This window comes from Burkholderia contaminans (assembly GCF_029633825.1).
GTDB lineage: Bacteria > Pseudomonadota > Gammaproteobacteria > Burkholderiales > Burkholderiaceae > Burkholderia > Burkholderia contaminans.
Genome location: NZ_CP090641.1, coordinates 1,891,060 through 2,006,402 on the forward strand (window position 1 = coordinate 1,891,060; position 115,343 = coordinate 2,006,402).

86 protein-coding genes and 3 pseudogenes (2 of these 89 only partly in view) are annotated in these 115,343 nt (G+C 66.5%); 42 read left to right on the top strand and 47 right to left on the bottom strand.

The genetic code is table 11. From position 1 onward, the window contains the following. Together LXE91_RS26195 and LXE91_RS26200 are read left to right on the top strand one after the other, a co-directional pair. A protein-coding gene (locus LXE91_RS26195) for a histone deacetylase family protein (protein WP_039344258.1) crosses the window boundary here: on the top strand, positions 1–679 show its 3' portion. Its footprint begins 359 nt before the window's first position; only the last 679 of its 1,038 coding nucleotides appear in the window; the start codon falls outside the window, past its left edge; its stop codon occupies positions 677–679. A 162-nt stretch (positions 680–841) separates the two neighbouring features. Continuing rightward, positions 842–1,076: pseudogene (locus LXE91_RS26200) on the top strand (ABC transporter substrate-binding protein); the annotation flags it as partial. A 68-nt stretch (positions 1,077–1,144) separates the two neighbouring features. On the opposite strand, the gene LXE91_RS26205 reads toward LXE91_RS26200, so the two are convergent. Further along, a complete protein-coding gene (locus tag LXE91_RS26205) occupies positions 1,145–2,014 on the bottom strand; it encodes a mechanosensitive ion channel family protein (protein ID WP_039344256.1) in 870 nt (289 codons plus the stop codon). A 339-nt stretch (positions 2,015–2,353) separates the two neighbouring features. Here LXE91_RS26205 and LXE91_RS26210 point away from each other — a divergent pair, with 339 nt between their 5' ends. After that, on the top strand, positions 2,354–3,718 hold the full coding sequence (locus LXE91_RS26210) for a M23 family metallopeptidase (protein ID WP_039344254.1): 1,365 nt from the start codon (positions 2,354–2,356) through the stop codon (positions 3,716–3,718). Between the two features lie 172 nt (positions 3,719–3,890). Here the strand turns inward: LXE91_RS26210 and LXE91_RS26215 are convergent, their stop codons facing one another. Beyond that, complete coding sequence (locus LXE91_RS26215) at positions 3,891–4,064, bottom strand: hypothetical protein (RefSeq protein WP_157644925.1); 174 nt, start codon at positions 4,062–4,064, stop codon at positions 3,891–3,893. Between the two features lie 132 nt (positions 4,065–4,196). Between LXE91_RS26215 and LXE91_RS26220 the strand changes: the two genes are divergently transcribed. Further along, complete coding sequence (locus tag LXE91_RS26220; protein ID WP_039344253.1) at positions 4,197–7,481, top strand: autotransporter outer membrane beta-barrel domain-containing protein; 3,285 nt, start codon at positions 4,197–4,199, stop codon at positions 7,479–7,481. A 70-nt stretch (positions 7,482–7,551) separates the two neighbouring features. Here the strand turns inward: LXE91_RS26220 and LXE91_RS26225 are convergent, their stop codons facing one another. The 4 genes from LXE91_RS26225 to LXE91_RS26240 form a co-directional block, all read right to left on the bottom strand. Then, a complete protein-coding gene (locus LXE91_RS26225; protein WP_039344251.1) occupies positions 7,552–8,391 on the bottom strand; it encodes an AraC family transcriptional regulator in 840 nt (279 codons plus the stop codon). Positions 8,392–8,568: 177 nt separating this feature from the next. Beyond that, positions 8,569–9,309 carry a fucose-binding lectin II gene (locus LXE91_RS26230; RefSeq protein WP_039344674.1) on the bottom strand — a complete coding sequence of 247 codons (741 nt, stop codon included), beginning with the start codon at positions 9,307–9,309 and terminating at the stop codon, positions 8,569–8,571. Between the two features lie 194 nt (positions 9,310–9,503). Beyond that, positions 9,504–10,343, bottom strand: a complete 840-nt coding sequence (locus LXE91_RS26235) for a fucose-binding lectin II (RefSeq protein WP_039344249.1) — start codon at positions 10,341–10,343, stop codon at positions 9,504–9,506. A 133-nt stretch (positions 10,344–10,476) separates the two neighbouring features. Beyond that, complete coding sequence (locus LXE91_RS26240) at positions 10,477–10,866, bottom strand: fucose-binding lectin II (protein ID WP_039344247.1); 390 nt, start codon at positions 10,864–10,866, stop codon at positions 10,477–10,479. Between the two features lie 962 nt (positions 10,867–11,828). Between LXE91_RS26240 and leuA the strand changes: the two genes are divergently transcribed. Continuing rightward, on the top strand, positions 11,829–13,538 hold the full coding sequence (leuA, locus tag LXE91_RS26245) for a 2-isopropylmalate synthase (RefSeq protein ID WP_039344671.1): 1,710 nt from the start codon (positions 11,829–11,831) through the stop codon (positions 13,536–13,538). Between the two features lie 384 nt (positions 13,539–13,922). Here leuA and LXE91_RS26250 read toward each other — a convergent pair whose 3' ends face one another. From LXE91_RS26250 to LXE91_RS26305, 12 genes are all read right to left on the bottom strand, one after another. Beyond that, positions 13,923–15,368 (bottom strand): hypothetical protein, encoded by a 1,446-nt coding sequence (locus LXE91_RS26250; RefSeq protein ID WP_039344243.1) that lies wholly within the window; start codon positions 15,366–15,368, stop codon positions 13,923–13,925. Continuing rightward, positions 15,365–16,732 (bottom strand): endo-1,3-alpha-glucanase family glycosylhydrolase, encoded by a 1,368-nt coding sequence (locus LXE91_RS26255; protein WP_039344241.1) that lies wholly within the window; start codon positions 16,730–16,732, stop codon positions 15,365–15,367. Before LXE91_RS26255 ends, LXE91_RS26250 begins: the two co-directional genes overlap by 4 nt. Beyond that, complete coding sequence (locus LXE91_RS26260) at positions 16,729–18,027, bottom strand: hypothetical protein (protein ID WP_046197015.1); 1,299 nt, start codon at positions 18,025–18,027, stop codon at positions 16,729–16,731. Before LXE91_RS26260 ends, LXE91_RS26255 begins: the two co-directional genes overlap by 4 nt. After that, positions 18,015–19,193, bottom strand: coding sequence for a glycosyltransferase (locus LXE91_RS26265; RefSeq protein ID WP_223274437.1), 1,179 nt, complete (start codon positions 19,191–19,193; stop codon positions 18,015–18,017). The genes LXE91_RS26260 and LXE91_RS26265 overlap by 13 nt, the downstream gene beginning before the upstream one ends. Then, positions 19,153–20,247, bottom strand: a complete 1,095-nt coding sequence (locus LXE91_RS26270; protein WP_039344237.1) for a polysaccharide pyruvyl transferase family protein — start codon at positions 20,245–20,247, stop codon at positions 19,153–19,155. Before LXE91_RS26270 ends, LXE91_RS26265 begins: the two co-directional genes overlap by 41 nt. Beyond that, positions 20,234–21,295, bottom strand: coding sequence for a glycosyltransferase family 4 protein (locus LXE91_RS26275; protein WP_039344235.1), 1,062 nt, complete (start codon positions 21,293–21,295; stop codon positions 20,234–20,236). Before LXE91_RS26275 ends, LXE91_RS26270 begins: the two co-directional genes overlap by 14 nt. After that, complete coding sequence (locus LXE91_RS26280) at positions 21,292–23,577, bottom strand: polysaccharide biosynthesis tyrosine autokinase (RefSeq protein ID WP_039344233.1); 2,286 nt, start codon at positions 23,575–23,577, stop codon at positions 21,292–21,294. The genes LXE91_RS26275 and LXE91_RS26280 overlap by 4 nt, the downstream gene beginning before the upstream one ends. A gap of 10 nt (positions 23,578–23,587) precedes the next feature. Then, the gene (locus LXE91_RS26285) at positions 23,588–24,025 is read right to left on the bottom strand and encodes a low molecular weight protein-tyrosine-phosphatase (protein WP_039344231.1); all 438 of its coding nucleotides are present in this window, start codon (positions 24,023–24,025) and stop codon (positions 23,588–23,590) included. 16 nt (positions 24,026–24,041) lie between these two features. Then, positions 24,042–25,157: a polysaccharide biosynthesis/export family protein gene (locus LXE91_RS26290; RefSeq protein ID WP_455550414.1), complete on the bottom strand. Its 1,116-nt coding sequence runs from the start codon at positions 25,155–25,157 to the stop codon at positions 24,042–24,044. A gap of 132 nt (positions 25,158–25,289) precedes the next feature. Further along, on the bottom strand, positions 25,290–26,693 hold the full coding sequence (locus LXE91_RS26295; RefSeq protein WP_039344228.1) for an undecaprenyl-phosphate glucose phosphotransferase: 1,404 nt from the start codon (positions 26,691–26,693) through the stop codon (positions 25,290–25,292). 549 nt (positions 26,694–27,242) lie between these two features. Beyond that, positions 27,243–27,443 (bottom strand): hypothetical protein, encoded by a 201-nt coding sequence (locus tag LXE91_RS26300; RefSeq protein ID WP_039344226.1) that lies wholly within the window; start codon positions 27,441–27,443, stop codon positions 27,243–27,245. Between the two features lie 300 nt (positions 27,444–27,743). Further along, on the bottom strand, positions 27,744–29,342 hold the full coding sequence (locus tag LXE91_RS26305; RefSeq protein ID WP_039344224.1) for a tetratricopeptide repeat-containing glycosyltransferase family protein: 1,599 nt from the start codon (positions 29,340–29,342) through the stop codon (positions 27,744–27,746). 974 nt (positions 29,343–30,316) lie between these two features. Between LXE91_RS26305 and LXE91_RS26310 the strand changes: the two genes are divergently transcribed. Next, complete coding sequence (locus LXE91_RS26310; RefSeq protein WP_039344223.1) at positions 30,317–31,159, top strand: peptidylprolyl isomerase; 843 nt, start codon at positions 30,317–30,319, stop codon at positions 31,157–31,159. Between the two features lie 358 nt (positions 31,160–31,517). Here LXE91_RS26310 and LXE91_RS26315 read toward each other — a convergent pair whose 3' ends face one another. The 5 genes from LXE91_RS26315 to LXE91_RS26335 form a co-directional block, all read right to left on the bottom strand. Continuing rightward, the gene (locus tag LXE91_RS26315) at positions 31,518–31,838 is read right to left on the bottom strand and encodes a helix-turn-helix domain-containing protein (protein ID WP_039344221.1); all 321 of its coding nucleotides are present in this window, start codon (positions 31,836–31,838) and stop codon (positions 31,518–31,520) included. Positions 31,839–31,933: 95 nt separating this feature from the next. Continuing rightward, on the bottom strand, positions 31,934–32,254 hold the full coding sequence (locus tag LXE91_RS26320) for an XRE family transcriptional regulator (RefSeq protein ID WP_039344219.1): 321 nt from the start codon (positions 32,252–32,254) through the stop codon (positions 31,934–31,936). Next, a complete protein-coding gene (locus LXE91_RS26325) occupies positions 32,251–32,586 on the bottom strand; it encodes a SymE family type I addiction module toxin (RefSeq protein ID WP_039344217.1) in 336 nt (111 codons plus the stop codon). Before LXE91_RS26325 ends, LXE91_RS26320 begins: the two co-directional genes overlap by 4 nt. Before the next feature lie 36 nt (positions 32,587–32,622). Beyond that, positions 32,623–32,811 (bottom strand): hypothetical protein, encoded by a 189-nt coding sequence (locus LXE91_RS26330; RefSeq protein ID WP_135370737.1) that lies wholly within the window; start codon positions 32,809–32,811, stop codon positions 32,623–32,625. Positions 32,812–32,877: 66 nt separating this feature from the next. Continuing rightward, on the bottom strand, positions 32,878–35,904 hold the full coding sequence (locus tag LXE91_RS26335) for an ATP-binding protein (RefSeq protein WP_039344215.1): 3,027 nt from the start codon (positions 35,902–35,904) through the stop codon (positions 32,878–32,880). 485 nt (positions 35,905–36,389) lie between these two features. Between LXE91_RS26335 and LXE91_RS43900 the strand changes: the two are divergent. From LXE91_RS43900 to LXE91_RS26360, 4 genes and pseudogenes are all read left to right on the top strand, one after another. Next, positions 36,390–36,464 (top strand): annotated as a pseudogene (locus LXE91_RS43900) (ESPR domain-containing protein); the annotation flags it as partial. Positions 36,465–36,809: 345 nt separating this feature from the next. Next, a pseudogene (locus LXE91_RS26350) lies at positions 36,810–48,170 on the top strand (YadA-like family protein); the annotation flags it as partial. A gap of 95 nt (positions 48,171–48,265) precedes the next feature. After that, positions 48,266–48,988 (top strand): OmpA family protein, encoded by a 723-nt coding sequence (locus LXE91_RS26355; RefSeq protein ID WP_039369651.1) that lies wholly within the window; start codon positions 48,266–48,268, stop codon positions 48,986–48,988. Positions 48,989–49,260: 272 nt separating this feature from the next. After that, the gene (locus LXE91_RS26360) at positions 49,261–49,986 is read left to right on the top strand and encodes a response regulator (RefSeq protein WP_039369654.1); all 726 of its coding nucleotides are present in this window, start codon (positions 49,261–49,263) and stop codon (positions 49,984–49,986) included. A gap of 132 nt (positions 49,987–50,118) precedes the next feature. Here the strand turns inward: LXE91_RS26360 and LXE91_RS26365 are convergent, their stop codons facing one another. The 5 genes from LXE91_RS26365 to LXE91_RS26390 form a co-directional block, all read right to left on the bottom strand. After that, the gene (locus LXE91_RS26365) at positions 50,119–50,808 is read right to left on the bottom strand and encodes a response regulator (protein WP_039369657.1); all 690 of its coding nucleotides are present in this window, start codon (positions 50,806–50,808) and stop codon (positions 50,119–50,121) included. 230 nt (positions 50,809–51,038) lie between these two features. Continuing rightward, positions 51,039–55,601, bottom strand: a complete 4,563-nt coding sequence (locus LXE91_RS26370; RefSeq protein WP_039369660.1) for an ESPR-type extended signal peptide-containing protein — start codon at positions 55,599–55,601, stop codon at positions 51,039–51,041. A 374-nt stretch (positions 55,602–55,975) separates the two neighbouring features. Beyond that, on the bottom strand, positions 55,976–58,819 hold the full coding sequence (locus LXE91_RS26375; protein WP_039369662.1) for an ESPR-type extended signal peptide-containing protein: 2,844 nt from the start codon (positions 58,817–58,819) through the stop codon (positions 55,976–55,978). 204 nt (positions 58,820–59,023) lie between these two features. Further along, a complete protein-coding gene (locus LXE91_RS26385; protein WP_039369665.1) occupies positions 59,024–62,023 on the bottom strand; it encodes a sensor histidine kinase in 3,000 nt (999 codons plus the stop codon). 107 nt (positions 62,024–62,130) lie between these two features. Continuing rightward, complete coding sequence (locus LXE91_RS26390; RefSeq protein WP_046197022.1) at positions 62,131–62,922, bottom strand: response regulator transcription factor; 792 nt, start codon at positions 62,920–62,922, stop codon at positions 62,131–62,133. Positions 62,923–63,397: 475 nt separating this feature from the next. Between LXE91_RS26390 and LXE91_RS26395 the strand changes: the two genes are divergently transcribed. From LXE91_RS26395 to LXE91_RS26425, 7 genes are all read left to right on the top strand, one after another. Then, positions 63,398–64,192 carry a hypothetical protein gene (locus LXE91_RS26395; RefSeq protein ID WP_278068135.1) on the top strand — a complete coding sequence of 265 codons (795 nt, stop codon included), beginning with the start codon at positions 63,398–63,400 and terminating at the stop codon, positions 64,190–64,192. Then, positions 64,165–64,830: a sensor histidine kinase gene (locus LXE91_RS26400; protein ID WP_278068173.1), complete on the top strand. Its 666-nt coding sequence runs from the start codon at positions 64,165–64,167 to the stop codon at positions 64,828–64,830. The genes LXE91_RS26395 and LXE91_RS26400 overlap by 28 nt, the downstream gene beginning before the upstream one ends. Then, the gene (locus LXE91_RS26405; protein ID WP_082139545.1) at positions 64,827–65,474 is read left to right on the top strand and encodes a response regulator transcription factor; all 648 of its coding nucleotides are present in this window, start codon (positions 64,827–64,829) and stop codon (positions 65,472–65,474) included. Before LXE91_RS26400 ends, LXE91_RS26405 begins: the two co-directional genes overlap by 4 nt. Positions 65,475–65,604: 130 nt before the next feature. Then, positions 65,605–66,321, top strand: coding sequence for an outer membrane protein (locus LXE91_RS26410; protein WP_039369668.1), 717 nt, complete (start codon positions 65,605–65,607; stop codon positions 66,319–66,321). 246 nt (positions 66,322–66,567) lie between these two features. Beyond that, positions 66,568–67,581 (top strand): serine protease, encoded by a 1,014-nt coding sequence (locus LXE91_RS26415; protein ID WP_223274337.1) that lies wholly within the window; start codon positions 66,568–66,570, stop codon positions 67,579–67,581. Between the two features lie 416 nt (positions 67,582–67,997). Continuing rightward, positions 67,998–68,666, top strand: coding sequence for a MarC family protein (locus LXE91_RS26420; protein ID WP_039369672.1), 669 nt, complete (start codon positions 67,998–68,000; stop codon positions 68,664–68,666). A 30-nt stretch (positions 68,667–68,696) separates the two neighbouring features. Next, on the top strand, positions 68,697–68,900 hold the full coding sequence (locus LXE91_RS26425) for a DUF2191 domain-containing protein (protein ID WP_039369796.1): 204 nt from the start codon (positions 68,697–68,699) through the stop codon (positions 68,898–68,900). A gap of 43 nt (positions 68,901–68,943) precedes the next feature. Here the strand turns inward: LXE91_RS26425 and LXE91_RS26430 are convergent, their stop codons facing one another. From LXE91_RS26430 to LXE91_RS26440, 3 genes are all read right to left on the bottom strand, one after another. Then, the gene (locus tag LXE91_RS26430; RefSeq protein ID WP_039369675.1) at positions 68,944–69,432 is read right to left on the bottom strand and encodes a GlcG/HbpS family heme-binding protein; all 489 of its coding nucleotides are present in this window, start codon (positions 69,430–69,432) and stop codon (positions 68,944–68,946) included. A 144-nt stretch (positions 69,433–69,576) separates the two neighbouring features. Beyond that, the gene (locus tag LXE91_RS26435; protein WP_039369677.1) at positions 69,577–70,413 is read right to left on the bottom strand and encodes an ion transporter; all 837 of its coding nucleotides are present in this window, start codon (positions 70,411–70,413) and stop codon (positions 69,577–69,579) included. Positions 70,414–70,606: 193 nt separating this feature from the next. Further along, on the bottom strand, positions 70,607–71,416 hold the full coding sequence (locus tag LXE91_RS26440; RefSeq protein ID WP_039369680.1) for a TlpA disulfide reductase family protein: 810 nt from the start codon (positions 71,414–71,416) through the stop codon (positions 70,607–70,609). Between the two features lie 501 nt (positions 71,417–71,917). Between LXE91_RS26440 and LXE91_RS26445 the strand changes: the two genes are divergently transcribed. Further along, the gene (locus LXE91_RS26445; RefSeq protein ID WP_039369683.1) at positions 71,918–73,222 is read left to right on the top strand and encodes an MFS transporter; all 1,305 of its coding nucleotides are present in this window, start codon (positions 71,918–71,920) and stop codon (positions 73,220–73,222) included. A gap of 97 nt (positions 73,223–73,319) precedes the next feature. Here the strand turns inward: LXE91_RS26445 and LXE91_RS26450 are convergent, their stop codons facing one another. Then, a complete protein-coding gene (locus tag LXE91_RS26450; RefSeq protein ID WP_039369686.1) occupies positions 73,320–73,910 on the bottom strand; it encodes a DUF4410 domain-containing protein in 591 nt (196 codons plus the stop codon). Between the two features lie 222 nt (positions 73,911–74,132). Next, positions 74,133–75,140: a hypothetical protein gene (locus LXE91_RS26455; protein WP_039369689.1), complete on the bottom strand. Its 1,008-nt coding sequence runs from the start codon at positions 75,138–75,140 to the stop codon at positions 74,133–74,135. 193 nt (positions 75,141–75,333) lie between these two features. Here LXE91_RS26455 and LXE91_RS26460 point away from each other — a divergent pair, with 193 nt between their 5' ends. Next, complete coding sequence (locus LXE91_RS26460; protein ID WP_039369692.1) at positions 75,334–76,059, top strand: class I SAM-dependent methyltransferase; 726 nt, start codon at positions 75,334–75,336, stop codon at positions 76,057–76,059. A 158-nt stretch (positions 76,060–76,217) separates the two neighbouring features. Here LXE91_RS26460 and LXE91_RS26465 read toward each other — a convergent pair whose 3' ends face one another. Continuing rightward, positions 76,218–76,694 carry a GNAT family N-acetyltransferase gene (locus LXE91_RS26465; RefSeq protein WP_039369695.1) on the bottom strand — a complete coding sequence of 159 codons (477 nt, stop codon included), beginning with the start codon at positions 76,692–76,694 and terminating at the stop codon, positions 76,218–76,220. 354 nt (positions 76,695–77,048) lie between these two features. Here LXE91_RS26465 and LXE91_RS26470 point away from each other — a divergent pair, with 354 nt between their 5' ends. Then, positions 77,049–78,713, top strand: coding sequence for an ABC transporter ATP-binding protein (locus LXE91_RS26470; protein ID WP_039369698.1), 1,665 nt, complete (start codon positions 77,049–77,051; stop codon positions 78,711–78,713). Between the two features lie 33 nt (positions 78,714–78,746). On the opposite strand, the gene LXE91_RS26475 is transcribed toward LXE91_RS26470, so the two are convergent. Then, complete coding sequence (locus LXE91_RS26475) at positions 78,747–79,784, bottom strand: aldo/keto reductase (RefSeq protein WP_039369701.1); 1,038 nt, start codon at positions 79,782–79,784, stop codon at positions 78,747–78,749. 130 nt (positions 79,785–79,914) lie between these two features. Here LXE91_RS26475 and LXE91_RS26480 point away from each other — a divergent pair, with 130 nt between their 5' ends. Further along, on the top strand, positions 79,915–80,802 hold the full coding sequence (locus tag LXE91_RS26480) for a LysR family transcriptional regulator (protein WP_039369704.1): 888 nt from the start codon (positions 79,915–79,917) through the stop codon (positions 80,800–80,802). Positions 80,803–81,169: 367 nt separating this feature from the next. On the opposite strand, the gene LXE91_RS26485 is transcribed toward LXE91_RS26480, so the two are convergent. Beyond that, on the bottom strand, positions 81,170–81,637 hold the full coding sequence (locus LXE91_RS26485; protein WP_039369707.1) for a UBA domain-containing protein: 468 nt from the start codon (positions 81,635–81,637) through the stop codon (positions 81,170–81,172). 282 nt (positions 81,638–81,919) lie between these two features. Here LXE91_RS26485 and LXE91_RS26490 point away from each other — a divergent pair, with 282 nt between their 5' ends. The 8 genes from LXE91_RS26490 (at position 81,920) to LXE91_RS26525 (ending at position 91,314) form a co-directional block, all read left to right on the top strand. Then, positions 81,920–82,219, top strand: coding sequence for an ArsR/SmtB family transcription factor (locus LXE91_RS26490; RefSeq protein ID WP_039369710.1), 300 nt, complete (start codon positions 81,920–81,922; stop codon positions 82,217–82,219). A 20-nt stretch (positions 82,220–82,239) separates the two neighbouring features. Then, positions 82,240–83,592 (top strand): pyridoxal phosphate-dependent decarboxylase family protein, encoded by a 1,353-nt coding sequence (locus tag LXE91_RS26495; protein WP_039369712.1) that lies wholly within the window; start codon positions 82,240–82,242, stop codon positions 83,590–83,592. Between the two features lie 117 nt (positions 83,593–83,709). Next, positions 83,710–83,850: a hypothetical protein gene (locus LXE91_RS26500; RefSeq protein ID WP_157644926.1), complete on the top strand. Its 141-nt coding sequence runs from the start codon at positions 83,710–83,712 to the stop codon at positions 83,848–83,850. Between the two features lie 258 nt (positions 83,851–84,108). Then, complete coding sequence (locus LXE91_RS26505) at positions 84,109–84,576, top strand: cupin domain-containing protein (RefSeq protein WP_039369713.1); 468 nt, start codon at positions 84,109–84,111, stop codon at positions 84,574–84,576. Between the two features lie 328 nt (positions 84,577–84,904). Then, entirely contained in the window at positions 84,905–87,385 is a 2,481-nt protein-coding gene (locus LXE91_RS26510) for a GH92 family glycosyl hydrolase (RefSeq protein WP_039369715.1), read from the top strand. A gap of 67 nt (positions 87,386–87,452) precedes the next feature. Further along, positions 87,453–90,119: a GH92 family glycosyl hydrolase gene (locus LXE91_RS26515; RefSeq protein WP_039369717.1), complete on the top strand. Its 2,667-nt coding sequence runs from the start codon at positions 87,453–87,455 to the stop codon at positions 90,117–90,119. A gap of 218 nt (positions 90,120–90,337) precedes the next feature. Then, on the top strand, positions 90,338–90,478 hold the full coding sequence (locus LXE91_RS26520; protein ID WP_157644927.1) for a hypothetical protein: 141 nt from the start codon (positions 90,338–90,340) through the stop codon (positions 90,476–90,478). 14 nt (positions 90,479–90,492) lie between these two features. Beyond that, positions 90,493–91,314 carry an SDR family NAD(P)-dependent oxidoreductase gene (locus LXE91_RS26525; RefSeq protein WP_039369719.1) on the top strand — a complete coding sequence of 274 codons (822 nt, stop codon included), beginning with the start codon at positions 90,493–90,495 and terminating at the stop codon, positions 91,312–91,314. 168 nt (positions 91,315–91,482) lie between these two features. Here LXE91_RS26525 and surE read toward each other — a convergent pair whose 3' ends face one another. The 3 genes from surE to LXE91_RS26540 form a co-directional block, all read right to left on the bottom strand. Continuing rightward, a complete protein-coding gene (gene surE / locus LXE91_RS26530) occupies positions 91,483–92,262 on the bottom strand; it encodes a 5'/3'-nucleotidase SurE (RefSeq protein ID WP_039369721.1) in 780 nt (259 codons plus the stop codon). 180 nt (positions 92,263–92,442) lie between these two features. Further along, positions 92,443–92,751, bottom strand: coding sequence for an AzlD family protein (locus LXE91_RS26535; RefSeq protein ID WP_011356491.1), 309 nt, complete (start codon positions 92,749–92,751; stop codon positions 92,443–92,445). Then, positions 92,744–93,478 (bottom strand): AzlC family ABC transporter permease, encoded by a 735-nt coding sequence (locus LXE91_RS26540; RefSeq protein WP_039369722.1) that lies wholly within the window; start codon positions 93,476–93,478, stop codon positions 92,744–92,746. Before LXE91_RS26540 ends, LXE91_RS26535 begins: the two co-directional genes overlap by 8 nt. Before the next feature lie 124 nt (positions 93,479–93,602). Here LXE91_RS26540 and LXE91_RS26545 point away from each other — a divergent pair, with 124 nt between their 5' ends. The 3 genes from LXE91_RS26545 to LXE91_RS26555 all read left to right on the top strand — a co-directional run bounded on the left by LXE91_RS26545 (position 93,603) and on the right by LXE91_RS26555 (position 95,698). After that, positions 93,603–94,061 (top strand): Lrp/AsnC family transcriptional regulator, encoded by a 459-nt coding sequence (locus LXE91_RS26545; RefSeq protein ID WP_006486309.1) that lies wholly within the window; start codon positions 93,603–93,605, stop codon positions 94,059–94,061. Between the two features lie 229 nt (positions 94,062–94,290). Next, entirely contained in the window at positions 94,291–94,860 is a 570-nt protein-coding gene (locus LXE91_RS26550) for a hypothetical protein (protein ID WP_039369798.1), read from the top strand. A 136-nt stretch (positions 94,861–94,996) separates the two neighbouring features. Beyond that, the gene (locus LXE91_RS26555) at positions 94,997–95,698 is read left to right on the top strand and encodes a YebB family permuted papain-like enzyme (protein ID WP_039369730.1); all 702 of its coding nucleotides are present in this window, start codon (positions 94,997–94,999) and stop codon (positions 95,696–95,698) included. Between the two features lie 103 nt (positions 95,699–95,801). On the opposite strand, the gene LXE91_RS26560 is transcribed toward LXE91_RS26555, so the two are convergent. From LXE91_RS26560 to LXE91_RS26580, 5 genes are all read right to left on the bottom strand, one after another. Further along, a complete protein-coding gene (locus tag LXE91_RS26560; protein WP_223274336.1) occupies positions 95,802–95,963 on the bottom strand; it encodes a hypothetical protein in 162 nt (53 codons plus the stop codon). Between the two features lie 77 nt (positions 95,964–96,040). After that, complete coding sequence (locus LXE91_RS26565; protein WP_039369732.1) at positions 96,041–96,673, bottom strand: LysE family translocator; 633 nt, start codon at positions 96,671–96,673, stop codon at positions 96,041–96,043. A gap of 210 nt (positions 96,674–96,883) precedes the next feature. Further along, the gene (locus LXE91_RS26570) at positions 96,884–97,753 is read right to left on the bottom strand and encodes a PASTA domain-containing protein (protein ID WP_039369735.1); all 870 of its coding nucleotides are present in this window, start codon (positions 97,751–97,753) and stop codon (positions 96,884–96,886) included. Positions 97,754–97,861: 108 nt separating this feature from the next. Beyond that, complete coding sequence (locus tag LXE91_RS26575) at positions 97,862–98,194, bottom strand: DUF2322 family protein (protein ID WP_039369736.1); 333 nt, start codon at positions 98,192–98,194, stop codon at positions 97,862–97,864. Between the two features lie 187 nt (positions 98,195–98,381). Then, positions 98,382–99,083: a flavin reductase family protein gene (locus tag LXE91_RS26580; protein WP_039369739.1), complete on the bottom strand. Its 702-nt coding sequence runs from the start codon at positions 99,081–99,083 to the stop codon at positions 98,382–98,384. Between the two features lie 227 nt (positions 99,084–99,310). On the opposite strand from LXE91_RS26580, the gene LXE91_RS26585 reads away from it, so the two are divergent. Together LXE91_RS26585 and LXE91_RS26590 are read left to right on the top strand one after the other, a co-directional pair. After that, positions 99,311–99,637 (top strand): thioredoxin family protein, encoded by a 327-nt coding sequence (locus tag LXE91_RS26585; RefSeq protein WP_039369742.1) that lies wholly within the window; start codon positions 99,311–99,313, stop codon positions 99,635–99,637. Between the two features lie 10 nt (positions 99,638–99,647). After that, the gene (locus LXE91_RS26590) at positions 99,648–100,067 is read left to right on the top strand and encodes a secondary thiamine-phosphate synthase enzyme YjbQ (RefSeq protein WP_039369746.1); all 420 of its coding nucleotides are present in this window, start codon (positions 99,648–99,650) and stop codon (positions 100,065–100,067) included. 44 nt (positions 100,068–100,111) lie between these two features. Here the strand turns inward: LXE91_RS26590 and atsR are convergent, their stop codons facing one another. The 3 genes from atsR to LXE91_RS26605 are packed head-to-tail and all read right to left on the bottom strand — an operon-like array spanning position 100,112 to position 103,347. Beyond that, positions 100,112–101,932, bottom strand: a complete 1,821-nt coding sequence (gene atsR / locus LXE91_RS26595; protein WP_039369748.1) for a hybrid sensor histidine kinase/response regulator AtsR — start codon at positions 101,930–101,932, stop codon at positions 100,112–100,114. Continuing rightward, positions 101,929–102,432: a putative pterin-binding protein gene (locus LXE91_RS26600; protein ID WP_039369751.1), complete on the bottom strand. Its 504-nt coding sequence runs from the start codon at positions 102,430–102,432 to the stop codon at positions 101,929–101,931. Before LXE91_RS26600 ends, atsR begins: the two co-directional genes overlap by 4 nt. A 42-nt stretch (positions 102,433–102,474) precedes the next feature. After that, positions 102,475–103,347: a response regulator gene (locus LXE91_RS26605; protein ID WP_039369754.1), complete on the bottom strand. Its 873-nt coding sequence runs from the start codon at positions 103,345–103,347 to the stop codon at positions 102,475–102,477. Positions 103,348–103,705: 358 nt separating this feature from the next. Between LXE91_RS26605 and LXE91_RS26610 the strand changes: the two genes are divergently transcribed. The 8 genes from LXE91_RS26610 to LXE91_RS26645 form a co-directional block, all read left to right on the top strand. Continuing rightward, the gene (locus LXE91_RS26610) at positions 103,706–104,293 is read left to right on the top strand and encodes a tetratricopeptide repeat protein (RefSeq protein WP_039369757.1); all 588 of its coding nucleotides are present in this window, start codon (positions 103,706–103,708) and stop codon (positions 104,291–104,293) included. Between the two features lie 120 nt (positions 104,294–104,413). Next, on the top strand, positions 104,414–105,241 hold the full coding sequence (locus LXE91_RS26615; RefSeq protein ID WP_039369760.1) for a hypothetical protein: 828 nt from the start codon (positions 104,414–104,416) through the stop codon (positions 105,239–105,241). A 124-nt stretch (positions 105,242–105,365) separates the two neighbouring features. Next, a complete protein-coding gene (locus LXE91_RS26620; RefSeq protein ID WP_039369763.1) occupies positions 105,366–106,394 on the top strand; it encodes a hypothetical protein in 1,029 nt (342 codons plus the stop codon). A 364-nt stretch (positions 106,395–106,758) separates the two neighbouring features. Further along, positions 106,759–109,827: a hybrid sensor histidine kinase/response regulator gene (locus LXE91_RS26625; RefSeq protein WP_039369803.1), complete on the top strand. Its 3,069-nt coding sequence runs from the start codon at positions 106,759–106,761 to the stop codon at positions 109,825–109,827. A 106-nt stretch (positions 109,828–109,933) separates the two neighbouring features. Then, the gene (locus LXE91_RS26630; RefSeq protein WP_039369765.1) at positions 109,934–110,122 is read left to right on the top strand and encodes a hypothetical protein; all 189 of its coding nucleotides are present in this window, start codon (positions 109,934–109,936) and stop codon (positions 110,120–110,122) included. Positions 110,123–110,520: 398 nt separating this feature from the next. Continuing rightward, a complete protein-coding gene (locus LXE91_RS26635; RefSeq protein WP_039369771.1) occupies positions 110,521–111,195 on the top strand; it encodes a response regulator in 675 nt (224 codons plus the stop codon). A 140-nt stretch (positions 111,196–111,335) separates the two neighbouring features. Next, positions 111,336–114,338, top strand: a complete 3,003-nt coding sequence (locus LXE91_RS26640) for a hybrid sensor histidine kinase/response regulator (RefSeq protein WP_039369774.1) — start codon at positions 111,336–111,338, stop codon at positions 114,336–114,338. 475 nt (positions 114,339–114,813) lie between these two features. Further along, positions 114,814–115,343 carry the 5' portion of a CS1 type fimbrial major subunit gene (locus LXE91_RS26645; RefSeq protein ID WP_039369777.1) on the top strand. The gene runs 19 nt beyond the window's last position, so 530 of the gene's 549 nt are visible here — the first part of the coding sequence; its start codon is at positions 114,814–114,816; the stop codon falls past the right edge of the window.

Here is a 115,343-nt window from a genome sequence, read left to right on the forward strand (position 1 = left end):
GATCAACGCCGGCACGTGGGATGCCGTGAGCGCGAGCGCGAACTCGGCGCTCACCGGCGCCGACCTGCTGTCGAGCGGCGCGGCGCGCGCGGCCTTCGCGCTGTGCCGCCCGCCCGGCCATCACGCGGGCCGCGAGTACATGGGCGGCTATTGCTACCTGAACAACGCGGCGATCGCCGCGCAGCACTGCGTCGCGCAGGGCGCCGCGCGCGTCGCGGTGCTCGACGTCGATTTCCATCACGGCAACGGCACGCAGGACATCTTCTACGACCGCGCGGACGTGCTGTTCGCGTCGATCCACGGCGAGCCGCCGGTGTCGTACCCGTACTTCTCCGGCTATGCGGACGAGCGCGGCATCGGCGCGGGCGAAGGGTTCAACCTGAACCTGCCGCTGCCGAAGGGCACGCTGTGGGACACCTACTCGGCCGCGCTCGACCACGCGGCCGCTGCGATCGCCGCGCATGCGCCCGACGCGCTCGTCGTGTCGCTCGGCGTCGATACCTTCGAGCACGACCCGATCAGCCATTTCCGGCTGCGTTCGCCCGACTACCTGCGCATCGGCGCGGCGCTCGCGCGCCTGGACGTGCCGACGCTGTTCGTGATGGAAGGCGGCTACATGGTCGACGAGATCGGCGTCAACGCGGTCAACGTGCTACTGGGATTCGAAGGGCGCGCGTAACGCGCGGCGGCGAGAGCGCCGTGCTGCCGACTGGAATCGGGCGCGCGGTGCGGGAAGCGCAGCATCATCGACTGCAACCGATTCGTGATCCGAACCACAACACGTCCCGCATCGAACGGGGCCCACAAGACTGACCGGGAGACAGACCTGCTTCGACATTCGATGCAGGTGTATGCGCCGTTCTCGTACGACGCCGTGTACATCATCGTCGACGCGATGAAGCGCGCGAACTCGACCGACCCGGCGAAGGTGCTGGCCGGCGATGCCCGCGACCGACTACAAGGGCGTGATCGGCGAGACGAGTTTCACGCCGCAGGGCGACCTGAAGCACGGTGCGATCTCGGTGTTCACGTACAAGAGCGGCAAGAAGGCGCTGCTCGATATCGTGAAGATGTGATGTGGCGGTGACGTTGCGTTGACGTCGCGAGGGCCGCGAAGCGGGATGGGCTTCGCGGCCTTCGCCGTTTACAGCGCGTGCGTTTGCGCGCGGTCGGCGCGACGCTCCGCGTCATGCACGATGTGGAGCTCGCGCGTGCGGATCGGCAACGCGCAGTGCGCGTCGGCGAGCGTCTTGCGCACCTGGCGCGCAATGCGCCAGCGCATTGCCCAGAACTTGTCGGTGTGCGTCCACACGCGCATGTTCGCGACGACCGTGCTGTCGTCGAAGCGCATCACCATCACATCCGGCGCGGGATCCTGCAGCACGTCGGGATCGGCCGCGGCCAGCGCGCGCAGTGCGTCGAGCGCCCGATCGATATCGTCATGCACCGACACTTCCACTTCGAGATCGAGGCGGCGCGTCGGGTTGCGCGTGTAGTTGCGGATCGAGCTGCCCCATAGCGCGCTGTTCGGCACGTATTCGCAGATGCCGTCCGGCTTCGTCAGACGCGTCATGAAGAGCCCGACCTCGTCGACGGTACCCGCGACGCCTGTGCCGCCGTCGATATAGTCGCCGACCTTGAACGGCCGCAGCAGCAGAAGCATGATGCCGGCCGCGATGTTCTGCATCGTGCCCTGCAGCGCGAGCCCGATCGCGAGGCCGGCCGCGCCGAGCACCGCGACGATGCTCGCGGTTTCGATGCCGAGCTGCGACAGCGCGCCGACGATCGCGACGATGCGCACGCCCCACACGGCGACGTCGCACAGGATCGGCCGCAACGTGTCGTCGACGCGCTCCTTGTTCGAGAGCAGGCGGTTCAGCCAGTTGCCGATGCGTTTGGACAGCCACCAGCCGGCGACGAGCAACGCCAGGCCGGCGCACAGCTTGAGGGAAACGGTGGACAGCGCGTTCCACAGGAACGTCCAGCGTTCCGGGTGCAGGTGATCGAGCAACATGACGGGATTCCGGTTCGAAGAAACGATGCGCGACGCGTGGCGTGCCGGCCGGGGTCAGCGGGCTTGCGCTCACGCGCGGACAGCGTTCGACCGGACATGGCGCAGGATGGTTCGCGCGAACGAGTGGGGTCGAATGCAGCACGACCGTGCCGCCGGGCCGCGAAATCGCGATTTCGGTTTAGTACGAAGCCGCTTTTCATTCAAATGAGACTAGTCCTATTCAGCCGATTCGATCGCGCCGATACACTCGCTTTTACGTTGCCGGGTCGCGACGATCGTTCCTCCGCGATACCCGGTTCTTTCCCGATTTTTCATTGACAGACAGCGAGTGACGACGTCATGCGGTTAGACCTGCGTTTCCGTCTCGCACGCGAACAAGGTCAACCCGCGCAGCGCGGCGTTCACGGATTCCCGATGCGCCGCGCGTTGCTGCGCGGCGTCATCGCGGCGGCCTGTGTGGCGGGCGCGCCGGGTACGGTGGCCCATGCGTCTCACGACGCCGCGCCGTTCGAGCCCGTGATGGCCGACCTTGTCGACGTGCCCTTTTTCAATGCCGCGCGCACGACGTGGGGCGGCTTGCACGCAGCGACGGCCGCGCCGCTCGACGTTACCTATGCGTCGCATGCGTTGTCCGTGCCGACGGCCGGCGAACGCGACGACCCCGTGGCGCGCTTCGGCGCGTGCGTGGCTTACCGCGTGCTGTGCGATGCGGCGCGCGGGGCGGTCGAACGCGCGTATGCGTCGAGGTTCGATTACGGCCTTGCGTCGGCGTTGCCCATCACGGGTGAGCAGGCCGCGTTCGAACGGCGTCCCGTCGATCTTGCCGCCGCCGAGCCGTTCGTGCTCGCGCAAGCCGAGCGCGGCGCGCGTGGCGGCGCGATCGTCGGCAGCCTGCAGGCGTCGCTGGCGCGCGCGGAATTGCCGGCCGGCGTCGCTGCGCAGATCACCCGCATGCTCGCCGGTCGCGTCGACCTGAAACAGCGCGGCGCACTCGGCGACACCTTCCGCGTGGCCTACGAACCGGACGCAAGTGCGACGCTGCCGGGTGGCGTGCGCGTGACGGCGCTCGAGCTTCGCTTGCGCGGCCAGCGCGTCGCGGCCGTGTGGTTTGCGGCCGAGGCGGGCTCGCCGGGCGCCTATTACGATCTCGACGGCATGCCGTTTGCCGGCTCGCGGTTTGCGATGCCGGTCAGCGCCAAACGGATCAGCTCGCATTTCGGCGCGCGCGTGCATCCGGTCACCGGCGCGCGTCATGTGCATTCCGGCGTCGATCTCGCGGCACCGGCCGGGCGTGCGGTTCATGCATCGGAGCGCGGCGTCGTGATGTTCATCGGCACCGAGCCGCGCGGTTACGGCAAGTACGTGGTGATTCGTCACGATGGCGGCTATACGTCGTACTACGCGCACCTGTCGGCATTCGAGCCGACCCTGCGAACCGGCACGCGGGTCGTGCGCGGCCAGCGGGTCGGCGCGGTCGGCAGCACGGGCACGGCCACGGGGCCGCATCTGCACTTCGAGGTCCGGCGGCATGCCCGTCTCGTCGACCCGGTCGCGCTGGTACAGGCGGGCAAGGCAGCGAAGCTGAAGGGCGAACGGCGCGTCGCGTTCAACCGCGTGGTGCTCGATGCGCGTACGCGCCTGGCGTCGGTCGAGTGGGTGCAACCGGTGGCGATGTCGAAGCCTGCCGGGCCGCGTGCCGGCTGACGATGGGCGAGATGCCGCCGGCTATGGCCGGCGGCATCGTTGCATGCGCGCGTCGGTGCGCTTGCCGGCAATGACGAATGACTGCTCATCGTGCGAAGCAACATGGTCGGATTGCTTTGCAGCCATTGCGCGACCCATCGATTGTCGAATTGCGTCAAATTTGCCGGTTGCTTCAAATCATCTTCTTCATCGAATCAAGGTTTGCCTGAAATTCGGCAAATTCAACCGCCTTGTTTTCCCGCTTGCGCTCCGCCGCGGCGATGTGACGTTTGCCGCAACGCAGCAGCGCACTCCGTTCCGTTATTTCCCAATCCGAAATTAATCCCGCGCTGATTTCCGATATCACCCGTTTCGATCTTGCGATTATTTCAAGTCAGGTGATATAACCCGCTTCACGCACCGATTTGCAGCAATAACGTCACCAATAAATGCGAGCGGAACGATGAAAAGAACGAGGCGGAACCTGGGTTTGGGTGGGATGGCGATCTTGACCGGTGCGATGCCGGTGGGGGTCTATGCGGCATGTACCCCGGCTACCCCGCCGGGCAGCGGAGCGACGGTCGCGTGTTCCGGCGCGAACATCCCGTCGGTCGTGGCCGCGACCGGCAGCACCAACGTCACGATCAACATCGATTCGACCGCGACCGGCAGTTATGTCGTGACATCCACACCGACGCCGTTCTCCGTCGATACGCAGAGCGCGATCACCAACAACGGCAACCTGTCGATGTCCGGCAACGGTACGGGCGTCGCGAATCGCGGCGCGGTGCTGATCGGCGTGACCAACAACAACACGATCACCAACGGCGCGAGCGGCACGATCTCGACCACCGGCACCTACAACGACGGGATGGCCGCGAACGGCAACAACAACACGCTCGTCAACAACGGCACGATCACGACCACCGGCAACAACGCGTACGGGATGACGGCCGCGTGGGGGCAGAGCAACCCCGGCGCGTCGGGCAACCAGATCGTCAACGCTGGCACCGTGACGACCTCGGGCAACAACGCGCGTGCGGCGTCGCTGCTCGGCGGCAACGGCACAATCACCAACAGCGGCACGCTGACGTCGAACGGCCGCGATGCGCCGGCCGTCTACATGCAGGGCAACAACGACACGCTGGTCAACAGCGGCACGATCCAGACGACCGGCACCGCGACGAGCGGCGGCAGCGTCGATGCGGTCGTGTCGAACACGCTCGGCAGCTCGTTCACCGCGACGATCACGAACCAGGCGGGCGGCAGGATCATCAGCAACAACGGGATCGGCGTGCGCTCGACCAACGGTGCGACGACGATCACCAACGCGGGGCTGATCCAGGGCGGCGGCGGCACCGCGATCCAGGGCGGCAACGGCAATGTGACGCTGATCCTGCAGACCGGCTCGCAGATCGTCGGCACGGCGAACGGCGGCGCCGGCACCAACAGCGTGACGCTGCAGGGCACGGGCACCGCGTCGAATGCGTTCACGAATTTCCAGAGCCTGACGATGGCCGGCACGGACTGGACGTGGGCCGGCACCGGCACGTTCTCGACCGCGCTCGTGCAGAGCGGCACGCTGAACCTCACGGGCACGCTCGGCACGACGACGGCGTCGGTCGTGGCCACGGTCAACGCGGGTGCGACGCTGCAGGCGAATGCGTCGAACCTGCCTTTGTCGGTGACCGACAACGGGCTCGTGCGATTCCAGCAGGACAGCGCCGGCACCTACACGGGCACGATCAGCGGCTCGGGCGCGGTGGAGAAAACCGGCGCGGGCACGCTGACGGTTGCGCCTTCCGCCGCGGGCGGCAACACGTATTCCGGCGGCACGACGATCACGCAAGGCACGCTGTCGGTCGCGGCAGACAACGCGCTCGGCGCATCGTCAGGAAGCCTGACTTTGAACGGCGGCACGCTGCAGCTCGGCAGTTCGTTCAACCCCGCATCGAGCCGCGCGGTGTCGATCACGTCGAACAACGGCACGATCGACACGCAAGGTTTCAATTCGACGATCGCGCAGAACATCACGGGTTCGGGCGGACTCACCAAACTGGGTGGCGGCACGCTGACATTGAATGGCGTGCACAGCACGTATTCCGGTGGAACGAACGTGTCTGCCGGTACGCTCATTGTCGGTGATCTCGATGCGGCGGCGGGACTGCGGGGCGGTGGCCCCGTGACCATCGCGCCCGGTGGGACGCTTGGCGGGTACGGCAGTGTGACGGGCAATGTAACGAACAATGGCACGATTTCCGTCGCGAATGCGCTGCCTAGTCTTGCCAGTGGTTTGCCGGGAGACTTCCGGATATTCGGAAACCTGACGAATGCGGGGGTTTTGGAGCTCCGTGGGCGCGTTGTAGGTAACGGGCTGGCCGTGTCGGGCAATTATGTCGGGCAGAATGGTGCGGTTAACATGAATACGAAGCTTGCCGGCGACGGTTCGCCATCGGACACGCTGTTGATAGGCGGTGTGCCGGGATCTGCGACGGCAAGCGGCAAGACGACACTGAACGTAGCGAACGTCGGTGGTAGCGGCGCACTGACCACGTCCGACGGCATTCGCCTGGTTTACGCCGTGAACTTTGCGAATACGGGTGACGCGTTTACGTTGGCGGGCGGTACAGTCAGCGCCGGCGCTTACTCCTACTATCTGGTGAAAGGCGGGGTCACCGCCTTGACGGGGCAGGACTGGTATCTGCGCAGCACAGTTCCTCCGCGGCCGGATCAGCCAACGCAGCAACCTCCATTCAGTATTGCAGACGGTACACCGGAATCGATCGTCGAGGCTGTCAAGAACGCGGCGCCCGACGCCGAGCCGGAACCTGTTTACCGTCCCGAAGTCCCGCTGTACTCGGAAGTGCCGGCTATCGCGCGGCAGCTTGACTTGCTGCAGATCGATACCTTCCATGATCGCCAGGGCGAACAGGGACTGCTGGCGGAAAACGGCTCGGTGCCTGCGTCGTGGTCACGTGTATGGGGCGGCTATAGCAACATCAAGCAGAAGGGCGACGTGACGCCGTCCTATGACGGAACGGTATGGGGGATGCAGGTCGGGCAGGATCTGTATGCGGACAACCGGCCGAGCGGACACCGTAACCACTACGGCTTCTTCCTCGGATTCGCGCGCGCGGTTGGGGACGTGAACGGCTTTGCGCTCGCGCAGCAGGAACTGGGCGTGGGCTCGCTGCAGGTGAACGCATACAACCTCGGCGGCTACTGGACACACATTGGCCCGGGCGGCTGGTACACGGACGCAGTGGTGATGGGCAGCGCGCTGACCTTACGCACGCATTCGAACAACAATGTGAATGGTTCGACGGACGGTAACGCGGTCACCGGTTCGGTCGAAGCGGGCTTGCCGATTTCGCTTGGCCACGGACTGACGCTGGAGCCGCAGGCGCAGTTGCTCTGGCAATGGCTGTCGTTGGCCCAATTCAACGACGGTGTGTCGGACGTCACGTGGAACAACGGCAACACTTTCCTCGGCCGGATCGGCGCACGACTTCAATACGCGTTCGATGCGAACGGCGTGAGCTGGAAGCCGTACCTGCGCGTGAACGTGCTGCGCGCGTTCGGCACCGACGACAAGACCACCTTCGGCGGCTCGACGACGATCGGCACGCAAGTCGGGCAAACGGCCGGACAGATCGGCGCGGGGCTCGTGGCGCAACTGACGAAGCGCGGCAGCGTGTATGCGACGGTCAGCTACCTGACGAACCTCGGCGGCGAGCACCAGCGCACGATCACCGGGAATGCGGGCGTGCGGTGGGCGTGGTGAGGTCGGCGATGGCGATGCGTTGATCGATCTGCTGCGGCGGGTGGCGTCGCGGCCGATCGGGGCAAACCGCTTACACGGCAGGTTCGACCGGCAGCCAGATTTCCAGCACGCCGGCACCCGTCACCGGATCGTAGTCCGCGCTGTAGCGCTCGAACTCCGGCGCGTCGACCGCCTTGAACCCGGACGTCGGCAGCCAGCCGTTCCAGATGCTGTAGAACGTCTGGTGCAGCGTGGAGATATGCCCGACGTGTTCGAAGACCGCATACCGCTGCGGTTCGAGTTCGACCCAACGAAATGGCGCAGGCAACCGGTCGCGGCTCGCGACTTCCACCCCCGCGATGTACTCGAAGCTGCCATCCGCATCCGGGTTGCAGCACACGCCGTAGGTCACATCGTCGACCTGGCCGGGAAGGGTACCGATGTATGGGATGAACGCTTGCCACAGCGCCGGAATGCCTTCGTTGGTTTCGAACGTGTAGCGGTCGCTCATGCCGGCGATCAGCCGCTTGCCGGCGGTTTCGAAGCGTGACGGTACAACGTCGATGATCTTCAGTTCTTTCATGCGAAGCGGCTCCACAAGAGACAACCCGTCGAGTGTGCGCCGTGCCCGCACGTCTTCGGGCGTCATGCCGAAGCAATCACGGAAGGCGCGCGTGAACGCCTCATGGGAGCCATAGCCGGCGTCGAGCGCCACCTGCAGGATGTCCGGTGCGCCTTGCGCCAGCGCGTGCGCCGCACGCGTGAGCCGCCTCGACCGGACATAGCGCATCACCGGCCAGCCGGTGTTCATCGAGAACAGGCGCGAGAAGCCGAAGCGCGTCATGTCGCAATGGGCGGAAATCCTGTCGAGCGTCAGTTCGCGGTCCAGTTTGGTTTCGATAAACCAGAGTGCTTGTCCTACCGGATTCATGGCTTTCCAATGAGCGTGTCGGGCGGACTATATGGTATCGGCGGCGGGGGCGTTTGATCGTTCTTGCGAGGCGAGGCGAGGCGAGGCGAGGCGAGGCGAGGCGAGGAAGGGCAAGGGCGTCCAAGCGAATCGCCACGCCGGGCGGCGTGGCGATGACGGGTTGCAGCGTGGCGCCGCTTAGCCGAGCGGCCAGTTCAGGATCGCGATCCCGTCGTTGTAGTCACCGTCCGTTCCATCTTCCGACCCGACCAGACCGAAGTAGGTCTTCTTGAAGATGTCGACCTGGCGCGAGCCGATCTTCGACGGCTTGCCGTTCGCCGTCACGACCACCCGCACCTTCCCCTTGCCGGAGTTCACGATCTGCGTGTTCAGGTTCGCGTCCTGCGTGCCCGCGCCCTGGAACGTCGCGGCCGGTTTCGGGTTGTCGTCGACGAAGACCTCGATCGTCTGCTGTGCAGACGAATTGACCAGCGCGGTCACGCCGAACGCGATGTTCGGCGGCAGGTTGAAGACGCCGTCGCGCTCGCCGCCGCCGGACGTCGTGGTACCCGGCTGCGTGGGCTGCGGCTGCGGCGTCGCCTTCGAGAAGTAGTTGACCACCGCCCCGACGCCGAATTTCGCCGCGGCACCGGGCAGCACGCCGGGCGCGCCGGCCCACGTCACCGTGCAGGCGACCACCTGCCCGGCCGCATCGGCCTTCACCTTGTTCTGCCAGCTGCCGACGTCGAAGCTGTACGGGATCGTCGCGATGTCGACGAACACGTCGTATTGCGGCAGCTTTTCCACGAGCTGAGCGGTCATGAACTGGCGCATCCGGTCGAGCACCGCCTGGTCGCCGTTCGCCTGGACGGCGGTGGCATCGTTGCCGGCGAGTTGCAGCAGGGCGTACAGATCGTCATGGGTAAACGGTTGTGACATGTCGTCCTCGTCTCGATGAAAGGTCTCGCGTTGCGCGGCCGGCGAATGGATTTCGCCGTTGGCGCGCACGGAGTACAGCAGTGGAACTGCGACTGATTGCTCGAATGAATCGGTTCGCAATGTGTGGTTGGCCCCGTCGCCATTGCGGATTCGACAACGGCGCGCGCTGCCTGCCGCGCCGTGAGTCATCGTGCTCAACCCAGCGGCCAGTTCAGGAACACGATGCCGTCGTTGTAGTCGTCGTCGGCGCCGTCTTCCGAGCCGACGATCCCGAAGTACGACTTCTTGAAGAGGTCGACTTGCCGCGAGCCGAGCCGCGACGGCTTGCCGTTCGCCATCACGATCACGCGCACGCGGCCCTTGCCGGAGTCGAGCACCTTGGTGCCGAGGTTCTGGTCCTGTACGCCGGCGCCCTTGAACGTGGCGACGGGCTTCGGGTTGTCGTCGACGTAGATGTCGATCGTCTGGTCGTTCGCCGCATTGGTGAGCGCGGTGACGCCGAACTTGATGTTCGGCGGCAGGTTGAACGTGCCGTCGCGCTCGCCGCCGCCGCCGATCGTGCCGCTACCCGTGCCGCCCGGGTTGCCGCCCGCGCCGGTTTCGCCGCTTCCGCTTCCGCTGCCCTGCGACGACGACTGCGCGGCCGCGCCGCCGATCGCGGACAGGCTCGCGTACGAATCGATGTGCATTGCGCTGCCGCGCACGCTTTTCCACTGGCCCTTCACGAACGTGACGCCGGTGCCGACGTCGATCGTCGCGACGAGCGTGAACGGCATGCGCCCGGTGGCTTCGGGCACTTTCGACGAATAGGTGAAGCAGCCGTCCGCGACGACGCCCTTGTCGGTCGCGATCGCGAAGTAGATGCCGGGGAAGTTGTTGCCGGTCGCATAAGGCGTCGGCACGTTGAGGATGACCTGCAGTTTTCCGTCTCGAATCTCTGCCTTGGCGATGTCGATGTACAGGCCCGGGATGTCGACGTAAGTCTCCGATGTCGCCACGGGGGCGCTGACGATCGAAGCCGAAAGGAGGGGCATGGATGTCTCCGTTGGTAGGGCGGGTTTCGATGCAAAGGCGGGTGGTGCCGCTGAAGGCGGCGCGCAATCGCCGGCCGGCCCGGAGGCGGCCGGCGGAGGTGAGCTGTCAGATGTGCGTCAGCCGCGCGTCAGGTCAGCCGATCGGCCACTGGAGCACGACGATGCCGTCGTTGTAGTCGCTGTCGTGGCCGTCTTCCGACACGACGATCCCGAAGTTGACCGTGTACGGCGAGCCGTCCGATTTCTTGCCGTTGATCGGCGCGAGGCGCGCGTCGGTGGCCGACGGCTTGCCGTTCACCGACACTTCGAAGCGGATCTTGCCGTTGCCGGAATTCAGCGTCGCTTCACGCGTGCCGTCGCGCGTCGTCAGCTTGTGATACGCGGCGGGTTCCTTGCTGTCGCCGATGAACAGCTTGATGTGCTGTTGCTCGGCGGCATTCGCGAAGAAAATCGCGCGGAATGGGGTATTCGGCGGAATCGAAAACTCGCCGGCGCGATTGGATGACGTTTGAGAATCGACCATGCTTTCCTCCTGAGGAATGATGGATAAGGCTTCAAGCCTTGTCGCGCAAACGTTTGCAGTTTGAAACGCGACATGCCGAGCATGCCGAAAAATAAATAAAAAAATATTCGCCGGGGAATCGCTATTGTTCAATAAATCGAAAATGGAGGTTAATCGATTTAGTGAAATGTATTTAATGTGGGCTATTTCGATATATTCGGGAAATTATATCGGCGGGCGTATCGATTTTCTGAATGATGCGCGGTTGCGCAGGCGAGGCGAGCTGGAGGCGGCGGGAAGCAATCGGGCTTCGGCGCGGACGCTCGGCGTTCGCATATGGCAGCGTTGGTTTCAACATCAGCATCTCTGTCGTGGCCGCGCCCACCGGCCACCACCGAACGCCCACACCGAAACCCGATTGAGTGCAACAGGAGGGGGTGCGGCAACCGGCGAAGTACGTAGACCAACTCACTCCGAACGTGAACAGGGGCCTCACCGGCGCCGCACCCATGAAGGATATCGACGGCGCGGTGCGCCGCCTATCGGACAGGACTGATTCTGAGCGGTCAAATTCCGCGCCATTTGCACTCGGCCCGTTGACAGCCCCTATCCCCCTGTGATCTGATTTCGGCCATGCAAGCCGCCCAGCCCCTCTTCTCGCTACGACTACTAGCCCGTTTCTCCGGGCTGGGTCTGCGGCTGCGCGCTTTCCATCTGCTTCGTTCCTGAAGCGCCAGATTTCCCCCGCTTCACCGACCTGGCCCCGGTTGTCGACCGGCGCCTGAGTTCGTCCTTCTTCCGAATCGCCCCGCTCCGTCCCGGTCGCTCAACCGCCAAGGCCGTCGTTCGCCGTACCGCTTTGCCGTTGTGCCGTTTGCTACCGCTATCACCCGTTTTCATCGCTGCGCGCGCAGCCGGCCACCCTGATGGATGGCCAGCGCGCGGCGGTTTCCCGATAAACCGACCGAGGACCCACCATCATGATGCTGAAGAACCCCGCGACGAAGTACCGACCGTTCACGCCCGTCAACCTGCCGAACCGCGTATGGCCGACGCGCACGATCACGCAGGCGCCGATCTGGATGAGCACCGACCTGCGCGACGGCAACCAGTCGCTGTTCGAGCCGATGGACGCCGCGCGCAAGATGCGGATGTTCAAGATGCTGGTCGCGATCGGTTTCAAGGAGATCGAGGTTGCGTTCCCGTCGGCGTCCGAGACCGACTTCAACTTCGTGCGCGAGCTGATCGAAGGCGGCCACATTCCCGATGACGTGACGATCGAGGTGCTCACACAGGCGCGCGACGACCTGATCGAGCGCACCTTCGACTCGCTGCGCGGCGCGAAGCGCGCGATCGTGCACCTGTACAACGCGACCGCGCCGGAATTTCGCAAGATCGTGTTCGGCCTCGACCGCGACGGCGTGAAGACCCTCGCGGTGAACGCCGCGCGCACGATCAAGCGCTTCGCCGACGCCGCGACCGATACGCATTTCACGCTGCAATACAGCCCGGAAACCTTCACGGCGACCGAGCTCGATTTCGCGAAGGAAGTGTGCGACGCCGTGTTCGACGTGTGGCAGCCGACGCCGGAGCACAAGGCGATCGTGAACCTGCCGGCCACCGTCGAAGTCGGCACGCCGAACTTCTACGCGGACCAGATCGAATGGATGCACCGCAACCTCGCGCGCCGCGATGCGCTGATCGTGTCCGTGCATCCGCACAACGACCGCGGCACGGCGGTCGCGGCGGCCGAGCTCGCGGTGATGGCCGGCGCGGACCGGATCGAGGGCTGCCTGTTCGGCAACGGCGAGCGCACCGGTAACGTCGATCTCGTCACGCTTGCGCTGAACCTGTACTCGCAGGGTGTCGATCCGGGCCTCGATTTCTCGCAGATCAACGAAGTCGCGCGCACGGCCGAGGAATGCACGCAGTTGCCGATCCATCCGCGCCATCCGTACGTCGGCGACCTGGTGTTCACTGCGTTCTCCGGCTCGCACCAGGACGCGATCAAGAAGGGCTTCGCGGTGCAGCGCCCCGATGCCGTGTGGGAAATGCCGTACCTGCCGATCGATCCGAGCGATGTCGGCCGCACGTACGACTCGATCATTCGCGTGAACAGCCAGTCGGGCAAGGGCGGTATCGCGTACCTGCTCGAGCAGAGCTATGGCGTCGTGCTGCCGCGCCGCCTGCAGGTCGACTTCAGCGCGGCCGTGCAGCGCCTGACCGACGACAGCGGGCTCGAGGTGACGAGCACGCAGATCTGGTCGCTGTTCCAGCAGGAATATGTGGAAGGCGATGCGCCGTTGCGTTACGTCGGCCATGAGCTGACCGAGCGCGACGGCCGCGAGACGATCGTGCTGACCGCCGACGTGCACGGCGAGCGCCGCGTGTTGCGTGGTGAAGGCAACGGCCCGCTCGACGCGCTGATGCATGCGTTGCGTACGCCGCTGCGGATCCAGCATTACGAGGAGCGCGCGTTGTCACAAGGCGCCGATGCGAAGGCGATCGCGATCGCGGAACTGGCCGGCACGGGCGTGCGCGGCAGCGCGTTTGGCGTCGGCATCGACGCGAACCTGACGACCGCGTCGATCCGCGCGGTGATCAGCGGGATCAACCGCGCGTATGCGCGCGCGGACGAAGCGGTGCAGGCGACGTTTTTTGGGGTGCAGTCGGCGGTGAAGGCCGTCGCGTAACAGGGAAGCGGCCGGTCGCGCCGGCCGTCTCCGGTGCGGCTGCGTCGTCGTCGGTGCCGGCGGCGGCGCCGCACGGCCGGGCGAATGCGGCACGCAGCTCCGCCTTCATGAAGTCCACCCACGCGCGTGTCTCCGCGTCGAGATCAAGGTGCGGACCGATCCGCACAGTCGGGCCGGCGCGTGTCGCCGGCCCTGAGCGATACGTCACGCGGCGCACATCGCACATCGTGCATCGATCGTGGATCGGACCCGCAAGCAAGGAACCGGTCGATCACGCGTGCGTTCGCGATGTCGACGAAGAAGGTGCTGTCCATCGGCACGATCAGGCATGTCATGTACGACGTGCCGTGCCGTGCCGTGCCATGCCGTGCCGCGCGGTGACGGTCAGTAGGTTCGCGATCGCGATCGCCGCGGCCAGTTCAGCACGAACGCCATCGGCACGCCGAACAGCAGGATCCAGCGCACCGTGTAGTACACGAGCACGTTCGAGTCGAACAGGAAGAACAGGAACGGCAGCGGCCACAGTACGGCTCGCAGCGGCAGCCACTTGCGCTCGCGCTTGCCCGTGTTGTTCTGCATGACGAGCAGCAGGGCGGGAATCACGAACGCCAGGACGAATCCCGCGATGCCGAAGTTCACCAGGAATTCTCCCGGCATGCCGAACAGCAGGGTCGTCTTGTCGAGCGCGGTGCGTTCGAGATCTCGAACGATGTCGGATTTCTCCAGCGCGAACGTATCAGGCCGGTCGCTCCATAGCGCGCTCGGCACGACCGAGGCAACCGCGCCGACGAAGCTGCGCCCCATCGGGTAGGCGTAGCCTGGTTGCGTGACCGCGTCGATCGCCAGCGTCTGCACGTCGAAGCGCGACAGGTCGCGGAACAGGAACGCGCTGACCGGGCCCATGCTCAAATCGAGATCGCGTTGTTCGGCAAACCGCTGCGACAGATTCGCGACGTCGTCGTAGCCGAGACCGAACTTCAATGGCATCAGCAGCAGCCCGACCAGCGCCACGCCGATGCCGGCGGTCCGGATCGTGCGCGGGCCGATCCGCGCGACGAACGCGTGATGGATGAACAGCGCGAACACCAGCACGAACACGATGCCCTGGCGGCTTCCCGCGATGCCCGACGAAAGCCAGCCCAGCACGCCGAGCTGAACGAACGCCACGACGGTGAGCAGCGTACTGCGGCGGCGACGCATCGTCAGGCAGACGAAGACCCACAGCGGCGACGTGTTGGCCAGCGCCTGGATCACGCCCAACCCGCGAAACGGGTCGTTGTCAGTGCCGGTTTGTTCGACGCGCGTGTCGTACAGTTCGGCGATTCGTGCATAGCCGCCCAGCTTGATGTAGATGAACGCAAGCGCACCGAGCGACAGCAGTGCGAACAGGTACGCGAGTCCGCCCGCATACACGCCCGGTTCGAAGTGCCACTCGGGTTCGCGAAGGCGGCTGGCGTATGCATCGAGGGTCAGCTTGACCACCAGCACGCCGGCGATGCTCAGGCCGTACCAGAGCGCGACGGCGAGGCTGTCCTGCGGCAGCAGATGAAGATAGATCTCGTCTCCGGCCAGCAACTGCCAGAGCGGAAACACGCCCAGAAAGAAGAACAGGAAGATGCGGAACCAGCGCACGGTCGGGTTGCTCGGCCGGATGCCGGCGATGGCCAGCAGCAGCGCGCCGTTCAGCAACAGCAGCACGCCGTGCATGTGTCCGGTCAGCAGGAGCGTTGCGACGCTCGCCGCGAGCGCGCCGACGACGCACGTCGTTCCGATCATGCTCCAGCCGCTGCGTGAGCGGCGTGCGTCGCGGGTCGAGCGCAGCGTATTCATAGCGAAGGTGCGCCCGTCGTCCAGCCGCTGTAGTAACCGTACAGGCTGCTGTAGTCGTGTTCGGTGATCGCCAGCTCGCCGGTGCGGTCGAGCACGACGCGCCCGTCGCGAACGAGCGTGAACCTCGGCTGCCCGGGCAGACTCGGCACGTCGACGAATGAAATGCCGGCCGGCAGCGGGCGGTGGTATTCGCGTCCACCCTGGCGGACGGTCAACCGTGCAGGATGCGTCAGGAATGCGCACACGAACACGCGATCGACCAGCGGGCCCTGCGGCATGTCCGGCGGCGGATAGGTGGGCGCCGCCGCACCGTCTGCGGCGATCTCGCCTTGCGCGGCCGGCGACAGGCGATAGAAATGGAACAGTTCGTCGCGCTCGATCGGCGGCGGGCTGCCGGTCTTGAACCAGCGTATGTAGTAGCGCGACGCGCGCAGATAGCCCTCGTGGCTCAGGATCGGACCGAAGCGTGCGTGATAGACGACGGGTTGCCGGGCGCCGCCGGTCGGCGCGACATACGTCGATTCCGACCAGTCGTTCCAGGTCACGATCTGCACCCAGGTCGCACGCGATTCAATCGCCGCGCGCCATTCCTCGGCCATGCCGGCAAACCCGTTCGTCTCGAACGCGCGATAGTTCGTGCCTTGCGGCAGGCCGCGGTAGTACGGTGTCACCGGGGTCATGAACGTCTTGCCGGCGTTGCGCAGGGCCGGGGCCAGCGCGCGCGTGGAGCGGGCCAGCAGCGACGGCGCGCCCGCCGCGCCGAAGTAGAAGTAACCGTCCGCCGGACCGATCCGCTCGACGATGTCGGCCGCCACGTTCGCGTCGATTTCCCGTTCGCCGGTGCGCGGGAACAGGTGCGGCACGAAATACGCGCCGAGGCGCTGCGCGGTCGCCAGCAGCGATGACGCGTGAGTGCCTTCGAGTCCGCCCAGCGCGTACGCCGACACCATCGGGCGCCCGTCCACCATCAACTGCGCGCGGCGTCCGCGAACGGTCCGCACGATGTCCTCGAGCTCGTCCTGCGCGCGGCCGTCGGCGGACACGAACAGCGCGAACGCGCCGTCGAAGCGATCGGCCGCATCGTACATTGCCTCGACCCGCCGCTTGTAATACGGCTCGAACGCGCTCCAGCCGCCGCAATTCAGCGCGAAGCCGTCGATGCCGGCGGCCATCGCGTCCTGCATTTCCTGTGCGTACTGATCGGCGCTGGTGACTTTTCCGTCTCTCGGCCACGCGACCATGTAGTGCGCGAAGACCTTGCGCGTGACCGGGGCGCCGCTCGCTTCGGCCGTGCGCGCGCGAAGCAGCTCGCCCGGGGTCAGTGCGGCAGCGACCGTCGTCGCGATGAAGGATCGTCGTTTCATGAGCTCTCCTGTTCAGTGTTCGCTGGCCCGGCCCGGTGCCGGCCGCGAGGCGGGGCACGGCGTGTCAGCAGCACGCACGACGACGTCAGGATGACGAGCGCCGCGGCACCGACGCCGCAAATCGCGCCTTGAACGCCGAATTGCCAGCCGAGCGCCGCGACCAGCGCGAGCGTGAGCGCGGCCTCGCACGACGCCATCTTCACGAACGCGCGCCGGCTGCGCGCATACAGCCACAGCGACAGGATCCGGCAGAGAAACACGAGGCAGGCGCCAAGCAGCACGGCGAACACGAATGCGAACTGATGCGACCGGCTGCCGATCGACTGAACCGGAAACAGCCGGACTTCCAGCAACGCGTACGACGCGGCGGCCAGCGCGATGCCGCACGCCAGCAGGCCTGCCGCGAGCGTGCGGCCGAACCCGGCTCCGCCGATCAACCGCGATACCCGTCCGTCGTTTCCGCTGATCGCCAGCGAGAACGACTGTCCGAAGTTGAAGGCCAGATTGTTGAAGCCCTTGGCGACGCGATACAGTGCGGCGCCGGCCGGCCCGACAACGGCGGAAACGATCAGGACGTCCAGATGCTTGGCGCCGGACAGCACGGCGTTCGCATACCAGCTGCTCAGCATTTCGCCGCGCGCCTGCGCGATGAAGTCGCGATACCAGCCGAGCCCGCCGCGCGCGGGCGCCTGCCGGCGCTCCGGTTCATGATCGGCCGTGTCGCGGCGCCGCAGCCACAGGTACGCGGCAAGCAACATCGCGCCATACGCGGCTTCCACCAGCAGCAGCAGATCGGGGAAATGGCTGCGCAAGCCCGCGAATTCGGCAAGCAATGCGATCACGGCCAGGCGCGATAACGCGGAAATCGTCGAGATCGCGAGCACCACGCCGTTGCGCTTCGTCATCCGGAAGAACCCGAGCGCGAAATGCGACAGCCCGTAGCACACGGGTGCGATCACCAACATCGCAGTCCAGTTCGGCAGCGCGATCGAGCCGGTCCGGCCGAGCACGGCGCAGGCCACGCAGAACAGCACGGCCGAGCCGATCGCGCTGACGCAGTCGAGCCGGAGCAGGCCCGGAAACCGCGCGCGGATGCGATCGATCGTATAGATGCGTGCGGAACCGAAGTTGAACACGTCGATGGCGACGTAGAACAGCGCCAGCAACGCATACGATCGCCCGACCAGGACGGAGTCGAAGAGATGCAGCGCCAGTGCCGCGACGGCGAAATTCACCAGCGCCGGCAAGCCGGCGCTGGCGACGACGTGGATCAGGTCAGCGTTCAGGCGGCGCATCGTTCGATCAGGTAACGGCAGTACGCGTCATACTTTTCCTGCAGCGCCGAATACGAGAAACCGGCGGCCTTCGCCTGCTGGCGGGCACGCATGTCGACGAGCTGCGCCGGGTCGCGCGCGATCGCATCGATCGCGGCTTCGATCGCATCGACCGAGCCGGCCCGGATCAGGTCGCTCGCCGGCAGCACTTCCGGAATCCCGCCCACGCGCGTGCCGAGCACCGGCGTGCCGACCGCCATGGCTTCCAGCATCGCGCGCGGCATGCCCTCCTGCAGCGACGGCAGCACGAACAGATCGTGTTCCGCGACCATCGCGCAGGCCGTTTCCGACGACACCTGCCCGCGGAACGCCACCCCGTTCGCGATGCCCAGTGCGTGCGCCATGGCTTCCAGTTCCGCGCGCAAGGCACCGTCGCCGACGAGCGTGAGGACGACGGCCACGTTCTTGCGCCTCAGGCGCGCCACGGCTTCGAGCAGCGCGACGTGTCCCTTGCTCCGGTTGTGCATCATCGATACGTTGATCAGCCGCAGCGATCCGGGCTGCGCACGTGCGGCGGGATCGCGCGCGACGAAGAGCCCGTCCGGCAGGAACGCGTCGCTGAAGCCGAACGAAGCGGTGCGCGCACGCGGCGGATACTTTTCCTGCAGATACGCCTCCGTCACGTAGCGCACGCTTTGCGCCCGCCGAGCGGCGCATGCGGTCGCGCGGCAATGAAGCCATTTCGCGACGCGGCGCAGCGGGTGATCTGACGCCGCCTTGCTGAAGTAATCCTCCGGATCGGCCACGATTTCGGCCGAGAACGGCTTGCGCATGACCCAGCACAGCAGCAGCGCGAGCGTCGCGACGTTGCCCGGAAAGCGGATCACCAGCGTTTGCGCGCCGCGGAGCGCGCCGATCAGCCGCGCCGTCGCACGCGGCAAGCCCGGAAGCCAGTGGCGGGCGCCGCGAATCGCGCCGAGATCGACGAACGACGTAGTCGGCCCGGTCACGAGCGAGCCGATCGGTCGCGTTTTCGGAAACGCGCGCGCGACGATCCGCACCGCATCGAAATGCGGTGCAAAGCGGCCCGCGAACTTTTCGTGACCCATGTGGGGACTGTAGATTTCGCGGCCGACCCGCGAAAAATTACCGTCCATCACGAAGGTGATGGAACTGCTCGATTTCATGACGGATCCTTTCGACCATCTCGTTGTAGCGACCCGCGCCTTCCGCGTGCATCGCCTGCCAGTAAGCGCCGTCGTCTTCCGCGACCTCGCGCGCCAGTGCGGCGACGCGATGCGCGTCGAAGTCGCTCGCATGCACGACATAGCGCGACAGCCCGAGGTCGTCGTAAGCGGCGTGGCCCTTGCGCTCGTAGGCGATATGAATGCTCGGCACGCCGGCCAGCACGCTTTCGAGGCTGCCGTGCAGGCGGACGGAGACGACCACCGGGCGCTCGCGTGCGACGAGCGTCGCCAGGTCGTCGACTTGCCCGACACCGAACGTGTCGCGGTAGAACGTGTCGTCGCCGTTGCCGCGGCCGCTGCTTTGCAGCGCGAAACCCGCGTCCGGCAGCAGCTTTCCGAGGCGGCGCAGATTGACGACGTAGTCGTCGCGATACGGCTTGCCCTTCAGGTCGCGGAACACGAACCGGATCGGGCGGGTACGTTGGATACTGCGCTTCGCAGCCGACTCGCGGCGCGGCGTCCGGGCGATCTCGAGCACGACGAGATCGCCCGTGCGGATGCCGTGCGGATGCGCGAGCTCGTCGACGCTCTGGTCGTCGCGCAGGAACACGACATCGACGCAGCGTCGCACCAGCGCGGCCAGCAGCGCGCCGGGCAGGGACTTCAGCGGACCGATGCTCTGCGGCAGATAGATCGAGCGCTTCGTGCGGCGCAACGCCGTGCAGGCCAGCTGGCTGCCGTGCGCGATCAGCGCTTTCCAGCCCTCGATGCCGCTGGACGCGCGCAGGTAACCGCCGCCCACGCCGAAGAACAGCGCGGGCCGCGCACGGCCGAGCCCGCGCACGGTCTCGACGCAGAACCGGGCCAGCGACCAGAGGCGGACGTTCGCATCGTCGAGATAGCCGTCGAACGAGGCCGGATCGAGACAGACGATCGTGACGACATCGTCGATGCCGGCGGCGCGGATCGCCTTCAGGCTCAGCTTGACCAGCAGGCCATCGCCGCTGTTTCGCGAGCTGTACGCGTGCAGGAGATAGACGTCAGGCTTGTTCATAGATCCGCATCAGCGATTTCAGGAAGTGTTCCTGCCTGAAGGTCTGGTCGAACACGTGCCGCGCGTTGTTGCCCATGCGCCGGCAGTTGTCGACCGTCAGGCGGTTCAGGTTGTCGGCGAGGCACGGCCCGGTGAGCTCGGTGAGGATGATGCCGTTGTAGCCATGGATCACCTGCTCGGGCAGCGAGCTTTCGCCGGAGACGACGAGCACCTTGCCGGCACGCATCGCCTCGATCGGCACCAGCGCCAACCCTTCCCAGCGGGACGGCACGATCACGACGTCCATGGCCTGCATCGCGGCCTTCGTAGCAGCGGCGTCGACCCAGCCGTGGTAGACGATCCGTGAATCGTCGCCGCGGCCCGTCTCGACGCCGCCGCGCACTGCCATGCCGTACACGTTGATTTCGATGCCGGCCTTCAGCGCGGGTATCGCATCGAGCACGATGTCGAAACCCTTCTGATAATCGAGGCGCCCGAAGTAGCCGACCCGGATCGTCGCGTTGCCGGACGGGCGGTCGAGAACGGCCCTCGCGTCGTCGGCGGCGATCCCCGTATAGACGAGGTCCACCTTCGACATCGGCATCCGGTACTTGCGCGCGGCCCGCAGTTCCTCCAGCGACATGCAGACGATCCGGTCGCACCGGCGGGCCAGCAGGCGCTCGGTCAGCGCGTAGCCCAGCCGCGTGACGGTGCCGACATCCTTCTTCAGGAACGCCCACGCATGCGGCGTATAGAGGACCTTCGCGCGGGGATGCCGGAGCAGGCGCACGTACACGCCGGGGAACGTGCTGTGGCAGTGGATCACGTCCGGGTCGACGGCCTTCAGCAATGCGCGGATCTCGCGCGCGACCCGCGGGATGCGCGCCGGGTGCCGGCTCGACCGGTAGCCGATCAGCGTCAGCCCGTCCACGCCGGTCGTGCCGGACATCTTGTCGGGGTCGCAGATCAGCAGGACTTCGTTGCCGAGCGCGATCTGCTCGCGAGCCAGCGCGCCGACGTAGGTGGCGATGCCGCCCACCCAGGTTTCCACCACATGGACGATCCTCATGACGCCTCCTTCCGCGTACGCGGCCGGCGGCCGGCAGCGGCAGGCGCGCCGCCGTTCGTTTCGGTCGAGCCGTACGGCGCATAGCGATACGCGCCGTAGCGCGAGCGATAGCCCAGCGCGCGTGTATCGACGCCGTTGAACAGCACGCCAGGCAGGCCCGCCGAGACCCGGCTCAGCTGCTTCGACGCTTCGGCGATCTCGTCGATCGTCGTCTGACGGGCGCGCGTCACGAGGAACGCCGTCGCGCAGTGCGGTGCCAGGATGCTGGCGTCGGGTACCGCGAGCACCGGCGGCGTGTCGATGATCACGACGTCGTAGGCGGCGCTCATCTCGTCGAGCAGGCGATGGGTCGGTTCGCCCTGCAGCAGCTCCGACGTGCGCGACGAAGGCGTGCCCGTCGGCATGAAATCCAGTCCTTCCGACACGCGTCGCACGGCACCGTGCAGCGACACGCTTCCCGTCAGCAGGTCGGACAGCCCCGGCGTGCGCGGCACGTCGAAGGCTTCGTTCAGGTGGCCGCGCCGCATGTCCGCGTCGACCAGCAGCACGCGCTGGCCGGCGGCAGCCATCACGGCTGCCAGGTTGGCCGATACGAACGACTTGCCGACGCCGGGGCTCGGCCCCGTCAGCAGCACGCGGTTGTTGTCCGCGTCGAGCAGCGCCAGACTGAGGGTCGTACGCAGGCTTTTCAGGCTTTCGATGGAAGGGTCGTACGGGTGCTCGTCGGCGAGCAGCGACGGCACGTACCCGCGCCGGGCGGCGGAGGCCGCTGCCGCGCGCTGCGCCGCCGAATCGGGGATCGTGCCGTAGACGGTCAGGCCGGTGCGGCGCTCGATATCGCTGGCATCGGTCACGCCGCCGAACAGCGATTCGCGCGCGACTGCCGCCGTGACGCCCAGCATCACGCCGAGAATCGCGGACAGGGCGAGAATCAGCGCCTTGCGCGGCTCGACCGGCTCTTCCGGGACGGGCGCGTGGTCGACTTCGCGCACGTTGCCGACCTTGCCGGCCGACACGAGCTTCAGTTGCTGGATGTTGTTGAGCACGCCGACGTACATTTCGTTGCCGACCTCGACGTCGCGTCGCAGCCGCAGCTCGTCCTGCTCGATATCGGGGAACGCGTGCAGACGTGCCGACAGCCCGTCGATCTTCTGTTGCGCGCCGTCGATCTGCCGATCGAGCGCCTGCATGTCGGGATGGTCGGCCGCGAACCGCGTCGATGCTTCCGCGCGCTTCTGCTGCAACGCCAGCAGCGTCCCCTGCGTGGCGATACTGTCCTGCAGGTAGGCCTGCGCCTCGATGCCGAGGTTGAACGTGCCGCGCTTGCGCCGCATCGCGTTGTATTTCGCTTCCGCCTGTTCGAGGTTCTGCTTCAGTTGCGGCGCGACGGTCTCGAGGAACGCGAGCGACTTCTCCGCTTCCGCCGATTTGCGCTTGACGTTCTGCGCGATGTACGCGGTGCCGATCGTATTGAGGATGCTAGCGACCGTGTCCGGGTCTTCCCCCTTCAGCGACACGCTGATGACGTTGCTCTGCTTTCGGATCTCCGACACGTTCAGGTGCTTCTGCAGTTTCTGCAGCGTCTTGAGTTCGGAGAGCCGTTCGATCCGGAACGCTGCACCCGGCCGCGCTTGGAGCGCGTCCACGCGGATGCGGAACGTGCCGCCGGCCTGTGTCGACTCGACGAGCTGCCCGGGCACGCCTTCGATCGGCCGGTCGAGATCGCCGCTTTTCAGCCGGAAGCGGCCGTCGGGCAGCGCCGTCAGCTCGAACGTCTCGCCCTCGAACGCCTTCGGCACATCGAACGTGCCGATGTCGATCGATTCGTTGCCCCAGCCGTATCCGCCGAAGCCGAACAGCCCGGGATGCGACAGGCCGTGCGCGCGTTTGGCGATCGCGTTGCCGATCAGCGGGAAGCGTTTCGGTTGCGCGTCGACGTACAGGCGCAGGTTCTCGACGGCATGGCCGACGACCATGCGCGACTTGAGGATTTCAATTTCGGCGGCCGCCTGGATCTTCGCGTCGAAGAGCGACGACACGCTGCCGAGCAGCGAGTCGGGCGAGCCCGTGTTGTCCTCGACCTGGATCAGCAGGTTCGACTCGTAGACCGGCTTCGCGAGCAGCGCATACGCGGCGCCGACGGCAAACACGGCGGCCGCGACACCGGCCACCAGCCAGCGGTTCGTCAATACCAGGTCGGCATACCGGACCAGTTCCGGCTCGTCGCCGAGGTCGGTTTCGGGTAATGGGCACGATGCCCGGTTCATGAGGACTTTGTTCATCGTTCAACGCTCATTTCAGTGCCGCGATCGTGGGCACCCACGCGTTCACGCCGTGCTCGATCCGGGAATAGGCCTGCCGGAACGCATCGACCGGTTTCATGTAGGGATCCGGCACATCCATGCCGTTCTGCTTGTCGAGCTGGAACACGCGTCCGAGCGCATAGGGATAGCGCTCGACGATCGCGCGCTTCTGGGCGGCTTCCATCGTCAGGACGATGTCGGCGCCGCGAATCAGTGCCGCGGTAAGTTGCTGCGCACGGTGCGCGGAGAGGTCGATCCCGTGCTCGGCCGCGACCACGACCGCACTTCCGTCGGCGGGCTCGCCGACGAGCGCGGACGTGCCGGCCGACGCCACCTCGACGCCCGCCAGGCGCGATCGCAGCAGCCCTTCGCCGATCGGGCTGCGACAGATATTTCCGGTGCAGATGATGAGAATGTTTCGAATCATGGGCGACGGTCTCCAGTCATTTCGTGACGATCGCGCCCGTCAAGCCGGCATTGATCGCCGGCAACAGCAGGTTCAGCACGCGGCTGGCGCGCACGAGGCTGTTGCTGTCGACGTAGACGACGTCCTTGGGCTGCAGGTCGAACTGGTTGGCCAGCACCATCGCGACGGGCGAGCGTGCATCGAGGTGGAACACACGCGGCGCGTCGCTCGTCGCGCCGCGAATCACGTAGAGCTGCGCGGCGTCCGCGCTTGCGCTGTTGAAGCTGCCGGCCTGCGACAGCGCATCGCTCAGCGTGAGCCGGCCCGTGCGTAGCGGCAGCGCGGTGATCGGACGGGAAACCTCGCCCATCACGTACACGCCGTTTTCCTCGCGCGGCACCACGCGCAGCAGGTCGCCGTTGCGCAGCACCAGGCTGGACGGATTCACGCCGCGCGCGAGCATGTCGGGCAGGTCGATCGGATAGGACGCGCCGCCGCGCACCAGCTCGAGGCGGCTCTGGTCGGCCGCCGCCGTGAAGCCGCCCGCGCGGCCGACCGCTTCGTACAGCGTCAGCGGCACGTCGTTGACCGGCACGGTGCCCGGTGTGCGGACTTCGCCGTCGACGTGAATCTGTTTCGCGCGGAACGACGCGACGCGCACCGTGACCTTCGGTGCGACGAAGTAGCGCGCGAGCGCGGCCGAGATCGCCTGGCGTGCGCCGTCGACCGTCAGGCCCGCGACCGGCACGTTGCCGGCGTAGGGCATCTGCACGTTGCCTGCGTCGTCGATGACGAAGCCCTGCGGCGGATCGGACGGGCGTGTGTTCGTCTGCGGCTGCTGGCCCTGCGCGAGCGCCAGTTCAGGGTGATCCCACACGGTGACCTGCAGCACGTCGCCGGCGCCGAGCGTATAGGCAGTGGCGGGTCCGACGAGCGCAGCGGCCTGGTTGGTGGCCGCACTGCGTGCGTCGGCCCTCAACTGGCGAATCAGCGTCGCATTGATTTCGGCGATGGACACCGGCAGCACGGTGCCCGGCGTATGCGCATCGCCGCCCGACACAGGCAGGCTGGCCTGGGTGGGCATCTGCATCCCGGGCGCGAACGCGCAGCCCGACAGCACCGCGCAGAAAAGGACCCCGGCGCACCCGCGCACGATGCCGGGCGCGGGTGACGGAGCGACCGCGGCCGCGCGGGGATGGCGGCCGCCGAAGGAGCGGGAAAGAGAGAACTTCAATGTAAGACCTGCTTGTCCGGTTGGCGCGTCGTGACGACGTGCATGGGGCGCTCAGTAAGCGTTCTGGTGCCCGAAGCCTTTCAGCACCGTCGCGCCGATGATTCGAAGATCGAGCGCGAACGACCAGTTGCGCAGGTAGTACAGGTCGTACTCGACACGCGACTGCATGCTTTCGAGCTGCTCGGTCGCGCCGCGCAGGCCGTTGATCTGCGCCCAGCCCGTGATGCCTGGCTTGATCCGGTAGCGGTGGATGTAGCCGTCGACGAGCGTGCGGTATTGCGCGTCGTGCTCCACCGCATGCGGGCGCGGGCCGACCACCGACATGTCGCCGAACAGCACGTTGACGAACTGCGGCAGCTCGTCGAGGCTCGTGCGGCGCAGGAATGCGCCGACTTTCGTCACGCGCGGGTCGTTGCGCGTGGCCTGTGCGACCTTGCCCGGTTGTTCGACATGCACGCGCATCGTGCGGAACTTGTAGATGTCGAACGTCTGGCCGTCGGCACCGCGGCGCCGCTGCGTGAACAGCACGGGGCCCGGCGATGTCAGCTTGATGGCCAAGGCGAGGACGAGCATCAACGGCATCAGCACGATCAGCACGGCAGCCGCGAACAGGCGATCGAAGATCGATTTCGTGAGCAGCGCGCGTCGCGACAGCGGCGGCGCGGCCAGCGAGATCGCCGGCTCGCCGAGGATGTCCTCGACGTGGCTGCCGAACAGCGCGTGTTTGCTGACGTCGGGCATCAGCCGCAGTTCGACGAAATCGGCGCGGAACTCGTCGATCACGCGCGTGATCGCGGCGTCGTCGTCGAGCGGCAGCGCAATCCAGATCTCGTCCGCGCACGCTGCACGCGCGGATGCGGCGAATGACGCGAGATCGGTCGCGACGAAACCGTTACCGCCGAGCGCGACGGTCTCGCCCGTCGTGCGATATGCGCCGACGAAGCGGTAGCGTGCCGCACCGGCCCCGCGGAGCGACTCGACGATGCGCTCGAGCCATTCGCCGCCGCCGACGATCGCGATGCGCGACGGCATGCCTGCCACGCCCAGGCTGCGACGGCATACGACGCCCAGTACGAGCCGGAATGCAACGAGTGCAATCGCGGCACAGAACGTCCATCCGAAAAACCACGCGAGCAGCGGCGCCGTGACGTCCGTTATCGCAATCATTTTTAGGAATACAAAACCTTGAACGACAAACCAGAGCAAGAGCGTACGCAGGGCATGGCGTGTCGCCGGTCGCGTGCGGCCATCGAGGCCGATGCCGGCGAGCCGCAGAACGAATGCCGCGAGCAGCGCGCTGACGCTGATCAACAGCCATTCGATGCGAAGTGTCGCGAGATTGAAAAGAGAACCTTGATGCACGATCACCGCAATGACGACGATCAGCAGCGTATCGATCGCGCATACGAAACGCGCACCGACCGTTGCCCGCTTGCGCTGCATAGCTGTATTCATTCGGCTTGACCCCTGGTCATCCCGGATCCGTTGGCGCGGTGCAACTTCATGCGTGTTGTGGGAAACCGGACATGACATGGTGTTTGATAATGACAGTTGGCAAGAAAGATGAGTTTATGAGTGGCTCGACCGCTGAACCATGGGACGATGACGGGTCTGGTCTTTAATAGGCATAGGACAAGAACTAAATCGTTGCTCGTGCCCGAATACGTCGTCGAGGGTGCGCGATCGCGGAAGGCGCGGCACAAGCAGTCGGCACGAACACTTCATGAAGCGTCGCGACTGCGCCGATCGAAACGGGGCCGGTCGTCCGTACGACAGTGACGTTGGTGAGTGGTGAGACGCGTGTTCGTTCTTCATGCTGTCCGTTCGTCCTTGCCTTCACGCGGGTTCGTGGCACGTGCCGCGAGAGGCTTCGTTCGATTGCCGGCATCGCGGCACCTTGCCCGGTGCGCTCGAGCAGTACGGCGAGTCTATGAACGATGATGGTGCGCGGCCATCGGCCCACACGCGAACGGAGCGAGAAAGATGTTCGGACTGGTCCGAGGCCTATTCGGACTCCGGATCGACGAGGTCAAGGATGGTTAAACGACCGGGGAACGAGAGGGTTTTCAGGTCGCGCGAGCGCGAAACCGTGTGGGGAAACTGCATGCGTCGACTCGTCATGAAGTCGAGGAAAGGGGCGGCCCGCGTCAACGTGGCGTGCATGCAGCGCGGGGCCGACGACATGCGGGTGTAATCCGGCTGCATTCGATCGATCTGGTTGCCTGCCGGTTGCACCACCGGCGAGCACGACTACCTGCAATGAGCGTGCCGTCGCATCCGGATCGAGATCCGCCAGGAAGACGTCGTGCCGCGTGGGCGCGTGGTTGCGCAGAGTGGGGCGGGACGCGAGACGCCGCTACGAGCGGCGGTGTTGGAAACGGAGCGGTCTGCTTCGTGTCGATGGCCGGTGAAGCCGCATCAGGCGATCCTCATGAACGGCACCGCGACACGAAGCACGGCCGTTCGGATTGGCGGTTTCCTTGCCGGACAGCCGACTGCCGCCTTTCAGGTTGCGAGCGCGCGAAGATCCGTGGTGACTTCGTCGAGCACCGGCCGCCAGTCTGCGAACGTTCGCTGGCGATACAGCGTCGAACTCGGATAGAACGGGCTGTCACGCCGGTCATGCTGCCAGACCCAATGCGGGTTCGCATCGAGCAGCACCCAGGTGGACTGACCCAGCGCGCCGCTCAGGTGCGCGACCGACGTGCAGACGGTGATCACCAGATCGAGCGCGCCGACGAACGCGGCGGTGTCGTCGAGCGTCTTCCATTCGCGCGTCATGTCGATTACGTCGAACCCGGTCGCCTTTGCGGCTTCAACGTCATGCTGCGCGCCCGGTTGCAGCGAGTAGAACGCGACGTCCTTCTGCATGCCGGCAAACGCATCGGCGTAGCGCTCGAGCCCGACCCGGCGGAAGCGGTTGCGTTGATGGGTGAGGCTGCCTGTCCACGCGAGGCCGACCTTCAGCCGCGTCTCGCCGGATAGCGCGTGGCGCCATGCGTCGGTGGCTGCGGCATCCGCATGGAGGTAAGGCGCCGACGTGAAGAGGGCGTCCGTGTCGAGGCCGAGCATCCACGGAATACTCATCAGCGGCAGTTCGTAGTCGAAGGGGGGCAGGTGCTCGACGCGGGTATGGGTGTCGAACACGTCGGCGTGATCGCCGAGGCTGCGCTCGATCAGGGCGCCCATCTGCGGAAACATATTCCACACGAGCCGCCCGCCTTCGCGATGCACGCGCTGCGCGAGCAGCGGCACGTAGCGGCTGAACTGCAACACGTCGCCGATGCCTTGTTCGCCCCAGACGAGCAGCGTCTTGCCGGCAAGCGACTCGCCGCCCCAGCGCGGCCGGGCAAACCCGGGCAGCGTGTCGCGCAGCTCCGCCGCGCCGTGCCAGCGCGCCTCGTAATCGTTCCATCCCGATGCGAAGTCGCCACGCGCGAGACGCAGCAGCGACAGGTTGTGGCGGTGCGCCAGGTCTTGCGGATCGAGGGCGCATGCACGTTGCGCGTACTGCTCGGCTTCGTCCCACCGTTGCGCTTCCTTGAACACGGCGGTCGCATTGTTGGCCGCGAGCGGGCTGTCCGGCGCAAGCGTGACGGCGCGGGTGGCTGCGCGCAGTGCGCCGTCCAGGTCGAAGCGATCGAGGCGCGTGATGACCGCGTTGGTCCACGCGTTTGCGTTGCCCGGATCGTCGTCGAGTGCGCCTTCGATGAAGGCGTGTTCCAGCTCGGGATGACCGCCCGACTGACGGATCGCAAGCGCGAGATTGTTCTTCAGCGATGGCCATGCGGGGGCGAGCGCGAGCGTCTCGCGATACGGAACGATCGCTTCCGCGTGGCGCCCGGCCATCTGAAGTGCATAACCGCAATTGAACGCCGCCGCCGGCGAAGCGGGATGCTGTTGCCAGTGCATGACGGCGAGCTCGGCAGCGCGCGCGAGATCGCCGCGCTCGATCAGCGTTTGCGTGGCTGCGGCGACGGACTCGTCGAGCATGCCGGGCGCGGCCTGCGCTTCGACCGATTCGGATTGCGTCGTATCGGCGAGGTCGGCCGGCAGTCGGGGAATGTCGGCAAGCGTGGGCATGTCGTGCGAGGTGATCTGCATGGGGGTCTCTCCGGAATGCCGTTCGCGCGTCGGGCGGCGATCGGCTGCATCGTGAATCGGGAGGGCTAACAACACTTCGCGATGCGAAGCATGGCGCCGGATGGCATCGCGGGCTGTCGTTCCGGTTGAAGTGGAAGGCCCGGTGCCGTGATGCACTCCACTTTATGCAGGTGCCATGGGCAAATGAATAGGACATGTCCTAAACGGTTGAGTTTGAGGATCGGAAACGTACGTAACTCTTGCGTATGCCGACAGGAAGGCCTGTTGGACGTGTCCGTGTAGGCCCGGTCTGATTCGTGCGTATCGCGGGGCCCATGTAAGACCTGTCCGATGGAGATCGGCGTTGTCTGCGTCTTTAATGCAAGACATTCGGGGCCGGGATGGCTGGCTTCGGCTTGATGAGGAGGTCGGACGATGATCGATGGGGTGCTGGAGAACCTGCCTGCGTTGCCGGCGGGCGAAGTCGCATGAACACTGGCGCGTCTGCCGCACGAGCGGTCGAAGAAATTACGCGGATTAGGACCCGGCTGATTGTGCGGACGCTGATCGTTCTTCGACAATGCGCAGGTCGGGCGGCCGCATGGTATGTGCCCGACGCCTCGTATCCGAAGCATGTCTTCGTTCAATGCGCTGCCCGGCTTCGGGCAGCGTCTTTTTCCCGGCCGCATGCGCGCGCCGATCGACCCGATCGAGCGATGCGTGGCGCGCGGACACACGTGAATGCCTTGCGGCGGCCGGTGGGCTCGGCCGTTCATCGACCCTTCAGGTCGCAGGTTGGGAGAACGCTGCCTCATGCGAGCGCAGGGCATTCACCTCTGTCTGCGGGCGCCCGCTTCACGTTCCCGACATGCCGTCGCGTATTCGCTTGCGCGCGGCCATCCCGGCGCCGACCCGATCGGTCGCCTGCAGCGGCCACGCTGCTTTCCCTGTCGCCGCGATTGCGCGGCTTTTCCACTCCCAATGAAGGACACTTCATGAAGAAGCATCATCTTTCCATCGTATCCACCCTGATCGCACTCGCGTGTGCCGGCGGCATGCCTGCTGCGCGCGCCGCCGGCCCGAAACCCGATTCGTCATTGCCGCCGGGTGTCGAGGCGGTCGTGAACAACGTGCCGATTCCGCGTATCGACATCGACGAGGCGATCAAGACGTCCGGTCAGCCCGACACGCCGGCACTGCGCGCGCAGGTCAAGCAGAACCTGATCATCCAGAAGCTGATCGAGCAGGCTGCCGAGAAGGCGAACTACGGCGTGCGTCCGGAAGTGAACAAGGTCGTGATGCGTGCCCGCACGATCGCGTCGACGGATCTCTACCTGCACGAAATGGCCCGCCCGCAGCCGGTGACCGACGCGCAGGTCAAGGCACGTTACGACCAGATCGTCGCGAGCGCCGCGCCGTTCCAGTACCGCGCGGAAGTGATCGCCGTGCGCAGCCCGGCAGAGGCGAACGAGATCGTCGCGGAACTGAAGAAGGGCACCGCGTTCGACGCGCTCGCGAAGAAGTTCAACACGACGCCGAACGGCGGTATCGCCGAATGGGCGGACCTGCATACGCCGGTGGCGGAAGGGAACACGGCCGGCGTGCCGGTACCGGTCGCACAGGCGATCACGACGCTGCAGCCGGGCGCCATCTCGGCGCCGATCCGAGTGGGCGACGCCTTCGCGTTCGTGAAGCTCGACGAGAAGCGGAAGACCGTCGTGCCGACGTTCGACGCGGCGAAGAACGTGCTGCGCCAGCAGCTCGAAGCGCAGGCGGATCAGCGGGCAATGGCTGCGTTGGTCGAGAAGCTTGCTTCGCAGGCGACGATTCAGCAGTAAGTCGGTGGTGTGTGAAGGGCTGCCCGGGCTGTCTGGCGCTTTTGCGACGGACAGGCGGGCAGCCCGTTTTTTGTTTGTATCGGAATCGTTTCAGCGGGTGACCGAATAGTGCATCAGGGGCGAACGTCGTGCGATTGCCGACGCGCGTTGACGCATCGCAGAATCAGCCTGGTCTGATTGGTTGTAACGATCGTTCACGCTAAATTGAGCAGGTGTGGTATCGGAGGGGCTTCGGCGGCGACCGTTGGGCCCGGTCGCAGTCATGCTATCCATTGATGGCGCTACTCCTAACGCTGCCTTATGCGAGCGCCGAAGATATTCCGGTGCCACACACTTCCTTTCCAGGGCGGGATCTTTGTCACGCTGCGACAGTGATACCAGCCGAACGCGAGCGTCTTGCAGGCTGCACCACGATTTCCACATGCTGGCCCAGCGACACCAGCGCTTGCATCAGCCGCTCCAGAGAAATGTTCCGGAGTCTGTAGCGACGCACTTGGGATACCTTCGGTTGTGTCATTCCAATGATGGACGCCGCCTCGAACCGAGTCAGGCCACGCTGGTCGATCAGTTCGTTTAGCTTGAGAGCGAGCGCGGCCTTGGTCGTCAGTGCCTGGGCATCATCGAATTCCAGGTCGACAAGCACGTTGTCGGCGCACTGAGGATATTCGTCGCGATTCATCACTTATCGATTAAGAGAGTGTGGCGTCGGAACTGCGATGGCGGCGGCCGGAACCGGCCACCGCACACACTACTTTCCCTCTACTCCGACAGCCTTCAGACCGAAACCGTAATACCCACCGGCCCCGATTCCTTCGCGGGCCGCACCACGATTTCCACATGCTGGCCGAGCGATGCGAGCGTCACCATCAGCGTTTCCAGCGAAACGTTCCGAAGCCTCTCGCGCTGCTCGGGTGTGACCACCGGCCGGGTCATCTCGGCCAGCGCGGCAGCCTCTTCCTCGCTCAGGCCACGCGACGCGATCAGCGCATTGAGCTTCAGCACAAGTGCGGACTTGGCCGCCAGTTCCCCGACGTCGTAAAGGTCGAAATCGGACGATACGTCGTCGGTGTGTTGCTTCGGGGCATCTTGGTTCATTGTGCTTCTCCTGCCATCACCGATTCCAGTTGCCGGCCCGTTGCGGGATCGTCGTCGGGGCGTTCGTGCCTTGTGCGATGATCGCTGCCCGCATCATCGACCGGGGTAATCACCAGCCGCTTGTGCGATACCTCGATCTGCAAGCGCTGCTCGGGATCGAAACCCGCTGCCTCGATCCACCGGCCGGACAATTTCGTCCACAGATACATGACAGGCGGTGCCATGTCGGTCAGCCTGATGTGCGGGACGAGGCGGCCAGATTGAGAAGACGATTGCGGGGAGAGAAAACAATCGCGGAAATACGTCGGTGCGTTATGATTCGCGCCAGCCATGGTCAACTCCGTTGTTGAGTGTTGAGTTGGTTGTGGTCAGCGGCCCGCAGGTGTTGTTGTCACCTGCGGGCCGCGCTCGTTTACGCAGCGAATTTCGATCGCCATTCCGTTACATGCTTGGCAGGTCGAAATGACCGAACATTCGAAGCGAAAACGTGCAACCACTTTACCGAGATTGACTGCGGGCTGATATCGGTCTTGTACGGTTTTATCGACATTGGCCATTCGGCCGATGCCTTGCATCCTTGATGCGCAACGATTCCAGGGCGGTTGCGCCGGCGGACCGCTTCGTCACTTCATCGCCGATATGTCAGAAAACGTGTCGGCCGGGTGTTGCGACTCGCCTGGCGCACGTCGTTCGAGGATCTCTTTCGCGTCGCGCCGATAGCGCTCGAACTCACGCGCGAACGCTGCGGCGTCGCCCGCCAGCGCCAACGCTTCCATCGATGCGCAAAGACCGGATATCTCATCCTCGCCGATCATCGCGAACGCGCCGCGCATGCTGTGAATCTCCGTGCGGGCAGCCTTCAGGTCGCCATCCTGCAGCGCCCGCGCGATTGCGACATTCGACCGGTGCGCGGTGTCCGAAAGCACCTTGTGCAGATCATGAGGCAGCGGCCCATGCCGGCGCGACGGCGGCGGAGCGTGCGGCGCCTGCGACGGCCCCGTGTGCTTCGTGATCGCCAGCTCGAGCGATTTCAACGACGTCGGCTTCGCGACGATCTCGTCGATCCCCGCTTCCCGCGCGAGACGCAATTCATCCGGCTCGGCATGCGCGGTCACCGCGAGAATCGGCCTTGCGCGGCCTCGCTCACGCAGCACGCGCGCAAACGCATAGCCGTCGAGCCCCGGCATGTTGAGATCGGTCATCACGAGCGCATAGTCGTGCCGGTCGACGAGGTCGAGCGCTTCCGCGACGCTCGACGCGACATCGGCCGGATAGCCTAGAACGTCGAGTTGATCGTGGATCAGCGAACGGTTCACCGGGTTGTCGTCGACGAACAGCACGCGGGCGTTCGGCGCGTCGGCCCCCGCGTCGGCGCGCGCGGCGCCCGGCCTGTGATCGAGCGGCAGCGGCAGCGTAATGATGAACGTCGAGCCGACTCCCGGCACACTGTCGACCGCAATGTTGCCGCCCATCGATTCGACGAGCTTGTGGCTCAGCGCAAGCCCGATGCCGGTGCCCCCGAAACGTCGCGCGATCGACCTGTCGGCCTGCGCGAACGGCTCGAATATGTGCGCGAGCTGGTCGGCCGTCATTCCGATCCCCGAATCGCTGACGCGGATCGTCACCGGCGTTGCGTCGACGGCCGATGCCGATACCGACAGCGCCACCGTGCCGCGATCCGTGAACTTGATCGCGTTGCTGACCAGGTTCACGACGATCTGCCGCACACGCATCGGATCGCCAACGTACGCATGCGCGACGGCCGGGTCGATATCCACCCGCAGCGCGACGCCCTTCGCGGCAGCCATCGGCTCGAACAGGTCGGCGAGGTCGCGCATCAGGTCGTCGATGCGGAAGCTGGTGGCTTCGAGCGTCATCCGGTCGGCTTCGATCTTCGTCATGTCGAGCACGTTGTTCAGCATGTCGAGCAGCATTCGCGCGGCCGACGTGACCGCATGCAGCCGGCGCTTCTGTCGGCTCGGGTCGGGCGCCTTGTCGAGCAGTTCGAGATTGCCGAGCATCGCGTTCAGTGGCGTGCGGATCTCGTGCGTGATCGTCGCGAGGAAGGTCGATTTCGCGCGGTTCGCACTGCCGAGCGCGCGCTCGGCGTCGGCACGTGTGGTGATGTCGGAGAAGCTGCACAGCAGCGTGTCGCGGCCCTTGTAGCGCGCGCGGACGAAGTTGACGAGCAGGTCACGCGTGCGGCCGTCGTTCAGCGTGACGGGCAACTCGACGTCGAGCTGGAATGCGTCGCCGTCCTGGCGCTCGCGATAGCGCGCGAGCAGGCGTTCATGCAGCGGCGGCGAGCCGGCCTCCTTCTCGTACAGCTCCATCATCCGGTTGCGCAGCAGCACCTGGCGCGAGCCGAGCGAGATCAGGCCGATGCCGAACGGCGCGGTCGAGATGATCGCGCGGCTCATCTGCTCGCTTTCGAACACGCGGCGCGAGCGGCGGAACAGCGGCGCGAACAGCTTCAGGTCGAACGTGATCACGAGCCCCCACAGCACGGCGAGCATCAGCGCGGTCGTGCCGAACTCGCGCAGCATCGCGGGCCAGATCGCATGGGCGATCATCCGCCACGAATACGCATAGACGATCGCGAAACCCGTATCGGAGATCCGGTCGCTGACCGTGAAGATGCCGTCCCGATAGTTCGCGGTGAGCCGGTCGAAGCCGTGCCGCCATTCGCGATCGGCGAGTGCGTCACGCATCAGCGCCGCGCCGTCGGTCGCCGCGTCGGTGCGGTCCGCGCTCAGCAGGATGCGGCCGGTTTCGTCGACGAGCATGGCCACCGTGTCGTCGGGCGCGTGGTCCATCCGGTCGGCGATCACGTCCACGTCGAGGTCGCTGACGAACGTCATCACTTGATCGAGGCCGTCGAATACCGGCTCGACGAGGCGAAACACGGTCTTGCCCGTGAGCGGATCGACTGCGGGCGGCTGCCACGCAATGTGGCGGGTGTTGCGCCAGTGGCGCGCGATCGCCGGATTGCGCCAGTCGACGACGTCGAATGCCAGGCGATCGATCAGCGCATGCGTGTCGTGCGCGCCCATGCGGGCAAGCAGGTCAGGGTACGGCGTGTTCGGCGGCGGCGTGATCGCGATCACGCGATGGTCGGGGCTGTACGCATAGCCGGTGATCGGGCGCCCGGTCTGGCGCTCGGCTGCCGCGATCGAGATCGTCTGGCGTTCCATCAACTGCACGTAGCGATCGAATTCGCCGTTGGCGGTGGCATCGGGCGTGGCGGCGACGAACACTTCGGTCGCGCCGCGCATCGGCGACAGCAGCACGTGCCCGTCGCGTCGCAGCGTGTCGGACGACGCGCGTGCATGCGGCGGATGACCGCTCCACAGCAATTCCGCATTGATCACTGCGCGGCGCATCGACGCCTGCTTCGCATCGATTTCGAGCTGGACGAGCGCCTTGTGTGTCGTGAGCAGCTCGCGACGCTTCGAGATGTAGTCGCGCACCGAGCCGGTGAGCAGGATGCTCGCCGCGAACAGCATCACGAGCGACAGCAGCACGGCGCCGCCATACAGCGTGAAGCGCTGGTAGCGGTGCAGCAGGCCCAGGTCGCGCGGCTCGCCGCCGATCGAAGCGAACGGCGCGCCGGCATCCGCCTGGGACGCGAAGAGATGTCGAATGGGCATGGAGCGAATACCATGAATCGATGCGCAAATCAGGAGCCGCGAACGGCGCGCGCGGCGCAGGCCGCGCGCAAGCCGGGACGTGGGGCGATATCCGTAAGCCGTGTGGTGAGGCAGGCGAATCGCGCTGCCGGCTCGGGGGAACGAGCGAATTATCGGGATAGTGGAGTCGCCCGTATGTAGGGCAATCCGAAACAGTCGAGGGCAATGACTAAGACCAGTCCTATTTGTTCGAGCACTTGCGCGATGCGTATATAAATCCCGCTGCGCGCGCATGTCAAATCAAATCGAAATTCGATCAAGAGAACGTAGCATCGGGGGCGGTTTGGCACAGGCGATTGTCAAGCAACGTCAGGCTAGGACCGGTCCTACAAAATAAGTCATCACACGTCCGGCCGTCTGATTAACCAAATGACAGCCGATCAATACATTGGCATCTGTGGACGAGGCTTGTCCTTTCTTCTTCTCTTTCTACAGAGGCTATCAACGTGAACAAGACTTATCGGACCGTCTGGAACGCGACGACGGGCACATGGGCGGCAGCGCCCGAAACGGCGCGGATGCGCACGAAATCCAAATCGAATACGGCGATGAAGTCGTCGGTGTCGGCGGCGGTCGCGGTGATGGCCGGGGTTGGCGGCGGGACGGTGTCGGTCGATGCGATGGCGCAGGCGGCGAATGGTTACGGCTCGTTGTCGCTCTGCGCACCTGGGAGTACGGGCACGGTTTTTGGCAGCGGAGCTATTTCCGGCACAAGGACGACGGGCGTATGTGGCGCGGCAATCTCGAATTTCAGGCTCAGTGAAGGGCACGTGCGGTCGTTCCAGCTGTACAACCACAGCAACGCCGCTGGCGGTGGTATCGGTCAGGCAAGTGCGGCGACCGAAGCTGGCATCAGCGGTACCGTCGATGGTCACCTCTTCCTGCTGGGCGGATCCGGCGTGCACCTCCGGGGGGCGGTGGATTTCGACAGCAACGCCAGCATGACGAACCATCGCATCACGAACCTGGCAGCGGGTAGCGCCGGGACGGATGCCGTTAACCTCAACCAGTTGAATGCGGCGGTTGCGGCGGCGAGCGGCAACCCTTATGTGGCCATCAGCACCGGCGCATATGCTGCGTCGACGGCCGCCGTGGCGACGGGAGGCTACAGCGCGACTGCGGTGGGCGGGAATGCGCGCGCGACCGGTATCTCGGCGGTGGCGCTTGGCGGCAACACGGTAGCGAGCAACCAAAATGCGACCGCTATCGGTACGCTGTCGCAAGCAACAGGGTCGGAAAGCGTTGCGGTCGGTACGAGCGCGCGCGCAACAGGCGGCAATTCATCTGCATTCGGGCAAGGTGCCGTCGCGCAGGCGGCCGGTGCGACGGCAATCGGTTCGGGGGCCAACTCAGGCACGGCCAACTCCATTGCGATGGGACGCAACGCCGTAGTCAATGCCGGTGGGGTGACTGGCGCCAACTCGTCGATCGCGATCGGCAATGGCGCCGTGGCGGGCGGTACGGACACGATCGTCATCGGGACGAGCACGTCACACTCGGGGTCGGGTGCGACGGTCGTGGGTGCCAACGCCAGTGCAATGGGCGGTGGTGCTGGCGTTGCACTGGGAAATGCCAGTTCGGCTGCCGGGAACGCCGCGGTCGCGCTCGGCCAGAGCTCGGTCGCGAGCGGCCAGAATTCCGTGGCGTTGGGTACCGGTAGCGTGGCGAATGCAGCCAACACCGTTTCGGTCGGTTCGACGACGGTACAGCGACGCATCACGAACATGGCTGCCGGTACGGCAGCTACGGACGCAGTCAACGTGAGCCAGCTGACGGGCGTGACGAGTGCGCTCGGCGGCGGCGCCGGCGTGGGCGCGGACGGCAGCATCACCAGGCCAACGTACAACGTTGCCGGCAAAAATTACAACAACGTGGGCGACGCGCTGGATGCGCTTGCCGCGAGTGGTGGCGATCCGGATTCAGTGAAGTACGACGATGCCACGCATCGTGCGATCACGCTGGGCAATACCGGCACGCCGGTGGGGATCCACAACGTGGCGGCCGGTGCGCTGTCGGCGACGAGCAAGGACGCGGTGAACGGCTCGCAGCTGTTCGCGACGAACACGCGCGTCGGTGACCTCGAGGGTTCGCTGAAGGATGGCGGCGTGATCGATCCGATCACGGGCAAATCGCTGGCGGTGACGTATGACGGCGTCGCGCAGGACAAGGTCACGCTGAAGGGCGCAGACGGCACGACGCTCGCGAACCTGAAGGCAGGCGTTGCCGACATGGATGCAGTGAACGTGTCGCAACTGAAGGACTCCGGCCTGATCGGCGACGACGGCAAGGCGATTGCGGCCGTGACGTACGACGACGCAACGAAGGGCTCCGTGACGCTCGGCGGTGCGGGTGCAACGACGCCTGTCGCACTGAAGAACGTTGCTGACGCGAAGGACGATCACGACGCGCTGAACCTTGGCCAGCTTAAGGAAGCGGGCCTGGTCGGTGACGACGGCTCGGGCAACCTGACGTCGATGGCGGTGACGTACGACGGCGCGGCGCGCGACAAGGTCACGCTGCAAGGCGCAGACGGCACGACGCTGTCCAACGTGAAGGCCGGTGTGGCCGACATGGACGCCGTGAACGTCGGCCAGATGAAAGACGCGCTTGCGACGAAGACGGACGACACCCTGATCAAGGTCAGGAGTAGCGGCGATACGCCGCCCCCGGCAACGGCGGCATCCGAGCGCGCGATTGCGATCGGCGGCGGAGCATATGCGGACAGCCGCGTCACCGGCGGCGGGGTGGGCGACGGCGCGGTGGCGATCGGCGAGGGCGCGACGGCTACCGGCGGTTTTGCCACGGCCGTGGGCGCAGCTTCCTATGCAGGCCATCTGGGCTCGGCATTCGGTGACGCGGCCAGCGCATCGGGTGCGTCGTCTTCCGCATTCGGGGAGTCGGCCAACGCATCGGGTGACACGGCGACCGCAATCGGCGCGCTGGCTTCGGCCACCGGTACCAGCGCGATTGCGCTTGGCATCGTGGCGAAAGCGGATGGGAAGGACAGCATGGCGCTTGGCGCCGGTGCGCATGCGCAAGGCACATCGACCGTTGCGCTCGGCGCGGACTCGGTTGCCGATCGCGACAACACCGTGTCCGTCGGCTCGGCCACGCAACAACGTCAGATCGTCAACGTTGCGGCCGGTACGCAGGATACCGACGCCGTGAACGTAGCGCAGTTGAAGGATTCGGGCCTGATCGGCGACGACGGCAAGGCAATTGCCGCGGTGACGTACGACGACGCCACGAAGAGTTCGGTGACGCTCGGCGGCGCGGGCGCGACGACGCCGGTGGCGATCCACAACGTGGCTGCAGGTGCGCTGTCGGCGACGAGCACGGATGCGGTGAACGGCTCGCAGCTGTTCGCGACGAACACGCGCGTGGGTGACATCGAGGATTCGCTGTCGAAGGGCGGCGTGATCGATCCGATCTCGGGCGAATCGCTGGCCGTGGTGTACGACGGCACGGCGAAGGACACCGTGACGCTGAAGGGCGCGGACGGCACGACGCTCGCGAACGTGAAGGCTGGCGTGGCCGACATGGACGCAGTGAACGTCTCGCAACTGAAGGGCTCGGGCCTGATCGGTGACGACGGCAAGGCGATCGCCGCGGTGACATACGACCGTCTCGCGGACGGCACGCCGAACTATGGTTCGGTGACGTTCGGCCACGGCGCCGGCCTGACGCAACTGAAGAACGTTGCGGCCGCGACGGACGACACGGACGCGGTCAACCTCGGTCAGATGAAGCAGTACGTCGCTGACAACCCGGGCGAAGGCGGCCCGGGCAACCCGCTGGCCGTCGCCTATGACGACGCCTCCAAGGGCCAGGTCACGCTGGCGGGCGGCGTGGACGGCACGACGATCACGAACGTGAAGGCGGGTGAGCTGTCTGCGACGAGCACGGACGCGGTGAACGGTTCGCAGCTGTTCGCGACGAACACGCGCGTGGGTGACCTCGAGGGTTCGCTGAAGGATGGCGGCGTGATCGATCCGGTCACGGGCAAATCGCTGGCGGTGACGTATGACGGCGTTGCGCAGGACAAGGTCACGCTGAAGGGCGCTGACGGTACGACGCTCGCGAACGTGAAGGCCGGCGTGGCCGACATGGACGCTGTGAACGTGTCGCAACTGAAGGGCGCGGGCCTGATCGGTGACGATGGCAAGGCGATCGCCGCGGTGACGTACGACCGTAACGCGGACGGCACGCCGAACTTCAACTCGGTCACGATGGGCGGTGGCAACGCGACCGGCCCGGTGACGATCTCGAACGTTGCGGCCGGCGTGGCGGCGACGGATGCGGTCAACGTGCAGCAGATGCGCGATGCGGCCGCCAACGGCAACCCGTACATCGGCGGGCGTGGCACGGGCGTTGCGGCGCAAGCGACCGGCATCAACGCCGTGGCGCTCGGCCTCGGCTCGCTCGCGAACGAGATCAACACGATTTCGGTCGGTAACAGTGCGACCGGCCTTCAGCGCCGTATCACGAATGTGCAAAACGGTCAGGCAGACAGCGACGCGGCAACCGTCGGCCAGGTCAACGACCTGATTGGCGTCGCTTCGACGAACACGCAGGCGTCGATCAACGACATCAATGCGAAGACGAAGGATGCGATCCAGAGCATGAGCGATCGGCTGGATTCGATCGGCACGACTGCGAGCGCGAATCCGTACGTTCAGGTCGACGGCGCGGGCGACGGTAGCGACAACGCGTTTGCAGGTGCGGGTACGTACGGCGTGGCCGTCGGCGCGGACGCAAGTGCGACCGGCACGACCTCGATCGCGGTAGGTGCACAGGCCGTTTCGTCTGGCACCGGCTCGGTTGCGCTCGGCGCGGGCGCGTCGGCAACCGCCAATGGCGCTGTCGCATTCGGTAGCGGCCGTGCGACCGGCACGAGCGCGCTGGCGCTGGGCAACGGTACGGTTGCGACCGGCAACAACGCGGTAGCGGCAGGCTTCAACGCGCAGGCCGCTGGCCTCAACGCGCTCGCAGTCGGCAACACGGCGCGAGCCAATGCCGCCGACTCGATGGCATTCGGCACGACGGCACAGGTCGATGCGCTCGCGACGAACGCGATCGCCATTGGCCGTCAGGCCAGCGTGACGAGCGCCGGGCAGAATGCCGTCGCACTGGGCGCGGGCTCGGTTGCGGATCGCCTGAACGCGATCTCGGTCGGTTCGTCGGGCCATGAACGCCAGATCATTTACGTTGCGCGTGGCACGTCGGGTACGGACGCGGTGAACGTCAGCCAGTTGCGCGACGCGATGGCTGCGTTCGGTGGCAGCGCGGCGGTCGACGCAAACGGCGCGATCGTGAATCCCACTTACACCATCGGCGGCACCGAGTACCACACCGTCGGGCAGGCGCTCGACGCGCTTGCGCGACTCGGCGGCGGGACCGACCCGCTGGCCGTGACCTATGGCACGAATGCGGACGGCAGCCCGAATTTCGAAGTGGTCTCGCTGAAGGGAGCGGCAGGCACGACGCTGTCGAACGTGAAGGCCGGTGTGGCCGACATGGATGCGGTGAACGTGTCGCAGCTGAAGGATTCGGGCCTGATCGGCGACGACGGCAAGGCGATTGCCGCGGTGACGTACGACGACACGACGAAGAGTTCGGTGACGCTGGGTGGCGCGGGCGCAACGACGCCTGTCGCTCTGAAGAACGTCGCGGATGCGAAGGACGATCACGACGCGCTGAACCTTGGCCAGCTGAAGGAAGCGGGCCTGGTCGGTGACGACGGCTCGGGCAACCTGACGTCGATGGCGGTGACGTACGACGGCGCGTCGAAGGACAAGGTCACGCTGCAAGGCACGGACGGCACGACGCTCGCGAACGTGAAGGCTGGTGTGGCCGACATGGACGCAGTGAACGTGTCGCAGCTGAAGGACTCCGGCCTGATCGGCGACGATGGCAAGGCGATTGCCGCCGTGACGTATGACGATGCAACGAAGGCCTCGGTCACGCTGGGCAACGCCGGCACACCGGTGGCGATCCACAACGTGGCGGCAGGTGCGCTGTCGGAGACGAGCACGGACGCCGTGAACGGTTCGCAGTTGTTCGCGACGAATACGCGCGTCGGCGATCTGGAAGACTCGCTGGGTAAGGGAGGCGTGATCGATCCGATTACCGGTGAATCGCTGGCCGTGGTGTACGACGGCACGGCGAAGGACACCGTGACGCTGAAGGGCGCGGATGGCACGACGCTCGCGAACGTGAAGGCCGGCGTGGCCGACATGGATGCAGTGAACGTATCGCAGCTGAAGGACTCCGGCCTGATCGGTGACGACGGCAAGGCAATTGCCGCGGTGACATACGACGACGCAACGAAGGGCTCGGTGACGCTCGGCGGCGCGGGCGCGACGACGCCTGTCGCACTGAAGAACGTTGCTGACGCGAAGGACGATCACGACGCGCTGAACCTCGGCCAGCTGAAGGACGCGGGCCTGGTCGGCGACGACGGCTCGGGCAACCTGACGTCGATGGCGGTGACGTACGACGGCGCGGCACGCGACAAGGTCACGCTGAAGGGCGCGGACGGCACGACGCTCGCGAACGTGAAGGCAGGCGTTGCCGACATGGACGCGGTCAACGTGTCGCAACTGAAGGATTCGGGCCTGATCGGCGACGACGGCAAGGCGATTGCGGCCGTGACGTACGACGACGCGACGAAGGGCTCCGTGACGCTCGGCGGCGCGGGCGCGACGACGCCTGTCGCACTGAAGAACGTTGCTGACGCGAAGGACGATCACGACGCGCTGAACCTCGGCCAGCTGAAGGAAGCGGGCTTGGTCGGTGACGACGGCTCGGGCAACCTGACGTCGATGGCAGTAACGTACGACGGCGCGTCGAAGGACAAGGTCACGCTGCAAGGCACGGACGGCACGACGCTCGCGAACGTGAAGGCTGGTGTGGCCGACATGGACGCAGTGAACGTGTCGCAGCTGAAGGACTCCGGCCTGATCGGCGACGATGGCAAGGCGATTGCCGCCGTGACGTATGACGATGCAACGAAGGCCTCGGTCACGCTGGGCAACGCCGGCACGCCGGTGGCGATCCACAACGTGGCGGCAGGTGCGCTGTCGGAGACGAGCACGGACGCCGTGAACGGTTCGCAGTTGTTCGCGACGAACACGCGCGTCGGCGATCTGGAAGGCTCGCTGAAGGATGGCGGTGTGATCGACCCGGTCACGGGCGAATCGCTGGCCGTGGTCTACGACGGCACGGCGAAGGACAAGGTCACGCTGAAGGGCGCCGACGGCACGACGCTCGCGAACGTGAAGGCCGGTGTGGCCGACATGGACGCAGTGAACGTATCGCAGCTGAAGGGCTCGGGCCTGATCGGCGACGACGGCAAGGCGATCGCCGCCGTGACGTACGACCGTCTCGCGGACGGCACGCCGAACTATGGTTCGGTGACGTTCGGCCACGGCGCCGGCCCGACGCAACTGAAGAACGTTGCGGCAGCTACGGACAACACGGACGCGGTCAACTTCGGCCAGATGAAGGACTACGTGGGTGACCAACTGGGCAACCCTGGAATCCCGGGCAATCCGCTTGCCGTTGCCTATGACGACGCCTCCAAGGGCCAGGTCACGCTGGCAGGCGGCGCGGACGGCACGACGATCACGAACGTGAAGGCGGGCGAAGTGAGCGCGACCAGCACGGACGCGATCAACGGTGCGCAGCTGCACGGCACGGCACAGAGCGTGGCGGACTCGCTGGGTGGCGGCTCGACCGTGGATGCGGACGGCAAGGTGACGAACCCGACGTATTCGCTGGCCGATCCGGCTGACGGCTCGACGAAGACCGACTACCACAACGTGGGTGATGCACTCGCGAACCTGGACGGCCGTACGTCGACGAACACGGAGAACATCACCGTGATCAACAAGCAGTTGGCCGATTCGGGTCTGGTCGATCCGGTGACGGGCCAGTCGATTGCTGCAGTGACGTACGACCGCAACGCGGACGGTACGCCGAACCTCGGTTCGGTGACGCTGGGCGGCGCGGACGCGACGACGCCGGTGGCGTTGAAGAACGTTGCCGACGGCACGGACCGTCACGACGCGATCAACATGGGTCAGCTGCAGGATGCTGGTCTGGTGGCGCCGGTCGATCCGTCGAACCCGGGTGCGGGCCTGAAGTCGCTGGCGGTGACGTATGACGGCGTCGACCAGGACAAGGCCACGCTGAAGGGTGCGGACGGCACGACGCTCGCGAACGTGAAGGCCGGTGTGGCGGACATGGACGCGGTGAACGTGTCGCAACTGAAGGGCTCAGGCTTGATCGGTGACGACGGCAAGGCGATTGCCGCGGTGACGTACGACCGTAACGCAGACGGCACGCCGGACTACAGCAAGGTAACGCTGGGCCACGGCGAAGGTCCGACGCAGCTGAAGAACGTCGCGAACGCGACGGACGACGGCGACGCGCTGAACCTCGGCCAGCTGAAGGAAGCGGGCTTGGTCGGCGAAGACGACAAGGGCAACCTGGCGTCGGCGGCGGTGACGTATGACCGAAACGCGGACGGTACGATCAACCACGACCAGATCACGCTGAAGGGCGCGGACGGCACGACGCTGTCGAACGTGAAGGCCGGTGTGGCCGACATGGACGCGGTGAACGTGTCGCAGCTGAAGGGCTCGGGCCTGATCGGCGACGACGGCAAGGCAATTGCCGCGGTGACGTACGACCGCAACGCGGACGGCACGCCGAACTACGGCCAGGCGACGCTGGGTCATGGCGAAGGTCCGACGCAGCTGAAGAACGTCGCGAACGCGACGGACGACGGCGACGCGCTGAACCTCGGCCAGCTGAAGGAAGCGGGCCTGGTCGGTGACGACGGTTCGGGCAACCTGACCTCGCTCGCGGTGACGTACGACAACGCGGCGAAGGATGCCATCACGCTGGGCGGCACGGGCGCAACGACGCCGGTGGCGATCCACAACGTGGCGGACGGCGTGCTGTCGGCCACGAGCAAGGACGCGGTGAACGGTTCGCAACTGTTCGCGACGAACACACGCGTGGGTGACATCGAGAACTCGCTGAAGGATGGCGGCGTGATCGATCCGGTCACGGGCAAGTCGCTGGCGGTGGTGTACGACGGCGCGGCGAAGGACACTGTGACGATGGCGGGCGCGGCCGGCACGACGATCGCGAACGTGAAGGCCGGCGTGGCCGACATGGACGCGGTGAACGTGTCGCAGCTGAAGGGCTCGGGCCTGATCGGCGACGACGGCAAGGCAATTGCCGCGGTGACGTACGACCGCAATGCCGACGGCACGCCGAACCTCGGTTCGGTGACGCTGGGCGGCGCGGGCGCAACGACGCCGGTCGCACTGAAGAACGTCGCGGACGGCGTGGATCGTCACGACGCGATCAACCTCGGTCAGCTTCAGGACGCAGGGCTGGTTGCGCCGGTCGATCCGACGAATCCGGGCGCGGGCCTGACGTCGACGGCAGTCACGTACGACAAGCACGCGGACGGTTCGGTCAATTTCGACCAGATCACGCTGAAGGGCGGCGCGGACGGCACGAAGCTGTCGAACGTAGCGGCGGGCGAAGTAAGCGCGACCAGCAAGGACGCGATCAACGGCGCACAGCTGCACGGCACGGCGCAAAGCGTGTCCGATTCGCTGGGCGGCGGCTCGACGGTGGATGCAGACGGCAAGGTGACGAACCCGACGTATTCGCTGGCCGATCCGGCTGACGGCTCGACGAAGACCGAGTACCACAACGTGGGTGACGCACTGGCGAACCTGGACGGCCGTACGTCGACGAACACGGAGAACATCACCGTGATCAACAAGCAGCTGGGCGACTCGGGTCTGGTCGATCCGGTGACGGGCCAGACGCTTGCAGCGGTGACGTACGACCGTAACGCGGACGGCACGCCGAACCGCGGCTCGGTGACGCTGGGCGGTGCAGACGCGACGGCACCGGTGGCGCTGAAGAACGTCGCCGACGGCGTGGACGCAAACGACGCAGTGAACGTGGGCCAGTTGCAGGCTGCGGGTATCGTTGCGCCGGTCGATCCGGAGAATCCGGGCAAGGGCCTGAAGTCGCTGGCCGTGACGTACGACGGCGTCGACCAGGACAAGGTCACGCTGAAGGGCGCGGACGGCACGACGCTCACGAACGTGAAGGCAGGCGCGGTAACGGCCACCAGCACGGACGCGATCAACGGTTCGCAGCTGCACGGCACGGCGCAGAGCGTGGCCGATTCGCTGGGCGGCGGCTCGACTGTCGATGCTGAAGGCAAGGTAACGAGCCCGACGTATTCGCTGGCTGACCCGACGGACGGCTCGACGAAGACCGAGTACCACAACGTGGGCGATGCGCTCGCGAACCTGGACGGCCGCACGTCGACGAACACGGAGAACATCACCGTGATCAACAAGCAACTTGCCGACACGGGTCTGGTCGATCCGGTGACGGGCCAGTCGCTTGCAGCGGTGACGTACGACCGTAACGCGGACGGCACGCCGAACCGCGGCTCGGTGACGCTGGGCGGCGCGGACGCGACGGCTCCGGTGGCGTTGAAGAACGTCGCGGACGGTACCGATCGTCACGACGCGATCAACCTCGGCCAGTTGCAGGATGCTGGCCTGGTCGCACCGGTCGATCCGACGAACCCGGGTACGGGCCTGACGTCGCTCGCCGTGACGTACGACAAGCACGCGGACGGCTCGGCGAACTTCGACCAGATCTCGCTGAAGGGCGAGAACGGCACGACGATCACGAACGTGAAGGCCGGCGCGGTGAGCGCGACCAGCACGGACGCGGTCAACGGCTCGCAGCTGTACGGTGCATCGCAGAGCGTCGCGAAGGCACTGGGCGGCGGCGCGACGGTCGACGCGAACGGCAACGTCACGAACCCGACGTACACGGTCAACAACGAGAAGTTCGACAACGTCGGCGATGCGCTCGACAACATTTCGAGCAGCCTCGTCCACGGTTCGATCGGCCTCGTCCAGCAGGACGAGACGACGCGCGACATCACGGTCGCGAAGGACACGGACGGCACGACCGTGAACTTCGCCGGCACGGCGGGCGACCGCGTGCTGACCGGCGTGGGCGCGGGCGTGGTGAGCGCGACGAGCAACGACGCGATCAACGGTTCGCAACTGCACGGTACGGCGCAGAGCGTGGCCGACACGATTGGTGGCGGGACGACGGTCGATGCGGACGGCAAGCTTGCGGACACGTCGATCGAAGTGAACGGCAGCAAGTACAAGACCGTGGCGGAAGCAGTGCAGGCCGCGGCCGCGTACGGCGCGACCGATTCGCTCGCGGTGCGTTACGACCTGAACGGCGACGGCACGCCGAACTACGGTTCGGTGACCCTCGGCGGAACGGGCGCGGCGCCGGTGCGACTGACGAACGTCGCGAACGGCACGACGCAGTACGACGCCGTGAACTTCGGCCAGTTGAGCGAACTGAGCGACCGGATCGGCGGCGTCGACGATCGTGTCGGCCGGCTCGAGCAGAACCCGGGCGGCGGCGGTGGTGGCGGCGGCGGTTCGGGCGGCAGCGACTACTTCGCCGGCACGGACGTCGGCACGGGCACGACCCCGGCCAACGCCGGCAACGGCGTCGGCAACACGGCGGCCGGTTCGGGCGCCGTGGTCGGTACGGGCGTGAACAACGGCACGGTGGTCGGTTCGAACGCGAACGTGTCGGCGAGCAACGGCACCGCGATCGGTTCGGGTTCGAAGAGCTCCGCCGAAGGCGCCACGGCGATCGGCAACAACGCCAACGCGTCGGGCAGCAAGTCGGCGGCGATCGGCGACGGTGCGAGCGCATCCGGTTCGAACTCGGTCGCGCTGGGTGCCGGTTCGATGGCCACGAGCGACAACACCGTGTCCGTCGGTTCGGCAACGCAGCAGCGCACGATCTCGAACCTGGCAGACGGTGTGAACGCATCGGACGCAGCGACGAAGGGGCAGATGGACCGCGCAATCGGCGGCGTGCAGGGGCAGGTCAACGAGCTGTCGCGTAACGCTTACTCGGGTATCGCCGCAGCGACCGCGCTGACGATGATTCCGGGCGTCGATCCGGGCAAGACGCTGTCGTTCGGTATCGGCGGCGCGACGTTCCAGGGCTACCAGGCCGTGGCGTTCGGCGGCGAGGCGCGCATCACGCAGAACCTGAAGATGAAGGCCGGCGTGGGCCTGTCGAGCGGCGGCAACACCGTCGGCGTGGGCGCTTCGTATCAGTGGTAACGCGCAGGGCGGGGCGCAAGCCCCGCCCGTGCCGGCTCCGTTCCCTTTCCATTCATTCTATTTTTTGCCGTCCGCCTTCGGGCGGACGTCTCATCATGAAAATTTCCACCTTGTTGTTGCGCGCCGCATCGATCGGCGCGATCGCGATGGCGCTCGGTGCGTGCACGACGCAATCGGGCCTCACCTACGACATTCGCGCGGTATCGATCCCGGGCAAGCCGGACAACGTGTTCCGCGTGAGCTGCGACGGCCTGCTGGGCAGCGCGAACGCCTGTGCCCGTGCGGCTGAAGAGTTCTGCCAGGGCAAGGGCTTCACGCCGCTCGAGATGATCGACCGCGTGTACAGCCGCGCGCCGATGAAGGACCCGCGTGAGATCACGTTCATGTGCGGCAAGCCGCAGCCGGCGCCCGTCGCGGCACCGGTCGCGCAGCCGCAACCGCAGCCGGCCCCCGCGCCGCAGCCGGTGCCGCAGCGCCAGGTGCTGCTGCAGGGCGACGCGAACTTCGCGCTCGACAGCGCCGTGCTGTCGCCGCAGGCGCGCGGCCAGCTCGATCGCTTCATCGACATCAACCGCGGTATCGAATTCCGCCGCGTGACGGTGACCGGCTTCACCGATTCAACGGGCAGCAAGACGCACAACCTCGCGCTGTCGGCTTCGCGGGCGCGCAACGTGATGAACTATCTGAGCAGCAACGGCCTGAAGGCACAGTCGTTCGTGTCGGAAGGCGCCGGCGCCGCCGATCCGGTTGCGACCAACGCAACGGCCGAAGGCCGCGCGCAGAACCGTCGCGTCGAGATCCGGATCGATGCGCGCTGATACCGCACGCTGATACGCCGAGCGGCGGGCATCGCTGACGCACCCCCCGCTCGGCCCGGCAAAGCACCGAAGCCGCCCGCTCGTTACGAGCCGGCGGCTTTTTTGTGCGTTCGCACATCTCGGCTCAGTGCCGATGGCCCGATTCATGGATACCACCCCGGTTTCATGCGAAGATAGCGCCCAATTACGATCCACGACGCGCGCGAGCGCTGTCGCCGGCCGGTGCATGGCGGTTTCCGCCACGACGCCAGGCCGCGCAAATCTGGACGACTATGGGAAGCTATCTGATACGCGTGGTACTGGCCGACGACCATCCGGCGATGCTCGCCGGTGTCGAGCACGGGCTGTCGTCGGTGCCGACGATCCAGCTGGCCGGCAAGGCCGGCAGCTCGACGGAATTGATCCGGCTGCTCGATGCCGGCGCGTGCGACGTCGTGGTGTCCGATTACGCGATGCCGGGCGGCGCGCACGGCGACGGCATCACGCTGTTCTCCTACCTGCAACGCAACTACCCGGCCGCGAAGCTGGTCGTGCTGACCATGCTCGACAACCCGGCGGTGATCGGCGCGCTCACGCGGCTCGGCATCACCTGCATCGTCAGCAAATCCGATACGGTCGATCACCTGATTCCGGCGATTCATGCGGCCGCGACGGGCGGCACTTACTATTCGCCGTCGGTCGAGAAGGTCGTCCGCACGCTCACGTCGCATTCGAGCGCACGGGCCGTCGACCAGAAGCGCGAGCTGAGCGCACGCGAGATCGAGGTCGTGCGCCTGTATGCGTCGGGCATGACGGTCAACGAGATTGCGGAGAAGTTGAGCCGCAGCAAGAAGACCATCAGCACGCAGAAGGCGCGCGCGATGGAAAAGATCGGTGTGGACAAGGACATCGACCTGCTGCGCTACGCGATCGAGAACGGGATCGTGGCCGCTGCCGGCAGCGAAGGGTGGGGTGGGGAAGGGGAAGCCGAAGGCGCACCGGGCGTCGACCCGGCCTGACCGGGTGCATTGTCATGCGCCGCGTGGCGGTGGCGCGCAGCGGCCCGTCCGTGCGGCGAAGCGCCGCCGGCACGGATCAACACATCGGCGCCACGCGGGCGCCGATGCTTTCATCTCAACGTTTCAGGCAGATCAGTCCGCTTCGCCGGCCGCCTGCGCCGACGCATACCCGTAATCGGTCACGAGCCCGCACGAGATCGCATAGCGAACCAGATCGACGTCGCGCTCGATGCCGAGCTTTTGCATCGCCGAACTCTTCTGCGTGCTGATCGTTTTTTTGCTGCGATTCAGTTTCTCGGCGATGTCGTTCACCGACAGTCCCGACGCAAAGAGCCGGATCACCTCGACCTCGCGCACCGACAGCGCCGGCGCCTTGCCGGTCACGCTGCCCGCATTGCGGAGGATCTTGTCCATTGACGGCGACAGATACCGGCCGCTCGTATAGGCCGCGTGGATCGCCATCGTCAGGTGGTTCGGCAAGTCCGACTTGCTGACGATGCACGCGATGCCGAGATTGATCAGCGCGCGCAGCGCGACCGCGTTTTCCATCATCGTCATCACGACGACCTTCAGGCCGGGATGGCGCTTCAGGGCGGCCGTGAACAGCGCGAGCCCGTCGCCGTATTCGCTGCCGGGCATTGCATAGTCGGACACGAGCACGTCGCACGGGTGGCTCGCGAGCGCGTCCATCAGTTCCGTCGAGTTGTGCGCGGTCGCGACGACCGTAATGGTGTTCGTCGCCGACAGTTCGTAGCGCGCGCCGATGACGATCGCCGGATGGTCGTCGGCGATCACGATGCGGATGGGGAAGGTCTTGTTCATGAGGTTCTCACGCGTTGCGCGGCGCCGGGAGGCGCGCGTTCGGCGTTGTTGAGCGGGTTGGAGCCGGCGCAGGGCGCCGTCGCGGGCGGCAAAAGAACTGGCCGGACGCGACGCCGTCGCGCCGACGGCCGGTGGCAACTCGCAGGAATCGCCACTGGCCGTCGGCCGAAAAGCGAGGGGATGGCTCCCCTCGCTTCGGGTCGATGCTCCGCTTGCGCGGAGCCGTCCGGTCAGAACTCGTAGCCGACTTGTGCACGGATGCCCACGTCGCCGACGGAGGTGACCGACGTCGCGCCGTTCACCAGCCAGTTGCCGTTGCGCGAACGGTATGTCGCACCGGCCGCGATCGCCGAGCCGCTCTTGAAGTTCGCGGTGCCCACTGCGACGACCGTCTTGCCCGGCTGCGACGGCGTCATGTTCGGCATCGCCATCGCGGCTGCGATACCGGCGTACGCGTTCTTCGCGACGTCGTTGATCGCGCGGTTCGTGTCGTTGAAGCGCTGGTCGACCGATTCCATCGCGCGGTCGAGCTGGCCTCTCGTCGCCGCGTCCGACGCGTTGATGCCGTCGGCGATGTTGACGAGGCGGCGGTTGCCTTCCGGGGTGCCGTCGCCAAACGAGACCGTGTTCGCTTCCGTTGCGACCGAGCCTTGGCCAATCGCGACGGAGTTGCTGCCGGTGGCCGATGCGCCCTGGCCGAGCGCGGTGCTGCCTTCGCCCGATGCGACCGAACCCTGGCCGACGGCCGTGCTGTCTTTGCCCGATGCAACCGAGCCCTGCCCGATGGCCGAGCTGTTTTCACCGGACGCGACTGCGCCGTTGCCGATGGCCGAGCTGTTCTTGCCCGATGCGTCTGCACCTTCGCCGACGACGGTCGAGCCTTCGCCCGTGCCGGGGCCACCGGCACCCGGACCACCGGTGCCGGGATCGCTCGGGCCGGGGTTGGTTTCAAGTTCGCCGACCCGGCTGGAAAGATCGTCGAAGCGGCCCGACAGATCGCCGTACTGCTTCGCGAACTCCTCTTGCAGCGCGTAGAGCTGGCCGCCGTTGACGGCTTCCATGCTGTCCCGACCGACGAAGCCCGCCGCGACCTGCTTCAGCACCGTGCCGTTCGTACCGGAGAACGTCACGGAATCGAACGAGAGGCCGCTGTCGTACGTGACTGCGCCGACTTCCTTGCCCGTGTAGTCGATCAGGCCGGTCGCACGGAGCTGCGAGACCGTCACGACATCGTCGTCGTGCACGCCGTTCGCGACGCCGGACAGCACGCGCGGGCCGCCGCTGCCGGCGAAGTTGACGACCGAGCCGGCGCCGCCCGCGCCGACCGTGATCATGCCGCTCGTCGCGTCCTGCCGAACGAGGCCTACGGTGCCGCTGCCGAGCTGGTCGGCGAGCTTCTTGATGCCGCCTTCGTTGTCGGTGACGCGACCGTCGAGGTTGGTGACGACGTCGCCCACCGAGTTGACGATCTTCGTGCCGCCGCTGCCGTCGCCGACGGTGAACGACGGTGCCGAGATCGATCCGTCCGCGTTCACCGTCGAGCCGCCGCCGATGGCCGATGCGACGCTGTCGGCGACACCATGCAGTTGCGAGCCGTTGACGGCGTCGCTGCTGGCCGCCGATACGTCGCCCGCGGCGACGCCCGTCAGCGTGCGGTTGCCTGCCGTGCCGGTGAAGTTCACCGCAGCGCCGTCGGTATTTGCGCCGACCGTCAGGTCGTCGCCTGCATTGGCCTGCTGGACGAGGCCGAGCGTGCCGCTGCCGATCTGGTCGGCCAGCTTCGTGATCGCGCCTTCGTTGGTCGTCACGCGGTTGTCGAGCTTCGTGACGGCGGTTTCGTTGGCCATCGTGCGGCCGTCGAGATCCGTGATCGCGCCTTCATTGGCGATCGTGCGCCCGTCGAGGTTCGACACGGCATCGGCGACGGTGCCGACCGGAGTCGTGCCGCCGTGGCCGTCGCCGACGGTGAACGTCGGTGCGGAAATCGAGCCGTCCGGGTTCACCGTCGAGCCGCCGCCGATCGCCGCCGCGACGCTGTCCGATGCGTGATGCAGCTGTGCGCCGTTGACCGCATCGGTGCTGGTCATCGACACGTCGCCCGCGGCGATGCCCGTCAGCTTGCGCGTGCCGGCCTTGCCGGCGAAATTCACCGCGGCGCCGTCGGTATTTGCGCCGACCGTCAGGTCGTCGCCTGCGTTGGCTTGCTGGACGAGGCCGAGCGTGCCGCTGCCGATCTGGTCGGCCAGCTTCGTGATCGCGCCTTCGTTGGTCGTCACGCGGCCATCGAGGTCCGCGACCGACCGTTCGTTGGCGATCGTGCGGCCGTCGAGATCCGTGATCGCGCCTTCATTGGCGATCGTGCGCCCGTCGAGGTTCGACACGGCATCGGCGACGGTGCCGACCGGAGTCGTGCCGCCGTGGCCGTCGCCGACGGTGAAGCTCGGTGCGGTAATCGAACCGTCCGGGTTCACGGTCGAGCCGCCGCCGATGGCCGATGCGACGCTGTCGGCGACGCCGTGCAATTGCGAACCGTTGACGGCGTCGGTGCTGGCTGCCGACACGTCACCGGCCGTGATGCCGGTGAGTTTGCGCGTACCGGCCGAGCCGGCGAAGTTCACGGCGGCGCCGTCGGTGTTGGCGCCGACGGTGAGGTCCGCGCCGGCAGCCGACTGCTGGACGAGGCCGATCGTACCGTCCGACAGTTCGCTCAACTGGTTGTTGATGGTGTCGATTTCCGTGGTGTGCGTCGCGATGGTGGTCTGCGCGGTCGACAGCTCCGTCTGCGTCGACGCGAGCGAGACATTGGTGGTCGACAGCTCGCTTTGCGTTGAGGCGAGCGATGCATTAGTCGTCGACAGACCAGCGTTGGTCGCATCGACAGCGGCATTCGTGGCGCTCAGTTGGCCGAAGTTCACGGCGTCGGAATCGCCAGTGCCGGCAGCGATGCCCGTGAGCTTACGGTCGCCTGCGGTGCCGGCGAAGTTCACGGCGGCGCCGTCGGTGTTGGCGCCGACGGTGAGGTCCGCACCGGCAGTCGATTGCTGAAGGAGGCCGATCGTGCCGTCTGAGAGCTCGTTCAGCTGGTTGTTGATGGTATCGATCTGCGTGGTGTGCGTTGCGATAGTGGTCTGCGCGGTCGACAGATCCGATCGCGTCGACGCGAGCGAGACGTTGGTGGTCGACAGCTCACTTTGTGTCGAGGCGAGCGAGACATTGGTGGTCGACAACTCACTTTGCGTCGACGCGAGCGATGCGTTGGTCGTCGACAGGCTAGCGTTGGTCGCATCGACAGCGGCATTTGTGGCGCTCAACTGGCCGAAATTCACGGCGTCGGAGTCGGTGGTGCCGGCCGCGATGCCCGTGAGCTTGCGATCACCGGCGGTACCGGCGAAGTTCACTGCGGCGCCATCGGTGTTGGCACCGACGGTGAGGTCCGCGCCGGCGGCCGATTGCTGGACGAGGCCAATCGTGCCGTCCGACAGCTCGTTCAGCTGGTTGTTGATGGTGTCGATCTGCGTGGTGTGCGTGGCGATGTTGGTCTGCGCGGTCGAGAGATCGCTTTGCGTAGATGCAAGCGACACATTGGTGGTCGACAGCTCGCTTTGCGTCGAGGCGAGCGATGCGTTGGTCGTCGACAGACCAGTTTTGGTTGCATCGACAGCGGCATTCGTGGCGCTCAGTTGGCCGAAGTTCACGGCGTCGGAATCGGCAGTGCCGGCCGCGATGCCCGTGAGCTTGCGATCACCGGCGGTACCGGCGAAGTTCACGGCGGCGCCGTCGGTGTTCGCGCCGACGGTGAGGTTCGCACCGGCAGTCGATTGCTGAACGAGGCCGATCGTGCCGTCTGAGAGCTCGTTCAGCTGGTTGTTGATGGTATCGATCTGCGTGGTGTGCGTGGCGATGGTGTTCTGAGCGGTCGAGAGATCCGATCGCGTCGACGCGAGCGAGACGTTGGTGGTCGACAGTCCCGTTTGCATCGACGCGAGGGATGCGTTGGTTGTCGACAGGCCAGCGTTGGTTGCATCGACAGCGGCGTTCGTGGCGCTCAGCTGGCCGAAGTTCACCGCATCGGTGCCCGCCGTACCGTTGGCTACGTTGGTAATGCGTCGCTGCAGGGTTGCGGATCCAACGGAGACAGTGTTGTCCGCAGTCGCGACGCTGCCGGTGCCCAGCGCAATCGACTGGCGGCCGCTGGCCGTCGTGCTCGCGCCCAACGCAACGCTACCATTGCCGGCAGCGGAGCTGCTGGTTCCGAGTGCCACGCCGGCGCCGCCACCCAATGCGTTGGCATTGGAGCCGATGACCGTTGCACCGGAGCCAGAATGCTGCGCGCTCGTACCGATCATGATCGAACCGGTGCCGCCTGCTGCTGCGCCGTTGCCGATGGCGATCGACGAGTTGGCCCCTGTCACCCCGCCGTTGGCGACGGATGCACCCTGGCCGATCGCGATTGAGTTTGCGGTGCCGGCCGCTGCGGCCGTGCCAGTGCTATTGACCTTGAAGTACGTGTCATCAAGCGCCGCCATCGTTCCGATGGTCCCCATCGTGCCGATTGCACCCGAACCGGTTGCCTTGCACGCACCCGATGCATCGACGGTGCCGCTCGACCCGTCAACTGTCGTACACATATCCGCCGCAGCCGCACTGCCGATGGCTGCGCCACCCAGCGCGATCGCGATCACGGCCTGTCGTGCCGCACGCGACGAGCCCTTCGAATGCGACTTCGCCGTCTCGGCCACGGCCGTCCACGTGCGAGTTGCTGCATTCCAGATGTTGCGATAAGTCTTGTTCATATCCCTACTCCTAAGGTTTGTCAGGCTATGAATCCATGGTAGGGATCTGCCTCGTCCGAATCAGTCGTCCACGGCTGATTCGAGATAGGGCTTTTGTAGGCCCAGTCCTACATGCGAGCGGCGGCACGCGTGAACGGGAAGGAGGGAGGGAAGAGGAGAAGAGAAGGCGCGGACGGCCGCTCGGCCATCCGCGTTCAGGCGGTCGACACAGTGCCTGCTGGACGAGGCGCTGCGTGCGTTCATTGAAGCTCGAATACTTTCAACAAAAGAAGCATTCCTGAGGGACATCGAGAGGCCCGCTTCCGGCGCGATAAAACGAAACCCCAAACAGCCGGAAAGCGGGCACGGCTAACGTGCCTTGAACGACCGACGGCTTACCAGTAGAAGCCGCCGCCGATCACACCGCCAACCTCGCCACGGCTGCTCGTGTTGACGGCAGCCTTCACCGTCCACTTGCCGTCGCGCGTCATGTACGACAAGCCCATGGCCGTACCGTACTCGCCGCCGTAGGTGCTGGCGCCCATCGCCATGAACGTGCGACCCGGCTGCGTCGACTGCGGCAGGCCGGCCACTGCCATCGCGGCCGCGACACCACCCATTGCATCCTGACGTGCGCTGCTGACCGCGTTGTTCATCTGCTGCAGGTTGACCGCGTCGGTCGGCGCCGTACCGGCCGCGACATTCGTGATCTGGCGTTCGTTGCCGGCCGAGCCGACCGACACCGCGTTGTCGCGATCCGCGACCGAGCCGGTGCCGAGGGCAACCGCGTTGTTGCCCGATGCGACCGAGCCTTGGCCGACGGCCGAGCTGTTGTTGCCCGACGCGACCGAACCTTGGCCGATCGCCGAGCTGTTGCTGCCCGATGCGACGGAGCCCTGGCCGATGGCCGAGCTGTTGTCACCCGAAGCGACCGAGCCCTGGCCGATGGCCGAGCTGTTGTCGCCCGATGCGACAGCGCCGTTGCCGATGGCCGAACCGTTCTTGCCCGATGCGTCCGCACCTTCGCCGACGATGGTCGATCCTTCGCCCGTGCCCGGGGCGCCGGTGCCGGGGCCGGTACCCGGGTCTGCCTCGACATCGCCGAGGCGGTCCGATAGATCGTCGACCCGGCCGCTCAGCTCACCGAATCGCTCCTGGAGCGCATACAGCTGGCTGCCGTTGACGGCATCCATGCTGGTCGCACTGATTTCACCCGCCCCGACCCGGTGCAACACCGTGCCGTTCGAGCCGGCGAACGTCACGGAGTCGAACGAGAGCCCACTGTCGTAGGTGACGGCTCCCACCTCTTTGCCCGTGTAGTCGATCAGGCCGGTCGCGCGAAGCTGCGAGACGGTCACGACATCATCGTCGCCCACGCCGTTCGCGACGCCGGAGAGCGTGCGCAGGCCGCCGGAGCCGGCGAAGTTCACCGTCGAGCCGCCGACACCCGCGCCGACCGTGATCGCGCCGCTCGTCGGTTCCTGCTGAACCAGGCCAATGGTGCCGCTGCCGAGCTGGTCGGCGAGCTTCGAGATGGCGCCTTCGTTGGTCGTCGTGCGGCCGTCGAGATTCGTGACGACATCGCCGATCGAGTGGACAGTCGTCGAGCCGCCGCTGCCGTCGCCGACCGTGAAGCTGGGTGCGGAGATCGAGCCATCCGGGTTCACCGTCGCGCCGCCGCCGATCGCCGATGCGACGCTTTCCGACACGCCATGCAACTGCGAACCGTTCACCGCGTCGGTGCTGGCCGTCGACACGTCGCCGGCAGCGATGCCCGTCAGCTTGCGGTCGCCTGCCGTGCCGCTGAAGTTCACGGCTGCGCCGTCGGTGTTCGCGCCGACGGTCAGGTCTGCGCCGGCTGCTGCTTGCTGGACGAGCCCGACGGTGCCGCTGCCGAGTTCGTCGGCAAGCTTCTTGATGTCACCTTCGTTGGTCGTCGTGCGGCCGTCGAGATTGGAGACGGCGTCGCCGATCGAGTGGACGATCGTCGTACCGCCGCTGCCGTCGCCGACCGTGAAGCTCGGTGCGGAGATCGAGCCGTCCGGGTTCACCATCGTGCCGCCGCCAATCGCCGATGCGACGCTGTCGGACACGCCATGCAACTGCGAGCCGTTCACCGCGTCGGTGCTGGCCGCCGACACGTCGCCGGCCGTGATGCCGGTGAGCTTGCGCGTGCCGGCCGTGCCGGCGAAGTTCACCGCTGCGCCGTCGGTGTTCGCACCGACCGTGAGATCTGCGCCGGCGCTCGTCTGCTGGACGAGACCGAGCGTGCCGCTGCTGAGTTCGTCGGCGAGCTTCGAGATCGCGCCTTCGTTGGTCGTCGTGCGGCCGTCGAGATTCGTGACGGCGTCACCGATCGAGTTGACGATCTTCGAGCCACCACTGCCGTCGCCGACCGTGAAGGACGGTGCGGAGATCGAGCCGTCCGCATTCACCGTCGAACCGCCGCCGATTGCCGATGCGACGCTATCTGCGACGCCGTGCAGTTGCGCGCCGTTCACGGCGTCGGTGCTCGTCGCCGAGACGTTACCGGCGGCCATGTTGACGATCTTGCGTTGCGTGGTGCTGTTGCCGACCGACACCGTGTTGGCCGCATCAGCGACGCTGCCGGTGCCGAGTGCAATCGACGAGCGACCGCTTGCGGTCGTGCTGGAACCCAAGGCTACGCTACCGTTGCCGGCAGCTGAGCTGCTGGTTCCCAACGCGGTGCCGGCACCGCCTCCCATGGCGCTGGCATTGGACCCCACGACCGTTGCGCTGGAGCCCGAATGCCGCGCGTTCGTCCCGATCATGATCGATCCGGATCCACCAGCTGTTGCGCCGCTGCCGATGGCGATCGATCCTGAAGGATTGGTCGTGCCACCGTTTATAACACTAGCGCCAGGGCCAATGGCGATCGCATCCGTGGTGCTGGCCACGGAGGCTGCTCCGGTGCTGTTGACCTTGAAGTACGTATCGTCGAGCGCTGCCATCGTGCCGACCGAACTCATCGTGCCGATCGTGCCCGAATGGGCTACTTTGCATGCGCCGGCCGCATCGACCATGCCGCTTACCCCCTCTTCCGTCGTGCACATGTCGGCCGCAGCCGCACTGCCAATCGCCGCGCTACCCAGTGCGATTGCGATCACGGCCTGCCGCGCCGCGCGCGACGACCCCTTCGAATGCGACTTCGCCGTCTCGGCTGCCGCCGTCCACGTGTGGGTCACTGCGTTCCAGATACTGCGGTACGTCTTGTTCATTGCCCTACTCCTTTCAATTTGTCAGGAAACAAATGAATGGTAGGGATCGGCTTCGTCTGAATCCGTCGTCCGAGGCTGATTCGAGATAGCGATTTCGTAGGCTCAGTCTTACATCCGCGCAGCCCTTTACGGGCTTGGTCCGAGCGTCTAAACGGGGGCAAGGGGAAAGAACCGGCCCGCCACGGCCAGTCCCCGGGGAATGGCTTAGGCCGATGGCGGCTGCGTCGCGCGCCGTTGCAGCGCGTTGCGCGCCAGGCGTTCCGCGTCGGCCAATTGCGCATCGAACGACGTCATGTCGCCGCCATGCACGATGGCCTGGAGTTCGCCGACCGCATCGGCCACCGCATGCTCGTGAATCGTCGCGAACGCGCCGCGCAGCGAATGCAGTTCGTGGCGCAGCGCGTTGGTGTCGTTGTTGGCAACCGCATCGCGCGCACCCGCCAGCGATTGCGTCAGACTCGTTTCGAGCAGCGCATGCACGTCCGGCGGCAGCGGCCCTTCGGCCAGGTCGACGAGCGCACGCGCGGCCGCCGCCCGTGCAGGTACCGCATGCGCATGCCGCCGCACGGTGCGATCGATCGTCTCCAGCAGCACCGGCTTCACCAGCACCGCGACGATCCCCGCTTCCGCACAGCGCGCATGCTCGGCTGCACTCGCATGCGCGGTGACGGCCACTACCGGCAACTCCGGATACTGCGCACGCAGCACGCGGGCGAGCGTATAGCCGTCCATCCCCGGCATGTTGAGATCGGTCATCACGAGGTCGTAGCGCGTATCCGTGCAGCGCCGCAACGCCGACGCCCCTTCCTCGGCCGCATCCGCCGCATAGCCGAGCGTGACGAGCTGCCCCTGCAGCAGCTTGCGGTTCACCGGATGATCGTCCACCACCAGCACACGCGCGGCGACCGCCGGCAGCGCCGCGGCATCGTCGGCATGCTGCGCGTCCTGCGCGGCGATCTGCTCGCCCGTCGCCGGCTTCAACGGCAACGTGACGACGAACGTGCTGCCGTGGCCGGCTTCGCTCTTCACGTCGATCGTGCCGTGCATCATCTGCGTGAGCTGCTTCGTCAGCGCGAGCCCGAGGCCCGTGCCGCCGTAGCGCCGCGTGATCGACGTGTCGGCCTGCGTGAACGGGCGGAACAGCGTCGCACGCTGTTCGTCGGTCATCCCGATGCCCGTGTCGCTCACACCGATCGCGATCGGCGAATCCGGATCGGTGTCGTCGCGCAGGTACACCTCGAGCGTGACCTCTCCGTGGTTCGTGAACTTGATCGCGTTGCCGAGCAGGTTGGCCGCGATCTGCCGGATCCGGGTCGGGTCGCCGAGGTAGCGCGCGGGCAGCGCATCGTCCACGAACACGTCGAACTGCAGCCCCTTCGCGGCGGCGAGCGGCTCGAACATTGCGCCGGTCTGCCGGATCGTGTCGGCGAGATCGAACGGGATCGCCTCGATCGTCATCTGGCCGGCCTCGATCTTCGACAGGTCGAGGATGTCGTTGATCAGGTCGAGCAACACGGATGAAGCGCCTTCGACCGTGTGCAACCGCTCACGCTGCGTATCGGCCAAAGGCTCGCGGCCGATCAGTTCGAGATTGCCGAGGATCGCGTTCAGCGGCGTGCGGATCTCGTGGCTCATCGTCGCGAGAAAGGCCGACTTCGCATTGTTCGCCGCGTCGGCCGCCTGCCGCGCGTTGTCGAGTTCGCGTTCGACGTTCTTCTGCGACGTGATGTCGGAGAAGTTGGCCAGCACGACGTCCGCGTCGCGGTAGCGCGTGCGCACCAGGCTGACGAGCAGGTCGATCGGGTCGCCGCCTGCGGTGGGCAGCGCGACGTGCAGGCCGGACTGCCACGTATCGGGATCGGCCGTGCGGTCAAAGCGCTCGAGCAGCCTCGCCGGCAGCGACGGTTCACCGGCGCGGCGCGCGTCGTAGTCACGCATGGTGTCGTTCTGCAGCAGCACCGTGCCGTCGGCGAGCGACAGCAGTGCAATGCCCGACGGCGCGGCTTCGACGATCGTGCGGTTCAGGTTCTCGCTTTCGATCGTGCGTCGGCGGCGCGCTTCGTCGGGCTTCAGCACGCGGCGGTCGAAGCGCACCAGCAGCCACCACACCAGTGCGATTACGGCCAGCATCAGCGCGGTGTACCCACCCGCGCGCACGCCGAGCGTCGCGAGCAGCGAGCGCAGCGTGAACGCCTGCACGAGCGTCCAGTCGGTGTCGGGGATCGGCTGGCTCAGCGCGAACAGTCCGTCGCCGTAAGCGGTGCGCGGGCCGTTGCCGGTCGTCGGGCGCGTGCGTGCGGCGAGACGCTGGAGCGCCGCGACCGTCGTGGCGTCGTGCACGGCGGCGCCGACGCGCAGCAGCGTATCGCCACGCGCATTCGCGATGATGGCCGCGTTGGTCGGATCGTCGGTTGTGAGCCGCGCGCGCAGCATGTCGACGGGCAGTGTCGAGACGAGCACTTCGAGCGGTACGTCGTTGTCGTATGCGGCGCCGACGATCCGGAACACGTCGCGGCGCTGTACGGGGTCGTAGGCAGGCGCATGCCACACGAACCGGCGTCGCGCGGGCGTGTCGAGATCAGGGGCGACCTGTGCGAGCAGCGCTGACGCGGGCGAGGGTGCGGATTCGGCCGGGGCCGTGCCGGGTTCGGGGCTTGGAATCACCATTGCGAAGCGGCGGTCGGGGCTGTACGCGTAGCCGGCCACGGGCCGGCCGGCGTCCTGCTTCGCGATGTATGCGCCGACCCGATAGCTCATGTCGCTCGCCATCGCCAGATAGCGCGCGTAGGACGCCGCCGGTCGTTCGGGCGACAAGTCGGCGAGCACGAGCATCGACGGGAATCGCGGGTTGTCGCGCAGCTCGAGCCGCCCGTTTCCGGCGGCCAGCGCGGCGACGGCGGCAGGATCGGTCGCACGCGCGTGCCACACGCTTTCGTCGTGGGCGGTGAGCATGTCCATGCCGGTCGTGCGCACCTTGAATTCGAACTGAACGAGGAAATGCCGCACGCCGAACCCCGTATAGCGTTCCTGGATCGCTTCCTTCGCCATCGTGTACAGCATCAGTCCGCTGGCGAGCAGGATCGCGACCGTGACGGCACCGCCGCCGGCATACAGCAGCGCACGCTGGCGGCGGCCGGCCGGCGTCGGATCGGCGGACGGGCCGGCGGCGGGGCGGGAACGATCGGGTGCGGCGCGGTGGTCCATCGGAGGCGGGGCGGTCGGCCAAGGTGCCCCCATGATAATGGAGTCCGATCAGCGCGCAATGGGGCCTGTCAGGCTTGCGAGGGCGTGCAACGCGCGCGGTGGCGCGACTATCGTTCCGCGGCGGGTGCGTCCGGGGAAGGTGTCACGGGCTCGCATGTCACGAGCCGGTACCCGAAGCCGTACATCGTCATCATCTTCACGCCGTGCCGGCCGTCGAGTTCGAGCCGGTCGCGCAGGTAGGCGACGTGCGTATCGAGCCGCCGGCTCTGCGATGCGACGAGCGAGCCCCACACGAGCTGGCTCACGTGCGCACGGTCGAGCGCGCGGCCCAGGTTCAGGAAGAATGCGGTGGCGATCTGGAAGTGCTTCTCGGTCAGCACGTGCTCGCGGCCGGCGACGCACACGTTGCGCGTGGCCGCGTCGAATTCGAAGCAGCCGACCCGCCAGTGGCGATGATGCGTCGCGCGGTGATGCGACCACCTGAGCCACGTCGCGATGCTCGCGATCAGCGTGTCGGCGGGCGACACGTAGGGCAGGTGCTCGTTCGAGCCGGCCATGAAACACGCGCTGCGCGACGCGTCGGCATCGCGCTGGCTGATCGACACGATCGCGACCGTGCCGGCAAAGCGCGCGCGCAGCGTGCGGATCGCATCGAGCGTGCGGCGGCAGGCGGTTTCGCACTGCACGATGAACAGGTCGAACGATTGCGTGTCGCAGGTCGCGAGCAGGTCGGACAGATACTCGAAGCGCGCCGGACGGTAGCCCGACTTGCGCAGGATGTCGTCGATGCGCAGCCGGTCGTAGCCGTAGCCCGCACGGCGCAGGCGATCGTCGAACGCGCTGCGGCTCGGGTGGTCGATCGTCAGGATCGCGATGGAAGTGGAGGGCGTGTCGATCACGATGCGGAAGGGCGAAGCCGGCGCGGTGCGGTCGCGGTGTGCGTTCGCGATCGGATGAAGGGAAGCGGGATCATGGCCGGACGGGTTCCGGGCGGTAGCGGCGCGATGTCGTTCAAAAAAAGTCCCGCCGGTGAGGGCGGGAAAATATCGACTATGGAGCCTGTACTCCCGGAGGCCACGGAGAACAGGCAAGCCGATTGTGGTCGGTTCGGAGTGTGAAGAGAATCAGACCGGTCTGAAATTGCAGGCGGCATTGCCGGTGAGCGCCATGTTTGGGACGGGGCTGACAGGAAACATAACGGAGTTCGGACCACAGGCTGTGCGGACTTGCCGACAATGGAGAGCGTCGCGCGTGGCGGCGGGAGGCCCGTGCCGAGCGCCGCGTCTGCGCGTGTTCGCCGCATCGCGTCGGCTGTTCACCGCACCGCAACGCACCGCTCGCGTTGCGTCATCCATTGCCGAACCGTTCCTGCTCATGAAACCTTCCGTCCGACTCGTCGCGCTGCTCGCCTGGCTCGCGCTCAGCCTCGCCGGCACGGCGTTCGTCATCTCGCGCGCCGTCGCCGACGCATACGGCCGCTTCTTCCAGGATTCCAGCATCACGATCCGCCTGCTCGCGCAGAAGGCCGCGCAACACGAGGCGATTCTCGCGACGCTCGGCGCCTCGTCGCTTGCGGCGCCGCCCGCGCACATGCTCGACAACCTGCGCGAACGCATGCCGCAGCTCGACGGGCTTGCGTACTGGCGGCGCGGTACCGGCTGGCAGGCCGACGGTGGGCCCGCGCCCGCCATGACGCCGCAGCCGAGGCCCGGCAAGCCGTTCGCGTTGATGTTCGACGGCCCCGCCGCCTACTGGCTGGTGGCCAATTCCGGCTGGGCCGTGCGGGTCGACCCACGCCAGATGATCCCGCCGGGTGACTGGTCGTCGGCGATCTCATCGGCGGTGCTGGAGTTGCGTGATCGTCGTATCGACTTGCTGTCGCATGCGGTCGATAACGCGCTGCCCGGCTGGACGATGCATCTGGAGAAGCACCTGCCCGCGCAGCCGCAGGCGTTCGTGCTGCGCACGACGCGCACGCTGACGGTCGCGGATCTGCCGTGGCTGCCGATCGCGTTGTGGAACGCGGTGGCCGCGCTGCTCGTCGCGGGGCGCTCGGTGCTCGGCGGCTGCGCGAGGCACGCCGTCGCGAGGACGCACGCGCGCGGCTCGACCGCTTCGGCCGGCTCGACACCTTCGGCGAGATGGCGGCCGGCCTCGCGCACGAGCTGAACCAGCCGCTCACGGCGATCGTCACGCACACGCGCGCGGCCGAGCGCCTGCTCGATCGGCCGGCCGAACACGACAGCGTGCGCCGCGCGCTGCAGACCAGCGTCGCGCAGGCGAAGCGCGCGGCTGCGATCCTGGAGCGGCTGCGCGCGGCGGTGACGTCCGCGTGCGCCGGCCAGCGCGATCCGATCGATCCGGATGCGGTGATGAACATGCTGCTGTTCCTGTACCGCGACGATTGCGCGCGTGAGCACGTTACGCTTGGCTGGCACAACGCGGCGCCGCGCGAGCGCCCGTTCGCCGAACAGGTCGCGGTCGAACAGATCCTGCACAACCTGATCCAGAACGCGCGCGATGCGCTCGCCGGCACACCGCGCGGCGAGATTCGCGTAAGCGGTGCGCGGGTCGGCCGGCATTACCGCTTCAGCGTCGTCGACAACGGCCCCGGCGTGCCGGACGATGCGCTGCCGCGCCTGTTCGAGCCGTTCTTCACGACGCGTACGCACGGGCTCGGCCTCGGGCTGCCGCTGTGCGACACGCTCGCGCAGCGGCAGGACGGCACGCTGACGGTGCGCAATTTACCGGCGGGCGGCGTCGAAGCCACGCTGCTGTTGCCGCTGACAGAAAAGGAGGTCGCGTGAGCGAACCGTTGAATGGGCTACCCGACGCGTCGGTCGTCGCGATCGTCGACGACGACGAAGCCGTGCGCGACGGCCTCGCGTTGCTGTTGCGCTCCGTCGGCCTGCCGACGCGTTGCTACGCGGATGCGCAGGCATTCCTCGTCGATGCCGACGATGCAGCGCTCGGCTGCGTGCTGCTCGATATCCGCATGCCGGGAATGAGCGGCCTCGACGCACTCGACGAGCTGCGCGCGCGCCGCGACCTGCCCGCGATCGTGATGACGGGCCACGGCAACATCGACGCATGCCGGCGCGCGTTCAAGCGCGGCGCGCTCGACTTCCTGCGCAAGCCGGCGGACGACGACGAACTGATCGACGCGGTCCAGCAGGCGATCCGCCGGCACGCGGCGGAGCGCGAACAAGTTGCGCACGCCGGCACGGACCCGGCGCGCGCGGCGCGCATCGCGACGCTGAGCGTGCGCGAACGGGAAGTGCTCGACGGCATCGTGCGCGGCTGGAGCAACAAGGAGATCGCGCGCGAGCTCGGGCTGTCGCCGCGCACCGTCGAGACCTATCGTGCGAATGTGTTCGACAAGCTGCAGGCCGCGACGCTCGTCGAGCTCGTGCGCAATTACGCGGCGTTCGCGGGCGCCTCGTCGCCCTAGCGCGTGCGTTGCGCCTCCGTAGCGCTACGGAGGCGCAACCCGTAGCCGAACGGGTTCAACGATCGCGGCGCGATTCCTACGATGACGGCTTCTCCGACAAGTCACTCATCGTCAAGGAATCCAACTCATCATGATCAAGCGCTTTGCCCTGCCGTCCACGCTCGCCCTGCTGTTCTCGGGTGCCGCTTTCGCCGACACCGTCGCCGCGCCGGAAACGAAGAAGGCCGCCGAACTCGGCGACGCCGGCTACTACGCGACGGGCCGCATCATCGGCGCGTTCGACAACGCGGTGAACATGGAGCTGACGAGCCCGCGCGTGGCAAGCCGCGTCGGCGGCCCGGACACGGGCTCGAACCTCACCGGCTCGCTCGGCCTCGGCTACCAGTTCGGCAACGGCTGGCGCGCGGAAGGCGAGTACGTGTTCAAGCGCACCAACAACTTCACGAGCTACTGGGCGCCGTTCGACGCGAACGCGAACGAATTCCACGTATCGGCGCAGCGCCTGATGCTGAACGGCTACAAGGATTTCGATCTCGGCCGCGGCTTCTCCGTGTACGGCACGCTCGGCATCGGTGTCGCGATCGTGTCGGCCGACGGCTGGCAGACCAACGATTCGCGCCGCTTCGCGTCGAAGACGCAGACGAACCTCGCGTACTCGGCCGGCGCCGGCGTCAGCTATGCGATCAACAAGCGTTTCTCGATCGATCTCGGCTACCGCTATGTCGACATGGGCAACGTCGAGACGGGTTTCAACACGTTCGCGAACCGCATCAACGCGCGTGACGAACAGCTGAAGTCGAAGCTGTCGTCGAACGAAGTGTTCATCGGGTTGCGCGGCCGGTTCTGAGCGCGCGTTGCCGACAGGATGGGGCCATCGCAACGAACCGGACGCTTCAGGACACCGTGCCGATGCGCTTGACGATGATTGACACGGCTGTAGGACTGGGCCGATCCCCATGCCGCATCCGATACGGCCTGGTCCGATTGTCCGGCGACGGCCCGACGGCGATACTCGAAGCCGACCATTCAACTACAGGAGCACGTACGGATTGCCGCGGCGGAAGCTGCGCGATACGTCGCCGACACCATGAGCATGCAGGACATCACCGGGCATTACGCGATTCCGCTGGCGCTTCCGTTCTCGGATGTGCCGCCGCCGTATGGCCGGCGACGTCGGCCGTTCGTGGCGAGCCGGCGCGCGCGACAGTACGTTTTCGATATCCATGGCCCACGACGCGTGCCGGCCGCCGCGCCGGCACGCGGCACGAAGGCGGCCAGGGCCGCCAGGCCGGTTCGAGCCCAGGATTTCGGTTCGGACAACCGCGCGTGGGTCCGGCCGCATCCGTTGCGCCGCCGTTGGAAGATGACGTTGCTGGCCACCGCGATGTTCGGCGTGGTGTGCGTGGTGGCGACACACGTGTTCGACGAGCACCAGCATGTGGTGACGCCCGGCAGCGTGTACGCGGCGGCAATTTCGGTCGCGCCGACGGCGGCCGTCGCGGCAGCCGAGGTGGCGCACGCGACCGGTCGGCCGGCGGAAGTGGCGATCGTGTCGGCGGATCATCCGGCACCGACGGATGCGCGGGTGACGACGGCGGCGCAAGCCGTCTCCGCGGAATCCCGAGCGTTGCAGGCCGGCGCGGATGCGTCGGCGAGCGCACCGGTGGCCGTTGCGATGGTCGTCGCGTCGGATGCCGTCGTGGCGGAAGTGGCGGCACCCGAGCCGGTACAGCTTGCGGGCCGTGCATCGTCGGGGCGCAAGCCGGTTGCCGTGAAGTCGCGCGCGGCGGCGCAGCCTGCGGTCGCATTGCGCGGCAAGACGACGAACGGCACGGCGCCGAATGCGCGTGCCGTGCCGAACGGAGCGGTGGCGGCTCACGGAGCGGTGGCGCACGCGCAGCATGCGGCAACGGCGGCCGATGGGCCATCGGCTGCACCGGCATCGAGCGCCGCACAGGCGGTCGGCATGACCGCAGCCGAATTCACGCACTGGCTCGCGGCGACGCGCGACACGGCGCGGCCGGTTGCATCGTCGACGAAGACGGACGCGGGCGGCACCGATCTCACGGTCGATCTGCCGAGCCACACGCGACTGGTCGGGTACTGAGCGGCCTGGACTGGACAGCAGCGTCGCCGTGCAAGGGTACGTCGGTGCAGCGACGTTGCGGCTGATACGCGGTGCATTCACATCACGCGCCGCGACGATTCGTGGAAGTTTCTCCCCTCTTGGGCGGCCGCTCGTAACGACTGGCCGCCATTTTTTGATTTGTATGCTTCAGCGTGCGCCCGACATGCAGCGCGACCCTTCGCGCCATTCATGTGACGGAATTGCGTCGAGCAACGTCCCGCAAAATCAGACTCGACTGATTTCCCGCGCGCCGCGCTTCATCGACAATCGGGGTTCTGCGGGTCGGCGCGCCCCCCGCGCGCGCCGGACTTTGAGGTGTGTCCTCCTGGCGGCCGGTCAACTCGACCGGTCGCCTTTTTTTTATTTCCTGTCCGTTACCGAGGAGCACGATCGCGATGCCGGTCGACCGCCTGATCTCTGAAATTCTGTTCGGCTTCACCGGCCTGATCGGCATCATCAATCCGTTCGGCATGGCGTTCGTGTTTCTCGAACGCACGCAATCGCTGACGGAGGCAGAGCGCGCGACGCTGTCGAAAAAGCTCGCGACGAACGTGTTCTTCACGCTGCTCGTGATCTTCTTCATCGGCGCGCCGGTACTGAATTTCTTCGGGATTTCGATGGAAGCGCTGCGGATCGGCGGCGGTTTCGCGGTGGCCGTGGCCGGCTGGTCGATGCTCAACGCGCCCGACGTGCCGGGCGGCGACAGCGGTGCGCCCGGCGACGATCTGCCGAAGCTGATGTCGCGCGCCATCTTCCCGCTCACGGTGCCGCTGACGATCGGCCCCGGCTCGATCGCGGCCGGCATCGCGCTGCATGCGAACCGCGCCCGGAAGGCCGCGGATTACCTGGTGTCGGGCGTGGTGTCGGTTGCGGTCGCGGCGCTGGTCGCGTTCGCGATCTGGCAGATCTACAGCCGCGCGACGACGCTCGCGCGCTATCTCGGCAGCGAAGGGACGAAAGTGGCGATGCGGGTGTCGGCGTTCCTGCTGTTGTGCGTGGGCGTGCAGATCATGTTGACGGGGCTGGCGGCGTTCGCGCAGACGCTGGGCGGGCAGGCGGGATGAGGCGGGATGAGGCGGGATGAGGGGCAGGCCATGCGGCTCACCGTGACGATCGACGGCGATCTCTTTGCGAAGGCCGTGCAAACGGCCGGACCAGGGGTGAACGAAGCGGAGTTGTTGCGGGAGGTCATCAACACGCTGGTGCGTGTCCAGGCCGCCAGACGTCTGGCCGCGCTGGGCGGGACACGGTCCGGCATGGCAGATATTCGACGGCGGCGCCCGGAATGGGAGTCGTAACGTTGCGTTGCCGGTTCGACTTGCCGGAATCCGGGCGTAGCCGTTACAGCAACTTCGCCTGAACGCGCGCGATCCCCTGCTGCGCACAGGCTTCATCGAGATGCCCGCCCGACGCACCGCCCACCCCGACCGCACCGATCACTTCGTCGCCGGCCTTGATCGGCACGCCGCCGCCCAGCACCAGGAACCCGTCGATGGCCGTCATCTGCGCGGCGGCCGGGTTCTTCTGCAGGTTCGTGGCGAGCGTGCCGGTCGGCGTCTTCGTCGACAGCGCCGTGTAGGCCTTGCGTTGCGACGCATCCACCGTATGCAGGCCGGCGTGGTCGGCACGCAGCATCGCGCGTGCGATGCCGCTGCGGTCGACGACGGTGACGGCCACGTTGTAGCCGCTGGCCGAGCAGGCCTGAATGGTCTGCTGCGCGATTTCGGTCGCGAGGGTCAGCGAAAGATTCTTTTCCTGAAGGACTTGCGCGGAAGCGGCGGTGGTCAGCGTGGCGGCGGCGAGCGTCACCAGGGTCGATCGAATGATCATGGGAACTCCTTATCGAAATAGCTGGAAGGCGAGCGGCGAATCCGCGGTGCGCATCGCGTGCCGTGATGGCCGGCGCTGCAGCGACCGAACCGCTCGATCAACCCAGTTTCGAACAAGGGGAGGTGAAGCTGAATAGGACGGGGCCTATTCTGAATGCGGCGTGTCGCTCGCACCGCGCTCCGGCAGCGCGACACCGCAATGCGGGCAGCACGGTTCATCGCCCGCGGCCGGCCGCGCGTTGCTGCGTGTGCGCTCCAGCGCCGACGCCACCAGCTCCGCACCCATGATCCCGGTGGGAAACGCGATGATCCCGTAGCCGAGCAGGATCGCGCACGACGTGATGAGCCGGCCGAGCGGCGTATGCGGCGTCAGGTCGCCGTAGCCGGTCGTGCTCATCGTCACGGCGGCCCAGTACACGCCCACCGGAATGCTCGTGATGCCGTTCTCCGGCCCTTCGACGAGAAAGATCACGGTGCCGAGAATCACCGTCAGCACGAACATCCCGCCGATGAACACGAAGATCTTGCGCCGCGCGCGGGCCAGTGCCCGCATCAGCATCTGCCCTTCCTCGAGATAGATCGACAGCCCGAGGATGCGGAACACGCGCAGCAGCCGGAGCAGCCGTACGTCGATCAGCGCATGCAGGCCGGGGAAGAAGAACGCGAGATAGGTCGGCAGGACCGACACGAGATCGACGATCCCGAAAAAGCTGCGCGCGTACTGAAGCGGCTTCGGTGCGGACAGCAGTCGCACCACGTATTCGACCGTGAAGAGCAGCGTGAACGCCCATTCGGCCGCATAGAGTGCGTGGCCGTATCGTTCGTGCAGGTCGTGCACGCTGTCGGCCATCACGACGAGCACGCTCGCGACGATCAGTGCAAGCACCACGACGTCGAGGTTGCGGAGGAACGCGGGGCGGTGGGTGTAGCGCGCGACGGTGCCGCGCAGCGCGTCGAAGGTGGACTGGATCGGGGTCATCATGCGCCCGAGTTTACGGACGACGTCCGGACCGGCCAATCGGACATGTCTGATTTCGGCGCCATGTTGGTCGCCGCGTCGATCCGGTCGTGCACGTGCAGCGTGCCCATACGCCGGCACGTCGCCAGACCGGGCCGGCCGCGATCGACGCGCGGAGAGGGCGACGCGGGGCCCGACGTTCCTCGACCGACGCGCGTTACTGGCCGAAACGATCCGCCACGGCATCCTTCAGCCGCGCGGCGGAGATCTCGCCCATGTGCGATTCGACGAGATTGCCCTTCGCGTCGAAGAAGAGCGTGGTCGGCAGCCCGCGCGAACCGTAGGTTTTCATCGCGCGCAGCGTGCGATCGAGCAGCACGTGGTCGAACCGCAGCCCTTTCTGCTCGAGGAATGCGCGCACCGCTTGCGCGTCTTCGCCCTGGTTGACCATCAGCACCGTCATCCCCGGATGATCCTGCTGCGCTTGCGCGAGGATCGGCATTTCGCGCTGGCACGGCGGGCACCATGTCGCCCAAAGATTCACGACGACGGGCTTGCCCGCGAAGCGCTGCACCGGCACCGGCGTGGCGTCGAGCGCTTCGAGCTGCAACGCGGCGAGCGGCGGCGCGCCGTGCTGCAACGTGGCGAGCGTGCCCTGCGCGATCCCCCATGCGGCCACACCGGCGAGCATGCCGGCCATCACCGGGCGACGCAGCGCGGGCAGGCGGCGCAGGCGCCAGCCCGCGAACACGATTCCCGCCGCGAGGCCGATGCGCCAGTCGAAACCGCCATCACCGAGCGCGATGATCGAGCGCGGCGCGGCGGCGTATTCGTGCCACCACTGCGCGACGTAGCCGATACGCGCGGCGAGCAGGCCGAACAGCAACGCATCGAGGATCAGGCTCGGTGCGGTCTTGTGATGTCCGTCCGGCGGGCGGCGCTGGATGAAGCGTGCGACGAGCCACGCCAGCAGCGCGGCGACGGCTACCGCGACGACGCGGATCGAGAAGGGACCAATGCTCAGCATGAAAGGGCGGGACGTGATCGAGCGGGGCTGGAGAGGGGATTGTCCGCCACGGCGATGAAGCCGTCGACGGTCGTGCGGCGATTCGACAGGTTGCCGCGTATGGGGGTTCCCGTCGAGAACGTAACGGCACGTTGCGGATTCGATCGAGGCGGCAGGCTCAGGACGCCGTGATTTTCAGGCAAGCGGGCTGCAAATCAGACCGGTCTGATGGTCAGCGGAATGGCGTTCGTCAACAATATCCAGGCCGGTCCGGAGTGGTGTCCGCCGGCATCCCGAACAGGGATCTCTCCTTGCGGCCGCTCCCCCCGGGCGGCCGATTTTTTGTCGTCGAGCGTGCGGGCGTGAATGCCCGGTGGCGGCCGGTGGGCGCGGCCGCGAACCGACCCATGTCGGCTGATCAAACGGAATAGGACCGCTGCCAGATGCGAGCACCGGGCATTCACTCGCGCACTGCACGACACTGGCCGACAGCCGGCGAGAACCATACGATGGAGGAGACACATGACGAACCATGACGCGGCACTTCGCGCCGCGCAACCCGGCGACACCGCCGCGACGGCATCCGCGGGCCGCCATGTGCAGCTTGCGCTGCTCGTTTGCGCGGCCGGCGCGATCTATCCGATGCTGTACCTGCGCCAGTTCTACCAGGACACGATGCTGGACCTGTTCCAGATCACGCGCACGCAGCTCGGCTATCTCTATTCCGCACTCGGCACCACCTTCCTCGTCTGCTACCTGCCGAGCGGCTGGCTCGCCGATCGCCTGCCGCCACGCTGGCTGATCAGCTTCTCGCTCGCCGGCACCGGCGCGCTCGGCTTCTGGTATGCGAGCGTGCCGTCGTATGCGACGTTGATGGTGATCTTCTGCGGCTGGGGCGTGACGACGGGCCTGACGTTCTGGGCGTCCGTGATCAAGCGCGTGAAGACGATCGCGCGGCCGAGCGAGCAGGGCCGGTTCTTCGGGTTTCTCGACGGCGGCCGCGGGTTGATCGAGGCGCTGCTGGCGACCGCGTCACTCGCGCTGTTCGCGTGGCTCGTCGACACGCGCGGCGTGTCGCACGGCGGTGCGTTCCGGCAGGTGGTCGTCGGTTATTCGTTGGCATGCATCGCGCTCGGCGTGCTGCTGCTGTTCGTCAAGGAGGCGGCCGGGGCGGCGGCGCACGACGGGGTGAAAGCCGAGAAAGGCGACCTCGGCCGCGACCTGCTGACACTCGCGCGCAACCGCCGGCTGTGGGTGTTCGCATTGATCGTGTTCTGCGGCTATCACCTGTCGTGGGCGACCTACAGTATTTCACCGTATCTGCAGCAGAAGGGCGTCGGCATGTCGATCGTCGCGGCCGGCTTCATCGCGTCGCTGAAGCTGTGGATGCGGCCGATCGGCGGCATCGGCGGCGGTTTCGTCGGCGATCGCATCGGCACGCTGAACGTGCTCGGCGGCGCGCTGTTCTGCGCGGCGCTCGCATTCGTCGGGCTGATCGTGTTTCCGTCGCTCGACCAGATCGCGCTGCTCGTGGGTGTCGTGATCGTGATCGGCCTGCTGACGTATGCGGTGCGCGGCCTGTACTGGAGCGTGCTCGAACGCTGCGACGTGCCGGCGCGCATCACGGGGCTCGCGATCGGCGTCATCTCGCTGCTCGGCTATTCGCCGGACGTGTTCCTGCCGCTGCTGAACGGCTGGCTGACCACCGCATATCCGGGGATGCACGGTTATCAGCTGTACTTCGGCTATGTCGCGTGCGTGAGCGCGGTGGGGGGCGGGGCGTGCCTGCTGCTGAAGGGCATGCTGAAGGACGCACACGCCGGCTGAGCGCGGCCTCGCGCGATACCCGCTTCGTCGTCGCGGGGCGGGTGCGGCGGCTGACGCCCGACGCGCCGCCCATGCGGGGCCCGTCGGGCGTCGGCGATTACAGCTTCTTCGCCTGCGAAGCGTCAGCCTGTTGCGGCGCGTCGGCCGCCGGTTCGAGCGTCGTCAGCGTTTTCTCGGTGAACGTCTCGTACAGCCAGTTCATGCGCGTATCGTCCATGCCGCCGGCGATGCCGCCGAGCGCGTACGACGCCGACACCTTGAAGTGGTCGATTTGACGATTGTCGGCGTCGGCGAGCGTCACGGTGCCGTTGACGTGATCGTTGCCCGCCATGAAACCGAACATCACCGCCGTGAAGCTCGAGCGCACGCGAATGTCGTTGACTTCGACGTTCAGGTGCATCGCATCGGTCGATCCGGCCGTTGCCAGCAGCTTGCGTGCCGCCAGTGCGCTTTCGATTTTCCCTTTCAGGTTCTCCGGGCTGAATTTCAGATTGTCTTTCAGCGCTTCCTGGGCGGCATGGTCGAGCGTGACTTGCACGATCACGGGTTTCGAGCCGAATTTGGGCATCGATGCCGTCGCGATGGCCCCTGCCTGATCGCTCGCGTCGCGTGTCACGCTGCTGGCGCAGCCCGACAGGAAGCCGATCGTCACCAATGCCAGAGCGGCATGACGGAATACAGATTTCATGATTTGGTCTTTTTTAGTTCGGGTTATGTGAGATGGCTCTGTGGCCGGGCGGAAATCTAGCACGGGACGATTCGATTCAAAAGGTCGAATAGATCGGAAATTGAATCGGCGTGGCTTCATCGCCGCGTTTGGCACGCATGAAAAAGCCGCGGACTGCGTGGCGAGAGATTTCTCACACCCGTGATCGGGTCTTGCCGTCGCGGCGCGGGCCGCCGCGGGCACTCATTGCCCGGTGCCGGACACTGCGCCGCCCAGCCGATACGCAGTGAAGAACTCGTACCACGGCGAGCCTTCCCCGACCGGCACGCCGAGCGCCGCCGTTCTTCGCTTCAACGCACCGAATACATCGTTGATCGGCGCCGTCTGCCCCGCATCGTTGAACGGATAAGGCCGCGCCCGGCCGGCTGCGAATGCGCCATACGCGATCGCGAGCAGGCGCGCGCTGTCGTCGGTCGACGCGATCGACTCGTTGATCATTTCCGCAAAGCGCGGCCGGTCTTCGGAGCGTGATCCGGTGAGGCACAGGAACACGATCGCCGACAGCTCGTGCGGATCTTTCACCCGCAGCAGCTCCGGCAGCCTCGCGACGATTCGCTCCACCGGTTCATCGCGTAGTGCATCGCTGAAGTCGAGCACGGCGGTCATCGGATTCGCGTCCGCTTTCAGTCGATCGAGCGCCGACGATACGGCCGACGCACTCGCCCCGCCCGGCGACGCTGCCGGAGCCGCCCGCAACGCATCGGCCACCTGCTGCGTCCATTCCGGAAAGATCATCCGCACGTTGCCGAACTGCTCGCCGCCTTCCGCGGCCGGATTCCATCGATACACGATCGTGCCGCCGCGAATGAACGGCGAATACAGGTGCTCGGGCGTTTGCGGCAGCGGCCGCCGGTTGATCGGCAGCCACGCGAGCGTCAGCCAGTCGTAGCGGCCGGTGGCGGGTACGGAAGGGCTCGAACTCGCGACGACCTGCCACGTGCCGCGATTCACATAGCGGCGTCGAGCGTCGGGTACCGGGACAGTCTGGCCTTTCGCGGTGTCGAAGTAGGTCGTGCCGGTCACGTTCGTGCCGCTGTCGGCGGCCGGCGTGACGGTGGAGATGACCCACGATGCGCCGTCCGCCGCACGGTAGTCGGACGGCTTCAGCGTGGCGACGTCATGCACCATGCGCGTTTCGGCCGCGACGGGGCTCGGGGGGAGATTGGCGGGCGCGGCCAGGATGCTCGGCATGGGATGTCCTCGGAATCGGGTGCGCATCGTCGAGCGGCAGCGACGCGCGGCGGCGCGGATTGTTTTATGTCACTGTAGAACGTCGCAGCCGGAAACGGAAACCGGCTGCGCGGCGCACCCCGCTCACGCGTTTGGCCGCTTCGGCTTACCATGCGCATCCTGAGCCAACGACGCACACGGGGCGGGACCGCACATGACCGACACGAAAGCCATCACCGAGCACTGGACACAGGTCGCCGACCAATGGATCGGCTGGGCCGGCAAGCCGGGGCACGACGCGTTCTGGAAATACCGCGCGGGGCTCGCGGCGTATATCGGCCGCGACACCGGCCGTGCGCTGGAAATCGGCTGCGGTGAAGGCCGCGTGAGCCGCGAGCTGAAGGCGCTCGGCTACGACGTGACCGCGACCGACGTGGTGCCCGCGATGCTCGACGCCGCGCGTCACGCGGATTCCGCGCATCGCTACGAGCTGGCCGATGCGGCGTCGCTGCCGTTCGACGCGGCCAGCTTCGATCTCGTGATGGCGTACAACGTGCTGATGGATCTCGACGACATGCAGCGTGCGTTGAATGAAGCGCGCCGCGTGCTGAAGCCGGGCGGGACGCTGTTCATCTCGCTCGTGCATCCGTTCCGCGATCGCGGCGGCTTCGCGGGGCCGCAACCCGATGCGCCGTTCGTGCTGAAGGGCAGCTATTTCGGGCGTGAGCACTTCGACGGCGTGGAAACGCGCGACGGGCTGTCGATGCACTTCGCGGGCTGGTCGCTGCCGCTGCAGGCGTACATGGAGGCGCTGGAAGCGGCCGGGTTCGCGATCGTGTCGCTGCGCGAGCCGCCGCCCGACCAGGCCGATACGGACCAGTTGAAGCAGTGGGCGCGCGTGCCGTTGTTTCTGTGGATGAAGGCGCGGCCGGTAGGGTGAATTGGTCGCCCCGAGGACACACAAATCGACCGAAAGGATGAACTTGTATCCCCGGGGCTACCGGATTTGCCGAAACGGCTGTTCCCGAACGGGATCACGGCCTTCAATCGGGTAGCGCAATCCACGAGAGGGCACATGCCCGCCTCTCGCCGTTCCGCTCAGCGCGACAACTCCTTCCGATAGAGCACCGCCCCTGGCTTTTCCGCGACGGTGTCGTAGAGCCGCATCGCCGTGTGGTTCGTCTCGTGTGTCTGCCAGTACACGCGTTCGGCGCGATGCGCACGCGCGGCGTCGTACACGGCTTCGATCAGCGCGCGGCCGACGCCCTTGCCGCGCTCGCTGTCGAGCGTGAACAGGTCCTGCAGGTAGCAGGTCGGCCCGATATGCGTCGTGCTGCGGTGATAGAGGAAATGCACGAGTCCGACGAGCCGGCCGGCGCGCTCCGCGACGAGCGCGTGCACGGGTTCGTAACCGTCGAAGAAGCGCGACCACGTGAGTTGCGTGACCCGCAGCGGCAGGGCCGTGTCGTCGAAGCGGCCGTAGAAGCGGTTGTAGCCGTCCCACAGCGGCAGCCACTGGTCGTAGTCGTTTTCCGTGACCGCGCGTACGGTCAGTCCGGTGTCGTTGGCGTTCATGTTGGCGGACCTTTCGAGGAGAGGAGGGCGCGCCGCCGTTCCGGCCGGTGCGTCGCAGGTCTCCACGATAGGAAGTTCGCGGCTCCATGGCTAGGCCCATGATGACGGCATTTCATGGTGCCACGGGCCGCGTAATTCTCACGATGTCGGCTATCCGTCAGAACCTGCGGTGATCACGTCGGTTGCGTTTGGGGCTGATGAGTTCAGCCACCGCGCATCCCCGGGCAGTGGGCATTCTTCCGTGCGATACCGCCGCCATGCCGCCCCGAACGCCCCCACGCCACGCCTTTCACTCTGTTAGACTTTTTCGCCCATCGCCGCCATCCGGGCTGCGCCGTGCCCGGTTCATTTGCCATGAACGAAACCCGTGCGTCGCATCCGCTCACCGAGGTCCTGCGGGCCTATTGGCAGGCCGATCGCCTGACGTTGCTGACGGTCGTGGCAGTCGTCATCCTGTCGAGCGCGAGCGCGGTTGCCGCGCCTTACCTGTTCTCGCGCTTGATCGATGCGCTGTCGCACCGCGGCGTGCTCCACGCGCTGATCGCGGGCTTCGTGGTCTATGCGGTGCTGCTTGGCCTTTCCAGCACGCTGCAACGCGCGGTTCAGTACCTGGCATTCATGAGCGCGCAGAATCTGGGATTCATCACGAGCACGCGCTTTTTCGAGCGCATCCTGAAGAAGACCACGGCGTTCTTCGTCGAGCACAATCCCGCGGAAATCCAGAGCGCGAACGAGCGTGGCAGCCGGGCGCTGTCGGTGCTCGTGCAACTGGGGCTGATGGACCTGATCCCCGGCACGCTGCAGATCGTGCTGACGCTCGTCACGCTCGGCGCATTGATCAATGTCGAGGTCGTGGCCATCACCGCCGCTTACGGCGCGGTCGCGGTGACGATCGCGATCGTTGCCGCGCGGCGCTCGCGCGCGTTCCTCGATCGTGCGATCGAGGCCGGGCAGGAGAATGCCCGTTTCGTCGGCGGCGCGATCAATGCGATGGAGACGCTTCGGCACTTCGGCAGCCATCGCTGGATGAGCGAACGTTTCTCGGAGAAAGCGCGCGTCGTGCGCGACAACTGGCGCGCGTATGTGCTGCAGCACGTCGTCTATCTCGCGCTGCTGGGTCTCGGTCTTGCGATCCAGTTCTCGGTGACGTTCTGGCTGCTGCTGCCGCGCCATGAGGCGGGGGCGCTGTCGATCGGCGACATCGTGCTGTTCAACACGTTGCTGCTGCAGCTGAACCAGCCGTTCGAAATGATCGCGCGTGCGGTCGACGAGTGCGCACGCTCCCGCGCGGCGCTCGTGCCGTTCGCGGCGCTGTGGACGGCGCCCGAGGAGCGGCAGGTGTCGCACGCGGCGGCGTTCGTGCCGCAGGACGGGCGCATCGTGTTCGACCGCGTCGCCTATGCGTACGACAACGGTCGCGGCGTGACCGACGTCGACTTCGTTGCTGAACGTGGTGCGATTACGTTCCTCGTCGGCGAGACCGGTGCGGGGAAATCCACCGTCTTCAAGCTCGCGCTGAAGTCGATCGAGCCGACCGGCGGGCGCATTCTCGTCGACGGCGTCGATCTCGCGGAGATCGATCGCGCCGACTGGTACGGCGCGGTGGCCGTCGTGCCGCAGGATGTCGTGCTGCTGAACGAGAGCCTGGAAGACAACATCCTGCTCGGCCGGCCGCGCGACGCACGGCGTCTGCAGGAAGCGGCCGCGAAGGCGACGATCCTGACGTTCATCGAGAGCCTGCCGGACGGCTTCCGCACGACGGTGGGCGAGCGCGGGCTGAAGCTGTCAGGCGGCGAGCGCCAGCGCATCGCGATCGCCCGTGCGTTGTACGGCGATCCGACCGTGCTGTTCCTCGACGAAGCGAGTTCCGCGCTCGACGAAGCCACCGAGCGCGACATCATGGAACACGTGCGGCTGCTGGCCCGCGACGTCACGGTCGTGGCAATCACGCATCGGCGCTCGGTCATCGGGCCGGCCGACAAGGTCGTGCGGCTCGGCGACGCGCGTGTGCCTGCGTAGCGCCGCACGGCCGTGCGCGCCGGCCGTCGGCGCTCACCCGCGCAGCGGCGGATTGAGTTGCGCGAACGCCTGCTGGCGGCGATACGGGAAGTACGGATAAGGCGCTTGCGTCGCGCTCGCCGCATCGAGCTTCGCGACCTGCGCATCGGTCAGTGCCCAGCCGACCGCGCCGAGGTTCTGCCGCAGCTGTTCCTCGTTGCGCGCGCCGATGATCACCGACGATACCGTCGGGCGCTGCAGCAGCCAGTTCAGCGCGATCTGCGGCACGGTCTTGCCGGTTTCCTCCGCGATCGCGTCGAGCGCATCGACCACGTCGTACAGGCGCGCGTCGTCGACCGGCGGCCCGAAGCTGGCCGTTTCATGCAGGCGGCTGCCTTCGGGCAGCGGCGCGTTGCGCCGGATCTTGCCGGTGAGCCGGCCCCAGCCGAGCGGGCTCCACACGAGTGCGCCGAGCCCCTGATCGGCGCCGAGCGGCATCAGGTCCCACTCGTAGTCGCGGCCGACGAGCGAGTAGTAGACCTGGTTCGCCACGTAACGCGACCAGCCGTGCCGATCGGCCACCGCCAGCGACTTCATGATCTGCCACCCCGCGAAGTTCGACACGCCGATGTAGCGCAGCTTGCCGGCGCGCACGAGATCGTCGAGCGTCGACATCACTTCCTCGACCGGCGTGCTCGCATCGAATGCGTGGAGTTGCAGCAGGTCGATGTAGTCGGTGTCGAGGCGGCGCAGCGCGTCGTCGACGGCGCGGACCAGCCGCGCGCGCGACGTGCCTGCGTCGTTCGGGCCGCTGCCGGTCGGCAGGCCCGTCTTCGTCGAGATCAGCACCTGGTCGCGACGTCCGTTGATCGCGGCGCCGAGCACGCGCTCGGATTCGCCGTCCGAATACACGTCGGCCGTGTCGAACAGGTTCACGCCGGCGTCGAGGCAGATGTCGATCAGGCGGCGCGCTTCGTCGACACCCGTGTTGCCCCATGCGCTGAACAGCGGGCCGGTGCCGCCGAACGTGCCCGCGCCGAAGCTCAGGACGGGAACCTTGAGGCCGGAGCGGCCGAGGGTGCGGTATTCCATGGCGGGTTTCCTTTGGGTGATCGACGTGTCGACGAGCGGCCGCGTGGCCAGATGTTGCCACACTGTATCGCTTGCGGATATTTCGGATAATTGGGCAGACTTCGAAAATATCGTTCGGAAGGAGCGAATAATGCTGCTCGACAATCTCGCGCTGTTCCTGCGCATCGTGGAGAAGGGCGGACTGGCCGCGGCGGGCCGCGAGTTCGGGCTGTCGCCGGCCACCGTGTCCGAGCGGCTGACCGCGCTCGAGCGCCACTACGGCGCGGCGCTGCTCACGCGCACCACACGCGCGATCAGCCTGACCGACGAAGGCCGCACGCTCGTCGACGGCGCGCGGCGCCTGCTGGCCGAGGCCGATGAGCTCGAAAGCCGCGTGCGGCTCGGCGTGCAGACACTGTCGGGCCCCGTGCGCCTGAGCGCGCCGGCCGATCTCGGACGCGAGCGCGTGGTGCCCGTCGTCGACGCGTTCCTCGCCGAGCATCCGGGCGTTACGGTCGATCTGCATCTGGGTGACGGCTACGTGGATGTCGTCGGGCAGGGGCTCGATTTCGCGATCCGCCGCGGGGTGCTCGCCGACAGCTCGCTGCGCAGCCGTTCGCTCGGCCGCGCGCGGCGCGTGGTGTGCGCGTCGCCCGCGTATCTCGCGGCGCATGGCACGCCGCGGCACCCGGACGATCTCGCCGCGCACGACTGCATCGTGATGCGCTTCGGGCCGAACCTGTATGCCGAATGGCCGTTCAGCATCGATGGCGAACCCCGGCGCGTGACGGTGCGCGGCCGGCGGGTGGCCAATGATGGCGCCCTCGTGCGCGCGTGGTGCGTCGCGGGGTACGGCGTCGCGCTGAAGTCGCTGGTCGACGTCGAACAGGATCTGGCGTCCGGTGCGCTCGTGGAAGTCCTGCGCGCGTTCTCGCCGGGCGACGTCGATTTGCAGATCGTCTATCCGGGCAACGCGGTGCAGCCGCGGCGCGTGCGGGCGCTGATCGACAGGTTGGTGGAGGTGCTGGCAGGCGCGTAAAGGAACGGGCAGGGTTCATGCGATCCGACGAGCGTTGCAGCAGTTTGTTTTGCCACGCTTGCAGCGAAGGCTGGCGTGACGATCCGGCACGCGACGTCGTTGTCGAGATTCACTCAACTTGGTTTCGACCTGCAGGCCGTACACGGTCCACCGGCAAACCCGCTCATTCAATGTTGAATTCGCGGTTCACTCAACGTTGGACTATCTGCTTTGCCGTTCATTCAACCTTGAACTTTCAAGGGCAGCTTGGCCCGTTCGTGCACGGCCGACCGGCTCTCATCGACTGCGGATTCAACCCGTCGATGCAACGAATTGATGAAAGCGCTCCGCCGGTGTATCGAAGTCTAGCGTCTGTCGAGTCGATATATCAGCGGTAAAGATCAAACGTCTCGATAGTTGCGGACTCAGCGTAGGCAAGCGTTATCGGGAAAATATTGGCGTCGCCGAGTGCATTCGCGAGCGCGGTTGCTTGATCTTTCGAGAGATCGACCAGATTGCGATTGAACGAGAAGCATCTGCCTCCTGCCAGCAAAAAGAGTGCGGGGCCAGTGCGATAGCCCAGAAGCGACTGGCCGCCTTTAGTAACCGCCGATACGGTTTGATACAGGTATTTGAACGAGGCGTGTCTTGCTAAGGTCGGAAGCGGAAAGACATACAAGTCTGAGTAACCAACCGCCTCGAGCGCTTGGCTACATTCAATGCGGTCATATCCCAACGCAACCAACGTCTCGATGTCATCCGGCTCGTAGTATGCGCCCCACACTGGATGCAATCGCAAGTCTGCTTCGCTAACGTCAGTGATCTTTTTCAGGCTGAACACGGGGAGCTTGTTCATGTGGATTCAAGGGTATAGGTTCGCGCATCCTCGATTGTTGACGATCTACTTCCCAGTGTCGACCGACCGCTACTGGCCGAACCGAGCCACAGAGCAACCCTGAAGCCGGCGGGGCAGCTTCGACCACAACCTTGAAGTAACGTTAGAGGCCAACGCTGAGTGAACAAAGTTCCATGTAGCGCGAATCTCGACAACGTCGTCCGCTAAAACCGGCGTTCGCTCGATTGCAAACATTTCGTCATTTAGCTAATATTCGAAACGTTAACCGAGCTCCGCACTCTCATGGACGACGTCACCCGCATCAGCGCACTGGCCAACGAAAGCCGCCTGGCCGTGATGCGCTGGCTCAAGCAGCCGCGCAAGCATTTCCCGCCGCAACCGCACGGCGATTTCGACGAACTCGGCGTGTGCTGCACGTACATCACCGAGAAGCTCGGCATCGCGCCGGCCACGACCACGCGCCACATGCGCATCCTCGCGGATGCCGGGCTCGTGCAGGCCACCCGCGTCGGCAAGTTCACGTACTACAAGCGGATCGACGGCGCGCTGCAACAGCTCGGCCGCGATCTTTTGCAACTCTGACTTTCACCGAGGCAACCGACATGGACGAACTTGCATTGCTGGCCGACGCCGATCGGCGCGCGCACGCGTATCTGGCCGCGACGAACGAGCGGCGCGCGTTTCCCGACGCGGCCGCACTGGCCGGCCTGGCGGCGTTCGACGAGCCGCTGCCCGATACGGGCCGCCCGGCCGACGACGTCCTGCGCCTGCTCGACGAGCGCGGCACGCCTGCGACCGTCGCGTCGAATGGCCCGAACTACTTCGGCTTCGTGATCGGCGCCACGCTGCCGGTCGCGGCTGCGGCCGAGCGGTTGATGCTCGCATGGGACCAGTGCGCGTCGTCGTATGCGAATTCACCGGTGGCCGCGACGATCGAGCGCCAGGCCGCGCGCTGGGTCGTCGACGTGCTCGGGTTGCCCGAAGGCAGCGCGGTCGGTTTCGGTACGAGCGCGACGGCCTGCACGCTCGTCGCGCTGGTGGCCGCGCGGCGCGCGCTGCTCGCGCGCAAGGGCTGGGACATCGACGCCGATGGCCTGATCGGCGCGCCCGAAGTGAAGGTCGTGATCTCCGAGCTGGCGCACATCACGGTGAAGAAGGCGCTGCGCGTGCTCGGTTTCGGGATGAAGCGCCTCATCGTCGCACCGGTCGACGTGCACGGCCGGATCGACCCGGCGCAGTTGCCGCCGCTCGACGACATGACGATCCTCTGCGTGCAGGCCGGCGAAGTGAACACAGGCGAGTTCGATCCGTTCGCGGCGCTGATTCCGCCCGCGAAGGCGGCCGGTGCGTGGGTGCACGTCGACGGCGCGTTCGGCCTGTGGGCCCGCGCATCGTCGAAGCGCGCGCTGACGGACGGCATCGACGGCGCGGACAGCTGGACCACCGACGGCCACAAGTGGCTCAACACGCCGTACGACGGCGCGATGGTGATCTGCCGCGACGCGGCCGCGCTCGCGACCGCGATGAACAGCGACGCCGTGTACCTGAGCGGCGCGCAGGACGCGCAGAAGAACCTGAACCTCGAGTTCTCGCGGCGCGCGCGCGGCATTCCCGTGTGGGCTGCATTGCGTTCGCTCGGCCGCGCCGGCGTGGCCACGATGGTCGAGCGGCATTGCGCGCAGGCGGCGCGCGTTGCGGACGGCCTGCGTGCCGCCGGCTACGACGTGCTGAACCGCGTCGTGCTGAACCAGGTGCTCGTGCGCGCCGGCACCGACGACGAAACGGCGGCGATCCTCGCGGCCGCGCAGGCGTCGGGCGACGTGTGGTTCGGCGCGACGGTGTGGCAGGGGCGGCCGGCGTTCCGGATCAGCGTGTCGTCGTGGCGCACCGAAGATGCGCACATCGATCGTCTCGTGGCCTTGCTGACGGAGCTACGCGGCGTGCACGTGCGCTGAGCCACAGCGGCAGCGGCAACGGCAACGGCAACGGCGCGCGGAGGCTCACTCACGCGCACCGCGTTCATCGCGAAGCCGCAGCCGGAGCGGATGATGCGGTTCGCGGCCGCGACCGGCATGCTCACTGCCGCAAACGGCGACGTGTTGCTGTACTGGGGGCGGTTGCTGGGCGGCCCGACGGCGATCACGTCGTCCGGCGGCACGCCGTTCCAGATGAACGGTTTGTTCGAACTGTTCTTCGCGATGCTGCTGCCGTGAGGCGTGATGCGTGAGCGCCATGCGCTCGTCAAGGAATGGAGCCTGTTCGCCGCGCTCTGCGTGCTGGCGACGTTCGAAGCAGAGATGAAGGGCGGGCAACGTGGCGGTGCGTCCCGATCACGACGTACCGCCTGTCGTTGTTCCGTCGAACCGCGCCCTTGCGCGCGGGAAAATATCGGACAATGGCAGGCACGCGCGCCATGCCGGCCCTGGGTGGCTCGCTCGATCGAAGCATGACGCCAACGAGAGAACTCCCCCATGTCGACCCATTCCCCCCGGGAACTGCTGAAGGCCGCCGATATCGCGAAGATGGAACCGACGCGCGCGGTGCATTCGCTGAATCCCAATGCCGTTCGCTTCAAGCGACAACTCAGCGACCTGACCGGCCTGACGCAATTCGGTGTCCACCTGCTCACGCTGATGCCCGGTCACGAATCGGCCGAGTATCACCGTCACCTGTACGAAGAAGAGTTCGTGTACGTGCTGTCCGGCACGGGCGCGGTCACGATCGGCGAGTGCACCGAGGCAATCGGACCCGGCGATTTCCTGGGCTTTCCGCGCGGCGGTGAAGCGCATACGGTGCAGAACACCGGCGATGCGCCGCTGGAGCTGCTCGTGGGCGGGCAGCGGCTCGAACACGACGTCTGCGAGTATCCGCGACTCGGCAAGCGGCTTTATGTCGCCGGTGAGCTCGAAGACTATGTCGATCTGCCGAAGCAGCCTTGATGGCCAATCGTGCATTCAGTACCCCCATTCCACATAAAAGCCGAATCAATTGCATTTTGTTTAGATAAACAAAATAAAAATTCGTAAAAACACGGGGTAGAGAAAACGCGTTTATTTGGGCACGCTTGTGCCCATTATCGGGTCCTGGGCGCCGGTATTTCGACATGCCGGCGCGTCTTTAACCAGGTGCGCGAATACGGAAATAAGTACACGCACCCGGGATTTTCGACCGATCGACCGGGCAAGCGGAATTCATCAAAATCATCCTGACTAGAAGATCAGTAGTTCGAATCAACATCCTGATTCAAGAACGATACGGAGACAGGCGATGTCGAGGAACTGGGGGTGGAGAACGGCGCTGCTGGCGCTGTGCGTTGTCTTGTCTGCCTGCGGCGGGGATGGCGATTCGCCGTCGGTGGCCGCGGCGAACATGTCGGCTGCCGCGCAACCGCAGGGCAATGAAAACGGCAACGAAAACAAAAACGACAACGACAACGGCAACGAAAACGAAAACGACAACGGCAACGACGCGGCAAGGAAAAACGCCGACATTCGCGTCGCGCAATACGTCAATCCGCTGATCGGCACCGACTACGCGACCGACCAGCCGGCCGACCCGGTCGGCTCGGGTCTCGGCGGCGGCACGTTCCCGGGGCCGACGGTGCCGTTCGGGATGATGCAGTGGAGCCCGATGACACCGACCGCCCAATACGACAGCAGCAAGGGCGACGGCTCCGGTTTCTCCGGCGGCTACTGGTACGGCGACACGTCGATCAACGCATTCAGCATCCTGCACCTGAGCGGCACCGGCTGCTGGGCGAACGGTGGCTACCTGAACGTGATGCCGCAGCTCGCGCCTGGCGACGCCGGCGCGCCGGCCAGCTTCAGCCACGCGAACGAAACCGCGCAGGCCGGCTATTACGGCGTCACGCTCGGCAACGGCATCAAGGCGGAGCTGACGACGACGCTGCGCACCGGCTTCGCGCGCTTCACCTATCCGGCACTCGCGCAGGGCCAGCAGGCGACGATCGCGATCGATCCGACCGTGCTGAACAACCGTGCGCAGGGCACGACGAGCGACACGATCAGCCAGGTCGGCGACCGCGCGTTGTCGGGCACGATCGCGGGCGGCGGATTCTGCTGGGCCGGGCATGCGGTGCCCGTCTACTACTACGCGGAATTCAGCCAGCCGTTCGCGGCGAAGCCGGCGCTGTCGAACAACAGCCCGGTGACCGTCACGTTCAATGTCGACCGCAAGCATCCCGACGTGATGATGAAGCTCGGCATTTCGTTCGTCAGCGAAGCGAATGCGAAGGCGAACCTGCGCGCGGAGAATCCGGAAACGGATGCGCAAGGCAGCCGGAACTGGCGTTTCGACAAGGTGCGCGGCGCCGCGAGCGCCGCGTGGAATGCGCGCCTGAACGCGATCCAGGTTACGGGCGGCAGCGACGCCGACAAGACGAAGTTCTACACCGCGCTGTATCACGCGTCGCTGCACCCGAACGTGTTCAACGACGTGAACGGCCAGTACCCGGATTTCTACGCGTCGAGCGGCGCAGCGGCCGCGCCGACACGCCAGGTCGAGAAAGGCCGCACGATGTACGCGAATTTCTCCGGCTGGGACATTGACCGTTCGTTCATCCAGTTGCAGGCGCTGCTCGACCCGGTGCGGACCAGCGACATCGTGCAGTCGCTCGTGCTCGATGCGAAGGCGTGCGGCGCGTTCCCGCGCTGGGCGTACTTCAATACCGAGACGGCCGTGATGCCGGGCGACGCGGGCTCGATCATCGTCGCGAACGCGCATGCGTTCGGCGCGACGAACTTCGATACGCAGGCCGCGCTGTCGATCATGAAGAGCAGCACCGCGCCGGGCGCCGCGTGCGCCGGCACGCCGGTGATGGGCAGCCGCGCGGATTACGACCGGCTCGGCTACGTGCCGTCGTCGGGCTCGGGCGACAACCAGACCGCCTCGAACACGCTCGAATACGCGGTGCGCGATTTCGCGGTGTCGCGCTTCGCGACGGCGCTCGGCGATACGGCGACGGCCGGCACGCTGCTGAAGTCGAGCGGCAACTGGCACAACCTGTTCGACCACGGCGCGATCCAGCCGAAGACGTCGGCCGGCGCCTGGGTCACCGACGGCACCGGCTTCATGGAAGGCAACTCCGAGCAATACACGTGGTACGTGCCGCACGATCTCGCCGGCGTGGTCGCGCAGGCCGGCGGCGCCGCGCCGGTCGTCAAGCGGCTCGACACGTTCTTCACGCACCTGAACATCGGTACCGTGCAGCCGTACTTCTACGTCGGCAACGAAGTGACGATGGCCGTGCCGTGGGTCTATGCGTGGGCCGGTGCGCCGTCGCATACGCAGCGCGTGCTGCATGCGTCGCTCGCGAACGAGTTCGGCACCGGCGCGGCCGGGCTGCCGGGCAACGACGATCTCGGGGCGATCTCGGGCTGGTACGTGTGGGCCGCGCTCGGTCTCTATCCGGTCGTGCCGGGCGTGAGCGGCGTCGCACTGTCGAGCCCGCAGTTCGAGAAGATCACGGTGCGCGTCGGGCAGAAGGACGGCAGCTACCGCCTGCTGCACATCGTCGCGCCGGGCGCCGGCTCGGGCGACAGCGCGTCGTTCTACGTGAAGTCGCTGAAGCTGAACGGCGCACTGTACTCGGCCGCGTGGCTGCCGTTCGAGCAGATCGCGAAGGGCGGGAAGCTGTCGTACGCGATGACGTCCGACGCGAGCGCCGCGACCTGGGGCACCGACGCATCGGCCATGCCGTCGTTCCCGCAGGCGGCCAGCGCGCCGTAACAGACCAGAAGATCAACGAGCGGTTCTTGCCAGCAGGATCGACGCGGAGAGAGGGAGGGACGAACGGATGAAGCTACGTCATGTGGTGGGTATCGGGTGCCTTGCCGTGCTGTCGGGGTGCGGGGGCGATCAGGGTTCGACGGATGCGAGCGTGCTCGCACAGATGTCGAACGCGCAGGGCAGCCAGAACGATCAAGGCAACCAGAACGACCAGGGTGATCGGAACGATCAAGGCGAAAACGGCGGTGCAACCAAACGGTCTGTGCTGCACAGCGTCGACCCGATGATCGGCACTGCGAATCTCGACATCAACGCGGACTGGAGTAGCGGCGTGCGCGGCCACGGCCACGTGTACCCGGGCGCGACCGTGCCGTTCGGGATGGTGCAGCTCGGGCCGGACACGACCGGCGGTGCGCACACGCTGCCGTGGAACTGGGATCGCACGTCGGGCTACCAGTACGACGATCCGTTCATCACCGGCTTTACGCATACGCACCTGTCGGGCACCGGCATCGGCTCGGGCGGCGAAGTGCGGTTCCTGCCGACGCTGGCGCCGGTCGATGCAGCGACGCTGGCGAAGGTCGCCGCCGATGCATCGATCACCTACAACGCATCGTTCAGCCACGACGACGAAACCGCGAGCCCCGGTTATTACCGCGTGAAGATGGCGCCGGTCGGCAGCGGCAACACGCCGTGGAACGTGCAGGGCGCGACGATCCTCGCGGAGATGACGGCCACCACGCATGCGGGCGTGCATCGCTACACGTATTTCCCGAGCGCGGCCGCGCAGAAGCGCAGCATGATCGTCAGCATCGACAACCCGATCGGCGGCTCGACCGCGAGCGGCAAGATCCAGGTCATCGATGCGCAGACGATCGCCGGCTGGGAGATCACGAACAACTGGGCGAACAACAAGCCGACGTATTTCGTCGCGCGTTTCTCGAAGCCGTTCGACACGAAGCACGTCGCGTTCAGTGCGGACGGCTTCAAGGCCTACCTGACGTTCGCCGATGGCCACGACAGCGGCGGCGCGGTCACTGTGAAGGTCGGCATCTCGCCGTCGAGCATCGCGGATGCGCAGGCCAATCTCGCATCGGAAGTGGGTGCGAAGTCGTTCGAACAGGTGCGCGGTGCGGCCGAACGTGTGTGGAGCGCCGCGCTCGACCGGATCCGGATCAAGGGCGGCAGCGCCAACCAGCGGACGATGTTCTACACGTCGCTGTATCGCACGATGCTCGCGCCGACCGTCTACAACAATGCGGACGGCAGCTACGTCGGCACCGATTCGACCAACGACGGCACGACGTCGCCGCCGGCCACGAGCAAGCATGCGAATCCGGGCTTCGACTATTCGTCGACGTTCTCGCTGTGGGACACCTTCCGCGCCGAGTCGCCGTTGATGACGCTGGTTCAGCCCGAGCGCGTCGACGGCTGGGTGAAGTCGCTGCTCACGCAGTTCAGGCAGAACGGCAAGGGCGAGCTGCCGGTGTGGCCGCTCGCGCAGACGGAAACCTTCACGATGGCCGGCCACCCGTCGATCCCGCTGATCGCCGATGCGTACCTGAAGCATCTGACGAGCGCGGGCATCGACGACATCTGGACCGCGCTGACGACCACGCAGAGCGCGAGCGCGCACGGCTTCGACCAGTACCGTCAGAGCGGCTACGTGTACGCCGGCGACAACGCGTCGGTGTCGACGACGCAGGATTACGCGTTCGACGACTGGGCGACGGCGGCAGTCGGCAAGGCGGCGGGCAAGAGCACGGCCGACTACCGGCCCTACCTGCAACGCAGCCAGAACTACCGCAACGTATTCAACCCGGTGCCGAACAACGGCTGGAAGTTTGCGCAGCCGAAGGATTCGCAGGGCAACTGGGTGGCGGGCTTCGATCCGACGGCGGCGGAGAAGACGGACTTCTCCGAATCGAATTCGTGGGTCGATACGTGGAACATCTTCCACGACTTCCCGGGCCTCGTCGCGTTGCTCGGCGGCAAGAGCCAGTTCATCGCGCAGCTCGATCGCACGTTCGATCCGGCGAACCCGCTGACCTTCCTCTACAACCAGGGCTTTCCGGACCTGACCGGCCGCAGCGGCCAGTTCTTCGCCGGCAACGAGCCGGCGAACCACCTGCCGTACCTGTACGACGTCGCGGGCATGCCGTCGAAGACGCAGGATCGCGTGCGCACGGTGATGGACGACATGTACTCGTTGACGCTGACGGCCGGCGATCGCGCGCTGTTGAGCGGCGACAGCCTGAAGGCCGCGCTGGCCGACCCGCGCCGCGTGCGCGATTCGGCGATTCCCGGCAATGACGATTGCGGGCAGTTGTCCGCGTGGTACGTGCTGTCCGCGCTCGGTATCTATTCGCTGAACCCGGTGGGCGGCGTGTTCTACCTCGGCACGCCGCTGTTCGAGGAAGCGACGATCGACATTCCGGTTGCGTCGGCAGGCGGGGACGGAAAGGGCCTGAAGTTCGGCGCGACGCGGCGCTTCAGGGTGACCGCGCATACGGCCGGCGGCGGCGCGCCGTCATCGGTGAATCGTTACGTCCAGTCGGTCAGCCTGAACGGCACGCCGCTGCATCGGCCGTACATCACGTACGACGAGATGAAGGCCGGCGGCACGCTCGACTTCGTGATGGGCGCGACGCCGAACGACGCATGGGTCAGCACCTGGAACGGGCAGGATCCGAACAGCGCGCTCGCGCCGTCGCTGGCGCTGGCCGGCAAGTAGCGGCCGCAAGCGGCCCGTGTGACGCGGGCCGCTTCTCCTTCCCTCCACGTGACGGTGCGGGTCGCGGCCGCGAGGCAGGAAGCGCCCTGCCCGGGGCTCTCTCTTCGGGCCGCGCGGCGGGGATGCCATGCGCCGACGCGGTGCCCGCTTTGGCGGCCAGCACGCGATGCGGGGCGCGACAGCAGGCGACGGCCTCCGTTCCGGCCGGCAACGCGCTCATGCTGCTCCGGCTCGGCATCGAACGGATCCGGCACCGGACGGCCGACCGCTTCGGCCTGGCCGATTCAATCCCGATGGTGGCCGCCGTCACGTTCGTGTCACGGGGCGTCGTCGCGCTTATGATGCGGGAACGCCACTGACAGGGTTCCCCGAAATGGATGCGCCGCTCCCGCCGATATCTGCCCCGATTTCCGAAACGGAACCTGAAACCGAAACCGTCGCCGAGCCGCGCGCGTCGCGGCTACATCGGCCGGTCGCGCTCGTCACCGGTTCGACGTCCGGGATCGGCGCGGCGATCGCGCGCCGTCTCGCGGCGGACGGCTACGCGGTGATCCTGCATTCGCGCAGCTCGGCCGACGTGGGGCGCGCGATGGCGCGCGAACTCGGCGCGGCCTATGTGCAGGCCGACCTCGCCGACGACGCCGAACGCGTGCGGCTGATCCGCGAAGCGGTTGCCGTGCACGGGCGGCTCGACGTGCTCGTCAACAACGCGGGCGTCAGCCGCGTGATTCCGCATGACGACCTCGCTGCGGCGACGCCCGACGTGTGGCGCGAGATGCACGAGATCAACGTGATCGCACCGTTCCGGCTCGTCGCCGAGGCGGAGGCTGCGTTGCGCGAGGCGGCGTCGCACGGGCGGGCCGGCTGCGTGGTGAACGTCAGCTCGCATGCGGGCGTGCGGCCGAAGGGCGCGTCGATTCCGTATGCGGCGGCGAAGGCGGCGCTCAATCACACGACGCGGCTGCTCGCGAAAACGCTCGCGCCGGCGATCCGCGTCAATGCGGTTGCGCCGGGGCTCGTCGATACGCCGCTCACGGCCGACTGGACCGACGCGCAGCAGCTCTGGCGCGAGCGCGCGCCGATGCGCCGTGCGGCGACGCCGGACGACATCGCGCAGACGGTCGCGATGCTCGTCGCGTCCGATTACGTGACGGGCGAGATCGTGATGCTCGACGGGGGAATGAACCTGACGTGAAGCGGAGTCTCGTTGAAGCGTTGAAGCGTTGAAGCGTTGAAGCGTTGAAGCAGTGAAGCAGTGAAGCAGTGAAGCAGTGAAGCAGTGAAGCAGTGAAGCAGCCGCGCATACGCGCGCAGGCATCACGCGCGCGATCGCCGCGACCGCTTCGTAGCTGGCGTGCGTGGATCAGCCGAGGCTCGACCGCAACCGTGCGAGCGCCTGGTCGTGCGTGCGCTCGAACTTCAGCGGCGTGACGGCGACATACCCGTCACCGAGCGCGACCGTTTCCGAATCCGCATCGTCGTCGCGCGGCGAGCGGGCGAGCTTCAGCCAGTGATACTCGATGTCGCGCGGATCGCGCCCCGACACGATCTCGACACCCTGCAGCGTACCGGCGCCCTGGTTCGTCACCTTCAGTCCGCGCACGTCCTGCGCCGGCCGCGGCGGGAAATTCACGTTCAGGCACGCGTCGCTGTCCCAGCCGGCGGCCACGAGCCGGCGAATCACGTCCGGCGCAAGCGCGCGCGCCGTATCCCACGGCACCGCGTTGCGATCGGTGAAGGCCTGGCTCAGCGCGATGGCCGGCACGCCGACCAGCATGCTCGTCATCGCGGCGCCCACCGTGCCGGAAAACACCGTTTCGGTACCGAGGTTCCCGCCGCGATTCACGCCGGACAGCACGATGTCGGGCCGTGCGTCCTTCATCAGATGGCTGATCGCGATCGCGACGCAATCGCCGGGCGTGCCGCGCACCGCGAAGCGGCGCTCGCCCTTGCGATGCACGCGCAGCGGTTCGTGCAGGCTCAGCGAGTGCGACGTGCCGCTCTGGTCTTCCGCCGGTGCGACGATCCACACTTCGCGGGCCAGTTGCGTGGCGACCTGTTCGAGCACGTCGAGGCCGGGGGCATCGAATCCGTCGTCGTTGGTGAGCAGGACACGGTCGAACAGCGGGCGGTTTTCTTGCATCGGGACGATCCTCGCGGAGTTGGGCAATGAGAGGGGAATGCAGCGTGGCGCAAGCCTCAAGGCTAGCATTCCCGCGTGAGGATCGTCGTGTCGCGCGGTGGGCGCGGATGTGAAAACGGGCGCATCGCGCGCCTGTTCGTCGGTGGCTGTGCCGCGGCGTGCGCGGCGGGGCGGAGTCGTTCAGCCGAGCAGGTGCCGCAGCAGGCCGGCCGACACGACGCCGACGATGACAGTCGGCAGGATCGACAGGCGCGTCGCCGCGATCAGCGTGATGGCCAGTGCGAGCAGGTCGGCCGGGCGCGTCGACACGAAGGCCGGCGCGATCACCGAGATCAGCACGCAGCCGGGCACGTTTTCCATCACCGACGCCATCCGCGGGCTCAGCGTGCGGTTGCGCAGCAGCACGTAGCCGAGGATGCGCGACAGATAGGTGGTCGACGCCATCAGCACGATCGTCGCGACCGTGCTGAAATCCGGGAAATCAGGCATCGCGCGGCTCCCACACCAGCGCGGCGATCAGCCCCGCGCAGGCGCCGGCCGCGACGTACCACGCGCCGGGCACGGCCAGGTGCGTGGCCGCGGCGACCACGAGGCTCACGAACCACGGGCGGCTCGCACGCATTCCCTTCCACATCCCGCGCAGCAGCACCAGAAACACGGCCGTGAACGCCATGTCGAAGCCATATTGCTCGACGTTGCCGATCGTCGGGCCGACGGCCGCGCCGAGCGTGGTCATCGAGATCCACGTCAGGTAGAGGCCCATGCAGATGCCCGCGTAATAGGGCACGCTGATGTGCGTGGCCGAGCGGGCCCGGGCGTCGGCGAGCGACATCGCCCAGCTTTCGTCGCACATGAAGAACAGCGCGAAGAACGCGCGGCGGCGCGGCAGGCGGCGGATATACGGCTCGAATGCGGCGCCCATCAGGATGTGGCGCGAATTCACGAGGAACGACATCGCGACGATCAGCGCGATGTGCGGCGGCGACGACCACAGATGGATCGCCGCGAATTCGGAGCCGCCGCCGAAGTTCATGCCGGTCATCATCGGCACTTCGAACAGGCTCAGCCCTTTCTGCGCGGCCTGTGCGCCCAGCACGAGCGCGAACGGCACGAAACCCAGCATGACGGGCAGCGCCGCGCGCAATCCACGGCCCATCTCGGCGACATAGGCGGGCTTGTCGCGAAGCCCTGACGACGTTGAAACGCTACTGCTCATTACTCCTCCTTCGGGGGAGGAATTGTCTGCTTTTTTGACTCGAATCGGGTTGCGTTGTGGCCAGATTTTTCTCAGAATTTGGCATTGAACGCGTGATTTGTGAATTTTTTGGAATCGAATGCCAATGAAACTTGACGCCATCGACCGCCGGATCCTGAGCGCGCTCCAGCGCGACGGCCGCATGCAGAACGTGGAGCTCGCGCATGAGGTCGGGCTGTCGCCGTCGCCGTGCCTGCGGCGTGTGCGCCTCCTCGAGGAAGCCGGCGTGATCGAGAAATACGTGGCCGTGCTGAATCCCGCGAAAGTCGGCAAGGGGCTGACGATCTTCACGCGCGTGTGGCTGAAGGGGCAGGACGCGGAATCGGTGAACCGTTTCGCCGAGGCCGTCCAGCAGATGCCGGAAGTCGTCGAGTGCCACCTGATGGCGGGCGATTGCGATTTCCTGCTGCGCGTCGTCGCGGCCGACATCGACGATTACCGGCGCTTCCAGATGGAATACCTCACGCGTATTCCGGGCGTGCTGAGCGTGAAGACCGACATCCCGATGCAGAAGGTCAAGCTCACGTCGGCGCTGCCGACCTAGCGCAACGCGGGTGCGTGGCTACGAGACGGACGGGTCGACGAACGGTCACGGCTCGGTGACAATCGCCCGATAGACTGACGAATCACACTGCTTCGAGCATGTCGCCCGTGATGTCGCGCGACGTTCGATGCGCAAGCAACTAACGGTCAATGTCGACGCGATCGGGCAGGCGGCGCTGCGCGCCGGGTCGCGCGCTGATGCGGATGCGTTTCTTCTTGTCGGGCCATTCATGCAGCCAATCAACACGCCGTGGAATTCGCTGGAAATCGTCAAGCTCGTGCTCGGCGTGCTGACGCCGTTGTCGGTCGCGTGTCTCGGCTGGCTCGTCGCGCGCCGGCTGAAGCGGCTCGAACTCGTGCAGTGGACCAACCAGCGCTTGATCGAGAAGCGGCTCGCGCTGTACGACGCGGTCGCGCCGCAGCTCAATGCGCTGCTGTGCTTCTACACGTGGATCGGCTACTGGAAGGACATTTCGCCGGACGACGTGATCCGCGCGAAGCGCGAGCTCGACCGCACGTTCCACATCTACCGCTACCTGTTCGACGACGACGTGTACGACGCGTATCACACGTACATCCACGCGCTGTTCGACGTGCATACGGGCCCGGGCCGCGATGCGCGGATCCGCTCGCTGATCCAGGCGCCCGACGGCGATCGCAGCGTGCACGGCGCGTATGAATGGAAACCGGCGTGGTCGGACCGTTTCGCGACAGCGAACGTCGTGCCGAAGGACGACGTGCTGCGGTACTACACACAGTTGATGGAGCGGCTGCGCGTGGCGCTGGGCGCGACACGCTGAAGGCCGCGCGGCGTCCGCGCGCCGGTATCGAAATTCGCCACCCGGCGGCGCGGATATCCGTCCTTGCGCAAGAAGCGGGTGCGGCGCGCGGCGGCGGCTGACATGCTCGCGCCATCTCCACTCGCGCGAGGTCCGTATGGTTGTCGATACCGGCTGCCGGCCGCTCATGATCCGTTCGCCCGACGCGGGCCGGCGGCGTCTCTTCTCCACGGGTGCTCACGATCGGCATGACATGCCGTTGCCGGTCGAGCCTGAGATCGGCGACATCGTCTTCATCCGCGTGACCGTGCGGCCGTTTCTCGAAGTGGCGAGCGCGACGCGCTCGTGGACGAATCATGTCGGGATCGTCATCGGCGAGCGCGGCGGCGAGCCGTTGATTGCGGAGAGCACGTTTCCGTTGTCGCGCGTCACGACGATGTCGCGGTTTCTCGCGCGCTCCGATCGCGGCGCATGCGTGATCGCGCGGCTGAAGCAGCCGCTCGATGCCGCGCAGCGGCGCCGGCTCGTGGAGGCGGCAATGCGCCGGATCGGCGTGGTGTACGACACGGGGTTCAATCTCGCGTCGCGCCGGCAGTTCTGCTCGCGCTTCGTGCGCGAAGTCGTGCGCGATGCGACGCGGATCGTGCTCGGCGACGTCGAGACCTTCGACATGCTGCTGCGCCGGAACCCCGATCATCCGCTCGGCTTCTGGAAGATCTGGTACTTCGGCCGGATTCCGTGGCGCCGCCGCACGGTGACGCCGGCGAGCTTGCTGGGTAGCGGGGCGTTACGGGTGGTGGAGGATACGCGCGAGGGCGTTGAAAACGTGTCCGAAGGTGACGATCCAGATAGCGTATGACTCGAGCGAGCGAGATCACTCACCTTTTGTCACCGGACGACGCCCGCTTGAGCGGCGTATCGAGTGATGGCGCACGCCGGCTCGCCACGAACGCGAGCCGGTGTTACTCCACCGTGGGCGCGCTCGGCTCCGTGCCTTCCACGATATCGGCCGACGCAACGCCGGCCGCTCGCCGCGCGGCAAGCGTTGCATCGAGCGCTGCAAATTCCTCGCGGTTCAGCCGTTCGTATTCAGCGCGCAACTCGGGGTCGGACAATGCGCGCATGCGCAGATCTTCATACGTTCCCGCATCAAACCTCATTCATTCGATTGCACCAGCGTGATTCCCCGACCGGTTCACGACTACTGCCGCCCCGCCACCGCCAACCGCGCCGCCAGCCCCACGAACACCGAACCGAGCAGATATTGCGGCAGCTTCGACGGGCGGCGGCGCGCGCCGATCCGCTGGCTCAGCCGGCTCGCGGACAATATGACCGCGCCGTTCACGACGATCCCGATCAGGTTCAGCACCGTCGCGAGCACGAGAATCTGCACGGCGATCGAACCATACTCGGGCCGCACGAACTGCGGAAACAGCGCGAGCACGAACAGCGCCATCTTCGGATTCAGCAGGTTCGTCGTCAGCCCCTGGCGGAAGATCGTCGCGGTCGAGTGGCGACGCTGCGACGCGACGGGCGACAGTGCGGTTGCATCCGAACGGAACGTCTTCCACGCGAGATACAGCAGATAGGCGGCGCCCGCGAAGCGCACGGCGTCATAGGCGAGCGGCACCGCGACGAAGAGCTGCGACAGCCCGAGCGCGGCCGCGAGCGCGTGACAGTAGGTGCCGGCCTGGATGCCCGCGAGCGTCGCGAAACCTGCGCGCCGGCCCTGGCTCACGCTGCGGGACGCGATCAGCAGCATGTCGGGGCCCGGCGTGGCGGTCAGTGCGAGACACGCGCCGGAGAACAGCGCGAGCGTGGAGAGGTCGATCATGGGCGTCCCTTTCGTGGATGAAGCGTAAAAGGGAGGTCAGTTTAGGAGCGCGCGCGAGGCCGGTCAATCGAACGAACGGACGATGATTCGGCTGGCCGTCGAGGCCGACCGCCAATGCACGTGCGCTGCCCCTGGCACGTCGGCACTACTCGAAATCGCATCAAAGGCGCACACCGATGCAACGACTTGCGCGGTCGATCGCCGCCCCGCTCAAGGTTTGCGGCAGGCCACCTGATAATCGATCACGGTGTTCGCCGACGGCTTGTCCGGCTCGCCACCGACCGTCGTCATGCCGAGCACGCCGGCTGCGTTTCGGTAGCGTAGCGCGCAATAGCCCATGCCGGTGCCCGAACACGCTTCGGCTTCGATGATGCCGTGCTTCGCGAGCGTCGCCGCGCCGTCCGTCGCATCCGGTTTCTCGCGCGGGCGCAGCGGTTGCCAGCCTTTCGCGATCAGGATCCGGCGCGCGACGTCGAGCGGTTTGCCGTACACGTTCGGCACGACCGCGCGGCCCTGGCAGTAAGTGCTTTCAGCCGCGACACGGGTCAGGCGCAGGCCGCCGTTCTCTTCGTGAAGTTCGCCGATGGGCGGCGCCGGGCCGTCGCCGCCCCAGATCAGCAGCGCGCCGTTTTCCAGCCGGTCGGCCGTGCCGAGCTGCCAGCCGGCCTTGCGCGCGGTGTAGCCGAGCGCGACGAGCGTCGTGCCGTCGAACACGCCGACGTTGCCGTTGCGCGCGAAACAGATCGCGCTCGTGCCGGCGCTGAATCCGCTCGCGAACGTGACGACCGTGTAGCGGCCGAGCGGTGCTTCGGACGTCACGATCCAGTCGCGCTTCGCGACTTCACGGCCGGCCGCGGTGGTCGTCTTCGCGCGATAGCGCGTGCAGAACGGGGCGAGCGAGCCGTTCTCAGGCGAGTGCGGCAGCGCACCGAGCGGCACCAGCGACGCACCGGCGATATCGGAGGCCGTCCGCAGCGGATCGGCCGAGGCGGTGCCGCCGAGCGCGGCACACGCAACGGCCGCGATCGAAACGATCGAAGCCGGACGGCGGGCAAAGGGCAACGCAACGAAACGGGCCACGCAGGCTGTCTCCGGGGAAAGGGATACGGGCGCGACGACCGCGGGCTTTCGCCCGCGTGTCGCGGTCGCGCGCACTGTCCGGCAGCGTACCGGCGTGCCGCCGGCGATTCAGCCCTTCGCGACGACGTCGATCCGCAGCGCTTCGCCGCCGTCGACGATTGCCAGCAGGCGATCGACGTTCGGATGCGCGCCCGGGCGGTTGCGTGCGTCGGCCGTATGTTCGGCGAACACCGCGAGGCCGTGCTCGGCGGCTTTCGCGTCGAGCGTGCCGAATGCCTGCTTCAGGTAGTGGTACACCGCGAGCGAGCCTTGCTTGCCCGGCTGGTTCTCGATGGTCGCGACCACGTCGCCGTTCGCGCCGACGAGATCGATGCGCGCGACGCTGTCGATGGCCGGCAGTTGCGCGAGGTTGTCCTTGAATACTGGGGTCGGTTGAATCACTGAAAACACTCCGTCGGTTCGGTCAGGGGCCAATGAGCATGGCCGGCCGTATCTTATCCGATCGGTCTCCCCACACCGGCCGGCACGCGGGCGCCGGCCGTGCGCCGCGCCATCGGCCGGCGGCAACGATCCGGTTCAGCCGGCAGGGGGCATTGCCCCACCGTGCTGGCCATCGCGTTCCACGCCACTACCGCCCGGCGCCGGCCGGCACGCCCGCATCACGCGCGCGCTCGATGTCCGGGCTGCGATACGCGCGCTCGGGAATCTCGGCGAGTCGCGACGCATGCACCTGATGCGGCGTGAGGCCATAGAACTTCTGGAAGCTCATGATCAGCGGCGACCACTTGTCCGGATCGATGCGGTCCGCATGCCCGTCCATCAGCAGGTCGGGATGCACGTGCACGCGCTGGATGCGCAACTCGAACACGCGGATGTGGCCACGCACGTCGGGCGCTTCCTCGCCGATCCCGTGCGTGGCCGCGACGACCGCTTCCATATGCACCGGGCATTCGAGCGCACGCGGCGGCGCGACGGTTTGCGAAGCCGCGGCCGTGAGCCCGGCCGTGCCGAACTTGTCGGGCTCGTACACGTAGCCCTTCGCGCGCTTGCCGTCCGGCACCGGCCAGGTGCCCGTCGTACGCGCGATCCGGTCGACCGCGTGGGCCTGTGCCGACGACGGCAGGTTCAGCACGCACTCGCCGGTGCGCAGCAGGTTGCGGGTGGTCTGCGAACTGGCGGCGATGCCGATCACGCCGCGCCAGCCGAGCCAGAACGCGGACGAGATCGGCGCGAGATTGGCCGTGCCGTCTTCGTTCAGCGTGCTGACCAGCACGACGGGCGTGCCGAAATAGAGGATGTTCGGTTCGGTGACGCAATGCGGAGCGTTCATGATCGGTGCCTTCGTTGAGGGATCAGTCCGCATGCTGATCCCGCCGCGGCGGCGCGGCGCTCCGAATCTTGTCGTGTCATTCCGGAAGGTGCGCAGGAACGCCATTTGCGCCGTCAGGACCGCCCGGCATCGCGCGCGCTTTTCCGCTACAGTAGGAAATCGCAGGCCGCGCCCGCCGCGTCGCACGAGCGCGCGCGGCCCTGGTCGCCAACGTACACGAGGGCTTGATGGATACCGAGCAACGCTACACCGCCAACGCGCCGACGCGCGCGGAAGTCGACGCACTGGGCGGCCCGACCGTCATCGAATTCGGCGCGAACTGGTGCGGGATCTGCGCGGGCGCGCAGCCGGCGATCGTCGCGTCGTTTTCCGCGCATCCCGCCGTGCGGCACCTGAAGATCGAGGATGGCCCGGGCCGCCCGCTCGGCCGCTCGTTCGGCGTGAAGCTGTGGCCCACCCTGGTGTTCCTGCGCGATGGCGTCGAAGTCGCGCGCGTCGTGCGGCCTGCCGACGCGAAGCAGATCGAAGCCGACGGCTTCGCCGCGCTGGCCTGAGGTCACGACGATGCAACAGGCGATCACGCATATCGGTATCGACACGCGCGGCAGCGGCCTCGTCGAATTCACGTCGCAGGTGCGCGCGTTCGTCGACCAGCAGGCCATCAGCACCGGCCTGCTCACCGTGTTCTGTCGCCACACCTCGGCGTCGCTGCTGATCCAGGAGAACGCCGATTCGTCGGTGCAGCGCGACATCGAGCGCTACTTCGCGACGCTCGCGCCCGAGGACGCCACGCGCTACGAGCACGACACCGAAGGCACCGACGACATGCCGGCACACCTGCGCACGGCGCTCACGCAGGTGCAATTGTCGATCCCGGTCGAGCAGGGGCGCATGGTGCTCGGCACGTGGCAGGGAATTTATCTGTTCGAGCATCGCCGCGCGGCGCACCGCCGGGATATCGTGCTGCACCTGATCGGCGAGTAAGCGGCAACAAGCGGCAACACGCCGCGCATTGCCGGCGCACCGGCTCAGGCGAACAGCTTCTCGACGAGCGCGCCGAGTTCGCGCAGGTGGACGGGCTTCGGCAGGAATGCGTCGAACACCTGCTTGTTCTCGCGCAGCGCGGCTGATTCATATGCGCTGACGCCGAGGATCGCGGGATGCCGGCCGTCGTCGTCGGGTACCGCGACCGCGCGAATGCGCCGCGCGACTTCGAAGCCGCTCAAGTCCGGCAGTTCGAGGTCGATCACGACGATGTCGTAATGGCTCGTACCGAAGCGCGCGACGCCGTCCTGCCCGGTGCCGCACAGATCGGCTTCGATGCCGAGCGCCGACAGCATCGCGCCGAGCGTTTCGCGCGCGTTGTCGTCGTCGTCGACCACCAGCGCGCGCCGGTCGCGGTGCGCGGCCGCGTGCGGCAGCGCGAGCGCGTCGCCGGCCGCGTTGCCGGCGGTGTCGATGCCGGGCACTTCGGCCGGCAGCGTCACGACGAACTCGCTGCCTTCGCCCACGACGCTGCGCACGTCCACATGCCCGCGCAGCGTCGTCACGATTTCGCGCACGACCGCGAGCCCCATGCCGATCCCGTCCACGTGCAGCCCGACCGCGTCGTTCGCGCGATAGAACGGCTCGAAGATCTTCGACAGGTGCGGCTTCGCGATGCCGGCGCCCGTGTCGCGCACCGCGATCTTCAATTGCGGGCCGGCCGGCGCGTCGGCGAGCGTGATCGACACGTCGATCGACCCGCCGAGCGTGTACTTGACCGAGTTCTCGATCAGGTTCGACAGCACCTGGCGCAGTAGCTTGCGATCGGAACGGATCGCAAGGTCGTGCGGCTCGACCTGCTGCGAGATCGCGATCCGCTTGGCCGCGATCTTCTCGCGCAGCGGGTCGAGCACCTCGGCGAGCAACGAAGCCATGCCGACGGTTTCCCGTTCGGCGAGGCGCTTCGTCGAGCGCAGCTTGATGTAGTCGGTCAGATCCTTGACGAGCGCCTCGAGCGACAACGCGGAATTCTGCAGCCGCCGGATCGTCTTCAGGTTGGCCTCCGACTGCGGGCGCGCGAGCAGGATTTCGACCGATCCGCAGATCGCCTGCAGCGGGGTGCGCAACTCGTGGCTGACCATCCCGAGGAACGCATTTTTCGCCTCGATCATTTCGAACGCGCGGTCGGACGCCTTGCGTTCGGCGTCGAGTGCCGCGTCCTGCCGTTCGAGCAGGTCGTCACGCGTGCGCATCGTATAGAACAGCAGCAGGAACAGCGCGCACAGGATCACGCCGAGCACGATGCCGAGGATCAGGATCGCGCGCTGCTTCTCCTTCAGCTGATGGAACGTGAAGTCGCGCTGCGCCATTTCGATCGCGCGGAAATAGTTCGCGAGGCCGTTGACCTTCGGCCAGTACGCATTGACCTCGTCGATCACCTGCTGCGCGTTTTTCGGCGAATCGCGCAGCAACGGTACTTCGCGCTTCAGGCGCGTCATGAAGTCGCCGAGCGCGTCGATCTCGTTGCGCGCGCGCGGGATGCGCAGCCAGTATTCGGACACTTCCGACGGCCGCTGCAGAAAGCCGAACGACACCGACAGGCTGTCGAGCTGCATCTGCACGTGATTGAAGTCGTCGTCCTGGTGCGTTGCGTAGAGGATCAGCTGCCGGTCGAACCGCGTATAGACGTTGCGGTATTGCGCGGCGGTCCAGAACACGCCTTCGCGCGGCCCTTCGAGCACGCCTTCGTTGACCGAGGTGGCGAGGAGGTCCCACAGCAGGAACGCCCACGCGGCGAACCCCATGATCCACAGCGAGCCGAGGACCAGGATGATTTTTCTATTTTTCCATCGCCGGCGTTTCATTTCACCGTCAGGCCGATGATCTGCCACGCGAACTTGGCTTCGCCGAGCGGCGTCTTCAGTTCATCGGGATACTGGTCGCGCGGGTACATGATCCACAGCGGGCCGTAGTTGTCGTTGCCGAGCACCTTGCCGTTCATCGTCCGCGCGAGGATCACGCCGTAGCGATCGGCATCGGATACGGGAATCGTGAACGTGTACTCGTCGATGCAGCGGAATTCGATCTGCGTGCCGTGCGCGCCGACGGTCTTCAGGATGTCGGACAGGCGCGGGCCGGTGAAGGCCGCCTTCGGCGTCCAGCTCGTGGACGTGACGATCGTGTGCTGCGGCAGCGCCATCAGCGCCTGCTCGGAAAACACGTACGCCTTCTTGCCCTGCTGGTTGTGCTTGTCGATCTTGCCGTCGACGGTGAACGTAAACGACGAAGCGGCCCAGGTCGCGGCCGCCATGCCGAGCAGGCAGGCCGTCAGCAGGCTCTTGGTCCAGATGGTCGAAATTCGCATGTCTTGCCCTCGGTCGTGCAGTGGTGATTTGTCGTTGGAGCCTCAGTTCGCGGCGGCGGCGGCCGGCAGTGTGATCTTCAGTTCGCGCGCCACTTCGGCGAACAGGATCGGCAGGCGCACCGGCTTTTCCTCGCAGCGCGCGTTGTAGTGCGACACGATGTGCGCGATCTCGTCCTCGCTGGCTTCGCCGGTCGAGATCTTGCCGGTCAGCAGGAAGATCGGCGCGCCGCTGTTCTCGCTCGAGCGGATGCCGCGCACGAGTTCGGCGGCGGTCTGGTCGCCGAGCATCCAGTCGAGGATGTAGCCGTCGAAATCCTCGACTTCCAGTGCCTTGCGGAACGTTGCGCCGTCGAAGTACGGAATCGCGTTCACGCCTTTCTCGATGAAATATTCACAAACCGTTTCGGCGACGTCCTGCGAATCGTCCACCACCGCGATGCGCGCCGCATACACGTTCGGCTGGGTCGAACGCAGCTCGATGACGTCGACCGGATACGTGCGCCCCTCGCGCGCGTGCTGACGCTCGGTGATCAGCCATTCGCCCTGCCACTGCAGCGCGACGAAGTCCGTCTCGGCCTGGCTGCTGGCTTTCGACGAGATCGCGGCGCGGCAGCGGAAACGCCGCGACTCGATCACGAGCGTCGCGTCGATCATCTCGGCGGCGGCCGGTTGCGTGCCCTTGTCGTCGAGCAGGATCGCCGGCGGCACGCCAAAGTGCGTCGCGATGTCCTGCAACTGCGACAGATTCCACGGGATCAGGCCTTTCATCTTGCGCGTGACGACCGAGAAGCTCAGGCCGAGCACATTCGCGATCGTCGTGTTGTGACTTCGCGGCGGAATGCCGTTCCGGTTCAGTAGGTCGCGCACCTTGTTGGCGGTGATCAGATCGACGTTGGCCTGCTCGGTGGTGGACATCTCGATGGGGTCTCCAAGGGTTTTTGCGAGGGTGAGCATATCAAAACTGACGCGTCATGCAAACTTTGAAAATGCGAATGACCTTGACATGCCGTTTTTCTTCATTATTATTGCTCACCACGTCACTATTGTTTGTCGCGTCATGTTTGGAGATCGATACCGGCCCCGGTCGGACCGTCGAAAACGCCGGCAAAGAAGCAGTGACAGAACGATTCGAAGAGAGAACCTGAGAGAGCCTTGGAATGCGTGTCGGCGTTGGCGGATTGTATCCGTTGCGCCGCACGCCGCCGGGTGCGAGCTCACGGGGGTGGGATAGCTCGCAGAATTGCGGCGCCAATAAAACCTGAGGGAAGTAACAATGTACCGCCGTTTACTCGCACCGGGGCTGCTGTTGCTATTGGCCGCGTGCGCGCAGGATCCGTCGATCACCAGCAACACGGTGCGGATCTGCGACGACACAGGCTGTTCGGACCGTCCTAAAGATCAGGTGTCCTATCAAAAAAGGGACGATTCGGAAGACCAGGAAAGCCCGCGCATCGCTGCGCTGAAGCAGACCGCGAAGACCCAGCCGAAGGCCGCCTACGACCTCGGCTTGCGTTATTTCCGCGGCGACGGCGTGCGCCAGGACAGCTACCAGGCCCTCAAGTGGATGCGCGAAGCCGCCGAGCGTGGCGACCTGCAGGCGCAGAAGGCGCTCGGCAGTTTCTACCTGTTCGGCCTCGAGGAAATGGGCTCCGACGCGCGCGAGGCGGAGAAGTGGCTGTCGATCGCCGCCGGCCGAGGCGACAAGGAGTCGAAGAAGCTGCTCGACCTGGCGCGCAAGGCCAAGAAGGAAGACGAAGAAGACTGGAAATGGCGCACGGAATGGCGTGACCGCTATTACGGCTACTGGTACTCGGGCTATCCGTACTACGGCGTCTGGCAGCAGACGTACTGGTACTACTGACCGGGCCTGAAGCAACGGGGGCAGCAGCGGGGAGACCACCATCGCGCGCCAGCCGGGGGGCTTATCGAAGTTCGCACGAACACATAAGCCGAACAACGACTCTAATCGATCGACAACGACATGAAGACCATCCTTTCCCAACGTCTCACTCAAGGTGCGCTGGCGGCAGCGCTTTGCGCGTCCGTCGCGGGTTGCGGCGGCGTGGTGACGCCCGGCGGCCAGAACGCGGGCGTGACCGGTGCCGCCGCGGGCGGCGCGAGCGCCGGCGCCGATTCGGGGCTGCAGCGCTGTGCGTCGCCGCTCGGCACGATCGCCGTCGATGACGGCCGCAACGCCGACTGGTGGGGCCCTTTCGGCAGCGCGACGAAGATGACGACGATCGACCCGCTGCTGCGCCTGGCCGTGCAGCAGTCGAACTGCTTCGTGATCACGTCGATCGGCAACCAGAAGAGCGACGCGCGCCTGTCGCGCATCACGCAGCTGCAGCGCAACTCGGGCGAATACCGCGCGGGCTCGAAGCAGCAGAAGGGCCAGCGTGTCGCGGCCGACTATTACATGGAACCGCAGATCGTCATCAACGATTCGCCGATCGGCGGCATCGGCAGCATGATCGGCGGGCTGATCGGCAACAGCGCGGTCGCAGCCGTGGCCGGCCACCTGCAGACGAAGGCATCGGTCGTCACGCTGACGCTGTTCGACGTGCGCTCGGCCGTGCAGATCGCGGCGTCGGAAGGCAGCTCGACGGCGACCAACTACGGCGCGGCGCTGGGCGGTTTCGGCGGCGGCGTGGGCGGCGCGCTCGCCGGCTTCTCGTCGACCCCGGAAGGCAAGGCGACCGTCGTCGCGTTCATCGACGCGTACAACAAGATGGTCGTTGCGCTGCGCAGCTACAAGGCGCAGGACGTCAAGGGCGGCCTCGGCCGCGGTGGCCAGCTGCAGGTCAACTGACGTTCCCGGGCCGGCGGTGCGCCGCCGGCCGGTTCCTGATTCCGATGCCTGACTGTCCGTGCGCGCGGTGTGATCCGCGTGTACCGGCTTCGTTCATCCCTTTTTTCGCACCGAGGTGATTCCGATGAAAGCCGTTGCTCTGATCGCATTGACCTGCCTGGCGCTGGCCGCTTGCGGCGGCGACGATTCCTCGACTGCGGCGTCCGGCGGCGGTTCGGGTACGAGCAACAACGGCGGCACCGGCGGCACAGGTTCGGGTGGAACGGGGAGTGGCGGTAACGGCGGTTCGGGTGGCTCGGGCGGTTCCGGCGGCTCGGGCGGCAGCACGCTGACGTGGCGCTACGACGCGCAGCCCGTGGCCGTGGATCGAGCGAGCTTCCTGACGCTGGTCAACAATGAAGGCGCGAAGGGTTACCGATATCTGGGCGACTACTTCTACAGCGCGGCCAACGGTGGCACGCAGTCGATCTTCGTGAACGACGGCACTGCTCAGACGTATGCGTACCAGTTGCAAACGGCGTCGTCCGACATGACGTCCTTCATCAACGCGGCCAACGCGCAAGGGGCGAGCGGCTACCGCTACGAAGGGCCGCTCACGTACGGCGATCTCTATCGCAAGGATGGCGGCTCGTCGGCCACGTACACGTATGCGACGACCGGCCTGCCGGCCGATGCGAATGCGTTCCTCACGCAGGCGAACGGCCAGGGCCAGTCGGGCTACTGGTTCGTCGGCCCGCTGATGGTCGGGGCCGCGCAGGCGAACGTCTACATGAAGAACAACGCGTCGAATGCGACCTATACGTATGACGCGCTGGCGCCGACCTCGACCGTCAACGACTTCATCGCGCAGGCCAACAGCGAAGGCGCGAAGGGTTATCGTGCAAAGGGCGCGATGGCGTTCGGCACGGCGATCTCGTGGGTCTACGTGAAGGACCAGACGCAATCGCCGACCTTCGCGTACCAGTCGGCCGCGATCCAGGGCTCGGGCGCGAGCTTCGTCCAGCAGTCGAATACGCTCGGCGCGCAGGGCGCTGCCTATCTGGGCGATCTCGCGCTCGGCACGTCGAATCCGGTGATCGCGTCGTTCTATTTCACGCCGAAGAACTGCACGGGTTTCCTGTGCACGACACTGAATCCCCTCACGCAGAACTGAGCGCGCGCACGCAGAACGAGGTGTCTCAGGCGTGCGTTCCTCGGGCACGTCTTTTCGCCGCCGGCTTGCCGGCGGTATTTCGTTTACGCGTGCTCGCGGCTGCTCGTCGCAAGGCAGGCGCGCTTGCCCGATCGGCTGATCATTCCGGCATGACCGGGCGATAAATTCGCAACGAAAATTCGGTCGAGTTCAAAACAATTCACAATTCCACTGGGACGTGTACTAAATAGGTATTTTGCGACTGATTTCCGCTGCGCCGTTTGGCATGATCGGGATACCTCCATCCCACCGGTTTTCATCGTGACGCGCATTCGGGCCGGAAACGAGCAGTATTCCGGCACCGGATTCGGCGTTGCGTCTGGTCATGCCATACAGCACGCTTCAGTCCATTCGTCGCTATCAGAGCATTTCGATGTTCGGCGGCGCCATCGTCGTGACGATCCTCATCCTGATCGCCTGCGGGCTCGGGATCGTGTCGATCGTCTACGGCTATCTGGACGGCCAGCGGCGCAATTTCCTGAACGGCGTCGAGGAAACCGCAGACGAAATTCAGGTAAGCGAAACGTCGTTCCGCAACGGCGTCGCGAATACGCAGCTGATCTGGCGCGAGCTCGGCCCGGCGCCGGCCGATGTCGTGGACGGCTTCTTCGCCAACGGCCAACAACTGGCGATCACACCCTACCCGTCGCTCGTGGTCGGCGTGCCGGGCCAGACCGCGCAGCGCGACGAGGTCGCGCGCTACCTCGCGCTGTCGTTCATGCTGTCGCGCATCTGCGCGGCGAGCTCGCTCAATCGCGGGCGCACGCTGGAGGGCTACCACTACAGCACGCGCACGGGGCTGTTCGGCTTCGTGCCGCACCTGTCGCGCGACAACCCCGCGCTCGCGACGGCCGACGCGCGTGCGCACGTGATGGCCGCACTGCATATCGATTTTCCCCCGCTGCCGCGCGAAGCCGACGATGGCCGGCCGCGCGTGCACTGGCTGCCGCCGTACGCGAATCCCGTGACCGGGCAGTCCCGCATACGGATCGCCGCCGAAGCGCGGGCCCATGGCCAGCCGTTCGCGGTGCTCGTGACCGAGTACGCACCCGACTACCTGCTGTCGTGGCTGGCGGGGCGCGGGTCGACCGGCGTGTTCTTCATCACGACCGCGGACAACCGGCTCATCACGATCGATCCGGACATCGAACGAACGGCTGCGCTGACCGAACGGCTGCTGAAGTTCGACGTCGCGAACGGCGGCACGGCGGCCGGCGAGGCGGCCGGCGAGGCGGCCTTCCGCGATGGCTCGATCGTGTTCAGCAGCCGGCTGGGCACGACGGGCTGGACGATCGCCTACGCGCTGTCGTGGGCGGATGTGGCGGCCGGCGTCGGTGTGCAGGCGGGCTTGCTGGCAGGCGCGACGCTGCTCGCCATCGGCGTGATGTGGCTGTTGCTCGCACGCTTTCGCCGGCGCGTGCTGCTGCCCGTCTATGCCAGTTCGGCCCGCGTGTTCGACAGCGAGGCGCTGTGCCGCAGCGTGATCGAGACGGCCCCGATCGGCCTCGGCCTGATCTCGCGCGCGGACGGTCATTTCATGCTTGTCAGTCCCGCACTCACCGAAATGATCGCGCGGCTCGGCAGCGATTACCGCACGTTGTCCACGCAGGCCGTGGCGCGCTACGAAGCGTTCGTCGCGAGCGGAGCGGCCGGCGGCACGCTGCAGACCGATTTCGTGCTGGCCGACGCGAGCGCCGGGGCGGCGCCGCTGCATCTGGAGGTGAGCGCCAGCGGCGCGCGCTATCAGGAGATCGACGTGCTGATCGTCGCGGTCGCCGACGTGACGGCGCGCCGGCAACTCGTCCGGCAGCTCGAGGACGCGGTGCGCGCGGCCGATTCGGCGAATGCGGCGAAGTCGTCGTTCCTCGCGGCGATGACGCATGAAATCCGCACGCCGCTGAACGTGATCCTCGGCAATCTCGAACTGCTCGAACGTTCCGCGCTGGACGCGTCGCAGCACGGCCGCGTGCAGACGTTGAGGACGGCCGCGTCGGGCCTGCTCGGGCTCGTCAGCGACATCCTCGACTTCTCGAAAATCGAAGCCGGTGCAATGACGGTCGAAGCGATCGAATTCGACGTGGCCGGCGTGATCGAGCGCACGCTCGGCGCCTTCGCACCGGTCGCGAAGGCGAAGGGGTTGCCGTTGTTCTGCGAGATCGACGCGAGCGTTTCGCAGCGGATGCGCGGCGATCCCACCCGGCTCGGGCAGGTGCTCGGCAACCTGCTCAGCAACGCGATCAAGTTCACCGCCAGCGGGCACGTGCTCGTGCGCGTGTCGGTCGTCTCGACCGATCACGGGCGCGCCGACTTGTCGATTGCGGTGGAGGACACCGGCATCGGCATCGCCGGTGCCGATCGGCACAAGCTGTTCAACGCGTTCTCGCAGGTCGACGCGACGATCACGCGGCGCTACGGCGGCACGGGGCTCGGGCTCGCGCTGTGCGATCGCCTCGCGGCCGCGATGGGCGGGCGCATCGACGTCGCGAGCGCGCCGGGCGCCGGCAGCTGTTTCACGGTGACGGTGCCGCTCGGGATGGCCGTCGTACCGCTCGACCCGCATGCCGTGCGCGGCACGCGCGTGCCGCTGATCGTCGTCGCGTGCACCGAGTGGCAGCGCTTTGCGTTACCGCACCTGCGCGCATGGGGCTTCGAGGTCGACGCGTACGATCGCCCGTCGCGGGTTCCGGCCGATCGCTACGCGCGGGCCGTCGCGATCGTCGTGTTCGGCGAATCCGACAGCGACGCGCGCCCGGCGCTCGACAGCCTGGGCGGCGACAAGCCGGTCGTGTTCGCCACGCCGGACGGCCCGCTGCAGGCTTACCGGGCTGGCACGACGATGCACGTGTCGAGTTACGCGCTCGGCGGCTTCAAGGCCGCGCTCGTGCAGGCCGTGGCCGCGGCCCGGGCCGGTGAGCCGGCTGCGCAGGTGCCGGCGCTCGCGCACACGGTGCCCGGCCGTCCGCGCGCGTTGCGCGTGGTGCTTGCCGGCGTCGATTCCGTCGGCGGCACGCTCTTGCGGGAACAGCTCGACGTGCTGGGTTGCGAGGTGGCGGCGGCCGGGTCCGCCGAAGCGGCGCTCGACCTGCTGGCCACCGGCGCGTGGGACGCCCTGCTGCTGGATACCGGCCTGCCCGGAACGTCGGGCTGCGCGTTGGCGAGCGCGGCACGCGATCTCTGCGCGGGCTGCGACGTGGTGGTCGTGACGTCGCATGTCGCGCCGGGTGACCGGCGCCGCTATGCGGACGCAGGAGTCGACTGCGTGCTGACCAAGCCGGTGACGCTCGCGCATCTGCGCGGTGCATTGGCGGGCATCACGCGACGGCATGGTGTGCCGGAGCAAGAAGGGATACAAGAACAGGACGTCGCGCAGTGCGCGCATGGCGATGCGACATGAAGCAGCGTGTATCGCTACGGGCGGCGACGAGGTCCGAAGAGTGGAAGGCAGCGTGTCGCATCGGCAAGTGCGACGCAGATCAACCAGGTGAAGAGAGGGGAAGACCGTGCGCTACATGGTGAAAGTCTTCGTAATGCTGCTCGATTTCGCCACGCTTCCCGAGAAGTCCCGGAAGGATTTTCTCGGCAGGATGAATGAATTCCTGATCATGTCGCCGACGCAGAAGCGGCGCGCGGTCAGCGAATGGAAGCAGGAGGTGGAGGAACGGGGCGAATCGGGTGAGAGCGGACCATAACGATGATCCCGGCGCGGATGCACGACCGCTGCGCGACAGGATCGCAGCCGCGTGAACGACGGCGGCACCGGGGTGGCCGGGCAATGCGACGTTGCGGCCGGGGCGTCGCAGCGCGAGTGGTCGACGGCGCCGCTCGCACCCGTGGCGCATGCCCGCAAGCGTAGGTTGGCCGCCTTGAGGGGCGATGCGGAGCACGGCCCGCGTCTGCCGGGCGGCGCGCGGCTTGCAGCCTTGACCACGTTTTATCTTAAAATCTAGGCGCGCTTGCATTCTCCGATGTGTCGAAGCGACGGGTCGACGGCGGCCTGTCGGCGGGATGGAACGGAACCGGAACGGCGGCCCGCATCCTGCGGCCGTCGACGGATGCGCGATCGAATGCCTCGGGGAGAACAGGGACGATGGATGAATTCTTTGTGCGGGTGATGGTGGCGGACGACCATCCATCGGCCGCGATCGGGATGTCGCAGGCGCTCGCCGAGAGCAGCACGATCCGGCTCGTCGGCTCCGTGTCCAATTCGACCGATCTCGTGACGGCGCTCGACGAGAAGCCGAGCGACGTGCTCGTCGTCGACTACGTGATGCCCGGCGGCAAATTCGGCGACGGGCTCGTGCTGCTGGCGTTCCTGCAGCGCCGTTATCCCGCGCTGCGTCTCGTGACGATCACCATGATCGACAATCCCAGCGTGCTGCATGCGATCCGCAAGCAGGGTGTCGGCTGCATCCTGAGCAAGTCGGATGCGATTTCGCATCTGGTCGGCGCGGTGCACGCGGCATATGTCGGCGCCAACTACCTGTCGCCGCATATCAAGCAGTTGCTGGAGTCGACGGGCACCTCCGATACGGCCCGCCCGCTGACGACACGCGAAATCGAAGTGGTGCGGCTGTTCGGTTCCGGTTATACGGTTGGCGAGATCGCCACGCAGCTCCATCGCAGCAAGCAGACGATCAGTTCGCAGAAAGCCAGCGCGATGAAGAAGCTCGGCATCGCGCGCGACGCCGACCTGATCCGCTATGCGAGCGACGGCAACCTGGCCGACCCGGCAGCGCCCGATGCGCCGGCCGCAAGCGAGTAGCCGGCGCGCCGGGCGTCGCGATGCAGGACGCATCGACAGACGTCCGCATGGCCGGATGGCGCGCGATCGGGCCGGGCAGCCGGCCGGGCGCCGCATGCGCCGACGGTGACCCTCTCATCCGGCGCCGCCGATAACGATCCATGCCCGCAAAACTGAAACGACTTCTCGCGCACGCGGCGGCGGTGGGCCGCAAGCCGTTCGATCCCGGGCGCGTGCGGCGGCAGCAGCAGATGCTGCTGTACGGCGGCGGGTGTGCGATTACCGCGTTCATTGTCGTGTGCGCGGCGCTGGTTGTCCGGCTCGACGTCCAGGACAGCCTGGAGCGGGCGCGCTCGACGTTTCTTCAGCGCGAAGCGGAGTTCTACGCGAACCTGCAGACTTTGGACCGCATGCTGGCGATGCTCGGCAACCGCACGGAAGAGCTGTGGCGCAAGGGCGCACCGCCGCCGCAGGACGCCCTCAGGGCATTTGCGGCAGACCACGGCCGGTTGGCCGCCAGCAACGCCGGCGGCGGGACGCCGTTTTTCGCGATGGCCGAGGTGACGCCGGCCCGGCCGGCCGAATCCTATGCCCGATATCTGGGGGCGGCACTCGGGCAAGTCGACCGGGGCGCGCGCTACCCGCCGGTCCCGATGCGCGCCGAGCCGATCGGGGGCTACCTGATCGCGCTCGATGGCCCGTTTCTCGGCGTGTTGGGGCCGGGGGTCGTCGCGCGCGCGCGGGCGCTGCCGCCCGATACCGACCTGCGGGCATTGATCGACCGCCTGATGCCCAACGGCGCAGCGAAGCAGAAGCCGGACATGCAAGGCGCGACATTCATGCTCGACCGTCGCTACGACCCGGTCGTCGGGCGCACCGTCATACGGTTCGCGCGGCGGCTCGACGACGACGATGGCCGCCCGTTCGGATGGCTCGTCCTCAACGGCCGTTTCCGTCTCGACGACATCATGTCGCCGCAGTCCGACGACGAGGACGTCGCGGTCCTGGCTGCGGATGGCCGTGTCGTGTTCGGTCGGCCGCGCGACCCGGCGCTGATCGCGCGGGCGATGGCCGATGCGGGTGCGCAGTCCGGCAAGCATGTCGTCGTACGCCGGATCGGCACGCGGTTCGCGATCGTGGACAGCCTGTCCGATACCGGCCTGACCATGGCGGCCACCTTTTCGTGGCGAAGCGTCGCGAGGGCGACGGCTGTCGGCGTGAGCGTGACGCTCGGCGCCGCGTTGTTTACCGTCGCGATGCTGTGGATCACGATCGTGACGTTCGATCGTCGTGCGCTGCGCCCGGCACACCGGCGCGCGATCCGTCTGATCGAAAGCGAGGCGTTCAACCGGACGTTGATTCATACCGCACCGGCCGGCCTGCTGCTGCTCGCGGCGGCCGACGGCGAAACGATGGTCCGCAACGACGCCGCGCTAGCCTACGAAGACGGCGCATCGGGGCTCCCGCTCGGCAAGCGTATCTGGCAGGCCTGCCGCGAGCGGCAACGGGCCGGCACGGGCGAGCGGCGCTTCGTGATGCAGCAGGAACTGGCCGTCGAGCGCGCGGGCCACGACACGACCTATCTCGCGGCGCACATCGTCCGCACCAAGTTCCGCGGTGTCGCCGTGCTGCTCTGCACGCTCACCGACGTCACGGCGCGCCGGCTGACCGAGAACAAGCTGCGTGAGGCGCGAGTGGCAGCGGACGACGCCAACAAGGCGAAATCGACGTTCCTCGCGACGATGAGCCACGAGATCCGCACGCCGCTGAACGCGATCGTCGGCAACCTGGAGCTGATGGAGCGGGCCGAATTGCCGTCGGTCGAGCGGCAGCGCCTGAAGACGATCGTGTCGTCGTCGGATGCGCTGCTGCGCGTGATCAACGACGTGCTCGACCTGTCGAAGGCTGAATCGAACCAGATGGCGCTCGAGCAGATCCCGTTCGACCTGAGACGGGTGCTGCAGGACGTCGCGGCGATTTTCCGGCCGCTCGCGGAAGCGAAAGGGTTGACGCTCGAGTGCGATGTCGCGGCCGAACTGGCGGATGGTCATGTCGGCGATCCGACGCGGTTGCGGCAGCTCGTGTCGAACCTCGTGGGCAATGCGATCAAGTTCACCGAGTATGGCGGGATTGCGATCGACGCACGGCGCGTGCGCGGCGGCGACGGTGCCGGTGAGGTCGAGATCGCCGTGCGCGATACGGGTGTCGGTATTCCAGAGGACGCGTTGCCGACGCTGTTCGACGTCTACATGCAGGCCGATGCATCGATCTATCGTCGTTTCGGCGGCACCGGGCTTGGATTGCCGCTGTGCCGGCGCATTGCGCGATTGATGCACGGCGAGCTGACGGTCGAGAGCCAGGTAGGTTCGGGTTCGACGTTCGTGGCAACGTTGCCGCTGCCCGCCGCGCCGGCCGGCTGGCGCAGCGCCGAACCCGAACCGGATACGGCGCTCGCGCCGCAGCAACGCACCGACGTGCAGCCGCTGCGCGTGCTGGTGGCTGAAGATCATCCGGCGAGCCGCGCACTGCTGCGGGATCAGCTCGACGCCCTCGGTCACGACGCGACGATCGTCGAGAACGGTGTCGAGGCGATGCGCGCGTACTTCGAGCACCCGTTCGACGTGGTGCTGACCGACCTGAGCATGCCGCAGCTCGACGGCTTCGCATTGGCGAATTTCCTGCGCGAGCAGGGGGCATCGGTGCCGGTGATCGCGATGACCGCGCATGCGACCGATGACGATCGCCGCCGCTGTGCGCAGGTCGGGGTGGCGGAGGTCGTGCTCAAGCCGCTGTCGATCGACGTGCTCGACGAGGCATTGCAGCGGCATGGGGGGCAGCGCGGCGTGCGGGCGGAACAGGCGCAATCCGGCGCGCATGAGCAGGCGCCGGCCGTCACCGGTGAAATTCGTCACGCGCTGCGCGAAGCCACGCTGCGTTCGCTGGGCGCGATCGAGGCGGCGCTGTCAGCCGGCAACACGAACGCGCTTGTGATCGAACTGCACTCGATGCGCGGCGGCTTCGCACTGGCCGGCGACAGTGTTGCGCGAGACGCATGTGCGCAGATGGAAGCGACTGTGAAATCGGGCGGCGCCGCGGCGTTTGAATCGCACTGGGATGCGTTCCGGAGCGCGATCGAACACGCGATGGAGCGGATCGGCCAGTGAGGTGGCGCGGCGGTCGTCGCGTTTCCGGCCGATACGTCGACATGCTGCCGGTCTCCGCGCGGAGGGAAGTGACCCGAAGCCAATTCGGGCGGCGGCGCATTCATTAGAAGAATTAGAAGAAAACGAACGCGTCGCACGGAGGCGGGCGCGATCGTGTCGTCGCGCGGCGCAACGCCGGATTCGATCGCCCGACAGTCAGTGAACCGCGGTGGCGGCGTTTTTCTGCCCACCGCGACACGACTGGTACGAGTGAATCGTTAAAACGATCTGACAATCAACGAGTTAATTCGGCGAATATTTTAATTTCGTACTTGTACTAGTTGTTTTGAAAGCATAGCGATAGGTTGTCCTATCGCTCGCACGCGTTCGCTCATCGAAAATAGCGTCAGTGGAATTGATCTTCCACGCGTTTGAATACGGATTAGTTAATCAGTATTCGATCTCCGTAAATCAATCTTTAAATAGAGATCCATCGATGAAACTCAGCAAACTCGTTCTGGCAATGGGCGTCACCACGGCACTGTTCGGCATGGCACACACGGCACAGGCCGACACCGTGTCGAAGAAGGTCACGCTGACCGCGCAAATCAACGACGGCATCTTCGTGTCGAAGCCGGACGGCTCGACGTGGTACGGCACGGAAGAGCTGGAAGCCAACGACTACACGCAAACGAAGTTCTCGAAGACCCTGCCGGTCCGCGTGTATACGAAGAACCCCGACTTCAACATTTCGCTGGCGTCGCCGCTGAAGCTGACGAACGGCAACTACGAAATGAAGAACGCGAAGGTCACGCTCGGCAGCGCCGCAGGTGATTCGGAAGTCAAGTTCGGCGCAGTTCAGAAAGTCACGCAAACGGTCTCGGGCAACGGCGGCTTCGACGAAGTCCACAACCTGAAGATCAACGTCGACGCACCGACGATGGTCGGTACCAACAGCACCAACGGCAGCTACAGCGGCGATCTCGTGATGGTGTTCGAGCCGCTGGCAGCAGCGGGCGGCGGCGA

Excerpts from the sequence above, each read along its gene's own strand:
- LXE91_RS26400 (WP_278068173.1), top strand. The coding sequence starts at position 64,165 with ATGGCGGCCGGCCTCGCGCACGAGCTGAACCAGCCGCTCACGGCGATC.
- LXE91_RS26555 (WP_039369730.1), top strand. The coding sequence starts at position 94,997 with ATGGTTGTCGATACCGGCTGCCGGCCGCTCATGATCCGTTCGCCCGAC.
- LXE91_RS26535 (WP_011356491.1), bottom strand. The coding sequence starts at position 92,751 with ATGCCTGATTTCCCGGATTTCAGCACGGTCGCGACGATCGTGCTGATG.
- LXE91_RS26410 (WP_039369668.1), top strand. The coding sequence starts at position 65,605 with ATGATCAAGCGCTTTGCCCTGCCGTCCACGCTCGCCCTGCTGTTCTCG.
- LXE91_RS26590 (WP_039369746.1), top strand. The coding sequence starts at position 99,648 with ATGCAACAGGCGATCACGCATATCGGTATCGACACGCGCGGCAGCGGC.
- leuA (WP_039344671.1), top strand. The coding sequence starts at position 11,829 with ATGCTGAAGAACCCCGCGACGAAGTACCGACCGTTCACGCCCGTCAAC.
- LXE91_RS26230 (WP_039344674.1), bottom strand. The coding sequence starts at position 9,309 with ATGTCACAACCGTTTACCCATGACGATCTGTACGCCCTGCTGCAACTC.
- LXE91_RS26270 (WP_039344237.1), bottom strand. The coding sequence starts at position 20,247 with ATGAACAAGCCTGACGTCTATCTCCTGCACGCGTACAGCTCGCGAAAC.
- LXE91_RS26635 (WP_039369771.1), top strand. The coding sequence starts at position 110,521 with ATGGATGAATTCTTTGTGCGGGTGATGGTGGCGGACGACCATCCATCG.
- LXE91_RS26465 (WP_039369695.1), bottom strand. The coding sequence starts at position 76,694 with ATGAACGCCAACGACACCGGACTGACCGTACGCGCGGTCACGGAAAAC.
- LXE91_RS26625 (WP_039369803.1), top strand. The coding sequence starts at position 106,759 with ATGCCATACAGCACGCTTCAGTCCATTCGTCGCTATCAGAGCATTTCG.
- LXE91_RS26440 (WP_039369680.1), bottom strand. The coding sequence starts at position 71,416 with ATGCTGAGCATTGGTCCCTTCTCGATCCGCGTCGTCGCGGTAGCCGTC.
- LXE91_RS26315 (WP_039344221.1), bottom strand. The coding sequence starts at position 31,838 with ATGAATCGCGACGAATATCCTCAGTGCGCCGACAACGTGCTTGTCGAC.
- surE (WP_039369721.1), bottom strand. The coding sequence starts at position 92,262 with ATGCAAGAAAACCGCCCGCTGTTCGACCGTGTCCTGCTCACCAACGAC.
- LXE91_RS26480 (WP_039369704.1), top strand. The coding sequence starts at position 79,915 with ATGCTGCTCGACAATCTCGCGCTGTTCCTGCGCATCGTGGAGAAGGGC.
- LXE91_RS26485 (WP_039369707.1), bottom strand. The coding sequence starts at position 81,637 with ATGAACAAGCTCCCCGTGTTCAGCCTGAAAAAGATCACTGACGTTAGC.
- LXE91_RS26240 (WP_039344247.1), bottom strand. The coding sequence starts at position 10,866 with ATGGTCGATTCTCAAACGTCATCCAATCGCGCCGGCGAGTTTTCGATT.
- LXE91_RS26520 (WP_157644927.1), top strand. The coding sequence starts at position 90,338 with ATGCTGCTCCGGCTCGGCATCGAACGGATCCGGCACCGGACGGCCGAC.
- LXE91_RS26540 (WP_039369722.1), bottom strand. The coding sequence starts at position 93,478 with ATGAGCAGTAGCGTTTCAACGTCGTCAGGGCTTCGCGACAAGCCCGCC.
- LXE91_RS26300 (WP_039344226.1), bottom strand. The coding sequence starts at position 27,443 with ATGCAGCCGGATTACACCCGCATGTCGTCGGCCCCGCGCTGCATGCAC.
- LXE91_RS26490 (WP_039369710.1), top strand. The coding sequence starts at position 81,920 with ATGGACGACGTCACCCGCATCAGCGCACTGGCCAACGAAAGCCGCCTG.
- LXE91_RS26310 (WP_039344223.1), top strand. The coding sequence starts at position 30,317 with ATGAAGAAGCATCATCTTTCCATCGTATCCACCCTGATCGCACTCGCG.
- LXE91_RS26225 (WP_039344251.1), bottom strand. The coding sequence starts at position 8,391 with ATGAATCCGGTAGGACAAGCACTCTGGTTTATCGAAACCAAACTGGAC.
- LXE91_RS26515 (WP_039369717.1), top strand. The coding sequence starts at position 87,453 with ATGAAGCTACGTCATGTGGTGGGTATCGGGTGCCTTGCCGTGCTGTCG.
- LXE91_RS26330 (WP_135370737.1), bottom strand. The coding sequence starts at position 32,811 with ATGGCCAATGTCGATAAAACCGTACAAGACCGATATCAGCCCGCAGTC.
- LXE91_RS26295 (WP_039344228.1), bottom strand. The coding sequence starts at position 26,693 with ATGAATACAGCTATGCAGCGCAAGCGGGCAACGGTCGGTGCGCGTTTC.
- LXE91_RS26525 (WP_039369719.1), top strand. The coding sequence starts at position 90,493 with ATGGATGCGCCGCTCCCGCCGATATCTGCCCCGATTTCCGAAACGGAA.
- LXE91_RS26460 (WP_039369692.1), top strand. The coding sequence starts at position 75,334 with ATGACCGACACGAAAGCCATCACCGAGCACTGGACACAGGTCGCCGAC.
- LXE91_RS26415 (WP_223274337.1), top strand. The coding sequence starts at position 66,568 with ATGCAGGACATCACCGGGCATTACGCGATTCCGCTGGCGCTTCCGTTC.
- LXE91_RS26470 (WP_039369698.1), top strand. The coding sequence starts at position 77,049 with ATGAACGAAACCCGTGCGTCGCATCCGCTCACCGAGGTCCTGCGGGCC.
- LXE91_RS26435 (WP_039369677.1), bottom strand. The coding sequence starts at position 70,413 with ATGATGACCCCGATCCAGTCCACCTTCGACGCGCTGCGCGGCACCGTC.
- LXE91_RS26385 (WP_039369665.1), bottom strand. The coding sequence starts at position 62,023 with ATGGACCACCGCGCCGCACCCGATCGTTCCCGCCCCGCCGCCGGCCCG.
- LXE91_RS26420 (WP_039369672.1), top strand. The coding sequence starts at position 67,998 with ATGCCGGTCGACCGCCTGATCTCTGAAATTCTGTTCGGCTTCACCGGC.
- LXE91_RS26550 (WP_039369798.1), top strand. The coding sequence starts at position 94,291 with ATGCAGCCAATCAACACGCCGTGGAATTCGCTGGAAATCGTCAAGCTC.
- LXE91_RS26320 (WP_039344219.1), bottom strand. The coding sequence starts at position 32,254 with ATGAACCAAGATGCCCCGAAGCAACACACCGACGACGTATCGTCCGAT.
- LXE91_RS26355 (WP_039369651.1), top strand. The coding sequence starts at position 48,266 with ATGAAAATTTCCACCTTGTTGTTGCGCGCCGCATCGATCGGCGCGATC.
- LXE91_RS26475 (WP_039369701.1), bottom strand. The coding sequence starts at position 79,784 with ATGGAATACCGCACCCTCGGCCGCTCCGGCCTCAAGGTTCCCGTCCTG.
- LXE91_RS26205 (WP_039344256.1), bottom strand. The coding sequence starts at position 2,014 with ATGTTGCTCGATCACCTGCACCCGGAACGCTGGACGTTCCTGTGGAAC.
- LXE91_RS26605 (WP_039369754.1), bottom strand. The coding sequence starts at position 103,347 with ATGTCCACCACCGAGCAGGCCAACGTCGATCTGATCACCGCCAACAAG.
- LXE91_RS26500 (WP_157644926.1), top strand. The coding sequence starts at position 83,710 with ATGCTCACTGCCGCAAACGGCGACGTGTTGCTGTACTGGGGGCGGTTG.
- LXE91_RS26580 (WP_039369739.1), bottom strand. The coding sequence starts at position 99,083 with ATGAACGCTCCGCATTGCGTCACCGAACCGAACATCCTCTATTTCGGC.
- LXE91_RS26285 (WP_039344231.1), bottom strand. The coding sequence starts at position 24,025 with ATGATTCGAAACATTCTCATCATCTGCACCGGAAATATCTGTCGCAGC.
- LXE91_RS26495 (WP_039369712.1), top strand. The coding sequence starts at position 82,240 with ATGGACGAACTTGCATTGCTGGCCGACGCCGATCGGCGCGCGCACGCG.
- LXE91_RS26615 (WP_039369760.1), top strand. The coding sequence starts at position 104,414 with ATGAAGACCATCCTTTCCCAACGTCTCACTCAAGGTGCGCTGGCGGCA.
- LXE91_RS26445 (WP_039369683.1), top strand. The coding sequence starts at position 71,918 with ATGACGAACCATGACGCGGCACTTCGCGCCGCGCAACCCGGCGACACC.
- LXE91_RS26325 (WP_039344217.1), bottom strand. The coding sequence starts at position 32,586 with ATGGCTGGCGCGAATCATAACGCACCGACGTATTTCCGCGATTGTTTT.
- LXE91_RS26505 (WP_039369713.1), top strand. The coding sequence starts at position 84,109 with ATGTCGACCCATTCCCCCCGGGAACTGCTGAAGGCCGCCGATATCGCG.
- LXE91_RS26640 (WP_039369774.1), top strand. The coding sequence starts at position 111,336 with ATGCCCGCAAAACTGAAACGACTTCTCGCGCACGCGGCGGCGGTGGGC.
- LXE91_RS26335 (WP_039344215.1), bottom strand. The coding sequence starts at position 35,904 with ATGCCCATTCGACATCTCTTCGCGTCCCAGGCGGATGCCGGCGCGCCG.
- atsR (WP_039369748.1), bottom strand. The coding sequence starts at position 101,932 with ATGAAACGCCGGCGATGGAAAAATAGAAAAATCATCCTGGTCCTCGGC.
- LXE91_RS26600 (WP_039369751.1), bottom strand. The coding sequence starts at position 102,432 with ATGCGAATTTCGACCATCTGGACCAAGAGCCTGCTGACGGCCTGCCTG.
- LXE91_RS26610 (WP_039369757.1), top strand. The coding sequence starts at position 103,706 with ATGTACCGCCGTTTACTCGCACCGGGGCTGCTGTTGCTATTGGCCGCG.
- LXE91_RS26510 (WP_039369715.1), top strand. The coding sequence starts at position 84,905 with ATGTCGAGGAACTGGGGGTGGAGAACGGCGCTGCTGGCGCTGTGCGTT.
- LXE91_RS26235 (WP_039344249.1), bottom strand. The coding sequence starts at position 10,343 with ATGCCCCTCCTTTCGGCTTCGATCGTCAGCGCCCCCGTGGCGACATCG.
- LXE91_RS26620 (WP_039369763.1), top strand. The coding sequence starts at position 105,366 with ATGAAAGCCGTTGCTCTGATCGCATTGACCTGCCTGGCGCTGGCCGCT.
- LXE91_RS26255 (WP_039344241.1), bottom strand. The coding sequence starts at position 16,732 with ATGAAACGACGATCCTTCATCGCGACGACGGTCGCTGCCGCACTGACC.
- LXE91_RS26220 (WP_039344253.1), top strand. The coding sequence starts at position 4,197 with ATGGCGATCTTGACCGGTGCGATGCCGGTGGGGGTCTATGCGGCATGT.
- LXE91_RS26545 (WP_006486309.1), top strand. The coding sequence starts at position 93,603 with ATGAAACTTGACGCCATCGACCGCCGGATCCTGAGCGCGCTCCAGCGC.
- LXE91_RS26565 (WP_039369732.1), bottom strand. The coding sequence starts at position 96,673 with ATGATCGACCTCTCCACGCTCGCGCTGTTCTCCGGCGCGTGTCTCGCA.
- LXE91_RS26430 (WP_039369675.1), bottom strand. The coding sequence starts at position 69,432 with ATGATCATTCGATCGACCCTGGTGACGCTCGCCGCCGCCACGCTGACC.
- LXE91_RS26450 (WP_039369686.1), bottom strand. The coding sequence starts at position 73,910 with ATGAAATCTGTATTCCGTCATGCCGCTCTGGCATTGGTGACGATCGGC.
- LXE91_RS26210 (WP_039344254.1), top strand. The coding sequence starts at position 2,354 with ATGCGGTTAGACCTGCGTTTCCGTCTCGCACGCGAACAAGGTCAACCC.
- LXE91_RS26425 (WP_039369796.1), top strand. The coding sequence starts at position 68,697 with ATGCGGCTCACCGTGACGATCGACGGCGATCTCTTTGCGAAGGCCGTG.
- LXE91_RS26275 (WP_039344235.1), bottom strand. The coding sequence starts at position 21,295 with ATGAGGATCGTCCATGTGGTGGAAACCTGGGTGGGCGGCATCGCCACC.
- LXE91_RS26560 (WP_223274336.1), bottom strand. The coding sequence starts at position 95,963 with ATGCGCGCATTGTCCGACCCCGAGTTGCGCGCTGAATACGAACGGCTG.
- LXE91_RS26375 (WP_039369662.1), bottom strand. The coding sequence starts at position 58,819 with ATGAACAAGACGTACCGCAGTATCTGGAACGCAGTGACCCACACGTGG.
- LXE91_RS26370 (WP_039369660.1), bottom strand. The coding sequence starts at position 55,601 with ATGAACAAGACTTATCGCAACATCTGGAATGCAGCAACTCGCACGTGG.
- LXE91_RS26305 (WP_039344224.1), bottom strand. The coding sequence starts at position 29,342 with ATGCAGATCACCTCGCACGACATGCCCACGCTTGCCGACATTCCCCGA.
- LXE91_RS26360 (WP_039369654.1), top strand. The coding sequence starts at position 49,261 with ATGGGAAGCTATCTGATACGCGTGGTACTGGCCGACGACCATCCGGCG.
- LXE91_RS26250 (WP_039344243.1), bottom strand. The coding sequence starts at position 15,368 with ATGAATACGCTGCGCTCGACCCGCGACGCACGCCGCTCACGCAGCGGC.
- LXE91_RS26265 (WP_223274437.1), bottom strand. The coding sequence starts at position 19,193 with ATGAAATCGAGCAGTTCCATCACCTTCGTGATGGACGGTAATTTTTCG.
- LXE91_RS26260 (WP_046197015.1), bottom strand. The coding sequence starts at position 18,027 with ATGCGCCGCCTGAACGCTGACCTGATCCACGTCGTCGCCAGCGCCGGC.
- LXE91_RS26395 (WP_278068135.1), top strand. The coding sequence starts at position 63,398 with ATGAAACCTTCCGTCCGACTCGTCGCGCTGCTCGCCTGGCTCGCGCTC.
- LXE91_RS26585 (WP_039369742.1), top strand. The coding sequence starts at position 99,311 with ATGGATACCGAGCAACGCTACACCGCCAACGCGCCGACGCGCGCGGAA.
- LXE91_RS26455 (WP_039369689.1), bottom strand. The coding sequence starts at position 75,140 with ATGCCGAGCATCCTGGCCGCGCCCGCCAATCTCCCCCCGAGCCCCGTC.
- LXE91_RS26280 (WP_039344233.1), bottom strand. The coding sequence starts at position 23,577 with ATGAACAAAGTCCTCATGAACCGGGCATCGTGCCCATTACCCGAAACC.
- LXE91_RS26365 (WP_039369657.1), bottom strand. The coding sequence starts at position 50,808 with ATGAACAAGACCTTCCCCATCCGCATCGTGATCGCCGACGACCATCCG.